This is a genomic window from Bradyrhizobium sp. USDA 3262 (genome assembly GCF_054060035.1).
Genome location: NZ_JBSSCT010000001.1, coordinates 70001 through 183681, shown reverse-complemented (window position 1 = coordinate 183681; position 113681 = coordinate 70001). Strand labels below are relative to the sequence as shown.

102 protein-coding genes, 1 rRNA gene and 2 riboswitches (2 of these 105 running past the window's edge) are annotated in these 113681 nt (G+C 65.0%); of the genes, 59 read left to right on the top strand and 44 right to left on the bottom strand.

Going from position 1 to position 113681, the window contains the following annotated elements; all coding sequences use genetic code 11:
• A protein-coding gene (locus ACVWYP_RS00875) for an amidohydrolase family protein (RefSeq protein WP_304497397.1) crosses the window boundary here: on the top strand, nucleotides 1-13 show its final stretch. The gene continues 1478 nt to the left of window position 1, outside the view; the window shows 13 of its 1491 coding nt (coding positions 1479-1491); its start codon lies off the left edge, out of view; its stop codon occupies nucleotides 11-13.
• A protein-coding gene (locus ACVWYP_RS00870) for a CobW family GTP-binding protein (RefSeq protein ID WP_304497396.1) crosses the window boundary here: on the top strand, nucleotides 1-944 show its 3' portion. It extends 40 nt beyond the left edge of the window; only the last 944 of its 984 coding nucleotides appear in the window; the start codon falls outside the window, past its left edge; it ends in the stop codon at nucleotides 942-944. The genes ACVWYP_RS00875 and ACVWYP_RS00870 overlap by 53 nt, the downstream gene beginning before the upstream one ends.
• A gap of 235 nt (nucleotides 945-1179) precedes the next feature.
• Nucleotides 1180-1375: riboswitch (cobalamin riboswitch) on the top strand.
• Between the two features lie 106 nt (nucleotides 1376-1481).
• On the top strand, nucleotides 1482-3764 hold the full coding sequence (locus ACVWYP_RS00865; RefSeq protein ID WP_304497395.1) for a TonB-dependent receptor: 2283 nt from the start codon (nucleotides 1482-1484) through the stop codon (nucleotides 3762-3764).
• A 2-nt stretch (nucleotides 3765-3766) separates the two neighbouring features.
• Entirely contained in the window at nucleotides 3767-5266 is a 1500-nt protein-coding gene (locus tag ACVWYP_RS00860; protein WP_304497394.1) for a PepSY domain-containing protein, read from the top strand.
• Between the two features lie 7 nt (nucleotides 5267-5273).
• Here ACVWYP_RS00860 and ACVWYP_RS00855 read toward each other — a convergent pair whose 3' ends face one another.
• Entirely contained in the window at nucleotides 5274-5747 is a 474-nt protein-coding gene (locus ACVWYP_RS00855; RefSeq protein ID WP_304497393.1) for a tetratricopeptide repeat protein, read from the bottom strand.
• Between the two features lie 76 nt (nucleotides 5748-5823).
• Nucleotides 5824-8205 carry a type II secretion system secretin GspD gene (gene gspD, locus ACVWYP_RS00850; protein WP_304497392.1) on the bottom strand — a complete coding sequence of 794 codons (2382 nt, stop codon included), beginning with the start codon at nucleotides 8203-8205 and terminating at the stop codon, nucleotides 5824-5826.
• A gap of 336 nt (nucleotides 8206-8541) precedes the next feature.
• Here gspD and ACVWYP_RS00845 point away from each other — a divergent pair, with 336 nt between their 5' ends.
• Genes ACVWYP_RS00845 through ACVWYP_RS00800 form a run of 10 tightly spaced genes read left to right on the top strand, consistent with a single transcriptional unit; the run spans nucleotide 8542 to nucleotide 16724 of the window.
• Nucleotides 8542-10218, top strand: a complete 1677-nt coding sequence (locus ACVWYP_RS00845; protein ID WP_304497391.1) for a GspE/PulE family protein — start codon at nucleotides 8542-8544, stop codon at nucleotides 10216-10218.
• Between the two features lie 4 nt (nucleotides 10219-10222).
• On the top strand, nucleotides 10223-11434 hold the full coding sequence (locus ACVWYP_RS00840) for a type II secretion system F family protein (RefSeq protein ID WP_304497390.1): 1212 nt from the start codon (nucleotides 10223-10225) through the stop codon (nucleotides 11432-11434).
• Between the two features lie 17 nt (nucleotides 11435-11451).
• Nucleotides 11452-11967 carry a type II secretion system major pseudopilin GspG gene (gene gspG / locus ACVWYP_RS00835; protein ID WP_304497389.1) on the top strand — a complete coding sequence of 172 codons (516 nt, stop codon included), beginning with the start codon at nucleotides 11452-11454 and terminating at the stop codon, nucleotides 11965-11967.
• Nucleotides 11968-11982: 15 nt separating this feature from the next.
• On the top strand, nucleotides 11983-12447 hold the full coding sequence (locus ACVWYP_RS00830) for a type II secretion system protein (RefSeq protein ID WP_038386656.1): 465 nt from the start codon (nucleotides 11983-11985) through the stop codon (nucleotides 12445-12447).
• Nucleotides 12413-12832, top strand: a complete 420-nt coding sequence (locus tag ACVWYP_RS00825; protein ID WP_304497388.1) for a prepilin-type N-terminal cleavage/methylation domain-containing protein — start codon at nucleotides 12413-12415, stop codon at nucleotides 12830-12832. Before ACVWYP_RS00830 ends, ACVWYP_RS00825 begins: the two co-directional genes overlap by 35 nt.
• Nucleotides 12829-13536, top strand: a complete 708-nt coding sequence (locus tag ACVWYP_RS00820) for a PulJ/GspJ family protein (RefSeq protein ID WP_304497387.1) — start codon at nucleotides 12829-12831, stop codon at nucleotides 13534-13536. The genes ACVWYP_RS00825 and ACVWYP_RS00820 overlap by 4 nt, the downstream gene beginning before the upstream one ends.
• The gene (locus ACVWYP_RS00815; RefSeq protein ID WP_304497386.1) at nucleotides 13536-14450 is read left to right on the top strand and encodes a type II secretion system minor pseudopilin; all 915 of its coding nucleotides are present in this window, start codon (nucleotides 13536-13538) and stop codon (nucleotides 14448-14450) included. Before ACVWYP_RS00820 ends, ACVWYP_RS00815 begins: the two co-directional genes overlap by 1 nt.
• A 5-nt stretch (nucleotides 14451-14455) precedes the next feature.
• Nucleotides 14456-15523 carry a PilN domain-containing protein gene (locus ACVWYP_RS00810; protein WP_304497385.1) on the top strand — a complete coding sequence of 356 codons (1068 nt, stop codon included), beginning with the start codon at nucleotides 14456-14458 and terminating at the stop codon, nucleotides 15521-15523.
• Entirely contained in the window at nucleotides 15520-16083 is a 564-nt protein-coding gene (gspM, locus tag ACVWYP_RS00805) for a type II secretion system protein GspM (protein ID WP_028340302.1), read from the top strand. Before ACVWYP_RS00810 ends, gspM begins: the two co-directional genes overlap by 4 nt.
• Nucleotides 16080-16724, top strand: a complete 645-nt coding sequence (locus ACVWYP_RS00800) for a hypothetical protein (RefSeq protein WP_304497384.1) — start codon at nucleotides 16080-16082, stop codon at nucleotides 16722-16724. The genes gspM and ACVWYP_RS00800 overlap by 4 nt, the downstream gene beginning before the upstream one ends.
• Before the next feature lie 20 nt (nucleotides 16725-16744).
• On the opposite strand, the gene ACVWYP_RS00795 is transcribed toward ACVWYP_RS00800, so the two are convergent.
• Entirely contained in the window at nucleotides 16745-17353 is a 609-nt protein-coding gene (locus ACVWYP_RS00795) for a prepilin peptidase (RefSeq protein ID WP_304497383.1), read from the bottom strand.
• A gap of 125 nt (nucleotides 17354-17478) precedes the next feature.
• Between ACVWYP_RS00795 and ACVWYP_RS00790 the strand changes: the two genes are divergently transcribed.
• From ACVWYP_RS00790 to ACVWYP_RS00775, 4 genes are all read left to right on the top strand, one after another.
• On the top strand, nucleotides 17479-18264 hold the full coding sequence (locus ACVWYP_RS00790) for an EfeM/EfeO family lipoprotein (protein WP_057017731.1): 786 nt from the start codon (nucleotides 17479-17481) through the stop codon (nucleotides 18262-18264).
• Nucleotides 18261-19637, top strand: coding sequence for a cytochrome c peroxidase (locus ACVWYP_RS00785; protein ID WP_304497382.1), 1377 nt, complete (start codon nucleotides 18261-18263; stop codon nucleotides 19635-19637). The genes ACVWYP_RS00790 and ACVWYP_RS00785 overlap by 4 nt, the downstream gene beginning before the upstream one ends.
• A gap of 241 nt (nucleotides 19638-19878) precedes the next feature.
• Nucleotides 19879-21930: an alkaline phosphatase family protein gene (locus ACVWYP_RS00780; protein WP_439711227.1), complete on the top strand. Its 2052-nt coding sequence runs from the start codon at nucleotides 19879-19881 to the stop codon at nucleotides 21928-21930.
• Between the two features lie 120 nt (nucleotides 21931-22050).
• On the top strand, nucleotides 22051-22737 hold the full coding sequence (locus ACVWYP_RS00775; protein WP_304497380.1) for a hypothetical protein: 687 nt from the start codon (nucleotides 22051-22053) through the stop codon (nucleotides 22735-22737).
• 12 nt (nucleotides 22738-22749) lie between these two features.
• Here ACVWYP_RS00775 and ACVWYP_RS00770 read toward each other — a convergent pair whose 3' ends face one another.
• Nucleotides 22750-24174 (bottom strand): cytochrome c peroxidase, encoded by a 1425-nt coding sequence (locus ACVWYP_RS00770; protein ID WP_304497379.1) that lies wholly within the window; start codon nucleotides 24172-24174, stop codon nucleotides 22750-22752.
• A gap of 306 nt (nucleotides 24175-24480) precedes the next feature.
• Between ACVWYP_RS00770 and ACVWYP_RS00765 the strand changes: the two genes are divergently transcribed.
• Nucleotides 24481-26250 carry an alkaline phosphatase family protein gene (locus ACVWYP_RS00765; protein WP_304497378.1) on the top strand — a complete coding sequence of 590 codons (1770 nt, stop codon included), beginning with the start codon at nucleotides 24481-24483 and terminating at the stop codon, nucleotides 26248-26250.
• A gap of 87 nt (nucleotides 26251-26337) precedes the next feature.
• Here ACVWYP_RS00765 and ACVWYP_RS00760 read toward each other — a convergent pair whose 3' ends face one another.
• Nucleotides 26338-30837, bottom strand: a complete 4500-nt coding sequence (locus ACVWYP_RS00760) for a DUF5801 repeats-in-toxin domain-containing protein (protein ID WP_304497377.1) — start codon at nucleotides 30835-30837, stop codon at nucleotides 26338-26340.
• A 446-nt stretch (nucleotides 30838-31283) separates the two neighbouring features.
• Between ACVWYP_RS00760 and ACVWYP_RS00755 the strand changes: the two genes are divergently transcribed.
• Nucleotides 31284-31937 (top strand): FecR family protein, encoded by a 654-nt coding sequence (locus ACVWYP_RS00755; RefSeq protein ID WP_170991508.1) that lies wholly within the window; start codon nucleotides 31284-31286, stop codon nucleotides 31935-31937.
• Between the two features lie 37 nt (nucleotides 31938-31974).
• Nucleotides 31975-32838 carry a tetratricopeptide repeat protein gene (locus ACVWYP_RS00750; protein WP_304497376.1) on the top strand — a complete coding sequence of 288 codons (864 nt, stop codon included), beginning with the start codon at nucleotides 31975-31977 and terminating at the stop codon, nucleotides 32836-32838.
• A gap of 23 nt (nucleotides 32839-32861) precedes the next feature.
• On the opposite strand, the gene ACVWYP_RS00745 is transcribed toward ACVWYP_RS00750, so the two are convergent.
• From ACVWYP_RS00745 to ACVWYP_RS00730, 4 genes are read right to left on the bottom strand one after another with little or no spacing between them, the layout of a single operon-like run.
• A complete protein-coding gene (locus ACVWYP_RS00745; RefSeq protein WP_304497375.1) occupies nucleotides 32862-33728 on the bottom strand; it encodes an efflux RND transporter periplasmic adaptor subunit in 867 nt (288 codons plus the stop codon).
• Complete coding sequence (locus ACVWYP_RS00740; RefSeq protein ID WP_028333641.1) at nucleotides 33725-33931, bottom strand: DUF1656 domain-containing protein; 207 nt, start codon at nucleotides 33929-33931, stop codon at nucleotides 33725-33727. Before ACVWYP_RS00740 ends, ACVWYP_RS00745 begins: the two co-directional genes overlap by 4 nt.
• Nucleotides 33928-35979, bottom strand: a complete 2052-nt coding sequence (locus ACVWYP_RS00735; RefSeq protein ID WP_304497374.1) for an FUSC family protein — start codon at nucleotides 35977-35979, stop codon at nucleotides 33928-33930. Before ACVWYP_RS00735 ends, ACVWYP_RS00740 begins: the two co-directional genes overlap by 4 nt.
• A 2-nt stretch (nucleotides 35980-35981) precedes the next feature.
• A complete protein-coding gene (locus ACVWYP_RS00730; RefSeq protein WP_304497373.1) occupies nucleotides 35982-36470 on the bottom strand; it encodes a MarR family winged helix-turn-helix transcriptional regulator in 489 nt (162 codons plus the stop codon).
• A gap of 224 nt (nucleotides 36471-36694) precedes the next feature.
• Between ACVWYP_RS00730 and ACVWYP_RS00725 the strand changes: the two genes are divergently transcribed.
• The 4 genes from ACVWYP_RS00725 to ACVWYP_RS00710 all read left to right on the top strand — a co-directional run bounded on the left by ACVWYP_RS00725 (nucleotide 36695) and on the right by ACVWYP_RS00710 (nucleotide 37645).
• Nucleotides 36695-36871 (top strand): hypothetical protein, encoded by a 177-nt coding sequence (locus ACVWYP_RS00725; protein WP_304497372.1) that lies wholly within the window; start codon nucleotides 36695-36697, stop codon nucleotides 36869-36871.
• A gap of 16 nt (nucleotides 36872-36887) precedes the next feature.
• Nucleotides 36888-37115, top strand: a complete 228-nt coding sequence (locus ACVWYP_RS00720) for a DUF6894 family protein (protein ID WP_035631430.1) — start codon at nucleotides 36888-36890, stop codon at nucleotides 37113-37115.
• A gap of 63 nt (nucleotides 37116-37178) precedes the next feature.
• Nucleotides 37179-37403, top strand: coding sequence for a hypothetical protein (locus ACVWYP_RS00715; RefSeq protein ID WP_304497371.1), 225 nt, complete (start codon nucleotides 37179-37181; stop codon nucleotides 37401-37403).
• 29 nt (nucleotides 37404-37432) lie between these two features.
• Nucleotides 37433-37645, top strand: a complete 213-nt coding sequence (locus ACVWYP_RS00710) for a hypothetical protein (protein WP_028333636.1) — start codon at nucleotides 37433-37435, stop codon at nucleotides 37643-37645.
• A 54-nt stretch (nucleotides 37646-37699) separates the two neighbouring features.
• Here the strand turns inward: ACVWYP_RS00710 and ACVWYP_RS00705 are convergent, their stop codons facing one another.
• Nucleotides 37700-38257, bottom strand: coding sequence for an HNH endonuclease (locus ACVWYP_RS00705; RefSeq protein WP_016845270.1), 558 nt, complete (start codon nucleotides 38255-38257; stop codon nucleotides 37700-37702).
• Between the two features lie 191 nt (nucleotides 38258-38448).
• Here ACVWYP_RS00705 and ACVWYP_RS00700 point away from each other — a divergent pair, with 191 nt between their 5' ends.
• Nucleotides 38449-40209, top strand: a complete 1761-nt coding sequence (locus ACVWYP_RS00700; RefSeq protein WP_304497370.1) for a chloride channel protein — start codon at nucleotides 38449-38451, stop codon at nucleotides 40207-40209.
• 163 nt (nucleotides 40210-40372) lie between these two features.
• Here the strand turns inward: ACVWYP_RS00700 and ACVWYP_RS00695 are convergent, their stop codons facing one another.
• From ACVWYP_RS00695 to ACVWYP_RS00670, 6 genes are all read right to left on the bottom strand, one after another.
• The gene (locus ACVWYP_RS00695; RefSeq protein ID WP_028340355.1) at nucleotides 40373-41350 is read right to left on the bottom strand and encodes a peptidyl-alpha-hydroxyglycine alpha-amidating lyase family protein; all 978 of its coding nucleotides are present in this window, start codon (nucleotides 41348-41350) and stop codon (nucleotides 40373-40375) included.
• Nucleotides 41351-41452: 102 nt separating this feature from the next.
• Nucleotides 41453-43240, bottom strand: a complete 1788-nt coding sequence (locus ACVWYP_RS00690) for a flavin-containing monooxygenase (RefSeq protein ID WP_304497369.1) — start codon at nucleotides 43238-43240, stop codon at nucleotides 41453-41455.
• A 111-nt stretch (nucleotides 43241-43351) separates the two neighbouring features.
• Nucleotides 43352-44437 (bottom strand): DUF2855 family protein, encoded by a 1086-nt coding sequence (locus ACVWYP_RS00685; RefSeq protein ID WP_304497368.1) that lies wholly within the window; start codon nucleotides 44435-44437, stop codon nucleotides 43352-43354.
• Nucleotides 44438-44542: 105 nt separating this feature from the next.
• On the bottom strand, nucleotides 44543-46060 hold the full coding sequence (locus ACVWYP_RS00680; RefSeq protein ID WP_304497367.1) for an acyl-CoA synthetase: 1518 nt from the start codon (nucleotides 46058-46060) through the stop codon (nucleotides 44543-44545).
• A gap of 15 nt (nucleotides 46061-46075) precedes the next feature.
• Complete coding sequence (locus tag ACVWYP_RS00675; RefSeq protein WP_456683975.1) at nucleotides 46076-47266, bottom strand: ABC transporter substrate-binding protein; 1191 nt, start codon at nucleotides 47264-47266, stop codon at nucleotides 46076-46078.
• A 29-nt stretch (nucleotides 47267-47295) separates the two neighbouring features.
• A complete protein-coding gene (locus ACVWYP_RS00670) occupies nucleotides 47296-48267 on the bottom strand; it encodes an NAD(P)H-dependent flavin oxidoreductase (RefSeq protein WP_304497365.1) in 972 nt (323 codons plus the stop codon).
• 178 nt (nucleotides 48268-48445) lie between these two features.
• On the opposite strand from ACVWYP_RS00670, the gene ACVWYP_RS00665 reads away from it, so the two are divergent.
• Nucleotides 48446-49333: a LysR family transcriptional regulator gene (locus tag ACVWYP_RS00665; protein WP_304497364.1), complete on the top strand. Its 888-nt coding sequence runs from the start codon at nucleotides 48446-48448 to the stop codon at nucleotides 49331-49333.
• 9 nt (nucleotides 49334-49342) lie between these two features.
• Here ACVWYP_RS00665 and ACVWYP_RS00660 read toward each other — a convergent pair whose 3' ends face one another.
• Together ACVWYP_RS00660 and ACVWYP_RS00655 are read right to left on the bottom strand one after the other, a co-directional pair.
• Nucleotides 49343-50905 (bottom strand): glycoside hydrolase family 17 protein, encoded by a 1563-nt coding sequence (locus ACVWYP_RS00660; protein WP_304497363.1) that lies wholly within the window; start codon nucleotides 50903-50905, stop codon nucleotides 49343-49345.
• Between the two features lie 166 nt (nucleotides 50906-51071).
• Complete coding sequence (locus tag ACVWYP_RS00655; protein ID WP_028333626.1) at nucleotides 51072-51725, bottom strand: DNA-3-methyladenine glycosylase family protein; 654 nt, start codon at nucleotides 51723-51725, stop codon at nucleotides 51072-51074.
• 133 nt (nucleotides 51726-51858) lie between these two features.
• On the opposite strand from ACVWYP_RS00655, the gene gluQRS reads away from it, so the two are divergent.
• Nucleotides 51859-52746, top strand: coding sequence for a tRNA glutamyl-Q(34) synthetase GluQRS (gluQRS, locus tag ACVWYP_RS00650; protein ID WP_304500410.1), 888 nt, complete (start codon nucleotides 51859-51861; stop codon nucleotides 52744-52746).
• Between the two features lie 117 nt (nucleotides 52747-52863).
• Nucleotides 52864-54225, top strand: a complete 1362-nt coding sequence (locus ACVWYP_RS00645) for an ATP-binding protein (protein WP_304497362.1) — start codon at nucleotides 52864-52866, stop codon at nucleotides 54223-54225.
• Here ACVWYP_RS00645 and ACVWYP_RS00640 read toward each other — a convergent pair.
• A complete protein-coding gene (locus tag ACVWYP_RS00640; protein WP_439711226.1) occupies nucleotides 54152-55012 on the bottom strand; it encodes a YhjD/YihY/BrkB family envelope integrity protein in 861 nt (286 codons plus the stop codon). The two genes, ACVWYP_RS00645 and ACVWYP_RS00640, sit on opposite strands and share 74 nt — an antisense overlap.
• A gap of 166 nt (nucleotides 55013-55178) precedes the next feature.
• On the opposite strand from ACVWYP_RS00640, the gene ACVWYP_RS00635 reads away from it, so the two are divergent.
• From ACVWYP_RS00635 to ACVWYP_RS00615, 5 genes are all read left to right on the top strand, one after another.
• Nucleotides 55179-55373, top strand: coding sequence for a twin transmembrane helix small protein (locus ACVWYP_RS00635; protein WP_028340366.1), 195 nt, complete (start codon nucleotides 55179-55181; stop codon nucleotides 55371-55373).
• A gap of 78 nt (nucleotides 55374-55451) precedes the next feature.
• Nucleotides 55452-56024, top strand: coding sequence for a cob(I)yrinic acid a,c-diamide adenosyltransferase (locus ACVWYP_RS00630; RefSeq protein ID WP_304497360.1), 573 nt, complete (start codon nucleotides 55452-55454; stop codon nucleotides 56022-56024).
• Nucleotides 56025-56141: 117 nt separating this feature from the next.
• Complete coding sequence (locus ACVWYP_RS00625; RefSeq protein ID WP_016845285.1) at nucleotides 56142-56891, top strand: electron transfer flavoprotein subunit beta/FixA family protein; 750 nt, start codon at nucleotides 56142-56144, stop codon at nucleotides 56889-56891.
• Complete coding sequence (locus ACVWYP_RS00620; RefSeq protein WP_028340368.1) at nucleotides 56891-57841, top strand: electron transfer flavoprotein subunit alpha/FixB family protein; 951 nt, start codon at nucleotides 56891-56893, stop codon at nucleotides 57839-57841. The genes ACVWYP_RS00625 and ACVWYP_RS00620 overlap by 1 nt, the downstream gene beginning before the upstream one ends.
• Nucleotides 57842-58088: 247 nt before the next feature.
• Nucleotides 58089-58970 carry a 3-hydroxybutyryl-CoA dehydrogenase gene (locus ACVWYP_RS00615; RefSeq protein ID WP_304497359.1) on the top strand — a complete coding sequence of 294 codons (882 nt, stop codon included), beginning with the start codon at nucleotides 58089-58091 and terminating at the stop codon, nucleotides 58968-58970.
• Between the two features lie 12 nt (nucleotides 58971-58982).
• Here ACVWYP_RS00615 and ACVWYP_RS00610 read toward each other — a convergent pair whose 3' ends face one another.
• Nucleotides 58983-59108, bottom strand: coding sequence for a hypothetical protein (locus ACVWYP_RS00610; RefSeq protein WP_259245020.1), 126 nt, complete (start codon nucleotides 59106-59108; stop codon nucleotides 58983-58985).
• Complete coding sequence (locus ACVWYP_RS00605; protein ID WP_439711225.1) at nucleotides 59105-60286, bottom strand: pyridoxal phosphate-dependent aminotransferase; 1182 nt, start codon at nucleotides 60284-60286, stop codon at nucleotides 59105-59107. The genes ACVWYP_RS00610 and ACVWYP_RS00605 overlap by 4 nt, the downstream gene beginning before the upstream one ends.
• A 158-nt stretch (nucleotides 60287-60444) precedes the next feature.
• On the opposite strand from ACVWYP_RS00605, the gene ACVWYP_RS00600 reads away from it, so the two are divergent.
• Entirely contained in the window at nucleotides 60445-61302 is an 858-nt protein-coding gene (locus tag ACVWYP_RS00600; protein WP_304497357.1) for a LysR family transcriptional regulator, read from the top strand.
• 121 nt (nucleotides 61303-61423) lie between these two features.
• On the top strand, nucleotides 61424-61612 hold the full coding sequence (locus ACVWYP_RS00595; protein ID WP_069280209.1) for a putative motility protein: 189 nt from the start codon (nucleotides 61424-61426) through the stop codon (nucleotides 61610-61612).
• Between the two features lie 133 nt (nucleotides 61613-61745).
• On the opposite strand, the gene tlpA is transcribed toward ACVWYP_RS00595, so the two are convergent.
• Nucleotides 61746-62438, bottom strand: a complete 693-nt coding sequence (gene tlpA, locus ACVWYP_RS00590) for a thiol:disulfide interchange protein TlpA (RefSeq protein ID WP_304497356.1) — start codon at nucleotides 62436-62438, stop codon at nucleotides 61746-61748.
• 115 nt (nucleotides 62439-62553) lie between these two features.
• On the opposite strand from tlpA, the gene argH reads away from it, so the two are divergent.
• From argH to lysA, 3 genes are all read left to right on the top strand, one after another.
• Nucleotides 62554-63951 (top strand): argininosuccinate lyase, encoded by a 1398-nt coding sequence (gene argH / locus ACVWYP_RS00585; RefSeq protein WP_304497355.1) that lies wholly within the window; start codon nucleotides 62554-62556, stop codon nucleotides 63949-63951.
• 92 nt (nucleotides 63952-64043) lie between these two features.
• Nucleotides 64044-64313 carry an LPS translocon maturation chaperone LptM gene (gene lptM / locus ACVWYP_RS00580; RefSeq protein WP_028340375.1) on the top strand — a complete coding sequence of 90 codons (270 nt, stop codon included), beginning with the start codon at nucleotides 64044-64046 and terminating at the stop codon, nucleotides 64311-64313.
• 16 nt (nucleotides 64314-64329) lie between these two features.
• The gene (gene lysA / locus ACVWYP_RS00575) at nucleotides 64330-65595 is read left to right on the top strand and encodes a diaminopimelate decarboxylase (protein ID WP_304497354.1); all 1266 of its coding nucleotides are present in this window, start codon (nucleotides 64330-64332) and stop codon (nucleotides 65593-65595) included.
• A gap of 94 nt (nucleotides 65596-65689) precedes the next feature.
• Here lysA and ACVWYP_RS00570 read toward each other — a convergent pair whose 3' ends face one another.
• Entirely contained in the window at nucleotides 65690-66601 is a 912-nt protein-coding gene (locus tag ACVWYP_RS00570; protein WP_304497353.1) for an NAD(P)-dependent oxidoreductase, read from the bottom strand.
• Nucleotides 66602-66800: 199 nt separating this feature from the next.
• Nucleotides 66801-67181, bottom strand: coding sequence for a carboxymuconolactone decarboxylase family protein (locus tag ACVWYP_RS00565; RefSeq protein ID WP_050629459.1), 381 nt, complete (start codon nucleotides 67179-67181; stop codon nucleotides 66801-66803).
• A 172-nt stretch (nucleotides 67182-67353) separates the two neighbouring features.
• On the opposite strand from ACVWYP_RS00565, the gene ACVWYP_RS00560 reads away from it, so the two are divergent.
• The 4 genes from ACVWYP_RS00560 (at nucleotide 67354) to ACVWYP_RS00545 (ending at nucleotide 72493) form a co-directional block, all read left to right on the top strand.
• Complete coding sequence (locus ACVWYP_RS00560) at nucleotides 67354-69972, top strand: TIGR02302 family protein (protein ID WP_304497352.1); 2619 nt, start codon at nucleotides 67354-67356, stop codon at nucleotides 69970-69972.
• 318 nt (nucleotides 69973-70290) lie between these two features.
• Nucleotides 70291-71604, top strand: a complete 1314-nt coding sequence (locus ACVWYP_RS00555) for a TadE/TadG family type IV pilus assembly protein (RefSeq protein WP_304497351.1) — start codon at nucleotides 70291-70293, stop codon at nucleotides 71602-71604.
• 74 nt (nucleotides 71605-71678) lie between these two features.
• Nucleotides 71679-72119: a TadE/TadG family type IV pilus assembly protein gene (locus ACVWYP_RS00550; RefSeq protein ID WP_304497350.1), complete on the top strand. Its 441-nt coding sequence runs from the start codon at nucleotides 71679-71681 to the stop codon at nucleotides 72117-72119.
• Nucleotides 72116-72493: a TadE/TadG family type IV pilus assembly protein gene (locus tag ACVWYP_RS00545; protein WP_304497349.1), complete on the top strand. Its 378-nt coding sequence runs from the start codon at nucleotides 72116-72118 to the stop codon at nucleotides 72491-72493. The genes ACVWYP_RS00550 and ACVWYP_RS00545 overlap by 4 nt, the downstream gene beginning before the upstream one ends.
• A gap of 11 nt (nucleotides 72494-72504) precedes the next feature.
• On the opposite strand, the gene ACVWYP_RS00540 is transcribed toward ACVWYP_RS00545, so the two are convergent.
• Both ACVWYP_RS00540 and ACVWYP_RS00535 read right to left on the bottom strand, forming a co-directional pair.
• A complete protein-coding gene (locus ACVWYP_RS00540; RefSeq protein WP_028340383.1) occupies nucleotides 72505-72882 on the bottom strand; it encodes a response regulator in 378 nt (125 codons plus the stop codon).
• A gap of 37 nt (nucleotides 72883-72919) precedes the next feature.
• Nucleotides 72920-73786 (bottom strand): MJ0042-type zinc finger domain-containing protein, encoded by an 867-nt coding sequence (locus ACVWYP_RS00535; RefSeq protein ID WP_304497348.1) that lies wholly within the window; start codon nucleotides 73784-73786, stop codon nucleotides 72920-72922.
• Nucleotides 73787-73967: 181 nt separating this feature from the next.
• On the opposite strand from ACVWYP_RS00535, the gene ftsE reads away from it, so the two are divergent.
• From ftsE to ACVWYP_RS00515, 4 genes are all read left to right on the top strand, one after another.
• A complete protein-coding gene (gene ftsE, locus ACVWYP_RS00530; protein ID WP_016845305.1) occupies nucleotides 73968-74627 on the top strand; it encodes a cell division ATP-binding protein FtsE in 660 nt (219 codons plus the stop codon).
• Nucleotides 74620-75591 (top strand): cell division protein FtsX, encoded by a 972-nt coding sequence (locus tag ACVWYP_RS00525; protein ID WP_212056850.1) that lies wholly within the window; start codon nucleotides 74620-74622, stop codon nucleotides 75589-75591. The genes ftsE and ACVWYP_RS00525 overlap by 8 nt, the downstream gene beginning before the upstream one ends.
• A gap of 164 nt (nucleotides 75592-75755) precedes the next feature.
• A complete protein-coding gene (locus ACVWYP_RS00520) occupies nucleotides 75756-76469 on the top strand; it encodes a YdcF family protein (protein ID WP_304497347.1) in 714 nt (237 codons plus the stop codon).
• Between the two features lie 13 nt (nucleotides 76470-76482).
• Entirely contained in the window at nucleotides 76483-77241 is a 759-nt protein-coding gene (locus tag ACVWYP_RS00515; RefSeq protein WP_304497346.1) for a lysophospholipid acyltransferase family protein, read from the top strand.
• Nucleotides 77242-77283: 42 nt separating this feature from the next.
• On the opposite strand, the gene ACVWYP_RS00510 is transcribed toward ACVWYP_RS00515, so the two are convergent.
• The 4 genes from ACVWYP_RS00510 to ACVWYP_RS00495 all read right to left on the bottom strand — a co-directional run bounded on the left by ACVWYP_RS00510 (nucleotide 77284) and on the right by ACVWYP_RS00495 (nucleotide 81797).
• Entirely contained in the window at nucleotides 77284-78507 is a 1224-nt protein-coding gene (locus ACVWYP_RS00510) for an ABC transporter substrate-binding protein (protein ID WP_304497345.1), read from the bottom strand.
• 162 nt (nucleotides 78508-78669) lie between these two features.
• On the bottom strand, nucleotides 78670-80151 hold the full coding sequence (locus ACVWYP_RS00505; protein ID WP_028340389.1) for an aldehyde dehydrogenase: 1482 nt from the start codon (nucleotides 80149-80151) through the stop codon (nucleotides 78670-78672).
• A gap of 107 nt (nucleotides 80152-80258) precedes the next feature.
• Entirely contained in the window at nucleotides 80259-80729 is a 471-nt protein-coding gene (locus tag ACVWYP_RS00500; protein WP_028340390.1) for a peroxiredoxin family protein, read from the bottom strand.
• 168 nt (nucleotides 80730-80897) lie between these two features.
• Complete coding sequence (locus ACVWYP_RS00495; RefSeq protein WP_304497344.1) at nucleotides 80898-81797, bottom strand: LysR family transcriptional regulator; 900 nt, start codon at nucleotides 81795-81797, stop codon at nucleotides 80898-80900.
• 128 nt (nucleotides 81798-81925) lie between these two features.
• On the opposite strand from ACVWYP_RS00495, the gene ACVWYP_RS00490 reads away from it, so the two are divergent.
• Complete coding sequence (locus ACVWYP_RS00490) at nucleotides 81926-82579, top strand: hydrolase (RefSeq protein ID WP_304497343.1); 654 nt, start codon at nucleotides 81926-81928, stop codon at nucleotides 82577-82579.
• A 153-nt stretch (nucleotides 82580-82732) separates the two neighbouring features.
• On the opposite strand, the gene ACVWYP_RS00485 is transcribed toward ACVWYP_RS00490, so the two are convergent.
• Nucleotides 82733-86026 carry an efflux RND transporter permease subunit gene (locus ACVWYP_RS00485; protein ID WP_304497342.1) on the bottom strand — a complete coding sequence of 1098 codons (3294 nt, stop codon included), beginning with the start codon at nucleotides 86024-86026 and terminating at the stop codon, nucleotides 82733-82735.
• Between the two features lie 98 nt (nucleotides 86027-86124).
• Between ACVWYP_RS00485 and ACVWYP_RS00480 the strand changes: the two genes are divergently transcribed.
• A complete protein-coding gene (locus tag ACVWYP_RS00480; RefSeq protein WP_304497341.1) occupies nucleotides 86125-86790 on the top strand; it encodes an AAA family ATPase in 666 nt (221 codons plus the stop codon).
• 30 nt (nucleotides 86791-86820) lie between these two features.
• Here ACVWYP_RS00480 and ACVWYP_RS00475 read toward each other — a convergent pair whose 3' ends face one another.
• A complete protein-coding gene (locus tag ACVWYP_RS00475; RefSeq protein ID WP_304497340.1) occupies nucleotides 86821-88617 on the bottom strand; it encodes a caspase family protein in 1797 nt (598 codons plus the stop codon).
• A gap of 87 nt (nucleotides 88618-88704) precedes the next feature.
• Nucleotides 88705-89310 carry a gamma-glutamylcyclotransferase gene (locus ACVWYP_RS00470; RefSeq protein WP_304497339.1) on the bottom strand — a complete coding sequence of 202 codons (606 nt, stop codon included), beginning with the start codon at nucleotides 89308-89310 and terminating at the stop codon, nucleotides 88705-88707.
• A gap of 164 nt (nucleotides 89311-89474) precedes the next feature.
• On the opposite strand from ACVWYP_RS00470, the gene ACVWYP_RS00465 reads away from it, so the two are divergent.
• The 4 genes from ACVWYP_RS00465 (at nucleotide 89475) to ACVWYP_RS00450 (ending at nucleotide 94421) form a co-directional block, all read left to right on the top strand.
• Nucleotides 89475-90662, top strand: coding sequence for a DUF2125 domain-containing protein (locus ACVWYP_RS00465; protein WP_304497338.1), 1188 nt, complete (start codon nucleotides 89475-89477; stop codon nucleotides 90660-90662).
• Between the two features lie 381 nt (nucleotides 90663-91043).
• Nucleotides 91044-92612 (top strand): hypothetical protein, encoded by a 1569-nt coding sequence (locus ACVWYP_RS00460; RefSeq protein ID WP_304497337.1) that lies wholly within the window; start codon nucleotides 91044-91046, stop codon nucleotides 92610-92612.
• A 212-nt stretch (nucleotides 92613-92824) separates the two neighbouring features.
• A complete protein-coding gene (locus ACVWYP_RS00455) occupies nucleotides 92825-93334 on the top strand; it encodes a hypothetical protein (protein ID WP_304497336.1) in 510 nt (169 codons plus the stop codon).
• A 97-nt stretch (nucleotides 93335-93431) separates the two neighbouring features.
• Nucleotides 93432-94421 (top strand): Bug family tripartite tricarboxylate transporter substrate binding protein, encoded by a 990-nt coding sequence (locus tag ACVWYP_RS00450; RefSeq protein WP_304497335.1) that lies wholly within the window; start codon nucleotides 93432-93434, stop codon nucleotides 94419-94421.
• A gap of 35 nt (nucleotides 94422-94456) precedes the next feature.
• Here the strand turns inward: ACVWYP_RS00450 and ACVWYP_RS00445 are convergent, their stop codons facing one another.
• The 5 genes from ACVWYP_RS00445 to ACVWYP_RS00425 form a co-directional block, all read right to left on the bottom strand.
• Nucleotides 94457-94948: a hypothetical protein gene (locus tag ACVWYP_RS00445; protein WP_304497334.1), complete on the bottom strand. Its 492-nt coding sequence runs from the start codon at nucleotides 94946-94948 to the stop codon at nucleotides 94457-94459.
• A gap of 660 nt (nucleotides 94949-95608) precedes the next feature.
• Nucleotides 95609-96043 (bottom strand): VOC family protein, encoded by a 435-nt coding sequence (locus tag ACVWYP_RS00440; RefSeq protein WP_304497333.1) that lies wholly within the window; start codon nucleotides 96041-96043, stop codon nucleotides 95609-95611.
• 90 nt (nucleotides 96044-96133) lie between these two features.
• Entirely contained in the window at nucleotides 96134-97066 is a 933-nt protein-coding gene (locus ACVWYP_RS00435) for a prephenate/arogenate dehydrogenase family protein (RefSeq protein WP_304497332.1), read from the bottom strand.
• 4 nt (nucleotides 97067-97070) lie between these two features.
• Nucleotides 97071-98168, bottom strand: coding sequence for a histidinol-phosphate transaminase (gene hisC, locus ACVWYP_RS00430; RefSeq protein WP_304500409.1), 1098 nt, complete (start codon nucleotides 98166-98168; stop codon nucleotides 97071-97073).
• Nucleotides 98169-98267: 99 nt separating this feature from the next.
• A complete protein-coding gene (locus ACVWYP_RS00425; RefSeq protein ID WP_304497331.1) occupies nucleotides 98268-99131 on the bottom strand; it encodes a chorismate mutase in 864 nt (287 codons plus the stop codon).
• Between the two features lie 174 nt (nucleotides 99132-99305).
• A riboswitch (SAM riboswitch) is annotated at nucleotides 99306-99385 on the top strand.
• Nucleotides 99386-99470: 85 nt separating this feature from the next.
• Between ACVWYP_RS00425 and metX the strand changes: the two genes are divergently transcribed.
• Together metX and metW are read left to right on the top strand one after the other, a co-directional pair.
• Entirely contained in the window at nucleotides 99471-100676 is a 1206-nt protein-coding gene (metX, locus tag ACVWYP_RS00420) for a homoserine O-acetyltransferase MetX (RefSeq protein WP_304497330.1), read from the top strand.
• Nucleotides 100673-101338, top strand: coding sequence for a methionine biosynthesis protein MetW (metW, locus tag ACVWYP_RS00415; protein WP_028341893.1), 666 nt, complete (start codon nucleotides 100673-100675; stop codon nucleotides 101336-101338). Before metX ends, metW begins: the two co-directional genes overlap by 4 nt.
• 91 nt (nucleotides 101339-101429) lie before the next feature.
• Here the strand turns inward: metW and ACVWYP_RS00410 are convergent, their stop codons facing one another.
• Nucleotides 101430-102302, bottom strand: coding sequence for an alpha/beta fold hydrolase (locus tag ACVWYP_RS00410; RefSeq protein WP_304497329.1), 873 nt, complete (start codon nucleotides 102300-102302; stop codon nucleotides 101430-101432).
• 231 nt (nucleotides 102303-102533) lie between these two features.
• Between ACVWYP_RS00410 and ACVWYP_RS00405 the strand changes: the two genes are divergently transcribed.
• Nucleotides 102534-103199, top strand: coding sequence for a TIGR02594 family protein (locus tag ACVWYP_RS00405; RefSeq protein ID WP_304497328.1), 666 nt, complete (start codon nucleotides 102534-102536; stop codon nucleotides 103197-103199).
• 42 nt (nucleotides 103200-103241) lie between these two features.
• Here ACVWYP_RS00405 and ACVWYP_RS00400 read toward each other — a convergent pair whose 3' ends face one another.
• Nucleotides 103242-104033, bottom strand: a complete 792-nt coding sequence (locus ACVWYP_RS00400) for an MOSC domain-containing protein (RefSeq protein WP_304497327.1) — start codon at nucleotides 104031-104033, stop codon at nucleotides 103242-103244.
• 55 nt (nucleotides 104034-104088) lie between these two features.
• Nucleotides 104089-104604, bottom strand: a complete 516-nt coding sequence (locus tag ACVWYP_RS00395; protein ID WP_304497326.1) for a GNAT family N-acetyltransferase — start codon at nucleotides 104602-104604, stop codon at nucleotides 104089-104091.
• Between the two features lie 57 nt (nucleotides 104605-104661).
• Here ACVWYP_RS00395 and ACVWYP_RS00390 point away from each other — a divergent pair, with 57 nt between their 5' ends.
• Both ACVWYP_RS00390 and clpB read left to right on the top strand, forming a co-directional pair.
• A complete protein-coding gene (locus ACVWYP_RS00390) occupies nucleotides 104662-105225 on the top strand; it encodes a helix-turn-helix domain-containing protein (protein WP_168858416.1) in 564 nt (187 codons plus the stop codon).
• A 191-nt stretch (nucleotides 105226-105416) separates the two neighbouring features.
• Nucleotides 105417-108068: an ATP-dependent chaperone ClpB gene (gene clpB, locus ACVWYP_RS00385; RefSeq protein WP_304497325.1), complete on the top strand. Its 2652-nt coding sequence runs from the start codon at nucleotides 105417-105419 to the stop codon at nucleotides 108066-108068.
• A gap of 55 nt (nucleotides 108069-108123) precedes the next feature.
• On the opposite strand, the gene ACVWYP_RS00380 is transcribed toward clpB, so the two are convergent.
• The 3 genes from ACVWYP_RS00380 to ACVWYP_RS00370 all read right to left on the bottom strand — a co-directional run bounded on the left by ACVWYP_RS00380 (nucleotide 108124) and on the right by ACVWYP_RS00370 (nucleotide 111015).
• A complete protein-coding gene (locus ACVWYP_RS00380) occupies nucleotides 108124-108390 on the bottom strand; it encodes a hypothetical protein (RefSeq protein ID WP_038385289.1) in 267 nt (88 codons plus the stop codon).
• Between the two features lie 94 nt (nucleotides 108391-108484).
• Entirely contained in the window at nucleotides 108485-108847 is a 363-nt protein-coding gene (locus ACVWYP_RS00375; protein ID WP_304497324.1) for an SPW repeat protein, read from the bottom strand.
• A gap of 104 nt (nucleotides 108848-108951) precedes the next feature.
• Nucleotides 108952-111015 (bottom strand): M23 family metallopeptidase, encoded by a 2064-nt coding sequence (locus ACVWYP_RS00370; protein ID WP_304497323.1) that lies wholly within the window; start codon nucleotides 111013-111015, stop codon nucleotides 108952-108954.
• A gap of 1011 nt (nucleotides 111016-112026) precedes the next feature.
• Here ACVWYP_RS00370 and ACVWYP_RS00365 point away from each other — a divergent pair.
• Nucleotides 112027-113515, top strand: a 16S ribosomal RNA gene (locus ACVWYP_RS00365).
• Nucleotides 113516-113681 lie beyond the last annotated feature (166 nt).

Sequence of the window (113681 nt, the reverse complement as noted above, 5' to 3'; positions counted from 1 at the left end):
CGCTGGGGGCTGAGGTGGCGGTCCCGATCCTGCTGGTCGCGGGCTTCCTCGGGGCGGGCAAGACCACGGTCGTCAACCATCTGCTGGCGCATGCGCAAGGGCGGCGCATCGCCGCCGTGGTCAACGATTTCGGTGCGATCAATATCGACGCGGAGCTGATCGCGGGCGCCAGCGACGGCGTGGTCAACCTGAGCAACGGCTGCATCTGCTGCACGCTGGAGGGCGACCTGCTGCGCACGCTCGCCACGCTGCTGCGGCGTGATCCGCGTCCCGAATTCATCGTGATCGAGACCAGCGGGATCGCCGATCCCGCCGACATCGTGCGCAACCTGATGGATCCCGTGATCTGGAAGGAGGCGCCGCTCGAGACCGTGCTGTGCGTGGTCGACGCGACGCAGCCTGCGGCGATGCTGAACGACGCGCTGCTGCGCTCGCAGGTGCGGGCGGCGGACGTGGTGGCGCTGAGCAAGGTCGATCTGACTGACGCCGCCGCGTGCGCCGCGATCCGCGACGCCGTGCGCGCGGCGCGTCCGGCGGCCGTGCTGGTTGATGCCTTGCATGGCGAGGTGCCGGCCGCGCTGCTGTTTCCGGCGGATCTCGATCATCTGCCGGCGCCGCGCGAGACCGCGCCGCGACGGCCGGCGTCCGACCGCTTCGAGACGCTGAGCTGGACCTCGGAGCGGCCGGTGCTGCTGCCGCGCTTGCAGCAGGCGATCGGCAGACTGGCGCCGAAGCTGGCGCGGGCGAAGGGATTGTTCGAGACGGTGGAGCAGCCCGGGCGGCTGACGGTGTTTCAACTCGCCGGCGGCCGCGCGACCTTGGCTGCGGGCGGCGTGCCGTCGCCCGGCGTGCCGCGCACGCGCATCGTGTTCATCGCCGAGATGGGTGCTCTGTCGCGCGCGGAGATTGATGAGGTGATGCAGGGATGTGTCGAAGCCAAGTGATACGAACCTACGTTTCCCGTCATCCTGAGGTGCGAGCGAAGCGAGCCTCGAAGGGGGCACGGCCCCGCTGGTGGCCGTCGATCCTTCGAGACGCCGCTGCGCGGCTCCTCAGGATGACGGGATTAGAGGGAGCTCCGCGTCAGCCGCAGCAGACATCGCTGTGTCATCGCCGCAGCAGCATCCCGCAAAGGATGTGTGCGACAATCGCATCGAATTGACAGCCCTGCCGCCAGCACCTATCGTTTTTGCCGACGGTTCCCTTCGGGGATCAAAAGGGAATGCGGTGCGAGGGTAACCCCAATGCCGCAGCTGTCCCCGCAACTGTAAACGGCGAGCCTTTCGTCAATTTGCCACTGGGCTATCAGGCCCGGGAAGGCGTCGACAGGCGATGACCCGTGAGCCAGGAGACCTGCCGTCAGTCGTGGTCACACGCGAGCACATCGGGCGGGGGCGTCCTGGTGGGATCGGAGCACTGCCTTTTGGGCAATGCGCCAGTCCGCGTTCGCGGTGACGTGCCACGTTACCGCGAGTCGTTTCATGTCTCCGTCCTTTCCCGTTGCGCGCAAATGGCGCCTCGGTCTCGTCTGCTCCCTGTCATCGCTGCTGCTGCCGGCCGAAGCCTCGGCACAAACACCTCCACCAACCAGGCTCGATCCGATCGAGGTCGCGCCTTCCGCTGCGGCAAAGCCGAAGCTTGCGGCGCGCGGCCGTGACATGGCCGCCGCGGCGCGGCCACGGCCGAGGCTCGCGACGGCCGCACCAGCCGGCAACACGCCGCGTGCCGCGACGTCAGGCGCATCGGGGGCGGCATCGCCGACGCTCAATGCCACCACGCAGGGCGGCACCGGCAGCCGGCTCAATCTGACGCCGTTGCAGACGCCGGCCAGCGTCGAGATCATCACGGCGCAGACCATCGCTGAGCGCGGCCAGCATAATGTGGTCGATGCCGTCACCCAGGACGCGGCCGGCTTCATCGCAACGCCGGCGCCCGGCAATGGCGGGCTGTCGTTCAGCACCCGTGGCTTTGCCGGCAGCAACTCGGTGATGACGCTGTACGACGGCACGCGCTTCTATATCGGCTCCGGCACGCTGACGTTCCCCTACGACACCTGGTCGACGCAACGCATCGAGGTGCTGCGCGGTCCGGCCTCGGTGCTGTATGGCGAAGGCGCGATCGGCGGCGTCATCAACGTGATTCCGAAGAAACCCCTCAATACGCCCTATAACGAGGCCGAGGTTTCGCTCGACAGCAACATGACCCGGCGGCTCTCGGTGGACAGCACCGGTCCGATCAATCCCAATGTGTCGTACCGCGTCAACGCCACCGGCAACATGTCGGACGGCTGGGTCGATCGCGACAAGACCTCGAATGCGGTGGTCTCCGCCGCCGTGCGGGTGCAGGCGTCGGACAATCTCGCCTTCACGCTGTCGGAGGACTACGGCGACCGCAGCCCGTCACGTTATTTCGGCACGCCGCTGATCAACGGCTCGATCCAGGACGCGCTGCGCTTCAAGAACTACAACGCATTGGACAGCGCGATCCGCTATCAGGACAGCTGGACCCGGTTCAAGACCGAGTGGGACGTCGCCGACGGCATCAAGGTCAACAACACGCTGTATTATCTGACCAGCGAGCGGCACTGGCGCGACATCGAGAACTACACCTGGAATCCGAAGACCCAGCTGATCGATCGCACGAGCTATATCGAGATCTTCCACGACCAGAAGCAACTCGGCAACCGGATGGATACGACCTTCAGCGGTCACGTGTTCGGACTTGCGAACCAGTTCGTCGCCGGGTTCGACGTCAACCGGATCGACTTCACCCATACCAACAACTCGCCCTATGGCGGCGCGTCGTCGGTCAATCCTTACGCGTTCGATCCGGGATCGTTCTTCGCGACGACGACGGCGACCACGCCGGGCTTCAATGCGATCGTCAATCAATACGCGCTGTTCGCCGAGGATCGGCTCTCGCTGACCGATCAATTGTCGCTGGTCACCGGGGTCAGGTACGACCGCCCCGAGGTCGACCGCACCGACTACAAGACGCCGGCAAACAGTTTTGAGACGACGCTATCGGGGACCAGCTGGCGCGCCGGCCTCGTTTACGAGCCGATCAAGAACCTCGCGTTCTATGGTCAGTACGCGATCGGCGTCGATCCGGTCAGCAACCTGATCTCGCTGTCCGTCTCGCAGAAAACCTTCCAGCTTGCGACCGGCAAGCAGACCGAGATCGGGGTCAAGCAGTCGTTCTGGGGCGGCCGCGGCGAGTGGACGCTGGCCGCTTACGAGATCGTCAAGACCGGGCTCACGATTCCCGATCCCGGCAATCCCACCGGCGGCCTGGCATTGCAGATCGGCCAGCAATCATCGCGCGGGGTCGAAGGATCGATCGGGCTCGCGCTAAGCGACGGCTGGCGGGTCGACGCCAATCTTGCGCTGTTGCGCGCCAGATACGACAACAACAGCCAGGTGGTCGGCGGCAAGATCGTCAGCTTCAACGGCAATGTCCCGGTCAACGTGCCGCAGCAGGTCTCGAACGTCTGGCTGACGTGGGATTTCGCGCCCAACTGGTCGGTCTATGGCGGCGTGCAGATCGTCGGAGCGATGTACTCCGATCTCGCCAACACCCAGCTGCGGCCGGGCTACAATGTGGTCAATGGCGGCATCAGATGGAAGCCGGATGACCGCACCACGGTCGCGTTCCGCCTCTACAATTTGTTCGACAAGGCTTACGCGGTGACCTCGAACGGCACCGGTCAGTGGCTGCTCGGCATGCCGCGCACCGCCGAATTGTCCGTCAACGTGAAGTTCTGACCATGCGCAACGCTCTGATCCGGCGCGGGCGGCGGTGGCTCTATATCGTCCATCGCTGGATCGGCATTGCGACGTGTCTCCTGTTCGCGATGTGGTTCATCTCCGGCCTTGTCATGATGTACGTGGCCTTTCCGCGCCTTACCGAAAGCGAGCGCCTCGCCGCGCTTCCTGTCATTCCCTGGAACAAGGTGCGGGTCACGCCTGATCGCGCGATGGCGATCGCGGGCGTCGAGCGTTATCCGCGTGACTTGCGGCTTTCGATGATGGACGACACGCCCGTCTATCGGGTGATCGGCTGGAAGGGAGGGACGATCACCATTTCGGCGGTCGACGGCAGCGAGATCGACCGCATCACGCCGGACCAGGCGCTGGCCATCGCCGCACATCATCCGCATGCCGTGCAACCCCAATTGCTCGACACCGTGACGCGCGACCAATGGTCGGTGACGGCGCGCTTCGATCCGTTGCGGCCGCTCTATCTGATCGGCCTCGGCGACGCCGATGGCACAGAGCTCTATGTCTCCTCGCGCAGCGGCGAGATCGCGCTCGACACCACGCGTCCCGAGCGCATCTGGAACTGGCTTGGTTCGATCCCGCACTGGATCTATCCGACCGTGTTGCGCAAGGACGGCCCGCTGTGGCGGGATGTGGTGCTGTGGATCTCGGGGGTCTGTCTTGTCGTCGCGGTCACCGGCTTCTGGATCGGCATTTTGCGCCTGCGGCTGACGCGCCGCTACGCGAACGGCGCCGTCTCGCCCTATCGCGGCTGGATGGCCTGGCATCACATCGCCGGCCTGATCGGCGGCATCTGCGTCTTGACCTGGATGTTCAGCGGCTGGCTGTCGCTCAATCCCGGTGGCGCGTTCTCCGCTCGCGGCGTCACCCGCGAGATCGCGGTCGGCTATAGCGGCCACGACACGCCCGACATTGTCGCCGGCTTCCAGTCGTCGCCATCGATGCCGGCGGTGGAGGCGCGTTTCGTCTGGATCGGCGGACACGGGTTGATGTTGCTCGACGACGGTAACGGCGGCCGCAGCATCGCCGATCCTGTGACCGGTGCGCAGATGACCCTCTCGCGCGACGAGATCATCGCTGCCGCCCGACACGCAATGCCCGGCGCTGCGATGACATCAGCGCGGCAGCTCGATGAACCCGACGCCTACTGGTACACGCTGCACCAGGCGCGCGAGCTTCCCGTATTGCGGATCGGCTTCGACGATCCCGCCCACACCTGGCTGCACATCTCCCCCGTCACCGGCGAGATCCTCGACCGCAGCGACGACAGCCGCCGGTCCTACCGCTGGCTGTTCAACGCGCTGCACAGCCTCGATGTCCCGCTGCTGCTGCGCATCTCGCCGGCGCGCGACGTCGTGGTGTGGTTGCTATCGGCGGCTGGCACGATTATCTCGATCAGCGGGATCGTGATCGGCTGGCGCCGGTTGCGGCGGCGGAAGGTACGAGGCAGGCGCGTGTCGGCGAGCCTCGTGCGCACGCCCTCGTAAGCCGCGATTACTTGACGGTCAGGTGCACGTCCGGCGCCGGCCGATCGGGGGCCCATTCCAGTGCGAACCGCTGTCCGGCAATGATCTCATAGGTCGAGAGCTTGGACGCGACCGCATCGCGGAACCGGAGATAGGCATCGCGCTGCCGCCCGTTCGAGCGGGCCGCGGCCAGATTGAGCCATTTGTAGGCCAGCACGAAATCTGTCGGAACGCCGTGACCCTTGTCGTAGATCAGGCCGAGCTGGGCTTGCGCGAACGGGTCGCCCTGCACGGCGCCGCGATAGTAGCAGTCGGCGGCGGCTGCGTAGGCCTGCGGCACGCCGAAGCCGTGCTCGTACAAGAAGCCGAGCATGCCGAGGGCGCGCGCATTGCCGCGCTCGGCGGCCGGCGCGAGCTCCCGAGCCGCCCGGACATAGTCGCCGCGATGGAAGGCGGCCGATCCGCGCGCGACGCTGTCGGCGCTCGCGACAGAGGCGGTCATCGCCCAAATCACGATCGCAAGCGAAGCCGAGAGGCCCGTCCGTTGTGCGAGAACGCGGCGCATCCTGCTGCCCGGCTCAGTGATAGCTGGTGGTGATCGGTGCATTGGTCGATGTCGTGGCGATGCTGCCGCGCAATTTCGATCGAAGCTCCTCGGCCACGGTCTGGGCGTCGGAACCGTTGCGGATGATCTGCGGGCGGATGAAGATGATCAGCTCGGTACGCTGGGTGCCGTTGCTCTGATGCCCGAAGGCGTCGCCGAGGCCGGGGATCTGGTCGAGCACCGGAAGCGCATTGCGGGCGCCGCTCTGCTGCTCGCTGATCAGGCCGGCCAGCAGCACGGTCTGACCGTTGGCGACCGAGATCTGGCTCTTGACCCGCCGTTCCGACACCGTCGGCGTCAGGTTAACGGTGCTGCTTTGGGGAACATTGCTGATCTCCTGCTCGACGTCGAGCCGCACGGTGCCGTTCACGCTGACGCGGGGCGAGACCTTCAGGATGATGCCGGTGTTGCGATAGTCGATGGTGTTGACCACCGTGTTGCTCGTGGTCAGCACCGTCGCGCTGCCGGTCGAGACCGGGACGACGTCGCCGACCTGCAGCGTCGCGACCTGGTTGTTGATCACGACCAGCGAGGGATTGGACAGCACCTTGACGCTGGTGACGGCATGCAGCGCATCCAGGATCAGGCTCGGCTGCGTCGCATTTCCGATCAGGAAGTTGAAGCCCGGGAAGCTCTGGTTGATGAAGGCATTGGTGAGCGATCCCGCGACCGAGACCGCTCCGGTGGTCGCGTCCGTGGTGGTCGCGGGCGCGGAAGTGGCCTGGGTGCCGAGGATCGAGCCGGTGTTCGGCTTCAGGCCGAGGTTCTGGCTGGTGAGATAGGTCTGCACGCCATAGGACAGGGTGTTGTTGAGCGTGACCTCGGCGATCGTCGCGTCGATCGCGACCTGGAGCTGCGGCTCGTCGATCTGCAGCAGCGTTGCCTCGATGATGCGGTAGTTGGCCTGGTCGGCATAGATCAGCAGATTGTTGTTGACGGTATCGGGCGTGATGCGGACGTCCTGCATGACGGGCTGCCCGTTGCTGCCGCCGGCGCCGCGTCCGGCATCCAGCGCGGCATTGTTGCCCTGGCCCGGATTGTTGGGATTGTTCGCTTGCCCGCCGGCGCCAAATCCCTGGCCCAGGCCCTGGCCTGTTGCGCCTGTCCCCGACGTGCCGCGGGATGCGAAGCCGCTCATGCCTGAATTCGCGCCGTTGTTGTTGTTGAGCGACAGACGGTCGGCGACGCTCGAGGTCGACGAGGTGCCGGAGCCGGGCGCGAGCTGGCTGTCGGCACTGTCAAGCAGGTTGCCGGACGATCCGCCAAGGAACATGTCGGTCAGGACCCGCGCGATCTGGCGCGCATCGCCGTATTTGACGCGGTAGACATGGACCGAGGTGCGCGCCGTGTCGTTGCGGTCGAGGCGCTTGATCCAGGTCGCGGCCGTGTGCAGCATGTCGGGCTTCTTGGTCACCACCAGCACCGCGTTCAGGCGCGCGATCGGCATGAACTTGATGACGTTCTGGCTGAGGCCGTTCTCGCCGGAATCGACGATCTTCTCCAGCTCGGCAATAACAGGCGCGGGCGAGCCGCTCGAGATCGGGAAGATGCCGACGGATTGGCCGCGCATCCAGTCGACGTCGAAACTGAGTACGGTATCGACCGCGGTGCGGCGCTCGGCGCCGGTGCCCTGGATCAGCAGCAGATTGCGCGTCGTGTCGGCACGGATCGCGCCCGCCCTGGTGGCGAAGCTGTCGGTCAGCTTCATGAGGGTCTGCGCCGACACATATTGCAGGGGAACTACCGAGATGCCGAATCCGGGTTCGGGATTGGCGGCCGCGGCATCGACGCGGCCGCCGCCGACGGCGTCGCCGAGCGGCGTCAGGCGATAGCCCGCCGTATCCTTGAGCAGCACGACGCCGCTCAGGCGGAGTGCGTTTTCAAGCACGAAGACCATGTCGGACTTCGGTACCGGGCGGACCGAGACCAGGCTGACCGTGCCCTGCACCCGCGGATCGATGGTGTAGCCGACATGCAGGATGTCGCCGAGCACGACCTTGGCGACGGTCGCCACCGGCGTGCTCTCGAAATTCAGATCGAAGCCATTGCCGTTGGATGTCGGCTGCGGCCGCGCGTCGGCGACGGCCGTGACTTCGCTTCCGTCATACATCGCCGCGCGAACGCTGCCGCTCTGGCTGCCGCCCGTCGCCGCCAGTGCGCCCACCGGTTGCGGCTGGCGCTGCGCCAGATCCAGCGAGCGCACCTTGTCGGTGACGTCGAGTTGGGACGCGTCCACGCTCTCGCCGACCGTCGCGGAATTGCAGGACGCCAACAACCCCAGTGACGTCAAGGCAAAAATGGCTGCGAGGCCGCCACGGATCGTCGGGCAGCGGCCCACTGTGCCTACGCGTTGCATGAAGGCCCTTCGCTTTGACTAACTGAAATTTCGATGGCTTGCGACGATCGGTCCTACCCCGGAGGGACTCTTAGCGATCGAACATGACAGAAATAAATTGGTTACATGATTGTCGTTCGCGACCTGCCCATTGCATCGCACCTGGATTGTGCAGCCGGCGCGCTGCTTGTGTCCGCGATGCCACCCTCAAAGTTTCTTGAGCGGGACGAATGATGTGACTTCGCACAGCTGTCACACTTCGGATCGATAACCGCACAATTGCCGGGAGCCGAACACGACGGCAGGCAGCGGCACTTGGCACGAACTGATCCGGGAAAGTGTGGCGGGATATCGAGAATGGCCAACGACCTGTCCGTTCGGTTCGTGGATTTTCTGCGTCAGAACAATCACCTGGCGCCGATCGAGGGGCCGGCTGAGCGGACCGGGCAGGGCGCCGACGTCAGGCAATTGAAGCTGTGGGAGGTCACCAGCCTCTCCCCGACCGACTTCGCCGACGAAGCCGCGCGCTTCTTTGCGCTTCCCCGCCTGACGCTCCAAGACATGACCTCGGCCGAGCCGCTGGTCGGGTCGTTCTCGCCGCGCTTCCTGCGCGAGACCATGGTCTATCCGTGCCGGGCGGCGGACGGGACCACGGTGCTCGCGGTCGTCGATCCGACCGATCAGGCGACGCTGCGGGCGGCGCAGATCGTGCTCGGCGCCGGCATCGATGTGAAGGTGGCTTCGTCTGAAGACGTCGCCATCGCGCTGAACAACTCTTCCAGTGCCGAGGAGGCCGATGCCGCCGATAGCGCGGCGGCGTTGCCCCGGGAAGACGACATCGAGAGCCTGCGCGATCTCGCCAGCGGCGCGCCGGTGGTGCGCGCGGTCAACGATCTTATCGAGAAGGCGGTCGAGCTTCGCGCCAGCGACATCCATATCGAGCCGTTTTCCGCCGGCCTGATGGTGCGCTTGCGGATCGACGGCCTGCTCCGGCCGGTCGCCGCGCTGTCGGGCGTGCTGCCACAGGCGGTGGTCTCGCGCATCAAGATCATCGCCAATCTCAATATCGCCGAGCGCCGCCTGCCGCAGGACGGCGCGGCGCGGCTGCGGGCCGGTCGCACCGACATCGATATCCGCGTCGCGATCATGCCGACGCAACACGGCGAATCCTGTGTCATCCGTATCCTGCCCAAGGATCGCGGCCTGCTGGTGGTTGAAAAGCTCGGGTTCTCCGAGCCTGACGAAGCCAAGCTGCGGCGGCTCTTGAAGCTGCCGCACGGCATGGTCGTGATCACGGGACCGACCGGCAGCGGCAAGACCACGACGCTGGCGACGATCCTGTCGATCCTCAACGAGCCCAGCCGCAAGATCCTGACCATCGAGGATCCGGTCGAATACGAGCTTCCCGGCGTCAACCAGTCCCAGATCAAGCCCGCGATCGGCCTGACCTTCGCCACCGCCCTGCGGTCGTTCGTTCGCCAGGACCCTGACGTGATCATGGTCGGTGAAGTCAGAGACTCCGAGACCGCGCATGTCGCGGTGCATGCGGCGCTGACCGGGCATCTGGTGCTGACGACACTGCACACCGAGACGGCGGCTGCCGCGGTGCCGCGTCTGCTCGACCTCGGGGTCGAAGGCTATCTGCTGCGTTCGGTGCTGCGCGGCGTGATTGCACAGCGTCTGGTCCGGCAACTCTGCGAGCGTTGCAAGACGGCGCGGCCGCTGGCAGGGGCCGATTTCACCGAGGATCCCCGGCTCGCCGCGCTCGGCTTCAAGGCCGGCGAGATCATTCAGGAGCCATGCGGTTGCGAGCGCTGTGGCGGGACCGGCTATCGCGGCCGCCTCGGCGTGTTCGAACTGCTCGAACTGTCCAATGAACTGCGCGAACTGATCGGGGAGCGAACCGACGGGCTGAAGATCGATACGATGGCGATCCGGGCGGGCATGACCACGATGCTCGACGACGGGGTCGCGAAATGCCGCGCCGGATTGACCTCGCCCGCCGAGATCCTCCGCGTCGCAACGGTGCGGTGACGCCGTGCCGAATTATCGCTATCGCGCTCTGACCCAGGCCGGCGAGATCGTGAACGGCACGATCTCCGCCCCGACGGCGGCCGAGGTGGCGCGGCGGATCGAATATCTCAAGCTGCTGCCGATCGAAACCACCGAGGACAAGCGCGCATCCGGCGCCGCCGGCGGCCGCAGCCTGTTCGGCGGGCCGAGCGCGGCCGAGGTCACCACCTTCACGCGCGATCTCGCGCTGCTGCTCAAGGCCGGCGCGCGGCTCGACGATGCCCTGGAGCTTTTGTCCGGCGACGCCGATGTCGGCCGAATGCGTCCGGTGGTGGCGAAAATTCGCGCCGCGCTGCTTACCGGCGAGAGCTTTGCCGATGCGGTCGCCGATCATCCAACCCTGTTCCAGCCGATGTACATCGCCCTGGTCCGGGTGGGAGAAATCTCCGGCACGCTCGATTCGGTGCTGGAGATGCTGGGGACCGAGCGCGCGCGGTCCGAGCAGATGCGGCGAAAGCTGACCGACGCCATGCAATATCCGGCGTTCGTGCTGGTCGCGGCATCGGGCGTGATGCTGTTCTTCCTGCTGTTCGTGCTGCCGCAATTCTCGACCGTGCTCGGCGATTTCGGCGGCAAGTCGGACACGGCGCTCGCCAGCTTCATCGCGGTGTCGGATTTCCTGCGCGCCAATGCCACCGCGGCAAGCCTGATCAGTGCGGCGACGATTGCGCTCGCGTGGTGGCTGCTGCGGCAGGCGCGCGTGCGCGCCGCCCTGGTCAACGCCATCTCGCGTGTGCCGGGTATCAGCAGCGCCTTCCAGTTCTATCGCGCCAGCCTGTTCTGCCGCAATCTCGGCGTCCTGCTCGGTAGCGGCGTCAACCTCACGGCGGCGTTGCGCATCCTGGTCGACATCATGTCAGTGACCGGAAGCGAGGCGAACTGGACCGCCGCCGCCGACCGCGTCCGTCACGGCGGCAAATTATCGGAAGCACTCGCCGTGGCGGACAGCCTGCCGCCGATGGCGGTCCGCATGCTGCGGCTCGGTGAAGAGACCGGGCAGCTGCCGGTGCTGGCCGGGCGGGTCGCGGAATTCTACGAAGCAAAATTGCAGCGCAGCCTGGACCGCGTCGTCGGCATCGTCGGTCCGCTGGCGATCGTCACGATCAGCACCGTGGTCGGCGGACTGATCGTGTCGGTCATGACGGCGCTGCTCTCGGTCACGCAGCTAGTCGGTTAGAGCAGGGGTCATCGGCCATGATATCGCGCAACACCATCATAAAGGCATTCGCCACGCGAGCGGAACGCGCCCGCACACCGTCGCCAAGCCAGAGGCGTTCGGGGGAGGAGGGCTTCACGCTGGTCGAGATGCTGGTGGTGATCGCGATCATCGGCCTCATCATGGGGCTGATCGGCCCGCGCGTGCTCAACTATCTCAGCGAATCCAAGGTCAAGACCGCGCGCATTCAGCTGCAGAGCTTCTCCAGCGCGCTCGACCTGTTCTATCTCGACGCCGGACGCTTCCCGTCGACGGCGGAGGGGCTCGCCGCGCTGGTCCGGCGCACGCCGGGTGTTGCCGCTTGGAATGGCCCGTATCTGAAGGGCGGCAACGTGCCGAACGATCCCTGGAACCACCCTTATCTCTATCGCTCGCCCGGCGAGCACGGGCCGTATGACATCGTCTCCTACGGCTCCGATGGTCAGGAGGGCGGCAGCGGCACCTCCGCCGACATCTCGCTCGAGAAGACCACCGCGGCCAACAACGACCAGTAAGGATGCACGGCAAGCATGAATGACGCGACGCAGCGCGGTTTCACCCTGCTCGAGATGGTGTGCGTGCTCGCCATCATCGCGCTGCTGGCGGCCGTGCTGCTTCCGTTCATTCCGCACCAGACCTCGCGATCGCGCCTGCAGGCCTATGCGCTGCAGACCGCGACGCTGCTGAAGGCCGATCGGAATGCGGCGATCGAGCGCAGCACCAGCGTTGCGACGCTGGTCGATGCACCGAGCCGGGTGATCCACTCCGGCGCGTCGCGCATGACGGTGCGGATCCCCGAGGACGTGCGGTTCGATGCCGTGCTGCCGCAGAGCTGTCAGCGCCGCGCCGCACTGTCGACCATCCGCTTCTTCGCCAATGGCGGTTCCTGCGGCGGCTCCATCGCGCTGACGCGGCTCGATGCGGGATATGAGGTCCGCGTCAACTGGCTTACCGGAAGGGTTGAAATCGTTGCTCGCGACGTCGCCGCCAACTGACCGCGCTGATGCGGGGTTCACCATCATCGAGGTGCTGGTGGCGCTGGCGCTGGTGGCCGTCTCGATCGTTGCGATCGGCGCCGTCATGGGCGTCAAGACGCGCGGCGTGCGAGCGCTGGAGCAGCACGTGGCGCTGATGCAGGCGGTGCGCACCTTGATGACGGTCGGAATTCCGCCCCGCGCGGAATTGCAGTCGGGCACCTCGACGGGGCAGGCGGAGGGCTATCGCTGGACCATCGACGTTGCTCCGCTCGGCGGCGACTGGAAGGTGCCCGAGGGCAACGTGCCCTGGGCCCCGGAGCTGGTGCGGATCCGCGTCAAATCTCCGGGCGGCGCGCTGTCCGACATTCGCACCGTGCGCCTGATGCCGAGGTCGTCGGAATGACCCGGGCAAGGGCAGACCAGCGAACGGGCGAGCGCGGCTTCACGCTGATCGAGACCATTGTCGCGCTGGCGCTGATGGGGCTGTTGCTGTCGGCGCTCGCCAGCATCACGGCGCAATGGCTGCCGAGCTGGAACAGGGGCCTCGACCGGATCCAGCGCAGCGAACTGATCGGGATCGCGCTGGAGCGGATCGGCGCCGATCTTGCCGCCGCGGAGTTCGTTGCCGCCAACCGCGACAGCCACAAGCCGCTGTTCGACGGATCGGAACTGTCCGTGATGTTCGTGCGCACGTCGGCGGGGCCGAATGCGGGGCCGGGGCTCGACGTGGTGCGTCTTGGCGAGGTCAGGGATCGCGGCGAGTTCGTCACGGTTCGCACGCTGACGCGCTTCACGCCGCTGGCCGACGGGGTATCGCTGTCGGAGCAGGTCCATCTCGGCAGCCCGGTGGTGCTGTTGCGCGCGCCCTATCGGCTGTCCTTCGCCTATGCCGGCGCTGACCGGGCATGGAAGAGCGCGTGGAAGGACGCCGACAGGCTGCCGGCGATGATCCGGCTGACCGTGCGCGACGCGGCGAGCCAGCGCGTCCTGTCGGTGTCGACCATCGCGCCGGTCCATGTCCAGATTCCGAGCGACTGCACCAAGCCGGACGGCAATTGCGGCGACAAGCAGAGTTCCGGCAGTGCCACCGATCAGGGGAAGACGTGATGCGCGCGTCCGGCAATATCGGCCGATCGCCGGCCAATCGCGGCTTCGTCATCGTTGCCGTGCTCTGGATCCTGCTGGCGCTGTCGTCGCTGGCGATCATCTTCTCGGCCTATCTGGCCGCGTCGGCGCGCGCGCTGGCGGCCAGCGACCTGTCGTTGCAGACCGAGGCGCTGGTGTCGGCCGGGCTCGAGCTCACCGCCTATCAGCTGACGCTGACGGACGACAAGACGAGGCCGCAGTACGGGACGTTTCAGTTCGGGCTGGACGATGCCAGCGTCGGCGTCACCTTCACGTCGGAGGCCGGCCGCCTGGATCTGAATTACGCATCGAAGGAGATGCTGATCGGCCTGTTCGTCGTGCTCGGCGCCAGGAAGGACGCCGCCAGCGAATACGCCGACCGGATCGTCGGCTGGCGAACCCGGCCCGCGCCGGGCAGCGAGAATGTGGAGGCGGCGCGCTACAACGCGCTGGGCTATTCGCCGCGGCAGGGGCTGTTCACCCATGTCAACGAGCTGGCGCTGGTCGCCGGCATCCCCGAAGCGTTTGTCGATCGCGTGTTGCCGTTCGTGACGGTGTTCAACGGCGGTCCGGATGTTGATCCGACCATTGCCGCGCCGGAAGTCGCTCTCGCCGTCGGTAAGGCATCGGGGAAGGACCAGGACGGCTTCGGGGCGCGCCCGGCTTCGCCGAATGGAATCGCTGCCGGGACGCAGGCCCCAAACCAGCAAAGCGCGGCATCGACGGCGCAGAGCCCGTGCTACCGGATCGCAATCTCGATCCGCTTCCGCAATGGTCACCGCACCACATCCGAGGCGGTGATCGCACTCGGCGACAAGGTCGAGCCTTATCGGGTGTTGTCCTGGCAAAACGATGTCGAGCCGCGAAACCCGGTTCTGCTGCGCAAGAGAGGATGATGGCAATGCTTGCCGAAGCACGGCAATGGTTCGAGCAATGGATCGGCGCGGTCGCGACCGCCGTCGACGGCGTCGCCGGCAGGTTCATGCGCCGGCGCAGCATCGAGCTCGACGAGAATGACGACGGCACGTTCACCGCCCGCCTCGCGGTCTCGAAGGACGGCTCGCCTTCGATGCCGGTTTCGTTCCGGCTCGATCACGATGCGCCGCAGCCTCCGCTGCCAGCCGACTGGAAGACCGCGTTCGACGGCAGCCGCATCGAGGTGCGTTTGCGATCGGATCAGATCGTCAGCCGCGTGCTCGATTTCCCGAGCCAGGCAAGCGACTTCCTCGACGGCATGATCCGCGCGCAGGTCGACCGGCTGACACCATGGAACGCCGCCGATGCCGTCTTTGGCTGGAGTTCGCCGCAGCCGATCGCCAATGACCGCATTGAAGTCGCGTTCGGCGCGACCGCGGCGACGAAGGTCGATCCGCTGATCCGGATGGCGAGGATGCTCGGCGCCGTCTCCGTTGCGGTCTCGGCGCCGGCGGTTGGCGGCGACGGCGCCGCGCAGCAGGTGACGCTGCTCGACAAGTCGCTGCGCGGCCTTGCCGGGCCTTCGGTTCCGCGCCTGTTGCGCGCCGGCCTGGTCTCGACGGCGGCCGCCGCCGCGGTCTCGCTGCTGCTGAACATCTATCTCGGCGGGTGGCTGCAATCCGAGCAGGACGACCTGCAACACCGGATCGCCCAGCGCCGCGCCGCGCTGCGTCTCGATGCCAATGGCGACTCGTCCGGGCTCGGCCTGCTGGCCAAACGCAAGCAGACGACGCCGTCGAGCGTCATGGTTCTCGAAGCGGTCTCGCGCGTGCTGCCCGACACGACCTATGTGACGGAGCTCCGCATCGAGGGCAACAAGGTGCAGGTGGTGGGACTGACCCAGGATGCGCCGTCCCTGATCCGCCTGTTGGAGCAGTCACCGCAATTCAACCGCGCGACGTTCTTCGCGCCGACGACGCGCGCGGCGAATGAATCGGCCGAGCGGTTCCACGTCGAGGCCAACATCTCAGCCTATTTTGGGTCCGGCTCATGAGCGCAGCATCCCGATCGCTGACGGCTGTCAGCACCTCGCCAATGGTCGCGACCGCGAGCTATCTCGGCCTCTTCGTGCTGCTGCTCTTTGTCGTTATCTCATCGCTCTCGGACATCATCGGCCTGCGTAGCGATGTTGCGGCAGCGGCCGGAATGCTGGAGCAACTGGAGGGGCGATCCAGGGCGAATACCGCGCCCGGTCAACCCGCGATGCCGACCGGCTCGGCCTATCTCGAGGGGGCGACCGTCACGGTCGCCGGCGCCACCTTGCTGCAACGGGTGTCGGGGGCGGTGATCAAGGCCGGCGGCAACGTGCTGTCGACGCAGCTCGATGTTCCGAACGCGCCGGCCAAGGCTGGCTTCATCAGCATGGTCGCGAGCAGCGAGATCGAGCAGGCGCAATTGCAGCAGGTGCTCTACGATCTGGAAGCCGGCATGCCGTTCCTGTTCATCGACCAGCTGGTCGTGCAACCCGTCGCCGACGAGGCCGCCAAGGGCGCCGATCCCGGCAAGCTGCGCGTGCTGCTTGGCGTCTCCGGACAATGGCGAGGGGCCAAATGATGCGACGCTTCGCGGCCACCATCGTGCTGTTGGCGGTGTCGGCCTATTCGGCGCCGGCTGCGGTGCCTGCCCCATCCGGCGATGCATTGGACGCCGGGATGCTCGACGATACTCGTCTCGGCGGACCGGTGCTGAGTTCACCGCCACCGTCCGAACCGGCGACGTCGGTCCGGGCCCCGTCGCCGGCACCGACGCCGCGGCCGCTCAGCGCCAATCCGCTGTGGGGCATCCCGCTCAAGACGCTGTCCAACACGCGCGACCGGCCGGTGTTCTCGCCGTCGCGGCGGCCTCCGCCTGCCGTCGTTGCGGAACCGGAGGTCAGCAAGCCAGCGCCGGCGCCGCCGCGCAAGGTCGCGATCGAGCCACCGCCGCTGTCGCTGGTCGGTACGATCGCGGGAGATGACGAAAGCTTCGGGATCTTTCTCGATCAATCGACCAAGACGGCGCTGCGGCTGAAGATCGGCGATGACTTCCAGGGATGGAAGCTCCGGACCATCAATGGCCGCGAAGTCACGATGCAGAAGGACGATCAGGGGGCCGTGCTCACATTGCCTCAGCCCGGCGGCGACGAGAGCGGCGATGTCCGCCTCGTTCCGGTCAGCACGGAGAGGAAGCCTTTGGCCGCGCGGCGCCAGATGTGACTGCGTATCCGGCCGTGGCGCTAGTTCAGCGCAAGCCAGCTCTGAAGGGCAGGCGTCACGAGAAGCCCGAGCGCCAGAAACGGGCCGAACGGGATCGAGGTCTGACGCTTCATCTCGTGACCGGCGAGTTGCAGGCCGCCCGCAACCCCGAGCGCCGCGAGTGCCGCGATCAGCAGCAGGGTCGGAATGCCTGTCGCGCCGACCCAGATCGCCGCAGCGGCAAGAAACTTGACGTCGCCAAGCCCCAATCCGTCGACTTGCCGCAAGGCGAAGTAAACACGCTGCAATAGCAGGAACAGGACGCCGACCAGGACCGCGATTCCCATGGCGGTGAAGGCGGCCATCGTGCCTTCGGTGACGACGACGTTTGCGAGACCGAGCGCCGCGATCGCAAGGTTCAGCCAATTGGGAATGATGCCGTGGCGAAGATCGATCAGCGCGACGGCGCAGCAGAGTATGCAAAGCGCGCCGTAAGATCCGATAAGATAAAGAGCTTCGCGATCAATCTGCATGACGACGGACGAGTGACAGGTGCGAGCGTTGTGTTGCAACAACTCACGCGCGTTGAACAGTCCAATTTCAATCGGTCTACAGCAGCGCGAACGAGTTTGCGAGATTGTGATCGTCACCGACGCTGGCGAAGCAGAAAAGATGCGACAAAAAGTCCGCGCTGTCACAAATCCGCATAGGATACCGACAATAGTTCGCCCCACTACATGCCGCGAGCCCTTCGTGGCAGACGAGTGGGTTGACTATGCACAAGATGCAAGTGGCGGCGTGCCTTGCTTTGCTGGCAGCGTTCGCAGGCGTGCGCGCCGCGAATGCCGGCGCTCTCGAGGAGGGCGCCGAGCGCTACCGGCCATATTTGATCGAGGGCGTTGCCAGCGCGCTGACAGGCGCGCGTGCGTTGCGCGAGCGCGCCGCGGCCGCGGATTTGCCTGGAGCGAAGAAGGCCTGGCTGTCGGCGCGCGCCGGCTGGGAGCGCTCGGAGGTGTTCACCGCAGGCTTCGTGCCTGAACTCGATGCGCAGATCGACGCCTGGCCGAACGCCGACAGCGGGTTCCACGCTATCGAGGCGAAACTGTTCGGAGCTGCCAGCACCGACGTTGCCACCGATGCGACCGGCCTTGTCGAGCATCTGAATGATCTCCACGGCAAGCTCAAGGACATCAAGCTGACGCCGCAGGGCCTCCTGGATGGCACGGTGCGGCTCGCCTACGAAGTCGGAGAGAGCAAGGCCGATGGTGGCGAGTCGCGCATCAGCGGCACCTCGCTGGACGACATGCGCAACAATATCGCCGGGATCGACTTCGCCTACCACACGATCTTCTCGGCCGCGCTCAACACGGTCGACGGCAAGCTCGACGAGATGGTGACGAACCGGATCGAGCAGCTCGAAGCGATCGTCGCGACGCCTGACCTGCCGCATGTCAACATTGCCGATCTGCGCCAGACCAGTGAGGAACTGGTCGTTGCGCTGCAGAGCGCCTCGGCAAAGCTCGGGCTGCAGCGGCCGACCCTGGAGGCCCAGGCGCGATGAGATCGCTTCACCTGCGTCTGGCTGCGCTGCTCTCCGGTGTCATCGCCCTGGCACTGCTTGGGCGTGCGGTGGCGTTTCCGGTCGACGGTGACAAGACCGTGCTGCCTGTTGCGACCGAGCTGAACGAGGATGCGCTCGACAAGCCGCGCGAGGTGTTCCAGTCCGAGCGGACCGGAGCCAAGTCCTATCTGGTGAATCTCGGCGATCTCGCGTTCAATTCGCCGGGGCTGCTCGGTGACGTGGCGCGGCAGGCCGGCGTGAGCTGCGGCACCTGCCACGTCAATGGCGCGAACAACGCCAAATTCTTCATGCCGAAGATGTCGAGCCGGCCCGGCACGTTCGACACCACCGGTCCGCTGTTCAATCCGAAGGCCAACAATCTGGCGTTCGATCCCGTGCGGATACCGAGCCTGCGCGGCGCCCGTTATCTTGCGCCCTATGGCGCCGACGGCCGCTTCGCCTCGCTGCGCGACTTCGTCCACAACGTCATCACCAACGAGTTCGCAGGTCCCGAGCCGTCGCCGGCAACGCTCGATGCGATCGTTGCCTATATTCACGACATCGACTTCCTGCCCAATCCGAGCCTTGGTCCCGCCGGACGGCTGGCCGGCAAGGTCACCGACGCGGAGCGCCGCGGCGAAGCGCTGTTCGCGAAGCCGTTCCCGCACGATCCATCATTGAGCTGCGCGGGGTGCCACGTTCCGTCGTCCGGCTTCGTCGATCACCGGCAGCACGACATCGGTTCCGGCGGCCTGTTCAAGACGCCGACGCTGCGCAACGCCGACTTCAACGCGCCGTACTTTCACGACGGCCGCTTCGACAATTACAGCCAGGTTGTCGACTATTTCGACCGGACTTTTCAGCTCGACCTCTCGGCGCAGGACAAGGGCGACCTCGTTGCCTATCTCACGGCGGTCGGCGATGGCGCGCAGCCCTATGAGCGCGACGGTGCCGGTGCAACGCTGAAGGAGATCAACGATTTCTCGATGGTGCTCGCGACCGCGATTCCTGCCGGCGACAAGGACATCGTCGCGCTGGCGGTCGATACGATCGGCCGCGAACTGCGCGAGTTGACCGAGCAATATCCCGACCGCAAGAACACCAGCGTCTCGGGCGGCGAGCAGCAGCGTGTACTCGCGCGGAGCGGCCTCAAGGAGCTCGTGCTCACGCTGCGGCGAATCGAGATGGCGGTTGCGGCAGGGCGCAACGCGGATGCCACAACCGAGTTCAGGAATTATCGCAATCTGATGGCTGCTGCAGTGCCTGCGCTGTTGGCCAGCGCCGAGCCATGGTCGCTATTCAATCAAGACGTGCATGACCAACATTATGCTGCGCTTCGCCAGGTGATGCGCTCCAAACACCTTTCGCGCTGATTGCACTGTAACGCGATGATTTTGCGATCTGCGGCGTGACGCGGATGCTCGATCAATTTTCTAGCCCTGATTGCATCGTTGAATCGTGGAGCTGCAGCGCAGCAGCAGATGTCTCCACAGAAAATATTTGAACGTTTCGAAATTTCTCGCGCGTTTTCACGTAAGCGAAAACCATGCGTCATATTGTCGCACTAAGCAGTGTGTGTTGCTAACCGCAAACACCCTGAGGTCGACAATGAGTTTGAATTACAAAAAGCACTGGCGAACCAGCACCGCGCTCTGCATCGCGTCAACGGTGCTCGTCGCAACAGCCGCATATGCCGCTCACTATCCGGGCGGCCGCAGTGATTGGGACAAGCGTCCGCATCACAATCATCAGGCGCACGAAGAGGGCGATCGTGCGAAGCATGAGAACCATGGCCATCATGGTGACGGCGATCACGGCGTGAAGACCGCGTCGCCGATCAAGCACGTCATCATTCTGATCGGTGAAAACCGCGGCCTCGATCACACCTTCGGTATCTACAAGCCGAAGGGCAAGGGGCAGACCATCTCCAACCTGTTGTCGAAGGGCATCGTCAACGAGGATGGAACGCCGGGACCGAACTTTGCGCAGGCGCAGCAGTCTTCGGTCGCGGGCCAGCCCTTGTACTATATCGGCGCACCGACGATCGGAAAGTCGCCCTACAACGCGACCAACCCGATGCCGCAGCCGAACACGGCCGGCACGCCGACCGCGCAGAGCGACACCGGCGCTCCGTTCAAGACGATCGCAGAAGCCAGCGTCGAGAAGGACATGGACCCGGCCGATCTCGATATCCTCACCACCGGCTTCAGCGGCCTGCCGACCGGTGTGCTGGATACCCGCATTCCCGGCGCCGGCGGTCTGAACGGACCGTTCCAGCTGCAGGGCGAGCAGATCAGCGACGACGACTACACCGGCGACTCGACGCATCGCTTCTATCAGGATTGGCAGCAGGAAGACTGCAGCGCCGCCAACGCCACCAAGAAGAACAATTCGGGCTGCCTGAACGATTTGTTCCCGTTCGTGATGGCGACCTATTCGGCGTCCAACAAGAGCATGGCCAACTCGATGGGCTACTACAACGCCCAGCAGGGTCAGGCTCCGGTCCTGAAGATGCTCGCCGATCGCTTCACCCTGAGCGACAACTTCCACCAGTCGTTCCATGGCGGCACCGGCGCGAACCATTTCATGCTCGGTACCGGCGACGCGGCCTTCTGGAGCGACGGCAAGGGCAATCCGGTGACGCCGCCGGTCAACCTGATCGCCAATCCGAATCCGGTCGCGGGTTCGGTCAACCGCTACACCGTCGATGGCAATTGGAGCAATTGCTCTGATGTCTTCCAGCCGGGCGTCAAGCCGATCGTCACCTACCTCAACAATCTGCCATACGCGGCGGAGCCGAACTGCAAGCCCAACCACTACTACATGCTCAACAACGTCAACCCGGGCTATCTGCCGAACGGCGCGCTGTCGGGTGGCAACAACGTGCCGCCGTCGTCGGTTCGCACGATCGGCGATGCGCTCATGGAGAAGAACATCTCCTGGGCGTTCTATGGCGGCGCGTTTAACGACGCCGTGGCGCTTTCCAACGCCGCGGTTGCCGCCAATCCGTCGAACCCGAACCTCAGCGCCGCTGCGGTCGCCGATCCGGCGCACGCGCTCGGCGTTGCCTACTGCCAGATCTGCAATCCGTTCCAGTATGCGACCTCGATCATGGCCAACCCGGCCGTGCGTCAGGCTCACATGAAGGACACTGCCGATCTGATCACGGCGATCCAGAACAACACGCTGCCTGCGGTGTCGTTCGGCAAGCCGGACGGCCTGCTCGACGGTCATCCGCAGAGCTCGAAGGTTGATCTGTTCGAGGCCTATGTCCTGAACGTGCTCAACTCGCTGGACAACAACCCGGAGCTGAAGGCTGAAACCGCGGTCTTCATCACCTGGGACGAGGCCGGCGGCTATTGGGACTCCGGCTACCAGCAGTCCATCGACTTCTTCGGCGACGGACCGCGCATTCCGACCCTGATCCTTTCGCCCTATTCGACGGGCGGCAAGGTCAACCACAACTACGCCGACCACGTTTCGCTGCTGAAGTTCATCGAACGCAACTGGGCTCTCCAGCCGCTCACGAACCGCAGCCGCGACAACCTGCCGAACCCGAGCTACTCGAAGAACAACGAGTACGTTCCGACCAACAGCCCGGCATTGTCTGACATGTTCGATGCGTTCGACTTCAGCAAACCGGTCACGTTGTCCTACACCGAGTGATCAAGCTCTCGCCCACAGCGAGGTCTTGACTCCATCCGAGGCCGGCGCCGATCGAACCAATGGTTCGGTCGGCGCTGTCTTGTTCTACCCGCCCACCACCTGATCGGCCGGAGACATGCGATGAAACGCAACGAGAAGACGTGCTCGATCAGCAGGAGCGTCGCGGCCGGCCTGTTTGCCGTCACCATCCTGGCCAGCGCGGCGATCCCGGCCATGGCGCAGCAGTTCTCCGCGGACCTCGTCGCGAACAAGGACGATACGTCAGCCGCCATGGGAGCCCTGCGGGTCTCCGGCGGAAAAGCACGGATCGAGACAAGCGCGCTGCCTGACGGCTTCTTCCTGATCGATACGGGCAAGCCCGCGGCCTATTTCGTCCGTCCGGCGGCACGCGTTTACATGGACGCGCGGCAATCGAGCCCGCTCACCCAAATGTTCATTCCGGTCGATCCGGATGATCCCTGCCGGCAATGGCTGGCAATGGCGCAGCTGTCCGCGCCGATCGACCTCGCGACGTGGCACTGCCAGCGCGACGGAGAGGAAACCATCGCGGGGCAGAATACCGACGTCTTTCGAATCGCCGCGCCGTCCGGTTTGAGCTTTGTCGGCTGGATCGACCGCGCGCGCAGATTTCCGGTACGGATCAAGACCCCGGATGGGACGGTGATCGCTGCCGATCACATCCGCGACGAGCCGCAGGCGGCGCAAATGTTCGAAATTCCCGCAGGCTTGCGCAGGTTCGACCCGCAAGCGCTGATCCGTCGGATCCAGCAGAGCGACGTATGGGTTGAGCCGCCGGCTTCGGAGTGAGTACGCCGTCCGTTACTGCGACTGCTGGCTTGTTACCGGCAGGATCCGGCCGAGCGCGGTGTAGTGCGATTGATGCACGTTGCTGTTGAACAGCGACCAGGGTTCGGCCTTTTTCAGGGCGACGGGTACGTCGAAGTGCACCAGCTGCGCAAAGTTGCGATATTCGGCCATCGCATCGTCGATACGGCCGGCGGCGACGTCGAGATCGATGCGGCGCAGGGTGAGAACGAGGTCCTTCAGGATCGCGCGCGCCGCCAGCCGCTCGTCCTTGCCACCGATCGCGGTTTTCCTGATGTCCGGGATGCGCTCGGTCAGTTCGCGCAGTTCGGCCCCGACCCCGGTCACGGCCAGTGACACCACCGCGGTATCGGCAGCCGGGATCGCGACCTCGAGAACGCTCGAGAGCTCGAGCACCTCTTTCATCCGGAGCATAACGCCGTCCTTGTCGAACGGGCGTTCGCCGTCGCCGACCGCATTCAGATAGGCCACGAGATCCTGGGCGTCCTGCGTCGACAGTTCGAGGTCGAACACACGATCGAAATGATCGACCACCTGTTCATAGCTGTCGTAGCGGCCGTCGTGGAAATACGGGGCGTTGAAGTTGGCGTTCAGCAAAGTCGGGGTCTTGACCAGTCCACCGGATCCGACGTCGTGACGCATCTGGTCGTTGAAGGTTCCACCCGGAGTATGACAACCGGCGCAGCTCAGCTCGGCCTGCTTCGGGAACGGCTTGAAGAACAGCGCCTCGCCGCGGCGCTCGGCCAGGCTCGCCTGCGCGGCAAGCCTGCCGCCGGGCGCAATCTTCGGATTGGGGAGGAAATCGATATCGTTGATATAGGCGACGAGGCCGTCGAGAACCTCGTCGCGCGGCTTCGGACCGGAAAATTCATTGACGATGACATTATAGACGAAGTCGCGCAGCGAGGTGATGCGCCCGTCATGTCCGTAGGGGGCGAGGAAGCGGGCGCCGCGCAGGCTCGGAATCCTGACCGGATCGAGGATGCTGTTGAACGCCTTCGCGTTGAAGATGAGGCTGGTCGCATCGAAGGTGCCGGGGCGGGAGGATGCGCCCGGAACGAACAGTTTCGGGTTGGATGCGCCGTTGACGTGACAGGTGCCGCAGCTCATCTCGGCCTGACGCGCCTTGCCGCCCAGGATGGAAGGCGAGTTGAACGCGAGATCGCCGAGATTGACCAAATAGGACTTTCGCCCACCGACGGCTTCGGAATGAAAGAGTTCGCGGGGCCGCGCCAGCGCCTCCTCGGAAAATTCGGTGCCGGCCGGCAGCACGGTCTGGTCGCCGCCGAGCGGGAACGCCGTCGCGCGCAACGGAAGCAGCGCAACGACGAGCGCCAGCCACGCGACGCGTGACGGTCTAACGCGATCGGCAGCTGCACGATGTTTTCCGGAGCCGGACGCCAGAATATCCCAAGCCATTGCGCGAAAACGCCCCTGTCACAAATGCATATGCGCTGCCGTGCGTAGGAAGATGTCGCGGAGGTGACAGTTTCCTGTCGGCAGGATCAATGACCATCTGACTGGATAGACGAATTTTGATTGCGGTTTGATGACGCTCGATCAGCGAACTGCAACGCAGTCTGCGTTTGACAGCATGAAAGTCTGTTGGTGCGCGAGCATCATTCCGCGCGTTTGTGCGCGCGTCGAAAAACAGTCATCCCAGCGAAATGTGTTTTGCATAGCGTGTAGCTCCATTTCTATTTCTTTCTAAATCAGGAGAGCACTATGCGGCTTTGGGGAGCCATTCCGGCGCTCGCGGTTGTTGCTGGCGCCGTTGCCATCTCGCCGGTAGCAAACGCAGAGAATTTGGTCGAAAAGATCGTTGATGAGTTCAAGCACGAGATCAGGGACGAGCTGCGCGATCTGCGTGATCGCGGTCATGAAGGCGTGCGCCAGTACAAGCACATCGTCGTCATCTATCAGGAGAACCACAGCTTCGATAACCTCTACGGCCACTGGGGCGATGTCGGCCGCGACCGGATCAACGGCACATCCGATGCCGATTCGGCGCACACCCTGCAGGTTCGGCAGGACAACCAGACCGTCTATGCCTGCCTGCTGCAGAACGACGTCAACCTGACCTCTCCGTCGCCGCAGCCGACAAGCTGCACCGACAATACGGGCACGGTCGCGATCCTGAGCGCGTTCAAGAACAAGCCGTTCGAGATCAACGAATTCATTCCGACCTCGGCCACCACCTGCCCGAAGCCGCTCGGCGCTTTCGCGGCCCATGGCTTCCTCAACGGCACCGGCGCCCCCGGCGGCTGCACCGCGGACATCGTGCACCGCTTCTACAGCGAGCAGTACCAGCTCAACGGCGGTCGGCAGAACCGCTACATGACCGGCAGCGACGCGGCGGGTCTGGTGATGGGCTATTACGACACCAAGAAACTGCCCATCTACACCTATCTCCACGGCCGCGGCGCGCCGAACTACATCATCGCCGACAGCTTCTTCCAGGGCGCGTTCGGCGGTTCGTTCCTCAACCACCAGTTCCTGGTCGCCGCCGCGGCGCCGCAGTTCGTCGGTGCCCTGAATGACGGCAGCGCCAACGACTTCCACTCGATCGTCGATGCCAACGGCATGCCGACGAGCACGCCGCTCTACACGCCGCTCACGACCGTGAAGGATGCGCAGCTGACTGCGAAGTGCAATCAGGCCGGCCTGCCGGCGGGCCTCGCCTGCGGCGACTACGCGATCAACACCACGCAGCCGTTCTATCAGCCCTATTCGCCGGGCACCGCCGACATCAAGCGCCTGCCGCCGCTGCACACGCCGAACATCGGCGATCGGCTGTCGGCAAAGCACGTCGATTGGGCCTGGTATTCGGGCGGCTGGTCGAACGCCAACGGCGACGTCGGCGCTTCGGGCTGGACCAACGGCAACGGCACGACCTGCACCGATCCGAACCATGTCTCCACGGCGGTGTTCCCGAACTGCCCGGACGTGGATTTCCAGTACCACCATCAGGCGTTCAACTACTTCGCCAACTACGCGCCCGGAACGCAGGCCCGCAAGGATCACCTGAAGGACGAGGCTGAGTTCATCCAGGCGGCCAAGACCGGCCGACTGAAGCAGGTCAGCTTCATCAAGCCGATCGGCGAGGAGAACGAGCATCCGGGCTACACCAGCGAGTCCGAAGGCAGCCAGCATCTCGTCGACCTCGTCAAGGCGATCGTGGAGGGGCCGGATGGCAAGGACACGCTGATCGTCATCACCTATGACGAGTTCGGCGGGCAGTGGGATCACGTTCCGCCGCCGCCGTTCAACCGCCATGGTGCCGAAGCCAAGGCTGCGGACCAGTGGGGCCCGGGCACCCGCATTCCGGCGCTCCTGATCGCCAAGCGCTTCAACAAGTCGGGCGTCGCGCATGAGGACTTCGACACCACGTCGATCCTCAAGATGCTCGAAAAGCGCTTCGACCTCGACCCGCTGGTGATCCGCCCGGTGCGTAGCCTCTCGGCGGCGCTGAAGGCCGGCGAGGGCTGGCATTAAACGAGAAGCGGTTCTGGCCCGCGTCAACGTCCGACGCGGGCCGGAGTGCCGGCCACGCGCCCAAGGGATTGCTAGACGAAGGGATCGCTACACGATCAGATCGTGTAGCGGATGGGTCACGACGGTGTCCGGCGTATGGTCCGGGAAGAAATCTGTTTGCGCCGGGATAGCCGGCCCCATTGCCGGCGTTCCACCAGTTGCAACTCCTTGTGCCAGCTGAAATCCGGCTGAATCGTCGTGACCGAACCACGTGGGGCTTTGATCGAATTGTGGAGGAGACGCAGCCCCCTGCTGTCCAAGACTCGGAAGCTCCTCCGTGAAATGAAAGGACTGCCCGGTCGTTCCGCTGTCTACGAAGGGCAGCATTGCCTGAGACAACGCCACGTCCTCGTGGCTACTCGTTGACATCGGACTAACATCGGGCGCTGGAGCGCTGCCGCCGACCGGCGGCGCGGCGCTGTCCGGGCTGGCCGCGAATGTGAAGGCGTCCATCCCCGCCGTGTGACACTGAATATCGACCTGAAGGTTGGTCGAAGCCGAATCGCCGTCCGCATCGACCGCCGTCACATCGAACAGGAGATCCGCGTTGATGCTCGTCTTTTCAGTATAGCTGATGTTGTTGATCGCGAAGGTGGGACACCCGGCTTCCACCCGATCATAATCGACCTGGACTTGGCTAAACGACCTGTCAACGTAAAGCGTGTATGTCGTCGTCGTGGCATCAAAGGAGTAGGTATCGATCAGCGAAGCATCCGATGTCTCCTGGACCACGAAGCTGGCGCTGCCGCAGAGCGGCCTGGGTACATCGATGCAGAAGTCGTGAACGTCGGCGCTGCCATCGAGAACCTTGAAGATCACACCGGCGGTGCCGTAGCCCTGCCATTGCGTGAGATTGAAGCTGACCTGCGACTGTTTCTCGGTGAACGCGAGATTCAACTGCTCGGCCGGGTCCATTTGCAGTCCGCTGTCGCCGACCGCAATACCGCATTCCGATGCCTTGACATCGAGCGGATGGCCGGCGCAGTCGGACCCGGTAATCACCAGTTGTCCGTCCGGAGCAGTCAATGACGGCGTACCGCAGATCGTGGCATCAAAATCCGAGCCGCTGACGGTGACGTCCTTCGACGGCCCGGCGTGCTCGAGATCAAAGCAGAAGGTTCCATCCGGATCGATCAGCAACTTGAAATAAGGATCGTCGAGCCTGCCGCCGCAATCGGTAAGATACGCGTCGAGTTCGACGCCGCCGCCCACTTCATGGGTCGTATAGTAGAAGTTGTAATCATCGCCATGTCCGGTGACGTGCACCGCGGTAATGCCGTTGCCCAGGCATGACGTGGCCAGATCATATCCCGTGCAGCCGACTGGACCGTTGTGGACGGCAACGAACATCGCGGCATCGCCATCCGCGCCGAAATTGATATCGTAGCTGCCTGTCGCAGTCTGATGGTCCTGAGCGGCGACGAAGGTCTCCGGGAAGCCGCAAATGGTCGGGTGATCGTCCGTGATCGTCAGTTGCTTGCCGAGGTCGATGCAGGCGCTCTGGAAGTCGCCGTCCTTGTCCGTGATGGTGGCAACCAGGCTGACGACGCCGGCGGTCAGCGACACGGCTTCGCCACTGTCAGGGCCGGCGCAGGACGGATGCGTCACCGCGCGATATTCGGTGAAGGTGACGCATCCCGTGGCCGGATCAACCGCGATGGTGAATGCCAGCGCCCCGCTCGCTGTGCCGACATGGCCTTCGATGGTGTTGCCGTTCAGAACCAGCACGTCGGAGCAGCCGGTATGCGAATCGATCAGACCGGATGGGGTGCAGTCACCTCCGTTGAGCGTCAGTGCGTAGTGAGTTGTCGCGCCATCGGCGCCCTGGAGCGAGGTGAACGCCGTCGAGAAATCGGCGGAAATTTTCGTCAGCGCGGCGTCCGGCGCCGAGCCCGCGATGTGGTCGTCCAGCGCCGTTGCCGTCAGGTGCGCCTCGCTCAGCGTCAACGACGGAGCGGTGCAATTGGCCCGGATGCAGGGGCCATCGTCGCTGATGCTTAGCCTGCTGCCGAGGTCGAGGCTGGCGCTCTGGAAGTCGCCGTCCTTGTCCGTGATCGTGGCATTCAGGCCCACGATGCCCGCGGCCAGCGATACGGCTTCGCCGCTGTCCGGGCTGGTGCCGAGCGGCTGCTCCACCGGCCGGTAGTCGGTGAAGGTCACGCGTCCCGTGGCCGGATCAAGCGTGATGGTGAATGCCAGCGTGCCGTTGGTCGCGCCGACGCGGCCTTCGATCGTGTTGCCGTTCAGAACCAGCAGGTCAGCGAGGCCGGTATGCGAATCGATCAGCCCCGACGCCGTGCCGTTGCCGCCGGTGATCGTCAGCGCGTAGTGGATGGTCGCGCCATCGGCGCCTTGCACCGAAGTGAACGCCGTCGAGAAATCGGCGGAAGTCGTCGTCAACGCCGCGTCCGGCGCCGAGCCCGCGATGTGGTCGTCCAGCGTCGTTGCCGTCAGATGCGTCTCACTCAGCGTCAGCGATGGAGCCGTGCCCGCCGCCTCGATGCGCGGGCCATCGTCCGTGATTGTCAGCTGCTTGCCGAGATCGATGCTGAGATCCTGGTATTGGCCGTCGCTCTCCGTGACCGTCGCGATCAGGTTGACGAGGCCGGTCCCCAGCGCGATCCCTTCGCCGCTGTCAGGGCTGGTACCCGACGATTGTTCGACCGCGCGGTGCTCGACGAAGGTCACGCGGCCCGTGGCCGGGTCAACCGTAATGGTGAACGCGAGCGCTCCGCTTGCTGTGCCGACATGGCCTTCGATGGTGTTGCCGTTCAGAATCAGCAGGTCAGCGAGACCGGTATGCGAGTCGATCAGCCCTGACGCCGTGCCGTTGCCGCCGGTGATCGTCAGTGCGTAGCTGACTGTCAGACCCGGTGCGGTGACGAATGCCGCCGAGAACTCGCCTGAGGTCGTCGTCAACGCGGCGTCCGGTGCCGAGCCGGCGATGTTGTCGTCCAGCGTCGTCGCTGTCAGATGAGTCTCGCTCAATGTCAGCGATGGCGCCGTTCCGACCCCGATCAACGGGCCGTGGATGACGAGTGTCACCGTCTGCGGGGTGCCGCCTATCGTGGTCACCGTGAAGCTGTCGGTCAGCGTGTCACCGACATGGAGGGCTTGCACAGAGCTGTTGGCGTTGTCGAGCGTATAGGTCCACACGCCGGCCGTTGTCAGCGTGAATGAGCCGTAGCCACCAACGCTTGTCGTCGGCGCGTTCACGGCGGTGAAGGTATTGGCGGGATCGTCGACATCGGTATCGGTGAGCGTGCCCTTTGCGATGAGCAGGCCGGGCGAGGCATGACTGACGCCGACCGCACCCACCACCGAGCCGGCCTTGGTGCCGGAAATGATGGAGGCGTCATCGGCGCCGAGGATGCTGATGTCGAAGCTCTCGCTGGCCGAGAGCGAGCCGTCCGAGACCGTGATCACGAAGCTCTGGGTCGCGTTGGCCTTCAGCGCGTTGATTGCGGCATTGTTCGGAACGAAGGTGTAGTTTCCGGTGGCGCTGTTGAGATAGAGCGTGCCAAATGTACCGACGCTCGACACGTCGTATGTCGCCTGTCCCAGCACCGTATTGCCCGTGGCGCCTCCGCTGATGCCGAATTTCAGTGCGCCGCCCTTGATGCTGGTCGCGGAAAAGGTCCCGCTCGCCGCATTAAAGTCGTCAAATATCACCGTATCGATTTCAGTCGGCCCCGCTCCGAGATTCAGCTTCGGCGGAGCCGGCGGCAGCTTGAAGAGATCATTTTTCGCGAAGATCGCCACCGGCAGCGGCCCGAGCGTATCTTGCACCGGCGACAGCGGGGACTGCTGAATAAAATTGATCGGCAGCAGCAGCTGGCCCCCTTCGAGAGCGGGCATGCCGGACCCTTTCGATGCCGGTCCCTTCTCGAAATAGGCAAGCGTCTCCTGTTGGGCCTCCCGTAATTCCTCCATGTGCGCAGGGGAATTCGTGGCATGGCTTACGCCGACGGAAGATCCTCTTCTGCTCAGAGTGATCGTCTCTTCAGGATCCTCGACGATGATATGACGGGGGATCGCCTCCTTGGTCACGAGCTCGAACACGCCGTGGTGGAGGTCCTTGTATTTGATGTTGTCGTCGTCCAGGAAGGTGACATTCGGCTCCGCGGCCCGGGCGTCCTCCAGCAGTGAGAAGGTCAGGGCGGCCAATGACAGCATGCCGAGGCCGCTGGCCCGAATGGTGCCGACCGGTGTGTCCGCAGTCAGGACGCCAGACCCTGCCAGCCGGCTGCCGATGAGGCGGAAGAGGCTTCTGGCTTTTGCGAACGGGCCCGGCCGCAAGTCCCCGCCGGGATCCTGCGCGATGTCGCCCAACTCCAGCCGGGTGCCGGCCGGCAAATTGAGCACCCTGCCATCGACCAGGCGGATTTCGATCCGCCCGCCGGCTCCGACCTCGATGACGTCACCCTGGCGAACGGGATCGCCAACTACGATTTCAATCGGTACGCCGCGGGCACGCGCGATCGTGCCATAACCGGTCGCCGTCCAAACAGTGCCAACAACACGGGGCGGCTGGCCTAAAACGGCCATGCACGCGTCCCCGAACTCTACGCCGGACGCAACTGACATTGGCTTTTTGCCTGTTGGGCAGTTCGAGCGGGAGGTGGTGCCGCAGTTTTTTTATTTTGGCTTGGTTCGGCCACGCGGCGAAAAACCCCGCGCCGTCAGCCATAGGCTTGTCCGCTGAAACGTCCTGATTGAAACCAAAATTCGGCAGTAAAAATCGAATTCCAATACTGTGGGGAGCAATACGAAAATGACAGCACTGCTGTCCTTTATCGCGCGTGCAGCCCCGCAAAATTAATAGTATGATTACCATGCAAATTGTCCACTTATTAATTTTTAGTCGAACTGCGTCAGGCATTTAGGCCTGTCCGCGACAACTCGTCTGGCACTCAAGGTCCTGCAGTCTCGGCCCGGCGGTCCCGACCACCCATCGAGCCGCGACACGACAAGACCTTCTCGAGGAGGGGATCGTGCGCATCCATTTGATTGTTCAATTGCTTGCAAGCTTCGTCCTGGCACTCGCAACGCTCACGCCCGGCCAGGTGCAGGCGCAAACCGAACCGGCCCAGCCCGCGGTCGACAATATTCAATTGAAATTCATCGGAAGGGTCGTAGCCGCCACCGGTTCGGTCACGATCGAGCATCCGAGTGCAGTCGTCGTTCAGGCGGGGCTGCCCGGCAAATTGCCTCAGGCGCAGGTTGGCGACCCCGTTTATCTGGGCGACGTGGTGCAAACGGGAGCTGACGGACGCGTCGGGATCAATTTCACCGACGGCACTTCGTTCAATCTGTCGAGCAACGCCAAGATGGCGATGACCGAGTTTGTGTACGATCCGAACGGCAAGTCAAACTCGACCTTGCTCAAACTGACCAACGGGACGTTCACCTTCGTTGCCGGCAACATTGCGAAGACCGGCGACATGAAGATCGACACTCCCGTGGCAACGATGGGCATTCGGGGCACCACGCCACGCATCGAGATATCGGACGATGGAACGGTGAAGTTCGCCACGCTCGTTGAAGAGGGCAAGAGCAAGGTCAGGAAGGTCGGGACACGAACGCCGCAGCAACCTGAGCAAAACACCCTCCACAAGTTCAATCCGAACATCTGTCGAGGGTGCTAGGCCAGGCGCAGCCCGTTTCGTGCAAGCAAGGCCCGATATGAAACTTCGTGCAAGCGCCGGCGTAATTGTCAGCCTGACATCGCTTCTCGTTGCGATGCTCCCCGCGTTGCCTGCGATCGCGCAGAACCCGAAGAAGGACAACTATCTCCGCACCATCGGATTGTGCAGCGGCCTTGATCGCACACCGGCCGACGCGCGCGTTGCTGCTTGCACGGCGCTGATCGATGCGGGTCAGGACATGACCCCTGCCGGCCTCGCGATCGCCTACAACAACCGTGGCAACGCCTACGCGGCCAAGGGAGACTACGACGGCGCCATCCGGGATTTTGATCGATCGATCGAGCTCAATCCGGCCTACACCAAGCCGTTCAACAACCGCGGCGTGGCCTATCTCAGGAAGCGCGAATATGATCGCGCGACCGACGCCTTCGATCAGGCGATCAGGCTCAACCCGAGTTACGGCGAGGCCTTCGCCAACCGCGCCGGCGCCTATTTGAAGAAGAACGATTATGCGCGCGCGGTGCAGGACTACGACGAGGCCATTCGCCTCAAGCCGAACCTGGACGGGGTGTGGAGCGGACGCTGCTGGAGCCGGGCCATCCTCGGCGAATTGCAGGCGGCGCTGGAGGATTGCAACAAGGCCCTTCAATCGGGGCCCGCCAACGCCGCGACGTATGACTCGCGTGGCCTGATCTATCTAAAGACCGGCGAGCTTGGCGCGGCGATCGCCGACTACAGCTCCGCACTTCGCATCGATCCCAAGCTCGCAAGCGCACTCTATGGGCGCGGGCTGGCGAAGTTGAAGCGGGGCGACAAGGCCGGCGGCAATATCGACATCGCGGCAGCCAAGGCGATCCAGGGCAGCATCGGCGACGATTTCACGCGCTACGGCGTGCAATAGGCGAGTGCGGCCCGGCTGGCTAGCTAGTCCATGATCTCGACCGTCGCCGAACGGCCGGCGACCAGCGCGATGCGATCCGGCAGATGGTCCAGCGCGATGCGCACGGGAATGCGCTGCGCGAGCCGAACCCAGCTGAAGGTCGGATTGACGTTTGCGAGCAGGCTCGCGCCCGCCGCGCGGTCTCGATCCTCGATGCCGGCCGCAATGCTCTCGACATGTCCGGTGAGCCGCACCGGCTCGCCCATCAGCCGGATCTGCGCCTTGTCGCCGACGCGAATGCGCGCGAGCTTGGTCTCCTCGAAATAGCCTTCCACGTGCAGCGTGTCGGTGTCGACCAGCGCCATCACGCCCTTGCCCGCGGTGACGTAGGCGCCCGGCCGCAGGTCCATATTGGTGATGGTGCCGTTCACCGAAGCGTGCACCTCGCTGCGATCCAGATTGAGCTGCGCGACGGCGCGGTCGGCGACCGCCTGGTCATAGGCCGCCTTGGCCTGCAGCTGCGTGGCCAGAACCTGCTCCTGCTTCTGCTGCGACACCGCATCGGTGGTCAGCGAGCTGTAGCGTTTGAGGTCGGCGTCGGCCTGATCCAGCGTTGCGCGATGGCCGGCGACCGCCGCGTCGGCCTGCTTCAGTGCCAGGGCAAAGCGTGCGCGATCGATCCGGAACAGGATGTCGCCGCGACGCACCGGCTGATTGTCCTTGACCAGTACGTCGGTGACGAAGCCGGAGACGTCGGGAGCCACCTGGATCACGTCGGCGCGGACCCTGCCGTCGCGGGTCCATGGCGATTCCATATAGTAGACCCAGAGCGCGCGAGCGACAGCGAGTGCGGCGATGACGGCGACCGCGGTCAGCGCAACCCGGCCGAGCCAGGCGAAATTCCCTTTCATGGCAGAAACTCCGAAAGATAAACCACGACGCCGAGCAGGCATACATACAGGGCGAAATTGAACAGCGCGCGATGCCAGACCAGCCGGTAGAACCCGAAGCGCTGCATGATCCGGCTCACCACCGCGCTCAATGCATAGGCAACGATCAGCCACAGCAGCAGCGCCGGAACGAGCACGCCGTAAATGTCGAGCTCATATCTCATGCGGCAAAGCTCTCCTCGGGCTGCGATCGATAGGCGGGCGCATCCGGAAACAGGCCGCGGCGGATGCCGACGAGGCCGAGCAACGCATCGTCCCGCGCGCGCTCATTGGGATCCTTGACGACCGCGGACAGCGCTGCATCGATGGACGTCAGCAATTCGGCCGACATTGCCTCGTCCGCATGGGCGCGAAACGCCGCCGCGAGGTCGTCCAGCATGTTGTCGATGGCACGCACGGTCAACGCGGCGAGGCCGTAACGGGCCCGCCGGAGGTCGATGATGTTGAGCCCGATGCGCAACTGGACCAGGCTGTCGGCATCGCGGCGGTCGCTCTCGGAGATGAAGGCGATCCGCTGGACCAATAGGCCGAGCCGATGCAGCATCAGGCCGGCAAACTGCGCGCGATCGCCGTGGCCGCGTCGCTCGGCCGCGACCGCGAGCGTCTGCCAGCTCGACGTCATCAGCCGCTTGGCGATCCATTCGGCGCCGACGCCGCGCGCGATCCGCGTCACGATCTCCGCGATGACAACACCGAGGAAGAAGGCGACCGACGTGTTGGCGAAACTGGCGAAATCCGCGCTGTAGGTCGACTGCAGCGCGAGCAGCGTCGCGGTGTTGGCGGCGAGCGCCATGCCGATCGGCGCGGTTTTGGGCCGTGCGATCAAAAAACCGTACAGGAGGAAGGTCGGCGCCAGCGCTGCGATCAGGACCTCGACATGGGAGATGCCCGGCACCAGCGCGAACTGATAGATCGCGACGACGACGATCGCGACCAGCGAAAACAGCCCGAAGGCCCGGATGCTGCGCGCCGGCTCGTCCTGCGCAGCGAAGAACGAGCAGGCGACCGCCGCCATCATCGGCGCCGAGGCGCCATCGGCCCAGCCGGTTGCAATCCACAGACCGCAGCAGATCAGGATGGCCACTGCCGCCCCCGCGGCGGACCATAGCGCCATGCCGTGGTCGCGATGACGGACCGGCGCGGCCCCCGACTCCGGGTGAAACGCCAGCGGGACGGTGGAGATGTCCCGGCCCGCGGCAATCGCGTCACCTATTGCGCGGCAGTCGGCCGAGATGTCGACAAGCTCGCGGAGCCGGAGCAGCAGGCTGATCGTGATGATGCGCTCCCGCGACACGACGCCGTCGAGCGCGGATTGCCGCTCGGCGATTGCAGCGCGGATCTGCTCGCTGGATTGCCGCTGGCGATCCTCGTCCACGATCCATGCGGCGAGATCGTCGATCAGGCGCCGTAGCTCCGGTTGCTTTTGCAGCGCGGCCTCGCCGAGTGCGGCAAGCCGGTCTTCGATCGAGGTGATGATCGGCAACAGCATCAGCATGCGAAGCCGGACCTCACCGAGGCCACGTACGGTGCCGACGTCGGCCAGCCGGTCATAGGCGACATGGGTCGCCAGCGTATCGATCTCGACGATGTCGGTCGCAAGACGAAGGCGTTGGGCCCGACGCGTCTCGCTGGTCCCGCGATCAAGCAGCACGTCGCGTGACAGGCGGCGCGCATCCGACAGCCAGCTCCTGATGCGGCCGCCGACCGCCGGCGCGACGCTGCGGGGAAACACCACTGTCGACACCAGGCTCGCGCAGATGATGCCGAGCGAGATCTCCTCGACCCGTGCCAGCGCGACATCGAAGATGCTGCCCGGGTCAGCCACCGACGGAAAGCCGATCAGTGCGACGGTATATCCGCCCAGCATGAAGACATAGCTGCGCGGCGTACCATCAAGCAGCGACAGATAAAGGCAGAGCCCGACCCAGAGCGCGATCGCGAGGCACAGCAGTTCCGGCGCATTGACCAGGTTCGGCACCAGGGCGACCGTGACGCTCGCGCCGACCAGCGTGCCGATCACGCGGAAGAACGCCTTCGAGCTGGTGGCGCCGGCCAGCGGCTGGGAGGTGATGTAGACCGTCGCCATCGCCCAATAGGGGCGCGGCAGATCGATCGCCAAGGCGATGACGAGCGCCAGCATCGACGCCGCGAACGTCTTCAACGCGAAGACGAGGTCCGCGTGGCGGACCAGGAACGGCTCTTCCGCGCGCATGACTATTTCGCCTCTGGAGCAGTCTTGGCTGGTGCAGTCCTGGCGTCCTGCAGGCGGCTCGCCCGCTGCTCGATGAGCTGCAGCGTCTCGAAGGTTACCGCAAGTTCCGCGCTGCCGATATCCTTCAGCAGGCTGGCCCGCACGCGGCGCAGTACCCGGTTGATCTCCTCGACCTTGGCCTCGCCGGACGTGGTGAGATGCAGCGTCTTGGCGCGCCGGTCGGTCGGGTCCTCGCGACGCTCGACGAAGCCTTCGGACTGGAGCAGATCGATCAGCCGCACCAGTGAGGGCCCCTCGATTCCCAGTTCATCGGCCAGCACGCCCTGCCGGACGGTTTCCCCCTGGCGCGACAACACCAGCAGCGGAATCGCCGTCGCGTAGGACAGGCCGTGGTCGGACAAGGCCTGATCCGACTGGCGGCGCCAGATCCGGGCGAGCCTGGTCACCAGGCGACCGATCTCGGCGTGGATATGGGACTGCGAAGGCGGCATGCAAATTAGATAGGATGCGAACTATTAGGATGCAATAATATAGCTCCGAACATCGCGGATGATCACGCGAATGCGATCCTGAGTGAGGGAGCGTCAATACTGCTGCACGATCGACCTCGATGCGCTGGTTATGGTGATCGCAGGCTCAGTTGCGGGCGGACCTTGAGCGCGGCCGGTTAGGAACGCATCGGGATACAAAAGCTTCTGTTCCCGAGGAGATTGTCGTGAACAGAAAGCCTGTCACGCCGGATTCCGGACGCCCGAGCGAGTGGGGTTCCCACGCGCAAACCGACAAGCCGTGGAAGGGAAACCCGGAGAAGGAGCAGCGCTCCGGCGACGCGAAGCGCTCCGGAGACGAGAAGCCGGACCTGGAAAAGTGGCATGAATCGAACACGCAGTGATGCGCGGAGATAGCGAATGCCCGCCTTTCACTTCGCGATCGTGAATGATGAGCGCGTGATCGATGCAACCGGCCAGCCGGTTGCCGACCGCGATGAAGCCATTGCCGTCGCCAAGCGGCTCGCGATCGACCTTGCCGAGACCCGACAGGAATATCTGGGACGCGGCTACTTCATCTCGGTGATCGGCAGCGACGCCCGCGAAATTCACCGCGAAAGCATCGACAGCGCCGAGAAGAGCGGATGAACGATGCCGCCCGGCGGGCGGCAAGAGAGCAAGGCTTGGAGAACAAGGCTTGGAGAACAAGGCTTGGAGAACAAGGCTTCGAGAACAAGGCTTCGAGAACAAGGCTTCGAGAGCAAGGCTTGGAGAGACCGAATGGATATGGGCCTTGAAATCATCTACGGCATCGGAGCGCTCGTGCTTCTGACCGCTTTGATCTTCGGCGTGCTTCAGCACCATTTTCGCAGCAGGCGCGCGTTGCAGGCCGGCGAGGAGGTCGTCCGCGAGAGATACCAGCGGAATGAGACCTGACGCAGCGGCGCTCGCGCAAGGAGGAGACGATGGGATTGGCTCAATATGCGGTGATTGCGGCCGGCGAGGAATGGGGCGTCCTGCACGACGGCAATCTCAACGGCGGATACGCTACCAAGGAAGCTGCATTCGAATCGGCGGCGGCCGCCGCGGCTCTGGCGATCAGGATGGGGCACGAGGTCCACGTCAGCGTACCCGGACGCGAGGAGGGCGAGGCAGCCCTCACCAAGCGGCCCGCCTGAAACCACAGCAGTACGGCTTGCATTCGGTGTGAGGACGACGCGGACCAGCGCGCTCTACGGATCGAGCTCTGTATCCCAGTAGAGATAATCGAGCCAGCTCTCGTGCAGATAGTTCGGCGGAAACAGCCGGCCGTTGCGATGCAGCTGATGCACGGTCGGGGCGTAGGGCGTCTGCTTCGGAAACATCTTGGCCTGCTGCGGCGTGAGATTGCCCTTGCGCAAATTGCAGGGCGAGCAGGCGGCGACGACGTTCTCCCAGGTGGTCTGGCCACCCTTGCTGCGCGGAATGATGTGATCGAAGGTGAGATCGTCGCCCGACAGGCAATACTGGCAGCTGAATCGGTCGCGCAGGAAAACGTTGAACCGGGTGAAGGCGGGGTGGGTGGTCGGCTTGACGAAGGACTTGAGGGATACGACGCTCGGCAGCTGGATTTCGAAGGAAGGACTTCGTACCGCCCGGTCGTAATATTCGACGATGTTGACACGATCGAGGAACACCGCCTTGATCGCGTCCTGCCAGGACCAGAGCGACAGCGGGTAATAACTCAGCGGCCGGAAGTCCGCATTCAAGACCAGCACCGGCCAACCGCCTTGCGAGACATGTGCGTTCAAATAACGCTCCTGACTCCCATTAGCTGCGAAGCAGCATGCACTCACATACTACAGGCAGCGTGACGGGATTGTGAAGAGCAATGAGCGGCTTATCCGCCGCGCCCTGCCATGTTCCTGCCCCGATTGCCTCCCGCCCGCGAGGCCCGTAAAGGGAGCCGCAAGGCCCTGTCGGCCAGTGACGGACCCTGCCGATGACCACGACCTCAAGCTATCTCGAGGCGCCGCGCCGGTTGCGCGCGTTCGTGCGCGCGCACGAGACGAGCCTTGTGGTGCTGGCGGTGCTGATCGGCGCCATTGGCGGCCTCGTGGTGGCGGTCATGAGCGGCCTCGTCACGGTGCTGCATTCGGTGCTGTTCAATCTGCCGCTCGGCGACCGGTTGTCGAGCCAGCCCAGCATCGATCCTGTGCGCGCGCTTGTGGTTCCCACGATCGGCGGCCTGCTGCTGGGATTTGCGTTCCTTCTGTTGCTCCGGGTCCGGCCGGCCCGCGAAATCGACCCGATCGAGGCCAACGCGCTTTATGGCGGGCGGATGTCGTTTCGCGGCAGCGTGATCGTGGCGCTGCAGACGATCTGGTCGAGCGGCGTCGGCGGCTCGGTCGGGCTCGAGGCCGGCTATACCCAGCTCTCCAGCGGCCTCGCCGCCTCGCTCGGCCGCGGCTTTCACCTTCGCCGCAACGACCAGCGAATCATGGTCGGCTGCGGCGCGGCGGCGGCGATCGCCGGCGCCTTCAGCGCGCCGCTTGCGGGCGCGTTCTACGCTTTCGAACTAGTGATCGGCGGCTATACGCCGGCCAGCCTGACCCCGGTCGGCGTGGCGGCGGTGACCGGCTACTTCGTCGCCCATGCCTTCGAGCCGCTGCCGCTCGGCGTCGGCGTCGGAACCGTCGGCGATGTGCTCGGGCGGGATCTTGCGATCGCCGCGCTGCTCGGCATGGTCGCGGCGGCGACCGGCATCGCGATCATGCGCGGGGTCACGCTGTGCGAGGCGCTGCTGACCAAGAGCCGGCTGTGGCCGCCGTTGCGGCCGGCGCTCGGCGGGCTTGCCGTCGGCGCGATGGCGCTCTTGACGCCGCAGGTGATGTCGTCGGGCCATGGCGCGCTGCGCTTCGCCGGCATCGTGGCGATGCCGCTTGCCTTCATCGCCGGCGTGTTCGCGCTGAAGGCGGTGGCCTCGATCATCTCGCTCGGTTCGGGCTTCCGTGGCGGATTGTTCTTCGCCACGCTGTTCATGGGCGCGCTCGGCGGCCGGCTGTTCGCCGCCGGCGTCGACATCGTGTGGCCGGGGCTGAACCTCGACCCCAATGCCTATGCGGTGATCGGCATGAGCGCGCTGTCGGCATCGGTGATCGGCGGCCCGCTCACGATGTCGTTCATCGCGCTGGAATCCACCGGCAACCTCTGGCTCACCACCGCGGTGCTGGTCGCGGTCATCATCTCGACCACGATCACGCGCGAGCTGTTCGGCTATTCGTTCGCGACCTGGCGTTTGCATCTGCGCGGCGAGACCATCCGCAGCGCCGCCGATATCGGCTGGATCCGCGATCTCACGGTCGGCAAGATGATGCGGCAGGACATGACGACGGTGAACGCCGCGATGCCGATCGAGGCGTTCCGCGAGGAATTCCCGCCGGGCTCGAAGACCCAGGTCGTTGCGGTCGACGGCGAGGGGCATTACGCGGGGCTTGCGCTGGTCGCCGAAGCGCACGCGCCGGATCTCGAGGCCGACAAGGGGCTTGCCGCCATTCTGCGCTACGCCGACGTGGTGCTGCATCCCGGGATGAACGTCCAGGAGGCGATCGCGGTGTTCGACGCCGCGGAAGCGGAATCCCTTGCCGTGGTCGAAGGCGACGGCGACCGGCGGCCGATCGGCCTGCTCACCGAAGCGCACGCCATGCGGCGCTATGCGGAAGAATCCGAGCTGCGCCGCCGCGAGGTGATCGGCGAGATTTGATTGCGCGGGAGCGCTTTTCGACCCGTCATCCTGAGGAGTCGCGAAGCGGCGTCTCGAAGGATGCGCGGCCCCGCTGGTGGCCGTCGACCCTTCGAGACGCGCGCGATGCGCGCTCCTCAGGGTGACGGTGATATAGTAGGCGCTCTGCTTCAATACAGCGCGGCTACCCCGTCACCAGCTCCAGCTTCTGCAGGCATCGCGTCACGCGCACCGCGGCGGGCATCTCGATGTCCGGAAAGCTGGTTTTCCAGTCGGTGACGCCGACCTCGCCGACATAGATGTCGCCGCGTGAATCCAGCGCGATGCCGTGCGGCGCCAGGAATTTTCCGGTCTCGACGCCGGGGCCTTGCTCGCCGCCGAGCCGCGCGATGCGCTTGCCGGTGTGATCCACGATCGACAGCCGCGGACCGAGATTGGGCACCTTGCGATTGACGGCCATGCCGGGGCCGAGCTCGCCGATCACGAAGTTCGGCTGCTTGCCGCCGCCGCAGCAGCACAATGCACAGGGCCGGTGCAGGTTGTTCCACTGCGTCTCGTATTTGCCGTTGCCGTCGAACACCTGGACGCGGTGGTTCTCGCGGTCGGCGACGTAGACCCAGCCATCGGCGTCGGTCGCGATGTTGTGCACGATGTTGAACTGGCCGGGATCGGTGCCGGGCTCGCCCCAGGTCTTGATCAGCTTTCCATCCGGCGTGTATTTGTGGACGCAGGCATTGCCGTAGCCATCGGAGACATAGATCTCGCCCTTCGGCGACAGCGCGGTGTGGGTGCAGCGATGGAACGGCTCGCCGCTCATGAATGGCGCCGGCTTGTTCGGGATGCCGATCGTCAGCAGCACCTTGCCGTCGGTCGAGCATTTGCGCACGGTGTGGTCGCCGTCATCGGTGCAATAGAGATTGTCGTCGGCATCGATGTGCAGGCCGTGGGCGCGCGAGAACACGCCTTCGCCCCAGCTGTTGATGAAATTCCCCTCGCGGTCGAGCACCACCATCGGATGGTCGCCGCGGTTGAAGACATAGACGCGGTCCTTGCTGTCGACGGCGACGGAGGCGACATCGGTCAGGCTCCAGCCGTCGGGCAGCTTTGCGAAGTTCTCCACCACGCGATAGCGGTGTTCGCCGGTGCCGAGGATGGTTGGCATAAGATGTCTCCCCAAGATCGTCATTCCGGGGCGATGCGCAGCATCGAACCCGGAATCTCGAGGTTCCGGGTTCGCTTCGCGCCCCGGAACGACGGCAGGTTTCTACGAAAGATCCGCCCGTGGCCCGACGTCGCGCGGCAACAGGCCTTCCTCGATCGCCTTGATCTGCAGTGCGAGATAGCGCGAGTTGATGCGGCATTGCGCGAGGCTGCCGGCGATGAACCACAGGCCGGGCTGCGGCGTGCGGGTGTACATGTTGCGCAGCTCCTGGCCGTCGCCAAAGCCCCAGATCGGGCCGACGCGCGCGGCCATGGCCTCGCCGAACAGTTTTTTCACCAGCTCTTCCTGCGGCCGGTAGCCGGTCGCGAGCACGATCAGGTCGGCCTCAATCGTCTCGCCGCTCTTCAGACGCGCGCCCTCGCTCACGAAGGTCTCGATGTCGGCGAACTGCCGCAGGGCGACCGCACCGCTCGCGACCAGATCGGAGCAGCCGACGTTGAAGTAATAGCCGCCGCCGCGGGTCAGGTACTTGAACTGCCAGCCGGTGCCGCCATCGCCGAAATCGAGCTTGAAGCCCTTGCGCGCGAGGCCGTCGAGCAGCGGCTTGTCGAGCTCTTTCGACTGCTCGGTCATCAGCACATGGCTGCGCTTGGCGAGCACGAGCGGCATCGAGGTCGCGATCAGATCATTGTCCTCGAGCGTACCTTCATTGTAGGCGGCATAGGCGAGCTGCGCCGACGGCTCGATATTGGTGATCAGCGTCGAGGAGCGCTGCACCAGCGTGACCTCGGCGCCCGAGGAGTGCAGGTCCTGCGCGATGTCGTGGCCGCTGTTGCCGGTGCCGATCACGAGCGCCCGCTTGCCGGTCCAGCTCTCGCCGTCCTCGTAGCGGCTGGAATGCATGACCTTGCCGGAAAAATTCTTCAGGCCGGGGATATCGGGCAGATTGGGGATGCCGCTGACGCCGGTTGCCATCACGACATGGCGCGGCTGCATCTTGCGGGTCGTGCCGTCGGCGCGGCGCAGCTCGACGGTCCAACGCCCCGTTGCGTCGTCATAGCTGCCGCCGACAAATTCCGTGCCGGTCCAGAAGTTCAGCTCCATGGCATCGACATAGGTTTCGAACCAGTTGGCGAGCTTGTCCTTCGGGATGTAGGTCGGCCAGTTCGGCGGGAACGGCATGTAGGGCAAATGATTGACCTGCACCTGGTTGTGCAGGGTCAGCGCGTGATAACGCTTGCGCCAATTGTCGCCGACGCGTGCTTCGCGGTCGACGATCAGCGCGTCGATCTTGAGCTGTTGCAGCCGCGCGGCGATCGCAAGCCCGGCCTGTCCGCCGCCGACCACCAGCACATCAGGGTCGCGGTCGGCATATTCGGCGGATGCCTTGCGCAGGTCGAGCCAGTTGGGGCCGCGGAAGTCGCGCGAATAGGCCTGTCCGCGCGGCCTGGTGTGGCCCTGCTGTTCCTCAAAACCCTTCAGCTCCTCGAGCGCGGTCAGCAAGGTCCAGGCCTTCAGGCGATCGTCGTCGGCGGCATCAGGGATCAGCCGCACGATGCCGTGGCCGCGGCCAACCGCCGTCTCGAATTTGAAGATCGCCTCGATCGCATGGGTACCGGCGCGTGTCACCCGTCGGGGCGGGGCGCGATCGGCATCGATGCGGAAGTCATGCGGCGCGCTGTGACGCGCATGCGCCGGCAGCTCCTCGATGATCGCGAAGGCCCGGTTGACGGTCTGGATGTTCCAGCTCAGCGCCAGCACGTCGCGCCAGTAGCTGTCGGGATGGAATAGCGGCTTCAGCAGCACATCGTCGGGGCTGGCCAGCGCATCTTCGAACTGCACGAGCCAATTGTCGGCGGCGACCGAAATATCGTCCGTCTTGTCGAGCATTGAGCGTTTCTCGTCATCGGCCGCCTTGCTGACGTTTTCTTGGCGGCGTTCCCTTTCCGCAAAGCCTATACCTATTCGAAGGCACGCAGAAAGGGCGCGACGGGATAGCGCCTATTCGGCCAGCGACAGGATCAGGCCTTGATCCGGCGGAACGCGGCCCTGCAGGGTATCGAGATAGGCCTCGCGCACCGCGGCCGGGCCGCGCCGCTCGACCACATCAAGCCATTTCGGCAGATGCGGCACGAGCTCGGCCCATGCGGCGCCAAAACGCTGGTCGATGCCGCCGGGACCCCATTCCTTTGCGCGCTTTCGGATCTGGTCCGGGGCGAAGAACCACACCGGCTTGGCGCCGGGCAGCGTGGGCTCCTCCGCCTCGCTGGCGCGATGCGTCAGCCCGACCCGGCCGGAATAGACCATCTGCGCGCCGAAGTGCCGGTGCAGATTTTCGCGCAGCGCACTGTTGCCGGCCATGTCGACATAGGCTGTAGGCTCGGCCGACGGGATCGCGATGACCTGATCGTAGGTGACGACCTCGTCGTAGCAGCCGAGCGAGCTGACGAAATCGACATTGCCCTTTGAGGTCAGCCCGATCACCGGGATGCCCCGTTTGTGCACGAGATGGGCGAGCCCGAACGCGGTCTTGCTCGAGGCCGACGACAGGATGACGCGGCGTGCGCCGTAGAACGCATTCTCGGCCAGGAAGTCGTCGACCAGGAAGGACAGCATGAACAGCGGCAGCAGCAGCGCGCGGAAATCGCCCTGCCGGCCGGCATAGGTCGGATCGCCGGAGACGCGGGCATAGGCATTATAGACCGGCGAGACCTCCTGCCGGTGCGCGGCGCCGTCGCGCAGGCCGCGCTTGCTGACGTCGGCCGCCTCGATCACCAGATGGGTCGCCATCGGGAAATAGCCGAACAGCGTTTCGCCGGCTGCAACCATTGGATGTTTCGATGCCAGCACCTCGCCAAAGCCCCACACCGGGATGATGCCGTAGCCGTCAGGCGCCGGGAACAGGTGCCAGTATTTCAGCTGCTCGCCGATTACGGCATAGGTGATGTTGTTGGCGGTGAAGGCGAAGCGGGTCACCTTCACCAGCAGCGCGTCGGCCGGCAGTGCCGCGGCGTCGGGCAACTGCGCCTCGATCACCTTGCATTGCTGCAGATCGTTGCGGATGACGATGAAGTCGGTCGAGTTCATGGCGGATGATCCGGGCCCTTGGTGCACCGGCATCGTTGCGTCGATCGCCGGCCTTTTGCAACAGCAACTAAGTTTCAAACGCCGTTCGCTTCGCCGTCACATCGCTCAGCCGAGCTGTCCTTCGCGGTAGAGGTCGCGCAGCTTGCGCTTGAAGATCTTGCCGGTAGCCTCGCGCGGCAACGCGTCCATGAAGCGGATATCCTTCGGCACCTTGAAATTGGCGAGCTTGTCGCGCAGGAAATCCTGGATCGCCGCAACCGAAAGCGTGCTGCCTGCTTCCGGCTCGACGCAGGCGAACAGCCGCTCGCCGTACTCGTCGTCGGGGACGCCGAACACCGCGCAGTCGCGGACGCCTGCCATGCCGATCAGGGCGTTCTCGATCTCGGCGGGATAGATGTTGACGCCGCCCGAGATCACCATGTCGCGCTTGCGGTCGCACAGGAAAAGATAGCCGTCCGCGTCGAGATAGCCGACATCGCCGACGCTGATCAGGCCGTCGTGATCGGCCTCGGCGCGCGCCTTGGCGTTGCCGTGATAGTCGAAGTCCGAGATCAACGTCTGACGCATGAAGATCTCGCCGGGCTCGCCGACGTCGCATTGCGTCCCGTCGGGCCGGAAGATCTTGACGATGCCACCTTCGATCGCGCGGCCGACGGTGCCGGGCTTGGCCAGCGCTTCGGCTGACGAATGCCAGACCGGGATGCCGGTCTCGGTCGAGCCGAGATATTCGTTGATGACCGGTCCCCACCACTCGATCATCGCGCGCTTGACGTCGACAGGGCAGGGCGCCGCGCCGTGGACGATGAAGCGCAGCGACGACATGTCGTAGCGGCGCCGCATCTCCTCGGGCAGGCGCAGCAGCCGCACGAACATCGTCGGCACCATATGCATGTGGGTGACACGGTGGCGCTCGATCAGTTGCAGCAGATCCTCCGGATCGAAGCGCGGCTCGAGCACGATCACGCAGCCGTTGCGGAACGCGAGCATCCCGTAGGAGTGCGGCGCCGAATGGTACATCGGGCCGTTCATCAGGATCACCTGATCCTCGTTCGGCTTGACGCCGTAGGTGATGGCGCCGACGCGCGCGGCCGCCGCCTGCTGCTCTGATGGCATCGGCTTGCGCTTGACGCCCTTCGGCAGTCCTGTTGTGCCCGAGGTGTAGAACATCGGCGCCGCGCCGATCGGCGCGTCGGTCAGTGGTTGGTGCGTCTCGCGCCAGACGTCCCAGTCGGTCATGCCGGCGGGCACGCGCGCGGCCGTAGGCGCGACACCATAGGCCGCCGCGATCTCCGGCGGCGTCGTCACCACCAGCAGCTTGGTTGCCGGCGGCAGGCCGTCGCGGATCTGCGGCAACAGATCGGCGTGGCAGACCAGTGTGTCGGCGCCGCTGTCGGACAGGATGTAGGCGACCTCGTCGGCCTTCAGATGCCAGTTGATCGGCACCACCGGGCTGCCGAGCGTGGCCGAAGCCGCGACCACCTCGAACAGCGCGAAATCGTTGCGCAGCATCATGCCGACCGGCTTGCCGCCCTGCACGCCGAGCGCCCGGAAGCCGCTGGCCGCCCGCGCGATGCGGGCGTGAATGTCGCCGTAGCTGATCTGTCTGTCGCCGCTGATGATCATGTCGCGCCTCGTCTCCTAGCGATCGTCCAGGATCTCGCCGAAGCTGATCCAGCTCTTGCCGTTGAACCGGCGCAGCCGCAGCTGCTGGAACGGCAGGTAGTCGTCCGGCCCGGTCGATACCGTCATGCCCGGCAACAATAGCGGCAGCGGAACGTCGCGCAATGACGCCGCCTGGCGCATGATGTTCTCGCGGCTGAAATCGTTGTTGCAGGCCTTCAGCACGGCCATCAGCAGCGTCGCATAGTGATAGCCCGCCGAGTAGTGCGAGTTGCTGAGATCCGCATTGGGCAGGTATTGCTTCATGAAGGCAAGATAGTCCTTCACGGCGGGATCGTCGGCCCATTGCGCGTCCATCGTGTCCTTCTGGTTGCTGGACGAGATCAGGCCGACCGCGTTCTCGAGCCCGGCGGGCTCCAGGAACGAGATCGACGACGCGGAGGTCGGCACGAAGAACAGATCCGGCTTCCAGCCGATCTCGGCCACGCCCTTGATCATCTGCGGCGTGAACTTGCCGAGCACGACACCGAACAGCACATCGGCACCGGACGCCTTCAGGGTTGCGAGCTGCGAGCTGATGGTGGGCGCCGAAGTCTCGTAGCTCGCTTCCGCGACGATCATGCTCGCGGCCTTGCCGCCGAGCGCGCGCTTGAAGCCGGCGACGTAGTCGCGGCCGAAATCGTCGTTCTGCGCGAGGATCGCGATCTTCGCGTCAGGCTTGGCCTGCAGCACATATTTGGCATAGACCACGCCCTCGGATTCGTACGATGCCATGCCCGGCATGGTCCACGGATAGGTCTTCGGGTCGGCCCATTTGGTCGCGCCGCTCAGCACGAACAATTGCGGGATCTTTTTGGTGTTGAGATAGCGGTGCACGGCGTTGTTGGTGGCGGTTCCGAGCGAGCCGAACATCATCAGCACCTCCTCCTGCTCCACCAGCTTGCGGGTCTGCTCGACGGTCTTCGGCGGCGAATAGGCGTCGTCCAGCGTGATGAATTTCACCTGCCGGCCGTTGATGCCGCCCTCTGCGTTGACCTTCGCGAAAAACGCTTCCTGGGCGCGGCCGATGGTGCCGAAGCCGGAGACCGGTCCGCTATAGGGCAGCGTCTGGCCGATCCGGATCGCCTCGTTGCCGTTGTCGGCGGCGGCCGTGCTGGTGATCGCGCAGACCGCAAGTGCGGCCGCCAGCGCGTGTTGCGCTCGTTTCATGGTTCACTCCCGGACTTTGTGCAACAGCGTCAGGCGCTGGCGCGCAGGAAATCGCCGCGCGCCGCGGCGAACTCGGACTTGAGCCGCGCCACCAGTTCGGCGACCGGCGGGGCATCGGAGATCTGGCCGATGCCCTGGCCCGAGCCCCAGATGTCGCGCCAGGCCTTGGCCTTCATGTTGCCGCCGGAGCCGAAGTTCATCCTGGATTTGTCGGCGACCGGCAGGTTGCCCGGATCGAGGCCTGCCGCCGCGATCGACGGTCCGAGATAGTTGCCGTGCACGCCGGTGAACAGGTTCGAATAGACGATATCGTGCGCGGCGTATTCGGTCAGCGCCTGCTTGTACCTGATATCGGCGTTGGCTTCCTCGGTCGCGATGAAGCGGGTGCCGATATAGGCGAGGTCGGCGCCGAGCGCGAGCGCGGATGCGATGCTCCAGCCGTCGGAGATCGCGCCCGACAGCAGGATCGTGCCGTTGAACCATTGCTTGACCTCGCGCACCAGCGCGAATGGCGACAGCGTGCCGGCGTGTCCGCCGGCGCCGGCGCAGACCAGGATCAGGCCGTCGACGCCCTGCTCGGCGGCCTTGCGCGCGTGCTTCACGTTGATGACGTCGTGGAACACCACGCCACCATAGGAGTGCGCGGCCTCGACGATTTCGGACGGCGGGCGCAGCGAGGTGATGATCACGGGCACCTTGTGCTTCACGCAGGTTTCCATGTCGCGCATCAGCCGGTCGTTGGACGCGTGGCAGATCTGGTTGACCGCGTAGGGCGCGACCTTCTTCTCCGGATGCAGCACCTGGTACTCGCCGAGCTCGTTCTCGATCTGGGTCAGCCATTCGTCGAGCTTCTCGACCGGACGGGCGTTCAGCGCCGGGAACGAGCCGACGATGCCGGCCTTGCACTGCGCGATCACGAGCTCGGGCCCCGAGACAATGAACAGCGGGGAGCCGACGACCGGCAGTTCAAGCCTGTTGGCGAGCGAAGCGGGCAGCGACATTTTCGGATCCTCCATGCGCCGCCCCGGCCGGCGGCCGGGACGGATCGCGATTTGTTATGATGGCTGGAGCGGCGGCTCTCTTGGCGCGGCAATATAAGGCTGGACGGCTGCGTCATGGCGTTCAATATTGAACATCGGATCGACCAGAAATGAACGATGTCGCAGGAAGGGGAGCGGCATGGACTGGGAGCTTTGCAAGACATTCGTCGCGGTGGCGGAGACGCGCAGCCTTGCCGGGGCGGCACGGCGGCTGCGCATCAGCCACCCCACCGTCGGTCGCAACGTCGCGGCGCTCGAGCGGCAACTCGGGACCCGCCTGTTCGCGCGTTCCAATGACGGCCTGTCGCTGACGTCGTATGGCCGCAAATTCCGCGAGCACGCCGAAGCGATGGCCGCGGCGGCGCTCCGCGCGGAGGCGGCCGCGTCGGCCACCGGCGAGCAGGCGCGCGGCGTCGTGAAGCTGTCGATCGGCGCAACGCTGGCCGCACACTGGCTGATGCCGCGCCTCGGCCCGTTCCTGCGCGATCACGCCAACATCCAGCTCGAGATCATCACCCATCCGTTCCCGGCCAGCGTGCGCCGCCGCGAGGCCGACGTGGTGCTCAGGCCGGTCGATGCGGGCGAGGAGAACCTGATCGGGCGGAAGATCGGGCGGCTCGGCACCGGCTTCTACGCTTCCCGCGACTATGCAGCAGGGCGCAACCTCCCGGAGCGGCGGGACGAGTGGCGGGGCCACCATGTGATCGGCTTTGCCGACCAGGCCTCGAACGCGCATCTGGCGCGCTGGAGCGATGTCATTACCCGGCAGGGCACGCTGGTGATGCGCTGTTCCTCGCAGGGCGACATGCTGGCCGCGGCGCGGGCCGGGCTCGGGATTTGCGCGCTGTCCTGCCTGGTCGGGGCCGACTACCCCGATCTGGTGCGAGTCGCGCCGCAAAAGCTCTCGAGCCTCTCCGATCTCTGGCTGCTCGCCCATCCCGATCTGGTCGAGCTTCCCGCGGTGCGCGCCGTCATCGGCTTCGTCACCGACTGCGCGCGCGAGGACCGCGTCAGGCTGCGTGGCTAGAGCATGTTGTCAGGCACGCGCCCGCAACAGCGTCACCGCGAGCAAGACAAAGGCAGCGCAGGTCCACAGCGACTGCCAGTTCTCCGGCCCTTCGTTGAATCCTGTGTAGATCGCCGTTGCAACGAAAATGCCGGCAAAGATCGACTCTGCCAGTGGGCGGATTCCCTTGGTGGGAGGATTGAGCAGCGTCACGGCGGCAAAGGGCACCGCCGCCATGGTCAGAGGCGCAAAGGGAAAGTCAATGAAGCGCGGGTCGAACACGAGGCCGATTGCGGTCGCCGTGCCGATCACGACGGTGATCATCAAGGCCAGTCCGTGCATGGTCACCAGCACCGATTCAGTGTGGTGGCCCTTCGGACCCAACACTTCGAAAAAACTGGGCGGTGCGCGGCCCGACATCAGGGCGTTGGCGCCCAACACCGGCGAAGCTGTGGCCGCCACCAGCAGCGAGCCCCACACAAGCCAGCCTCCCGTTCCGTAGCTTTCATAGACCAATCTTTGCTCGGCGACGCCAAACAGGATGCCAGCCGTGGTCGCCGATAGCGCGACTGCAAGCCATGACACGAATGCGGGCTTTCTCGGCTTGCGGCGCAAGGTCAGCCAAGCCGCGCCGAAGACGAGGATCGCCAGGCCCATTCCGCTGACCATTTGCAGCTTCCAGAGCGGAAAATTGCTGACCGGCCGGCCCGGCGGGTATTTCGGCATGCGCTGCTCGGAATCGAACAGCCCCCAGGAGCCGCCGACCGTGCCCTCGATCTCCCGCTTCCAGCCTTCATCATAGGCCTCGAACAGGTTGACGCGGAAATGCTCGCGCCGGGCAAGGTCGAGGACCTCCGAAACCACTCGCGCCTGATTGATGCGGGACGGCAGCGCGGACTCGCGCATGCGCCCCTCGCTGGGCCAACCGATCTCTCCGATAAAGATTTCCTTGCCCGGAAAAGCCGCCGCGATCTGCCGGCGCATCTCGTCGGCATGAGCGGCGGCATCTTCCGCCCGGATCGGAACATTCTCCCAATATGGCAGGATATGAACCGTGACGAAGTCGACGGCGTCGGAAAGTTCGCGATTGCTCAGCCAGAATTCCCAGACGTCGGCGTAGGTGACCGGGACGGAGACCTGCGCCTTGATCGAGCGGATGATGGCGGCAAGGTCGGAAGCCGACATTTCCTTGCGCAGCAAGACCTCGTTGCCGACCACGAGTGCAATGATCGTGTCCGGATATTCCTTGGCGAGGCGGATCGCGGTTGCGACCTGCGTTGCATTCTTCTTCCGATCCCGATCGAGGAAGATGCCCTGAATGACCTTCAGCCCCGCCCTCGCCGCGAGTGCGGGAATCTGATCGAGACCAAGATCGGTCGCGTAGGTGCGGATACAGTCGGAAATCTTCGCAAGTTGGGCAAGGTCCTCTGCGATCTGTTCCGGCGAGACCTGTGTCGCCGGCGAAAGTGATGTCTGATTGTTGCGGAACGGCGCGTACGAGATGCACTGGACCTTGTCGTTCGGATCGATCGGCGCGCGCGGCAGGTTGACCGGGATGCCGAGCCACCACCACACCGCGGCGATCGCGCCCAAGGATACCGAGAGAAGCGTCAGCGGGATACGGAGAGAAATCAGGTCCGTCTCCTTGCAATAAGGACGTGCTGCGCGTGCTAAATGGGCGAGGCCGGCAAATTGAAAAAGTATCTGTCCGCTGATTCTATATCACGCGATCACGCAGTTGGTGTGTTTTTCTCGACGACTACTTTGCGCCGGCGATCACGCCCTCGCGATTTCTGAGCACGCGATAATACGCCCACCACAGATGCGCTGCGGCGCCGCGCAGCGGACGCCACGGCTCCGCAAGCGGCGCCATCTGCTTCGGCGTCGGCCGCTCCTTCAAGCCGAGCCCGACCTTGACCGCTTCCTGCACGGCGAGGTCGCCCGCCGGCCAGGCATCGCCATGGCCGAGGCAGAACAGCAGATAGACATCGGCGGTCCACGGGCCGATCCCGGGCAGCGCGGTCAGCGTGTTGTGCGCCGCATCGGCCTCCTCATTGGCAAGGACGTCGAGGTTCAGCCGCTCCTCGGCGAGCTCGCGTGCGATGTGCTTCAGCGTCTTGATCTTGGCCGCGGACAGCCCGAGCCGGCCGAGCCGGTCGGCCCGCGCCTTGCGGATCGCGTCATGGTGGAACGGGTCGAACGCCGTGCTGACGCGCCCCCAGATCGCCGCCGCACTCGCGGTCGAGAGCTGCTGGCCGCAGATGATCGCGGCAAGCCCGGCAAATCCGGGCTCGCGCTGCCGGATCGCCGGCATGCCGGTCAGTTCCAGGATCGGGCGCAGGCGGCGGTCCTGGTCGACCAGTTTGTGGATCGCGTCGTCGAGGTCGGCCTGGGTTTCGAGATGAATCAGCATTTGCGGGGTCTGCATCGGCTTGTCAGGCGCGGGCTTGACCCGCGCATCGATCTCCTATCGTAACAGAGTCTTGTCCATGCGCATGAACCAGAGTCGCCGGGGCAAGCCCGGCAATGACGCGTGATCGATGACCATGCCACCCGTTTTCCGCTTCGCGCCGAGTCCGAACGGCTACCTGCATCTCGGCCACGCCTATTCGGCGCTGCTCAACCACGACCTCGCGCGGCAGTCGGGCGGACGCCTGCTGCTGCGGATCGAGGACATCGACGCGACGCGCTGCCGGCCGGAATTCGAGCAGGCGATTTACGAGGATCTGGCCTGGCTCGGCATCGCCTGGGAGACCCCGGTGCGGCGGCAGTCGGAGCATTTTGCCGCCTACGGCGCGGCGATCGACCGCCTGTCGGCCCAGCGGCTGGTCTACCCGAGCTTCGAAAGCCGGACCGAGATCGCGCGGCTGGTCGCGGAGCGCGAGGCCGGGGGCGCGTGGCCGCGCGATCCGGACGGTGCGCCGCTTTATCCGGGGCTGGCCAAATCGCTGTCGGCCGAGGCGCGCGACCGGCTGATCGGGCAGGGCGTGCCGTTCGCGTTGCGGCTCGATATGGCGTCAGCCCGCGCGCGCGCCGGCGAGCTGCGCTGGCAGGACGCGGGTGAGGGGCCGGCTGGCGAGAGCGGAGACGTTGTGGCCCGGCCTGAGGCCTGGGGCGACGTGATCCTGGCGCGCAAGGAGACTCCGACCAGCTACCATCTCTCGGTCGTGATCGATGACGCCCTGCAGGGCGTTACCGACGTGGTCAGGGGCGTTGACCTGTTCTGGTCGACCAGCGTGCATCGGCTGTTGCAGGAACTGCTCGGGCTGCCCGTGCCAAACTACCGGCACCACCGGCTGATCCGAGATGCGGCCGGCCAAAAGCTGTCGAAATCGACCCAGGCGACCGGACTGCGCGAATTACGGGCGGCTGGGGCGAGCCCGGCCGATATCCGCCGCCTGGTCGGTTTGCCCTGGGATTTTGGCCAGGTTTGATCGCAAAGGAGTGCGGTTACCATCATGGCGCTTTGCGCGGACGCGCCGCAAACGCTGCCGTGACTCCGGCACGCTTGGCATGCCATGTTGTTGACCGGGGCGGGGATCACGGAGACCATGGCGTCAAAATCGCGCGCACGGCGCAGCAAGCGGCCATCCAAAAGGACGCCGCCGAAGACGCGCGCCGCCAAAACGCGTGCTACCAAGACACGAACTGCCAAGACACGAACTGCCAAGACAGGTGCCGCCAAGACGCGAACGGCCAAGGCCAGCGCCACCAAGGTGGCGGCCAGGCCGCGCCGCGAGCGGCCCTTGCCAAAGCCGGCCCCGAAGGCCGGTCCCGGCATGGTCGATACCGCACTTGCTGCCTTTGCCCATGAGGTGCGGACGCCGCTGACCGGAATCCTTGCGATCAGCAATCTGCTCGCGACATCCGATCTCGGCGAGCGCGAGCGGCGCTGGGTCGATACCATCAAGGCCGGCGCCGAGCATCTGGCGAGCCTTGCGACCCTGTTCGTCGACGCCGCCCGGAGCGAGGGGCCGGGACTCGAGATCCGGCAGGATTTCTTCGACCTGCGCACGCTGGCGCGCCACGCCGCGGATTCGCTGGCCGGCCGCGCGGCAGCCAAGGGGCTGCAGGCTTCCGTCGAGGTCTCCGACCAGCTGCCTGCCTTCGCGGTCGGCGATCCCGTCCGCCTGCGCGCGGCGCTGGAAAATCTGATCGACAACGCGGTGAAGTTCACCGAGCAGGGCAGCATCGAGCTGCGTATCGCGCCGGTGGGCGCGGCCAAGGGAAGGTCGGGCGACAAGATCGGCGTTGCGTTCGCGCTCTCCGACAGTGGCATCGGCCTGACGCTATCGGAGGTCAAGCGCCTGTTCCGGCCGTTCTCGCAGGCCAACGTCTCGATCGCCGCGCGGTTCGGCGGCGCCGGGCTCGGCCTGTCCTCCGTCAGGCAGCTCGCGCGCGCCATGGGCGGCGACATCGTCGCGGACCGGCGCGCCGGCGGGGGCACCACCTTCACGCTCAAGGTGGAGCTGGCGCCCGCCGAAGGGCCGGACGGCAGCGCCTCCGGCGAGAGCGCGGCGGCGCTGCTGTCGCAAGGGCTGCGGCTGCTCAGTGTCGAGGACAATCCGTTCGGCCGCGTCGTGCTCAACACGATCCTGACCGAGCTCGGTCACCACGCCGAATTCGTCGGTCAGGGCGAGGCCGCGCCCGACCGGCTCGTGCAGGGCGCGTTCGATGCCGTGCTGATGGACATGGTGCTGCCCGGCATCGGCGGCATCGAGGCGATCAAGCGCATCCGCGCGCTGCCGCCGCCGCACGGCCGTATCGTGATTGTCGGGATTTCCGGCCGGGCCGAGGACGAAGCCGCGGCGCGCGCTGCCGGCGCCGACGGCTTCCTCGTCAAGCCTGTGTCTCCGCGGGCGCTCGCGACTGCGCTGCATGAAGCGACACGCCGTGCGGCAGCCGCGATTTGATGATCGCCGCGTTCAACTCGCCGCCGAACACGAAGATCGCGGCGATGAAATACAGGAACACCAGTGCGATCACCACCGAGGCCAGCCCCGCATACATCGTGACGTAATTGTTGGCGAAGCGTGCCAGGTACATGCCGAAGCCGATGCCCGAGAGCAGCGAAGCCACCACGGTGAAGATGATGCCGGGCAGGATCTGCGTGAAGCTGCGACGGCCCGCCGGCAGCCAGGCATGCAGGATGAAGAGCGCGACGACCAGCGCCAGGATCGTGACGCCGTAACGGGCGGTGTTGAGCAGGCTCTCGTTCGATTCGACGAAGAACGGCATATAGCGCCGCGCCGCCTCGATGATCAGCGGTCCGAGCACGATCAGGAAAGCCATCGCGAGCGACGTGAATGCCGCGACCAGCGTGTAGCCGATCGATTCCAGCCGCAGCCAGTACCAGCGCCGCGGCTCGATCACGGCATAGGCGCGGTTCAGCGCCACCCGCAACGCCTCAACGCCGTTGGAGGCGAAGTAGACCGCAAGCACCGCGCCGATGGTCAGGATGTCGCCGCGGGTGTTGGTCAGCACGTCGTGGATCTGGCCGGACAGCGCTTCGGCGACCTGCTGCGGCCAGACCTGCAGCATCAGCCCGACCGCCTGGTCGGCGAGCTGCTTGGAGCCGAAGAAGCCGGCCACCGAGGTCAGCACGATCAGGAACGGAAACAGCGCCATCAGCGTCGACAGCGCGATGTGGCTCGCGATCGCCCAGCCGTCGTCGGCGAGGAACGTGTAAAAGGCATCCATCACGACGTGGGTGACGTAACGAAGCTGCTTCACATTCCACCCGGCATTGTCGAAAACCGCTCGGCCCGAGAACCGACCCAGCATCTGATATTACGCGCTGAAAAGCCAGTTGGTTGCATGGCCGGGCTGTGTGGAAGTCCGCGTCCTGCGGTGTTATGTACCGCAAATGACATCTCTCCTCAGCACGATCATTCTTCCCATCGCCGTCGGCGCCGTCGCGCTGGTGCTCCTGCTCGGCCTCATCAACATGATGAAGGGCGGCTCGCCGAACACGTCGCAGAAGCTGATGCGGCTGCGCGTGCTGCTGCAGTTCGTCGCCATCGTCATCGCAATGCTCGCGGTCTGGGCGATGGGGCGTTAGGTGAGGTAGATTTGTCGGGCTATTCTCCACCTCTCCCGATCGGAGGGGGGACTCGAACATCGAACACCGGAGCCTGCCATGGTCGTTCTCAATCGGATCTACACGCGCACCGGCGATGACGGCACCACCGCGCTCGGCTCCGGTGAGCGGCGGCCGAAATACGATCTGCGCATTGCCGCCTATGGCACGGTCGACGAGACCAATGCCGCGATCGGCGTGGTGCGGCTGCATCTCACCGGCAGCCCCGCGGTCGATGCGATGCTCGGCCGGATCCAGAACGATCTGTTCGATCTCGGCGCCGACCTCGCGGTGCCAGAGCGCGAGGGCAAGGCCGAACGTCTGCGGATGCTGGCAAGCCAGGTCGAGCGGCTCGAGCGCGATATCGACAGCCTGAACGACCAGCTCGCGCCGCTGACCTCGTTCGTGCTGCCCGGCGGCACGCCTGCCTCTGCCTATCTGCATCTCGCCCGGACGATATGTCGCCGCGCGGAACGGATGATGGTGGAACTCGCCGCCCAACCCGATGAGCCGGTCAATCAGGCTGGCATCCAGTATATGAACCGCCTGTCGGATTTCCTGTTCGTTGCCAGCCGCTTCCAGAATAATAAGGGAGCGGGGGACGTGTTGTGGGTGCCGGGCCAGAACCGCTAAACTGGTTCAAAACCGGGGGACGGTTTTTTGGCTTTGGCGCGTTGACCGGGAGAAACGGGACCTTTAGGTTCCGCGCCAGCCAACCGAAACCCATAAAATCAAAGCGAAAGAGGATCGATGAAGGTTCTTGTGCCGGTAAAGCGGGTCGTCGACTACAACGTCAAGGTCCGCGTCAAGAGTGACGGGACGGGCGTGGAGCTCGCCAACGTCAAGATGTCGATGAACCCGTTCGACGAAATCGCCGTCGAGGAAGCGCTGCGGCTGAAGGAAGCCGGCAAGGCGACCGAAGTGGTGGTGGTGTCGATCGGACCCGCGCAGGCCTCCGAGACCATTCGCACCGGACTTGCGATGGGCGCCGACCGCGGCATCCTGGTCAAGGCTGAAGGCAATGTCGAACCGCTCGCGGTTGCCAAGATCCTGAAAGCGGTGGTCGAGGCGGAGCAGCCCGGCCTCGTCATTCTCGGCAAGCAGGCGATCGACGACGACTCGAACCAGACCGGCCAGATGCTGGCGGCGCTGCTCGGCTGGTCGCAGGCGACCTTCGCCTCCAAGCTCGAGGTCGAAGGATCCGACTTCAAGGTCACCCGCGAAGTCGACGGCGGCCTGCAGACCATCAAGCTCAAGGGCCCGGCGATCGTCACCACCGACCTGCGCCTCAACGAGCCGCGCTATGCGTCGCTGCCCAATATCATGAAGGCGAAGAAGAAGCCGATCGACGACAAGAGCGTCGCTGACTACGGCGTCGATGTGACGCCGCGTCTGGAAGTGCTGAAGACCGCGGAACCGGCAGGCCGCAAGGCGGGCGTCAAGGTCAAGGACGTCGCCGAACTCGTGAACAAGCTCAAGACCGAAGCCGGGGTTCTCTGATGACGACGCTGTTGATTGCTGAACACGACCACGAGACGCTGAAGGACGCGACCAACAAGGCGCTGACCGCGGCGAGCCAGCTCGGCGGCGATGTCCATGTGCTGGTTGCCGGTGGCGGCCAGGGCACCAAGGCGGCGGCGGAAGCAGCCGCCAAACTTGCCGGCGTCACCAAGGTGCTGGTGGCCGAAGGCCCCGCCTATGAGCACGACCTTGCCGAGCCGCTGGCCGCGCTGATCGTCGCGCTGGCTCCCGGCTATGACGCGTTCGTCGCGCCCGCGACCTCGCGCTTCAAGAACGTGATGCCGCGCGTTGCAGCCCTGCTCGACGTCATGCAGGTCTCCGAGATCATCAAGGTCGTCGCGCCCGACACCTATGAGCGGCCGATCTATGCCGGCAACGCGATCCAGACCGTGAAGTCGAAGGACGCCAAGAAGGTGATCACCGTGCGCACCTCGACCTTCGCCGCCGCCGGCGAAGGCGGCAGCGCGGCGATCGAGAACGCCGCATCGGCCGCCGATCCCGGCCTGTCGACGTTCGTCGGCGAGGAAGTCGCCAAGAGCGACCGTCCGGAGCTGACCTCGGCCAAGATCATCGTCTCGGGCGGCCGCGCCATGCAGAGCCGCGAGAACTTCGCCAAGTACATCGAGCCGCTCGCCGACAAGCTCGGTGCCGGCGTCGGCGCCTCGCGCGCCGCGGTCGATGCCGGCTATGCGCCGAACGACTGGCAGGTCGGCCAGACCGGCAAGGTGGTGGCTCCGGAACTTTATGTCGCGGTCGGCATCTCCGGCGCGATCCAGCATCTGGCTGGCATGAAGGACTCCAAGGTGATCGTCGCCATCAACAAGGATGAGGACGCGCCGATCTTCCAGGTCGCCGATTACGGCCTGGTCGCCGACCTCTACCAGGCGGTTCCGGAGCTCACCGAAGCGCTCGGCAAGCTCGGAAAGTAAGCGACAAGACACCGGCCGGATGGGTAAGCTCCGGCCGGTGTTATTATTTTCGAGGCAATGATCCGGAAACGTTTTTCCGAAAGGATCATGCTCGACAGGGGAAATGGGATCCGGGTGCGATTACCTGTAATCACATCATGGTCCCGGGAAACGTTTTCCGGCGGATTGGGCAACCCGGAAGGCTTCGCTTCGGGTATCGTTGGAATTGGGCAGGCGCGATGTGCGCGCCGTTCCGGTGGATGACAAGATGACGGTGGCAATCAAAAAGGTCGGCGTGATCGGTTCGGGTCAGATGGGCAATGGCATTGCCCATGTGGCGGCGCTGGCCGGCTTCGACGTGGTGCTCAACGACGTGTCCGGCGACCGGCTGAAGTCGGCGCTGGCGACCATCAACGGCAATCTGACCCGGCAGGTCTCCAAGAAGGCGATCAGCGAGAGCGAGCGCAAGCAGGCGCTCGACCGCATCGCCTCCGCCGAGTCGCTCGACGCGCTCGCCGATTGCGATCTCGTGATCGAGACCGCGATCGAGAAGGAAGAGACCAAGCGCAAGATCTTCCATGAGGTCTGCGCGGTGCTGAAGCCCGAGGCGATCGTCGCGACCAACTCGTCGTCGATCTCGATCACAAGGCTTGCTGCCTCGACCGACCGCCCGGAGAAATTCATCGGCATTCATTTCATGAATCCGGTGCCGGCGATGGAACTGGTCGAGCTGATCCGCGGCATCGCCACCGACGACATGACCTTCGACACCGCCAAGGCGTTCGTCGCCAAGCTCGGCAAGCAGGTCGCCGTGTCGGAGGATTTCCCCGCCTTCATCGTCAACCGCATCCTGTTGCCGATGATCAATGAGGCGATCTACACGCTGTATGAGGGCGTCGGCAACGTCGAGGCGATCGATGCCGCGATGAAGCTCGGCGCGCACCATCCGATGGGCCCGCTCGAGCTCGCCGATTTCATCGGCCTCGACACCTGCCTGTCGATCATGCAGGTGCTGCACGAGGGGCTGGCCGACTCCAAGTACCGGCCGTGCCCGCTGCTGGTGAAGTATGTCGAGGCCGGTTGGCTCGGACGCAAGAGCCAGCGCGGCTTCTACGACTATCGCGGCGACAAGCCGATCCCGACGCGGTAATCCATCGCGCCTTCAGGTCAGCGCCCGCAGCAGCGCAAGCGCCGCGGGCACCAGACCGATAATCATCGTCACACCCGTTCCAAGTCCGAACAGATGCGCCGCCAGTGCGAGGCGCTGGCTCTGTGCGTGAGGCGTCATTGCAGCGCCGCGCAGGCGCGCTTCAGCCGCCTTGCGGCCTCCTCGATGGTCGATGACGGGTTGGCGAAGCTGAGGCGGATATAGGGCGACAGCCCGAGATCCTCGCCGGGAAACACCGCGACATCGGCGGCCTCGAGCAGATAGGCCGAGAAATCGCGGTCGGTCCGGATCACCCTGCCATCCGGCGCGCGCTTGCCGATCACGCCGGCGCAGGCGACCAGCAGATGGAACGTGCCTTCCGGCGGCGTGCAGGATAGCCCGGCGCATTCGTTCAGCAGGTCGGCAAAGTGGTCGCGCTTGGCGCGCAGGATGGCGGCGCGCTCAAGCAGCACATCCTGCGCGCCGTCGAGCGCGGCAACCGCGGCGGCCTGGCTGATCGACGACGCGCCGGACGTGGTCTGCGACTGGATGGTGATCATCTCGCGGATCAGCGTCGATGGTCCGGCGGCATAGCCGATGCGCCATCCCATCATCGCGTAGCTCTTGGCGAGGCCGCTGACGGTCAGCGTCCGCGGCTTGAGGCGCGGCTCGATTTCCGCAAGCGTCGGCGCGGGCGCGCCGTTGAACACGATGTGCTCATAGAGCCCGTCGGCCAGCACCCAGATGTCCGGATGCCGCAGCAGGACCGCGGCGATCTCGGACAGATCCTCACGCGAATACAGCGCGCCGGACGGGTTGACCGGATTGTTGACGATGATCCAGCGGGTTCGCGCTGAAATCGCCGCCTGCAAATCCTCTGCGCGCAGCTTGAAGCCGTTGTTCTGTGCGCACGGCACCACCACCGGCGCCGCGCCGGCAAGCCGCACCTGATCGAGATAGGATGCCCAATAGGGCGCGGGGATGATCACCTCGTCGTCAGGCGCCAGCGTCGCCAGCAGCGCGTTGAACAGTGCCTGGGTCGAGCCGTTGGTGATGACGATCTCGTCCAGCCCGTAGTCGAGATGATGGTCGCGCAGCAGCGCGGCCCGCACCGCCCGCTTCAGCTCCGGCGTGCCGTCGACATCGGTGTAGCGGGTCTCGCCGCGCAATGCCGCTTGATGCGCCGCCGCGATTACGTGATCCGGCGTCGGGAAGTCCAGATTGCCCGACGACAGCTCGATGATGTCGCGCCCGGCCGCGCGCAGTTCGCGGGCACGGCGCCGCAGCACCGACGCGGGCGATGCCTTGATGCCCCTCATCCGCGGCGAGAGGGATGGCAAGACGGATGGCAAGAAGGATGGGATGGCTGAAGCGGGCGCCATGGCGGTTCTCCTGTCGGGTTGGACCCAACCTAGGAGCTTCTTGATCATTGAAAAATCATATGAAATAATATTTCAATGATTGTGATTTTAAATGTATGACCATGAAAGCACTCGATATCGAGGCAGTGCAGGCCTTTGTGCTGGTCGCCGATCTCAGCAGCTTCACGCGCGCGGCGCAGGCGATGGAGACCACGCAATCCGCGGTCAGCCTGAAGATCAGGCGTCTGGAAGACGGCCTCGGCCGGCGGCTGCTGGAGCGAACGCCGCGGCTGGTTCGTCTGTCAGCTGAAGGTGCGGCCTTCCTCGGCGCCGCGCGCAATCTGGTGGCCGCGCATCAATCGGCGATCGGCTCGTTTGCCGTCGAGCATCGGCGGCTGGTCGTCGGCATCAGCCACCACATCGTCGGATCGGAGCTCGCCTCGCTGCTGAAGCGGATGAACACCACCGATCCCGGGCTGGTGATTCAGCTGCACGTCGATACGTCGCGTTCGGTGCTCAGCGCATTCGACGACGGCAAGCTCGATGCTGCGATCGTGCTTCGCCACGATGCCAAGCGTCGCGATGGCGACGTGCTGTTCGAGGAATCGTTCGGCTGGATGGCCGCGCCTGATTTTCACCATCGGCCGGCCGAGCCGTTGCGCCTCGCCACGCAAGCCGAGCCGTGCAGCGTGCGGGCCATGGCGGTCGAGGTTCTCGACGCCGCCGGCATCGCCTGGACCGAGGCATTCGTCGGCGGCGGGCTGTCGACGATCGGAGCCGCGCTCTCCGCAGGCCTTGCGGTCGCTGCGCTGGCGCGGCGCGTGGCGCCGGCCGATACCGTCGACCTCGGGCCGCGGCTTGGGCTGCCGCCGCTGCCGTCCCGCGACGTCGTGCTGCACTCAAGGCTGTCTGACGCGCGGACACGGCAGGCGCTGCGCACCCTCGGCGCGGCCTTCGCGGCGAACGCGGCCTAAGACGCGGATCATCGAGCGAGCGGGACCTTCGAGGCCAATGCGTCAGCCTGACGCGGCCATCGATTACCCAAGCATTAACTTTCGCGCGTTACCTCAAACCCCAGTTTTGGGAGTGCCCCGTATGGACATGATGAGCATGGTCACCAGCATCCTGTCGATGCAGCAGGGCAATTTGCAGGGTGAGATCGCGACCCGCGTGACCAAGCAGAACCTCGACGCCGAGAAGTTCGCGGTTCAGACCCTGCTCGGCACGCCTTCCACCGCGAATTTGTCGCCCGGCATCGGCGACAACCTCAACGCCGTCGCCTGATCCCACACTCCAAGCGCGCTTGTCCTCATCCTGAGGAGCCGCGCAGCGGCGTCTCGAAGGATTGAGGCCACCGACGGGCCGGCATGGTTCGAGACGGCGCTCCGCGCCTCCTCACCATGAGGGTCTGAGATCTCTAGAACCCGGCTGCGGCCGGCTGTAGCGCGGCCTTCACCAGCTTGATCGCGTCGTCGCTCGCCCATTCGGCGGGACCGGCGATATTGGCGATCTCGCAGCCGTTGCCGTCGACCAGCACCGATGTCGGCATGCCCAGCGCCTTGCCTATGTTCTTAAGATCCTGAAAAACCTTGGCTTTCTGATCCGAAAAATAGCCGAGACTGGTCAGATTGGCCTCTTTCAGGAAGTTTTTCGGCTTGTCCGGGTCGCGGGTGTCGATGTTGATCGCGACCACCTCGAAATCCTTGCCGCCGAGCTTGGTCTGCAGGCTGTCGAGCGCCGGCATTTCCTTGCGGCAGGGCACGCACCAGGTCGCCCACAAATTGACCAGCACGGTCTTGCCGCGCCAGTCCGAGAGCTTCTTCGGCTGGCCGTTGGCGTCCTCGAAGGTCAGGTCGGGCAGCCTCAGGGGGGTGGTTGCCATGGTCAGCGCTGCGACTTCGCCATGGGCGAGCGGAGCGATCTTCTTCGCCAGAGCCACCGCGCTGTTGCAGGCGATATCGCCGCCCGCGGGATGCTTGAGGCTGGAGACCCCGACATAGCCGATCACGGCCCCGGCCAGCACGGCGCCGATCACCAGCGGGATACGCCACTTAGCGGTCGGCCTGGCGGTCGGGTTGGGTGGGGTCGTCTCGGGCATATCGTTTGTCATCCTGGGTCAGATGTGGCTAAGCAGTGCCGGGAATACGACCGGAACTGCGGTGCTGTTTCGCCGCCTCCGGCCATGAAACCGCAAGGCTGAAATACGAATTCGCGAGCGAGATGTCATGAGCAACAAGATGTGGGGCGGCCGGTTCTCGGAACGTCCCGACGCGATCATGGAGGAAATCAACGTCTCCATCGACGTCGACCGTCACCTTTATGCCCAGGACATTGCCGCGTCCAAGGCCCACGCCGCGATGCTCGCCGCGCAAGGCATTATCACGTCAGCTGATGCGAAAAATATCGGCAAAGGTCTAGACACGATTTTGTCAGAGATCGGCAAGGGCGATTTCGATTTCAAGCGCGCGCTCGAGGACATTCATATGAATGTCGAGTCGCGGTTGTCCGAATTGATCGGGCCCGCGGCGGGCCGGCTGCACACCGCGCGCTCGCGCAACGACCAGGTCGCGACCGATTTCCGGCTCTATGTCCGCGACACCATCGATGAGACCAATGCGGCGCTGGCCGCGTTCCAGCAGGCGCTGGTCGCCCGCGCGCTGGAGCATGCCGGCACGGTGATGCCGGGCTTCACCCATCTGCAGACCGCGCAGCCCGTGACCTTCGGCCATCATCTCCTGGCGTATGTCGAGATGGCCGGCCGCGACCGTGGCCGCTTCGCCGACGCACGCAAGCGGCTGAACGAATCGCCGCTCGGAGCGGCCGCGCTCGCCGGCACCTCGTTTCCGATCGACCGCGCCGCGACCGCCAAGGCGCTCGGCTTCGACCGTCCGATGGCCAATTCGCTCGACGCGGTGTCCGACCGCGATTTCGTGCTGGAGACGCTGTCGGCGGCGGCGATCTGCGCGGTGCACATGTCGCGCTTTGCCGAGGAGATCGTGATCTGGACCTCGCCCTTGGTCGGCCTCGTCAAGCTCAGCGACAAGTTCACCACCGGCTCGTCGATCATGCCGCAGAAGCGCAATCCGGACGCTGCCGAGCTGGTCCGTGCCAAGACCGGCCGCGTGATCGGCGCGCTCACTGCGCTTCTGATCGTGATGAAGGGCCTGCCGCTCGCCTATCAAAAGGACATGCAGGAGGACAAGCAGGGCGCGATGGAGGCCTTCGAGGCGCTGTCGCTGGCGATCCGCGCCATGACCGGCATGGTCGAGGACCTGGTGCCGGACGAGGCGAAGATGAAGGCCGCCGCCGGCGAGGGCTATGCCACCGCGACCGACCTCGCCGACTGGCTGGTGCGCACCCTGAAAATGCCGTTCCGCGACGCCCACCACGTTACCGGGCGCATCGTCGGCCTGGCCTCGAAGCAGGGCGTGGCGCTGCACGAGCTGCCGCTCAAGGCCATGCAGGAGGTCGAGCCGAAGATCACGGCCGACGCGCTGAAAGTGCTCAGCGTCGAATCCTCGGTCAAGAGCCGGACCTCGTTCGGCGGCACGGCGCCGAAGAATGTGATGGCGCAGGCCAAGGCCTGGGCCAAGCGGCTGGAAAAAGAGCGAAAATTGGGCTGAACCGGAAAATTTGGCCGTGATTTCATGGCGCTCCGCCTCTCGCCAGAGCACGCCAATGTTTGTATGGTGCCGCCCGAATTGGGGAATTCGTCGTGATTAGCAAGAACCGCCTGACCCCCTCGGGATGGGCCATCATTGTGCTGGGCGTATCAGCGCTGGCGCTCGGCGGCTGCGGCCGCAAAGGACCGCTCGACCTGCCGCCGACCGCGAACGTCGCGCCGGGCGCGGCACCGAGCGACACCGAAAGCGAGCGGGCCGCACAGCCCAGCGTGTTCAATCCGACCTATGGCTCGGATGCCGCGCCGGCCGCGCCGCGAGGCAATAAACGGCCCTTCATCCTCGATCCGCTGCTCGGCAATTAGTATCTAAAAGCTTGTCATGAACCATTTCGACTATCGCAACGGCGTGCTGCATGCCGAGGCGGTCAATCTCGTTGAGCTGGCGGAGGCCGTCGGCACGCCGTTCTATTGCTATTCGACCGCGACGCTGGAGCGCCACTACCGCGTCTTCACCGAAGCCTTCGCCGGCGAGAAGGCGCTGGTCTGCTACGCCATGAAGGCGAACTCCAACCAGTCGGTGCTGCGCACCCTGGCCAAGCTCGGCGCCGGCGCCGACGTGGTGTCCGGCGGCGAATTGAAGCGGGCGCTGGCGGCCGGGATTCCGCCCTCGAAGATCGTGTTCTCCGGCGTCGGCAAGACCGAGGGCGAGTTGCGCGCCGCGCTTGCCACCGACATCCTTTGCATCAATATCGAGTCCGAGCCGGAGCTCGAGATGCTGTCGCGTCTCGCGGTCGAGATGAAGAAGACGGCCCGCATCTCGGTGCGGGTCAATCCCGATGTCGATGCCGGCACCCATGCCAAGATTTCGACCGGCAAGTCCGAGAACAAGTTCGGCATTCCGATCGCCCGCGCCCGCGAGGTCTATGCCCGCGCGGCAAAGCTGCCGGGCATCAAGGTCACCGGCACCGATGTGCATATCGGCAGCCAGATCACCGATCTCGGGCCGCTGGAGGTCGCTTTCCGGCTGCTCGCCGAATTCGTGCAGACGCTGCGCGCCGACGGCCACGACATCTCGCATATCGATTTCGGCGGCGGCCTCGGCATTCCCTACTACATGGATCGCGCCGCGCCGCCGGCGCCCGACGCCTATGCCGCAATGGTCAAGCGCGTCACGCACAATCTCGGCTGCACGCTGATGTTTGAGCCGGGCCGCATGATCGTCGGCAATGCCGGCATCCTCGTCACCCGCGTGATCTATGTGAAGCCGGGCGATGCCAAGAACTTCGTCATCATCGATGCCGCGATGAACGACCTGATCCGGCCGACACTGTATGAGGCGCATCACGACATTCTGCCGGTGCGCCAGCCTGCACCCGGCACCCCGACCATGATCGCCGACGTGGTCGGCCCGGTCTGCGAGACCGGCGATTACCTCGCGCTCGACCGCGCGCTGCCGCAGCCGAAGGCCGGCGATCTGCTGGCGATCATGACCGCCGGCGCCTACGGCGCGGTGCAGTCCGGCACCTACAACACGCGGCCTCTGGTGCCCGAAGTGCTGGTCAAGGACGACCAGTACGCCGTAGTCCGCCCGCGCATCGACGTCGACGCCCTGATCGCGATGGACAAGCCCGCGCCGTGGCTGTGATCTTGTAGGATGGGTAGAGCGCAGCGAAACCCATCATCTGCTGCGCGGACGCAATTGATGGGTTTCGCTTCGCTCTACCCATCCTACGCAGTCGTTACTTCGCAGCGTGCGCGCCGCCCTTACCACCACCGACGATCACGCCCGCGGCCTTCTCGATCGGCTTGATTGCCGCGGTGAAGTCCGAATCCGGTCCCTCGTCGCGGATGATGACTTCCCAGAGCCGGCCGACCGCTTCGGCGACTTCCATCGACAGCCCGAGCGAACGCATTTCCTCGACCGCAAGCCGCACGTCCTTCACCATCAAGCCGGTGGCGAAGCCGAAGTCGAAGCTGCGCGGCAACACCGAGCGCGGAAACTTGTCGCGGCTCGCGGTGTTCAGCCCGGACCCGGCATTGATGACGTCGATCATCACGGCCGGATCGAGCCCGGACTTCACGCCCATCACAACCGCCTCCGAGGTCGCGACCATCGCGGTCGCCGACAGGAAGTTGTTGGCGAGCTTCATGGTCTGGCCGGAGCCCGGCTTGGTGCCGATGAAGAACACCTTGCCGATGACGTCGAGCGCGCCCTTCACCAGTTCGAAGTCGGCCCGCGGGCCCGACACCATCACCGCCAGCGTGCCCTTCTCGGCGCCGGAGACGCCGCCGGAGACCGGGCTGTCGATCTGCACGATGTTCTTCTTGGCCAGCAGATCGTGGATCTTCACCGCCATCTGCGAGCCGACGGTGGAGAGGTCGATGAAGCGTTTGACGCGCTTGCCCTCGATCACGCCGCCCGCGCCGGTCGCGACCTCGAGCGAAGCCTGCAGCGAAGGCAGGCTCGCCATCACGGTCTCGACGCGGTCGGCGATGTCCTTGGGCGAGCTTGCGGCCGTCGCGCCGAGCGCAACCAGCCGGTCGAGCGCGTCCTTCCTGGTGTCGAACACGGTGAGCTTGTGGCCGGCCTCGATCAGCCGGCGCGCCATCGGGAAGCCCATCTTCCCAAGGCCGATGAATCCGATTTCCATGAGTCGTTTCCTCTACGTCGTTATGTGGCGAGCCGTGCACCCCGTACTCGATGTCGTCCCTGCGAAAGCAGGGACCCATAACCCCAGGACTAAGTTGTTTGGTTCCGCTGGGGCCACAGCCGTCGTAGCGACAGCGAGCTGTGGTTATGGGTCCCTGCTCGCGCTGCGCTTGGCCGGGACGACAACGAGTGGAGTTCGCTCACGCCTTGTCGAGTTCGGCGAACACCTCGCGCGCGATGCGGAAGCTGTCGACGCCGGCCGGGATCCCGGCATAGATCGAGACCTGCATGAAGATCTCGCGGATTTCGTCGCGGGACACGCCGTTGGTCAGCGCGCCCTTGATGTGGGCCTTCAATTCGTGCGGCCGGTTCAGGATCGAAATCATGGCGAGGTTGAGCATGCTGCGGGTCTTGCGCGGCAATTCCTCACGGCCCCAGACCGCGCCCCAGCAATATTCGGTGACGAGTTCCTGGAATGGCTTGTTGAAGCTGTCCGAATTCTTCAGCGCATTGTTGACATAGGCTTCGCCCAGCACCGCCTTGCGGATTTCGAGCCCCTTGTCGTGCGTTTTTTGGTCCATATCGCGTTCCTCATGCGTTAATGCGATGGTTCGGCCGCGACGTTACGGGGTCGAACCGCCGCAGTCACGCCTTCGTGTTATGCGTATTTCCCGGTGTGGGTTACGCCTTGGAACGGGTGCCTCAAAGCCGCCGCCGTGCTAGGCTGACCTGCCGGCTACCCCGGAGATTTTATTGAGCGGAGCCAACATCGATCCCTCTGACCCGTCACGCGCCGTCCGCGACAGCGATGCGGTCGCGCGGCTGAAACTGACAGAGGCTCTGCAGCGGGCAAGGTTCGCGATTGCGTGGGAACGGGCCTGGCCGCATCTGGCGCGGTTCCTGACGGTCGCAGGATTGTTCCTGGTCGCGTCCTGGGCCGGCCTGTGGCTGGTGCTGCCGTTTGTCGCACGCGTGGCTGGCGCCGGCCTGTTCGCGATTGCCGCGCTCGCGGCGCTGTCGCCGCTGGTGCGCTTCCGCTGGCCGAGCCGCGAGGAGGGCCTGAGCCGGCTCGACCGCGGCGCCGGCGTCCGCCATCGCCCGGCGACCACGCTCTCCGACACGCTCACCAACAAGGACCCGTTTGCGCTGGCGCTGTGGCAAGCGCAGCGCGAGCGCACGCTGGCCTCGATCAAGCGCATCCGCGCCGGGCTGCCGCGGCCGCGCGTCTCGCTGCACGACCCCTGGGCGCTGCGCGCGCTGGTCATCGTGATGCTGGTCGCGAGCTATGTCGCCGCCGGCGACGAGCGCGGCCTGCGGGTCGCCTCCGCATTCGACTGGAACGGCATCATGGCGCCGGCCAATGTCCGGGTCGATGCCTGGGTGACGCCGCCCAACTACACCGGCAAGCCGCCGATCATCCTGTCGAACGCCAACAAGGACGCCAACGCGGCCGACACCACCCCGCTCGCGGTTCCGGCCGGCAGCACGCTCCTGGTGCGCTCCAGCGGCGGCAGCATCGACGTTGTCGTCGGTGGCGGCGTCACCGAGGTCGCGCCGGATGGGCAGGCGCCCAAGGGCACCAACGAGCGGCATTTCAAGATCACCGGCGACGGCACCGCGCATGTCCGTGCGCCGGCCGGCCAGCCGCAGTGGAAATTCACCGCGACACCGGACCGTCCGCCGTCGATTGCGCTCGCCAAGGATCCTGAGCGGCAGGCGCGCGGCGCGCTGCAGATGTCCTACCGGCTCGAGGACGATTACGGCGTCAGCGAAGCGCGCGCGCAGTTCGCGGCGCGGCCGACCGATACGCCGAAGGAGGCCGACGGCAAGAAGGATGCCGACGGCAAGGCGGCGCAGCCGCGGCCGCTGTTCGAGCCGCCGCAATTCGCGCTGGTGCTGCCGAACGCGCGCACCCGCAACGGCGTCGGCCAGACCGTGAAGGACCTCAGTGAAGACCCCTATGCCGGCGCCGACATGACCTTGACGCTGACGGCCAAGGACGAGGCCGGCAATGAAGGCAAGAGCGAGCCGTTCAACATGCGGCTGCCGGAGCGTCTGTTCACCAAGCCGCTGGCGCGCGCGCTGATCGAGCAGCGCCGTATCCTGGCGCTCGACGCCAACCAGAACGGCCAGGTGTTCGCCGCGCTCGAGGCGCTGATGATCGCGCCGGAAATGTTCATGCCGGAGACCGGCCATTACCTTGGTCTGCACACCGTGAGCCGGCAGCTCGAGGCGGCGCGCACCGACGACCAATTGCGCGAGGTCGTCGCCAGCCTGTGGTCGCTCGCCGTCACCATCGAGGACGGCAACATCTCGGACGTCGACAAGGCGCTGCGCGCGGCGCAGGACGCGCTCAAGCAGGCGCTGGAGCGCGGCGCGACCGACGAGGAGATCAAGAAGCTCACCGACAATCTGCGCGCGGCACTGGACAATTTCCTGCGCCAGATGGTCGAGCAGTTCCGCAACAATCCGCAGCAGCTCGCCCGGCCGCTCGATCCCAATGCCAAGGTGCTGAGCCAGCAGGATCTCAAGAACATGCTCGATCGTATGGAGCGGCTGTCACGCTCCGGCGACAAGGATGCGGCGCGGCAGCTGCTCGAGCAGATGCAGCAGATGCTGGAAAACCTGCAGATGGCGCAGCCCAATCAGGGCGACGACGACATGCAGCAGTCGCTCAACGAGCTCGGCGACATGATCCGCAAGCAGCAGCAATTGCGCGACAAGACCTTCAAGCAGGGCCAGGATTCCCGCCGCGATCGCATGCGCGGCAAGCAGGGCGAGCAGTCGATGGGCGACCTGCAGCAGGACCAGCAGGCGCTGCGCGATCGCCTGAAGAAGCTGCAGGAAGAGCTCGCCAAGCGCGGCATGGGACCGGACCAGCGCGGCCAGAAGGGCCAGAAAGGTCAGGGTCAGAAGGGCGACCAGGCGCAGCAGGGCGATCAAGGCGGCGACCAGGGCGATGACGGCGATGATGGGCTCGACCAGGCCGATTCCGCGATGGGCGACGCCTCCGGGCGGCTCGGCGAGGGCAATGCCGACGGCGCGGTGGATTCGCAGGGCCGCGCGCTCGATGCGCTGCGCAAGGGCGCCCAGAGCCTCGCCGACGCGATGCAGCAGGGCGACGGCGACCAGCCGGGCGACAGCCCCGGCAACCGCGCCGGCCGCCAGCAGAGCGGCGGCAACCAGACCGATCCGCTCGGCCGTCCGTTGCATGGCCGCGAATTCGGCGACGACTACACGGTGAAGATCCCCGGCGAGATCGACGTGCAGCGCGTCCGCCGCATCCTCGAAGAGCTGCGCCGCCGCCTCGCCGATCCGTCGCGGCCGCAGATTGAGCTCGACTACATCGAGCGGTTGCTGAAGGACTATTGAGCGCCTCATCCTTCGACTGTCGTCACCCGTGAAAGCTTGTGCCTATTCACGAGACATCGGCGCTTGAAGCGAACGGCCGCGGCGACCTGTATGCCGCGCTTCCACTGGAATGACGCGGAATCTGTACGACGGTCGTAAGCCTGCAGACGTCAGCTTCTGCGGGCTACGCGCCCCGCGTTCCAATCGGTGCGATCGGGACCGGGTGTCGTCCGCCCGTTTCGCACAATTTTCCTAAAATTGTCGGGTTCCCGTTGGCGCGCATTTAAGTCGCTTGCGTCACCGTACTTCTGAAAATTGGCAAGCGTCTCAGGAGAGCACATGAGGCACAGCCGTTTATTCATTGCATCGTCAAGCCGGCCATTGGGTATTACTCGCCGGCACCAATATCAGACCAGCTTGGTTCGACAATTCGGTCGAGACCAGTCGGGCAGCTATGTCATCATTTCGGCGCTGCTCATGCCGGTTCTGGTCGGCACGGCTGGGCTCGGTACCGAAGTGGGATGGTGGTACTACAAACATAAGAACATGCAGAGTGCCGCCGACTCCGGCGCGGTAAGCGCCGCAACGGCGGCAAGTGCAGGCGCCGACCTTTTGTCCGAAGCCAATGCGGTCACGGCAAACTACGGTTACGCGAACGGGGCGAACAACGTCACGGTCACGGTCAATCAACCGCCGAAAACCGGCAGTCAGACGTCGAACCTGCAGGCGATCGAAGTCATCGTGAGCCAACCGCAACAGCGGTTGCTGTCGGCCTTGTTCGGCTCGGCGCCGGTGCCGGTCACCGCGCGCGCGGTCGCCCTGCCGAATTCCGGGACGGGCTGCGTACTTGCGCTCAACGCCAGCGCCAGTCCCGCGGTCAACGTGAGCGGCGGCAATCAGCTCAACCTGATCAAGTGCAATCTTTACAGCAACTCGGGTGCAAGCCCATCGCTCAACGTGGCCGGCAGCGCGACCGTCTCGGCGAATCAGGTCGGCGTCGTCGGCGACGTCTCCGGCACCAGCAACATCACCGCCACCAACGGCGTCAAGACGCATATGAAGCCAATGGCTGACCCGTATGCGAACGTCTCTCCGCCGTCGAAGCCGAGCTGCACCAACGCCAAGATCACGGTCAATTCCAACGGCAAGACGAACTCGCTCAGCCCCGGCTGCTACTCCGGCAGCATTACGGTGAATGCCGGTGCAACGCTGAACCTCGATCCGGGCATCTATTATCTGGACGGCGCCAATCTGAGCGTCTCCGGGAACGCCACGATCACGGGCAGCGGCGTGACCCTGGTCTTCACCGGCTCGGGAAGCAAGTGGGGCACGGCTTCCATCGGCAGCAACGCGATCATCGATCTGACGGCGCCGACCTCGGGCTCCACGAAGGGCATCGTCATGTATGGCGACCGCAACATGCCGGCCGGGACTGCCTTTAATCTCACGGGCGGCGGCACCCAGAACTTCGGCGGCGCCATCTACCTGCCAAAGGTCAACCTCAGCTTCAGTGGTGGTAACGGCACCAGCACATCCTGCACCAAGATCATCGCAGATACCCTGACGTTCACCGGCACGTCGAGCGTTCAGGTCAATTGTTCGGCGCTCGGCACCGCGACGATCGGCTCGCAGACCGCGCAACTCATCGAATGAGGTTGGCCCCGATGCAAATCCAGAAATCCTCACCCTCGAGCCACGGCGGGTTGCTTTGCTCTCTGACACGGCGCATGAGCGCCGCCGTTCACGACAGACGCGGCGTCGCGGCCATCGAATTCGGCATCATGATTCCGTTGCTGTCCCTGATGGTCGTCTCGGTGACCGACATCGGGCTGGCACTCTATCGCAAGATGCAGGTCGAGAATGCCGCGCAAGCGGGAGCGCAATACGCCATCGTGCGCGGCTTTGACGAGACTGGCGTTACCAGCGCCGTGACAGCCGCCACGAATTCCACAGCCATCAGCGCTTCGCCCAAGCCGTACCAGTTTTGCGGGTGCCCGACGAGTGCGGGGGTCAGCACCGTCAGTTGCGGCGCGGTCTGCCCCAGCGGCGCGCAGGCCGGAACATATGCCATGGTTTCGGCGCAAGGGACGTATTACACGCTGATCAATTATCAGATCGTGGCGGCCACATACACCTATAGCGCCCAGTCCACTGCGAGGCTGCAGTGAAACTCACAACGCTATGGCGGGACAATCGCGGGGCCTCGGCGCTGGAATTCGCCCTGACCGCTCCCGTGTTCTTCCTGTTCATATTTGGCATCGTCGAATTCGGATTGCTGTTCTGGACCCAGCTCGGGCTGCAGCACGGCACCGAAATGGCGGCGCGTTGCGCGACCGTCAACAGCACGCTCTGTCCAAGCGGCAGCGCCATCACGAATTACGCCGCGCAGCAGGCGTTCGGCCTCACACTTCCGGCGCAGACATTCACCTATTCCACGTCAGCCTGCGGCAACGTGGTCAGCGCGAGTTATGCATTTCAATTTGCACAATTTCTCAATCTGTCCCCGGTGACGCTGACCGCCCGGGCATGCTTTCCGAGTTGAGCTCGTAAACCCTAGCTGGCCTTCCGCGCCGCCAGCGCGTCCGCGACTGCGGTGCGGATATCAGCCACCGAGAACGGTTTCGTCACCACGTCATGCACGATCGCCTCGAGGCCGGAGGCGCGTTCGCGCTGATGGGCGAAGCCGGTCATCAGCAGGATCTTCAGCGCAGGGAAGTCGCGCGCCGCGGTCAGCGCCAGCGCGATGCCGTCCATCACGGGCATCTGAATGTCGGTGAGCAGAAGGTCGAACGCGCCTTCGTCGCGCGTCAGCACCTCCAGCGCCTCGGCGCCGTCCTGCGCGGTCACGGTTTCGTGGCCGTCCATGGCGATGGCGCGCGCCACCAGCGAGCGCATCGAGTCTTCGTCGTCGGCGATCAGAACACGCGTCATGGTGATTGGTCGGTTCCCGATGGAGTTGGCCGGCGGCTCACGCGCGGCTGCCGGTGAGATCACGCTTGTTGAAGAAGCGTACGTCGATATTGCGGCCTTCGGGCGGCGGCGAGGCGAGGCGCGACTTGAAGAAGGCCCGCTCGCCGGGATTGAGCACCGGCTGCTCCAGCACGGCGTTCCAGGCGTAGATTTCGGCGCCCTGCGCGTCGCGGACCGAGAAGCGCAGCCGCGGCAATTCGACCGGCTTCCTGGTCTGGCCGACGATCATGCCCTCGATCACCAGCACCGGCTTGCCGTCCACGGTCTCGTTGGTGATCTTGAGATCCTTGAAGGCGAGCCCGCGCAAATTCACGTCGAGCCCGGCCATCTTGTAGAACAGCGCGGTCTGCGGCAGCAGCCGCACCACGTCGTTGCGCCAGACGAACAGCGCGATGACCAGCGCGGCCATGGCGGCGCAGGTGGTCGGCTGGGCGCCGATCACGGGCATGAACGGAATTCGGGGCAGGGCGGGCAGGCGGAACAGGCGGGGAAGCCGGGGCAGGCGGAAGCGCCCCCTGGTTCCGGCGTCCCCGGCGTCGGCATGGGCTGCGGCATCCGCCTCGGCCAGCGCCGGCCATTCCGAGGCTGCGTCGCTGCCCTCGGCGGGCAAATCGGCCGAAATCGAGGGGCTCTCGATCACCGGGGTCCCGTCAGCCTCCTCCCGGCCCAAGGCCTCCCATTCGGCGGCGAGATCGGAACCGGCGGACTGATAGGCCAGAGTGGGCGCGGTCGCCCCGATGGCGTCCTCCGGCCGGGCCAGCCAGACCTCCCGGCAGCGGGAACAACGGACGGTACGTCCGGCCTCGCCCAAGGTGGCCGGATTGATGGCGTAGGATGTTGTACAATGCGGGCAAACAATATGCATGGAGGCCGAATCTCCACCGTGTGGATGCCCGGATGCTACTTAGCGACCGTTAACGAATCGGAAACCATAACCGAAGCACAAGCTTTCTGTGCGGTTCGCGGACGCTCGGCCGAAGTTCGGGCCGTCTTCGCCGTCGGTGTGGGGTATTGGGCCATCGGCCCTCTCGAACGGAGCTAGCGCATTGGTTCGGTTCGAAAATGTCGGTCTGCGCTACGGGCTCGGCCCGGAGATTTTGCGCGACCTCTCGTTCATGATCCCGGCGCACTCGTTCCAGTTCCTCACCGGGCCGTCGGGCGCGGGCAAGACCTCGCTGCTGCGGCTCTTGTTCCTGTCGTTGCGGCCGACCCGCGGGCTGGTCAATCTGTTCGGCAAGGACGTCTCGCTGCTGAGCAAGGACCAGGTCGCCGACCTGCGCAAGCGGATCGGCATCGTGCTGCAGGATTTTCGCCTGCTCGATCACATGACCACCTATGAGAACGTCGCGCTGCCGTTCCGCGTGATGGGCCGCGAGGAATCGAGCTATCGCCGAGAGGTGATCGACCTCTTGAAATGGGTCGGCCTCGGCGAGCGCATGGATGCGCTGCCGCCGATCCTGTCGGGCGGCGAGAAGCAGCGCGCCGCGATCGCGCGCGCGGTGATCTCGCGGCCGCAACTGCTGTTGGCGGACGAGCCGACCGGCAGCGTCGATCCGACGCTCGGGCGCCGCCTGCTGCGGCTGTTCATCGAGCTCAACAAATCCGGCACCGCGGTCATCATCGCGACCCACGACATCACGCTGATGGATCAATACGAGGCGCGGCGGCTGGTGCTGCATCAGGGACGGCTGCACATCTATGAATAGGAGCGGCGACGAGAAAGTGTCGTTGGTCGATCTCGGGCGCGAACGCCCGCAGGTCCCGGCCACCGCGCGCAACATGTCGCCGATCGTGCCGCGCGCCTCGATCTCGGGCCGTGCGCTGGTCGCGGTCGTCGCGATCATGACCTTCCTCGCCTCGCTGACGACAGGCACCGTGCTGCTGGTCAGCGCGTCGGCCGCCGAATGGCAGTCGGAAGTGTCGAGCGAGATCACCATCCAGGTGCGCCCCTCGCCGGGCCGCGACCTCGATCGCGACGCGCAGGCGGCGGTGGAGGCGATGCGGGCGCAGCCCGGCATTCTCGAGGTCCGTCCGTTCAGCAAGGAGGAATCCGCCAAGCTGCTGGAGCCGTGGCTCGGCAGCGGGCTCTCGATCGACGAACTGCCGGTGCCGCGCGTCATCGTGGCGCGGGTGCAGCCCGGCACCACGCTCGATCTCGCCGGCTTGCGCGCGCGGGTGACGCAGGTGGCGCCGACCGCAAGCGTCGACGATCACCGCGCCTGGATCGAGCGCATGCGCTCGATGACCGGCGCCACGATGTTCGCCGGCGTCGGCATCCTCATCCTCGTGATCATCGCAACCATCATCTCGGTGTCGTTCGCGACCCGCGGCGCGATGGCCGCCAACCGCCCGATCGTCGAGGTGCTGCATTTCGTCGGCGCCGGCGACAGCTTCATCGCCAACCGCTTCCTGCGGCATTTCCTTCGGCTCGGCCTCCAAGGCGGGCTGATCGGCGGCGGCGCGGCGATGCTGGCGTTCGGCTTCTCCGAATCGATCGCCAACTGGTTCTCCGGCACGCCGGTGGGCGACCAGTTCGCGGCCCTGCTCGGCACGTTCTCGTTGCGTCCGTCGGGCTATCTGGTGCTGGCGATGCAGGCGGTGCTGATCGCGGCGATCACCGCGTGGGCATCGCGGCGCACCCTGTTCGCCACGCTCGACGACATCGACTGACGGCGCCGCGAAAACTCGAAATCATGGCGCCGCCTCGTGATCGCATTTCGTCGCCCAGATGTGATTTCGCGCGCATGCACGCGGCCCTGGCGGAGGGGAAAACCGGTTTCCACTTTTCCGGATCATGCTTTAAAATCACCTGGGGGGAAGGATAACCGCATCACATGAGTTTGCAGTCCGACGATACGTCGCCGAATGACCTTGCCGCGCGCCCGCGCGGCTGGCTGCGCGCCGCCATCGTCGCGCCGCTGGCGCTTGCCTTCGTCGCCGCGGCGGTCGGCTTTGTCGGCTTCCTGTCGCAATTGCGCGGCGTCGAGACCGATCCGCCGCACAACGCCGACGGCATCGTGGTGCTGACCGGCGGCTCGTCGCGGGTGTCCGACGCGATGGAGCTGCTGGCCGCGGGCTACGGCAAGCGGCTTTTGATCTCGGGCGTGCATCCGACCAACGACGCCCACGACATTTCCCGCTCGGTTCCGGACAGTCAGGGGTTGATGCGCTGCTGCGTCGATCTCGACCGCTCGGCGGTCAACACCCGCAGCAATGCGGCGGAGACGCGGCGCTGGGCGCGCGAGCGCGGCTTCAAGTCGCTGATCGTGGTGACCTCGAACTACCACATGCCGCGGGCGCTCGTGGAACTGTCACATGCGATGCCCGACGTCACGCTGATCCCGTTCGCGGTGGTCGGCGACAAATGGCGCGACGAGCCGTGGTGGACGAGTGGCGGAACGTTCCGTCTCTTGCTATCGGAATACGCCAAATATGTCGCCGCGGAGATGCGGGTGCGGCTGGCCGATCTCGGCCTCGACCTGACCTCCGATCTCGCCGAGCAGCCGGCAACGCCGCCACCCCGCCCGGCTACGGCGCTGGCGAATTAGTACTGGGACTTAAATGATCTTCCTGCGTTCGCTGATCTTCAACGTGCTGTTCTATCTGGTGCTGGTGGCGCTCTGCATCATCGCGCTGCCGGCGCTGCTGCTGCCGCGCGGCGCGATGATGGCGATCGAGGCCGCGTGGGCCAACATCAGCCTGTTCCTGATGCGCGTGATCTGCAACATCAGGATCGAGTTCCGCGGCGTCGATAAGATTCCGAGCGGGCCGCTGGTGGTCGCCTCGAAGCACCAGTCGTTTTGGGAGACGTTCGCGCTGGTGCGCTTCTTCGAGCATCCGCTGTTCATCCTGAAGCGCGAGCTGATGATGATCCCGGTGTTCGGCTGGTACCTCAAGAAGGTCGGCATGATCTCGGTCGAGCGCGGCGGCGGCCCGCGCTCGCTGATCAAGACGCTGAAGCGCGCGGCGGCCGAGGTGAAGCTCGGCCGCCAGCTTGTGATCTTCCCCGAGGGCACCCGCACCGCGCCCGGTGCGGCGCCGAACTACAAGGCCGGCGTCGCGCAGATCTATGCCGAGAGCGGCGTGCCGTGCCTGCCGATCGCGCTCAATTCCGGGCTGTTCTGGCCGCGCCGCACCTTCATGCGCTATCCCGGCACGCTGGTGGTCGAATTCCTCGATCCGCTGCCGCCGGGATTGCCGCGCGATGAGTTCATGACCCGCCTGCGCGACCAGATCGAAACCGCCACCACCCGCATCGTCGAGGCCGGCCGCGCCGAGCAGGCGAAATTGTTCGGCGGTGTGCCGAACGCGAAAGGGTAGGCCGCGATGCGGTGAGTTACCGTATCGCGAATGGCGTCGCCATCACTGACCGGCCGCCGCGTCGGTGTTGAAGGTCTCGCCTTGCGGCACCCAGCTCTTCCCGTCGAACGTCGCGATCTGCATCTGCGTGAACGGCGCATAGCGGTCCGGCCGTGTCGAGATCGAGATGCCGGGCAGGAGCAGCGGCGCGGCGACCTTGTTGAGGTTGGTCGCCTGCTTCAGCAGGTTCTCGCGCGTCAGATCGTCGCCGCACATCTCGATGATCTTCACTGTCATATAGGCCGAGATGTAGCCGGTGACGTTGCTGCCGTCGGCAATGTCGCCTTGCGGATACCACTTCGCCAGGAATTCCTTGAACTCCTTCACATCGGCCGCGTTCTCCCAGCTCGGATCAGTGGGCGTCTTGAACGCCAGCGCGGTCAATAATCCCTTCGAGGCTTCGATGCCGGCCGGCTCCATGACGCCCTTGATCGATGAGGAGACGCTGACCACGTAATTCAGCGGCTTCCATCCGAGCTCGTAGACCTTGCGGATCGCCTGCGCGCCGAACTTCGGCGTCGCCATCGTGAACAGCGTGTCGGCGCCGGATGCTTTCAGGGAGACGATCTGCGAGTCGACGGTGGGATCGGAGACCTCGTAGGTCACCTCCTTGACGATCATCGTCTTCGCCTTGTCGCCGAGGCCATCCTTCAGCCCCTTGACGTAATCCTTTCCGGCATCGTCGTTCTGGGAGAACACGCCGAGCTTCGCGTCGGGCTTGTTCTTCAACAGGTATTTGGCGAAGATCATGCCCTCCATCTGGTAGGGCGGATAGAGCTGCGTGGTCCACGGGAAGTTCTTCGGGTCGTCCCATTTGGCCGCGCCGGTCGAAATGAAGATCTGCGGGACCTTCTTCTGGTTCAGATACTTCTGGATCGCTGAATTGGTCGGCGTGCCGATGGTGCCGATGATTGCCAGCACCTCGTCCTGTTCCACGAGACGTCGCGTCTGCTCCACGGTCTTCGGCGGCGAATAGGCGTCGTCCAGTGAAATCAGCTTGATCTTTCGGCCATTGACGCCGCCCTTCGCGTTGATCATCGCGTAGTAAGCCTCTTCCATGCGCCCCTGGGTGCCATAAGCGGACGCTGGACCGCTGTAGGGCATGGTCTGGCCGATCTTCACTTCAGTGTCGGTGACGCCGGGGCCGTATTTCTTGTCGGCGAACGCCGGTTGGGCGGCGGCAAGTGTGAGCGCGCAGAACAATGCACCTGAGTAACGAAGCGTCATGGCGAATCTCCCCAAATATCGGCCACACTCTTCGGTGTGTGCCGCAGGCACTCATGATCGCTGCTCCGCGCTGCACGTCAAGTGCGGCCGCTTGGCGCGCGGGTGCCGTCGTACCTCTGTCCGTCCGAAAGAGGTGAAGCAAGCGACGTCAGTGCGGAAAGCTTACCGCATCACGAACGGGTTCGCCGGCACGTCCGTCGCGGTCGAGATCCAGACGCTCTTGGTCTCCTGATATTCGCGGACCGCGTCGATGCCGCTTTCGCGGCCGACGCCGGAGTGCTTCATGCCGCCGAACGGCATCATGTAGCTGATGGCCCGGTAGGTGTTCACCCACACGGTGCCGGCGCGCAGTTGCTTCGGCACGCGGATGGCGCGCGCGAGATCCTTGGTCCAGATGCCGGCGGCAAGGCCGTAGATCGTGTCGTTGGCGATCCGTATGGCATCCTCCTCGGTGTCAAAGGAGATGATCGACAGCACCGGCCCGAACACCTCCTCGCGCGCGATCCGCATGGTGTTGTCGACATCGGTGAAGATGGTCGGCTCGACGAACTGGCCGCCCTTGATGCCGTCGCCGGAGGCCGGCTTGCCGCCGAGCAGGCAGCGCGCGCCCTCGGCTTTCGCGATGTCGATATAGTCGAGCACTTTCTTGTATTGCGCCGGCGTCGTGATCGGGCCGACATTGGTGTCCGACTGCATGGGATCGCCGATCTTGGCGGACTTCGCCAGCTCCAGCACCCGCGCGACGAATTTCTCCTTGATCGAGCTCTGCACCAGAAGGCGGGATCCGGCGATGCAGGTCTGCCCCGTCGCGGCGAAGATGCCGGAGATCGCGCCGGCCGCGGCGGCGGTGAGGTCGGCGTCCTCGAACACGATGTTGGGCGACTTGCCGCCGAGCTCGAGCGAGACGCGCTTCAGGCTCTTGGCCGCGGTCTCGTAGACCTTTGCGCCGGTCGTGTCCGATCCGGTGAAGGTGATCTTGGCGACGCCGGGATGGGCGATCAGCGCGGAGCCCGCCTCGGGACCGAAGCCGGTCACCACGTTGAAGATGCCGTCGGGAATTCCGGCCTCCTTGGTCAGCGCGGCAAATTCCAGCGTGCTGGCCGAGGTGAATTCCGACGGCTTGACGACCACGGCGCAGCCGGCGGCGAGCGCGGCGGCGCATTTCCAGGCCACGAACAGCAGCGGCGAATTCCAGGCGGTCAGCGCCGCGACCACGCCGACCGGCTCATGGGTCGTGTAGGCGAAGGTGTCCGCCTTGTCGATCGGCACCAGGCCGCCCTCGAGCTTGTCGACGAGCCCGCCGAAATACCACCACCACTCCGGATGGTAGCGCAGCTGGCCGAGCATCTCGGCCATCAGCTTGCCGTTGTCGCGCACCTCGATTTCGGCGAGGCGCTCGGCATTGGCCGCGACGAGGTCGCCGAGCTTGCGCATCACCTTGCCGCGTGCGGAGGCCGTCATCTTCGCCCAGGGGCCGCGCCACATCGCCTCATTGGCTGATTTCACCGCCTTGTCGGCGTCGGCGGCGGTGCCGCGCGGAATCTTCGCCCAGGCCTCGCCGCGATAGGGATCGATGCTGTCGAACCATTCGCCATTGGCGGGGTCGACATACTGGCCGTTGATGTAGAGCTGATAGGTTTTCATGACATCCTCCCGCAAGGCGATGGTTCTGGTTGGCGGAACGCTATCACGCAATGCGCGACGCCGTCACAACGCAGTCGCGTGAGCCGGGTTGCAGCCGGGGCGGGCCGCTATCGGCCATGCGGCGCGGCAAGCTCGGCGGCGATGATCGCGCCGAGCGCCATGTCGCTCTGCTGTCCGAAGCCATGATGCACGATGTTGCCGTCGCGGCCGATCAGGATGCTGGTCGGCGTTCCCTGCATGCCGTAGCGCTGCATGGTGACCGGGATCGGCGTGCCTTCGCCGGCCTCGTCGACGCCGATCGGGAAGGTCAGCCGGTACTCGTGGATGAAGGCTTCCAGCGACACCTCCGTCATCGCCGCGTGGTGCTCGAATACGGTGTGCAGCCCGATCACCTGCAGGTCCGAATGCTTGAACAGCTCGAACGCGCGCTGGGTCTGCGGCGTGCCGTGCGCGACGCAGCCGGGACACAGCATCTGGAACGCGTGCAGCAGCACCGGCCGGCCGCGCAGCGCGGCCAGGGTCAGGGGTTCGCTGGTGTTGAACCAGCGCGACGCGGCGATATCAGGCGCGAGAGTCACAGCTGGGTTCCTTGCGTCTGCCACCTTGCGGCAGGGTGGCAAGATCGGCGCGGGTCTGTCAACGACCGGCGAAGCATGACCCGGAAAAGTGCGAAGCGGTTTCCGGATCGCGTGTCCTCTGCGGCCCAAGCCCGCTCGGCATACGTCGTCTCTTTCGTGATCGATGGATCATTCGGACAGGAGCGGCTCACGCAAGGGGGGATTTTCTTCGAGACGCTCGATCAACAATTCAGTGAGGGCCCGTACCTTCCGTGAGGGATGTTGGCCCGGCGGGCGAACGACGTATGCACCTGCCGAAGGTGGTGGATGGCGTGTCATCACCGGAACCAGCGCTCCGGATGCCAAGTAGTCATGGATGACGCAATCGGGGAGCCAGGCGACGCCGAGCCCTGCCGCCGCGGCGACGGCGAGAGCTGTGCCGTTGTCGGCCTTGAAGCGCCCCCGCGGATGAACCGTGACGATTTCGTCGCCATCCATGAGTTGCCAGGTTTCGGTACCCTGCATCAGCGCTTCATGGGCGATGAGTTCGTCGAGCGTCTCGGGGGCACCGTGCGCCTCGATATAGTCCGGGCTCGCGACAAGCTTCCCGTAGATCGGTCCGACGCGTCTCGCGATCAGGTTGGAGTCTGGAAGATAACCAACCCGGATGGCGCAATCGAATCCTTCGGCAATAAGATCGACGAAGCGATCGCTGTAGGCGGTATAGATGTGAAGCTGCGGGTAGCGTCGCGCCATTTCCGCGAGTATGGGGGCGAAGTGGGTGGGTCCGAAAGAAAGCGGCACAGCAATTCGCAAGCGGCCACTTAGTTCTCCGCCAGGCAGGATTGTTTCCTTGGCCGCATCGATTTCGGCGCGGACTCTGGCTGCATGATCTCGAAATGTGTTCCCGGCTTCTGTGAGAGCAGCGCCACGGGTGGTTCTTGCAAGAAGTTGGACGCCTAGTTCCGCCTCAAGCCGGATCAGCCGCCGGCTGACGATCGACTTCGAAACGCCAAGCCGGCGCGCGGCGGCCGAGACGCCGCCAGCATCGGCAACTTCGACGAATGCAATCACGTCTTCGATGTCCAAATCAGCGTTCCCCATTTTGCGACACAGCTTGGCGGAATAGGGCGCTATCGTATCACAAAGGGGAATGACAAGTGTCCGGGCACGGCGCCGCAGGCGGCGCATGTCTCACCACAACAGAGGATGTATTCATGAGCTTTCGTAATGGGCTTGCTTCGCTTCTTCGCCCTGAAGACTCGGTGCTCGTTCTGATCGACCATCAGCCTTACCAGCTTGCGAACGTGAACAGCCACGACCCGCAGATGGTGATCAACAATACGGCGGGCTTGGCGAAGGCCGCCAAGGCCTTCAATGTCCCCACGATCCTGACGAGCGTGGTGGCGGAACGAGGCGGACTGCTCTTCCCCCAGATTACGGATGTGTTTCCCGGCCAGAAGGTGATCGACCGTACGTTCATCAACACCTGGCAGGACCGGAAGGTGGTGGATGCGGTCAAGGCGACCGGCCGCAAGCAGCTTGTCATCGCGGGCCTGTGGACCGAGGTGTGTGTCGCGATGCCGGCGATCCAGGCACTCGGCGAAGGCTGGGACGTGACGGTGGTCACCGATGCGTCGGGCGCCGTGTCGGTCGAGGCGCACGAGGTCGCCATCCAGCGCATGATCGCGGCTGGCGCTAACGTGATGACCTGGCTGGCGGTGGCGGCAGAATGGCAGCGCGACTGGGCCCGGACCGAACAGGCCGCCAAACTGACGGAGGTGGTCACGCAGCATGCCGGCGGCAGCGGCATCGCGTTTCTGTGGGAGCAACAGTTGCTCAACACGCCCGTGCCGAGCACTCGAGACTGATCTAACCGGGGATGACGAGAGCCACGAGCGATGCGCCGCGAGAGCTCACCGTTTGTCGAGCCTCGTCATTCCCCTCCCTATAAGAGTCGTCCACGCCTGGAAAGTGGGCGAGGCCTGATCCGTGGGCTCGATTGCGGCACCTTCGTCGCCTAGTCAGGACGCGCGTGCTGCGGCCCGGCGTGCGCGGCGCGCCGCGCGGCGGCGCTGGGTCCAGAGCCTGGCGCGGTCGAGATAGAGATAGACCACCGGCGTCGTGTAGAGCGTCAGGATCTGGCTCAGGATCAGCCCGCCGAAGATCGCGATGCCAAGCGGCTGGCGCAGCTCGCTGCCTTCGCCGAGGCCGATCATCAGCGGCACCGCGCCGAACAAGGCGGCGAGGGTCGTCATCATGATCGGGCGGAACCGCATCAGGCAGGCTTCGTAGATCGCATCGCGCGACGACAGCCCGCGCTGGCGCTCGGCATCGAGCGCGAAGTCGATCATCATGATGGCGTTCTTCTTCACGATGCCGACCAGGAGGATCACCCCGATCATGCCGATGATGTCGAAATCGGTGTGCGACAGCATCAGGGCCGCCACCGCGCCGACGCCGGCCGAGGGCAGCGTTGAGAGGATGGTCAGCGGGTGGATGTAGCTCTCGTAGAGCATGCCGAGCGAGATGTAGATCGTCGCCAGCGCGGCGAGGATCAGGAACAGCTCGTTCGCCAGCGCCTGCTGGAAGATTTTCGCGGAGCCCGCAAACCCGCCGGAAATGCCCGCGGGCATGCCGAGCGCGTGCATCGCGTTCTCGATCGTGGTGGTCGCCGTGCTCAGCGAGACGCCCGGCGGCAGGTTGAACGAGATGGTGCTCGAGACCAGCAGATCCTGGTGGTTGACCGAGAGCGGCGTCTCGCCGTGCTCGAAGCGGGCGACGCTCGACAGCGGGATCATGGTCTCCGCGCTGGTGGAGACCGCGGTTCCGGTCGATGCGACGCCCTTGCCGGTGGCGCCGATCGAATTGGTGGCCTGGTTGCGCACCACATTGGCGGCGACCGCGCTGACCGAGCTCTTTTGCGAGGACGAGGCCACCGTGCCGGCCACCGCGTTGGTGCTCTGCGTGCCGCTCGCCGAGCCGCCCGAGGTCGAGATATAGACCTCCTTCAGGGTCTGCGGGTCCTGCGAGAAGCGCGGCGCGACCTCCATGATCACGTGATACTGGTTGCGCGCGACGAAGATGGTCGAGACCTGGCGCTGCCCGAACGCGTCATAGAGCGTGTTGTCGAGCTGGCTGACCGTGATGCCGAGCCGGGAGGCGGCGTCGCGATCGATGATCAGATTGGCCTGGAGCGCCTTGTTCTGCTGGTCGCTGTTGACGTCGGCAAGCGTCGGCTCCTTCTGCAATGCCGCGACGAGCTTTGGCGTCCACTCGTTCAGCTCCTCGAAGGTCGAGCCCTTCAGCGTGTACTGATACGCCGCGTTGCCCGAGCGCCCGCCGGCGCCGAGGTCGCCGATCGATTGCAGGAACAGGGTGGCGCCCGCGACGCTCGCCAACGGCTCGCGCAGCCGCTCGATCACCTTGTCGGCGCGCAGCCGGCGCTCGTCCATCGGCTTCAGCGAGGCGAACACGGTGCCGGTGTTGGTCCCGCCGGGACCTACGCCGCCGCCGCCGGTGAAGCCCACTGCGGTGTCGACCGCCGGATCCGACTTCACGATATCGATGAACTGGGTCAGCTTCTGCTGCATCAGCTGGAACGAGGTGCTCTGGTCGGCCTGGATCGAGCCGATCAGCAATCCGGTGTCCTGCTGCGGCACGAAGCCCTTGGGCACCACCTTGTAGAGATGGAAGTTCAAATAGAGCGTCGAGCCGAGGATCAGCATCACCAGGAGCGGATGGCGCAGCGCGAGGCCGAGCGTCGCCCGATAGCCTTTCAGCATCAGCTCGAAGATGCGTTCGCTGATTCGGTAAATCCGGCCGTGCGGCTGGCCCTCCTCCTTGCGCAGCAGCACCGCGCACATCATCGGCGTCGTGGTCAGCGAGACCACCAGCGAGATCACGATCGCGATCGTGATGGTCATGGCGAATTCGCGGAACAGGCGGCCGACCAGACCGCCCATTAGCAGGATCGGCACGAACACCGCGATCAGCGACACGCTCATCGACAGCACCGTGAAGCCGACCTCGCGGGTGCCGACCAGCGTGGCCTCGAGCCGCGACAGACCGGCATCCATGTGGCGGGTGATGTTCTCCAGCACCACGATGGCGTCGTCGACCACGAAGCCGGTCGCCACCGTCAGCGCCATCAGCGAGAAGATGTCGAGCGTGTAGCCGAGCAGATACATCACGGCGAAGGTCGCGATCAGCGACACGCCGACCGCCACCACCGGGACCAGCGTCGCCCGCGCATTGCGCAGGAAAGCGAACACCACCAGGATCACCAGGGCCACCGCGATCAACAGCGTGATCTCGACGTCGTGCAGCGAGGCCCGGATCGTCTTCGAGCGGTCCATCGCGAGGGTGATGTCGACCGCAGGCGAGACCGAGGCCTTCAGCTGCGGCATCAGCCCTTTCACGGTGTCGACCATCTTGATGATGTTGGCGCCCGGCTGCCGGTACACGATCATCACGACGGCCGGCTTGCCGTTGGAAAGGCCGAGCGTGCGCACATTCTCCACGGAATCGATCACGTCGCCGACATCGGTCAGGCGCACCGCCGCGCCGTTGCGGTAGGCGACGACCAGCGGCCTGTAGTCGGCCGCCTTGCGGGCCTGGTCGTTGGCGTAGATCTGGTAGCGCTGGTTGCCGACGTCGATGCCGCCCTTCGGGCTGTGCGCATTGGCGCTACTGAGCGCGGCGCGGACGTCCTCGAGTCCGATGCCGTATTTGTAAAGCGCCGGCGGGATCAGCTCGACGCGCACCGCCGGCAGCGAGCCGCCGCCGACCGAGACTTCGCCGACGCCCTCGACCTGCGACAGCTTCTGCGCCAGCACGGTCGAGGCGGCGTCATAGAGCTCGGCGGGCGTCAGCGTGTCGGAGGTCAAGGTGTAGATCAGGATCGGCGCCGAGGCCGGGTTGAACTTGCGGTAGGTCGGATTGGCGCGCAGGTTGGTCGGCAGGTCGGCGCGCGCCGCGTTGATCGCCGCCTGCACGTCGCGTGCGGCGCCGTTGATGTCGCGGTCGATGTCGAACTGCAGCGTGATGCGGGCGGAGCCGAGCGAGGACACCGAGGTCATTTCGGTGACGCTGGCGATCTGGCCGAGATGGCGCTCGAGCGGGCTTGCCACCGTGGAGGCGACGTCGGCCGGGCTCGCGCCGGGCAGCGTCGCCTGCACCATGATGGTCGGGATGTCGACGTCGGGCAGCGGCGACACCGGCAGCTTGAAGAACGCAATGATGCCCGCCACCACGAGGCCAAGCGACAGCAGCGTGGTGCCGACCGGCCGTCGGACAAAGGGGGCGGAGAGGTTCATCGAATTTGCGAGCGCTGTTTGCGGATCAGCTTCTATCCGTCCACGCCGGGATGCAAAAGCCTAAATGTCACAGGGCGGCGCCATACCGCCGCCGTGATTTGCCGGATGCGCACGCATCACGCGGCCAAAGGCGCGATCTGGCAACAACCCGTTTACAAAGGCTGATCGATGATACCGGCGTGGAGGCGCATCGGGTGGCGAGCTGGCATCTCACATGGGAATGGCGAAGAAATTGCGCTAGCCTGAATTGCTGTCTGCTTGGGGAGAATCGGGAGACAAAGGCACGACTGATCGCTCTCGCCGGCCTGCCCGGGACCGGCAAGTCCGGCGTTGCGCGGCTTCTCGCGCCGCGGCTTGGTGCGATGTGGTTGCGGATCGACACGATGGATCAGGCGATCTGGACATCGCCTGCCGCGCCGCGCGATCTGCAGGACTGGACCTATCGGGCGGCCCAGGCCGTCGCAGTCGACAATCTTGCGCTTGGCTTCGACGTGCTCGCCGATTGCGTCAACGATTGCCAGGCGGCGGCGCAACGGGCCGGCGCCGACGTGAAATGGCTGGAGATCGTGTGCAGCGATCCGGCCGAGCATCGTCGGCGGGTCGAGACGAGAACGAGCGACATCGCGGGGCTCGCTCTGCCGGATTGGGATGTCGTCGCGCACCGCGCTTATGATGCCTGGGATCGCGATCGGCTCATCGTCGACACGGCGCATCGCAGCCTTGAGGCCTGCGTCGACGAGGCGTTTGCGCTGCTGGGCAGATAGGCGCGTCCGGCCGCGGGCGCCGCATGCGGGTTACTTTGCCGCATTCTGGCTCGCGCCGGCGAAGTAGAAATCCTCGCTTCCCGGCACCGAACCATAACTGAAGGGCTGCTGCCGGCGATCCGTCGCCGCCATGACGTCGTCGCGCACGAGATCGAACAGCTTGCGGATTTCGATCCGCGGCGTCTGCATGCGCTTGATCAGGGCCGTCACGAACGGGCTGTGACCGCCGTCGCCGTCGAGCGCGACCTGGCCGTGCTTGGCGGCGTAGACGACCAGCGTGCCGCTGTCGGGCTCGACCTGGGCCAGTCCCCTGCCGATGGAGCGCGACGCGACGGTGCGCTTGATCTGGTTGGCGAAGGGATTGTCGCGACAGGCATCGAGAATGACGAGATGCAGCTTGCGCGCACCTTCGGTCGCGCCCAGCACCTGGGTCAGGGCTACCGCCTCGAACGGCACGTCGCGGTCGGTGGCGAGTTTCGCATCGACCGGCACCAGATAGTTCTCGCCGGCCATCTCCATGCCGTGCCCGGCATAGTAGATCACCGCCCAGTCCGCGCCATCGGCCGCGTTGGCGAATGACTTCAACGCCTCGACCAGGCTGTCCCGCGTGGCATCGTTGACGAGGCGGACATCCTGAAAGCCGACGGCGCGCAGCGTATCGGCAATCGCCGCTGCGTCCTGGCCGGGGTTCGGCAGCACCGGCACGGAGCGATATCTGGAATTGCCTACGACCAGGGCGACGCGCCGCTCCGAAATTGCTGCCTTCTGACCCGCGCCGATCGGCGCGAGCGGCACCGCCGCGGCAACCGCGGGGGTTGGCTTCGCCGCACCGTGATCCGCAATCACGCTCTTGTCCGTGGCGGCGACCTTGTCCAGCCGTTGCAGGCCTTCCCTGGCGACGCGCTGGCCCTGCGTCCGGTCGAGTTGATCGAGGCCGATGACGTCGAGCGCATGGCGGAAGTCGGCGCGCGCACCCTCGATATCGCCCTTCTTCTCGTCGGCGAGGCCTCGGCGTGCGTAGTTCAGCGCGCCCTGCGCATTGAGTTGCGTGGCGCGGTCGTAGTCGCGCATGGCCTGATCGAGCTCGCCTTTGCCGGCCAGCGTCAGGCCGCGCAGCGAATAGAACTCGGATTGCCCGTCCTGGATGGCGATCGCGCGTTCGATATCCCGCGACGCATTGTCGATGTCGCCGGCGCTGATCTCGACCACCGCCCGGCAATAATAGGGGCCGCCCGCGCGCGGCGCGACCTTGATCGCATCCTGGCAATGCAGCGCCGCGAGCCGGTCCTTGCCGCGGAAATCGTAGACCAATGCGCGATTGACATAGGCGTACCACGAGCTCGGATCGAGCTCGATGGATCTGCCGTAGTCGGCCAGCGCGCGATCGTAGTCCCCGGTGGCGACGAACAGCTCGGCGCGATTGTTGAACCAGCCGGCGCTGAACGGGCCGGCAGGCTTCAGCCGGATCGCCTGATCGAAGTCGCTCAGCGCGCGGTCATAGTCCTGGTTCTGCAGGAAGACCTTGGCCCGCTGGCCATAGGATGGCGCGAACGACGGATTGATCGCGATCGACTGATCGTAGTCCGCCTTGGCTTTCTCCAGATCGCCCTTGTTATGCCAGGCGAGCGCGCGGTTGTAATAGGTGATCGAAAGGTCGCGTCCCCTGGGATTGACCGCGATCAGGCGGGTGCAGGCGGGGATCGTGAGCTCGGGGTGCGGATCCCTGGCGTCGCACGCCGCGCCATCCTCTCTCAGACCTGCATAAGATGGGGAATTCAGCAGCAACAGCAGGCCGATTGCGGCGAGCTTGGGCAATGAGAGGCGCATTCCGGTCATTCCATTCCAACGACCGGAAATTGAGACCACAATGTTGTTCGCGCCGTGGCGAAAAATGCGCGAGCGAGGTTCCGCGCCTCAGCCCGGATCGAGCCTGTCAGCCGCGCGCGCATCACGATGCAGCGTGCCCGCATCGTGCAGCATCGTCGCCAGCTGGTGCAGCTGCGTGTCGCGAAAGCCCTGCTTCTCGATCGAGGCCACGGTCGAGAGCACATAGTCGCGGTTGTTGCCGGAGCGGCCATGGCCCTGCAGCACCAGGCGCTGCTGCTCGGCGAGCGACAGCCGCCCGGCATATTGCACATGGCCGCGATCGACCACATAGGCCAGCGCGCTGACGCGCTCGCGCGCCGCATTCTCCAGCCACACCGAGCGCATCACCTCGCGATAGACGTTGGTCGTCTGCTCGCGTCCGCGCAAATAGCCGATGGTGTCGTGGCGCAGGCGGGCGGCAACGCGGAACGCGATGCCGCGGCAGGCGCCGCCGCGGTCGAGCCCGAGCACCAGGCCCGGCTTCTCCGGCGTGCCGCGGTGGTCGAACGAATAGACGCAGAGCGCGCGATGCTCGCCGATCAGCCGCGCCGGCACCTGTTCCAGGAACTCGAAGCCCGGCTTCCACATCAGCGAGCCATAGCCGAACACCCAGAGGTCGCCGTCGGTTTCGGAATGGGGAGGATTTGCTGACATCGCGCTGATGGGCTAGCAGAACGGGCCGTCGAAGCGAAGCGGATTCCGTGATGTTTCCAAGGCTTGCTGAAGGCTTGCTGAAGGCTCGCTCAAGGGTTGCTCGGGGCTTGTTCAAGGCTCGCGGCCGCTTAGATTTTGACAAATTCGCTCGCCAAAGGACCTGCATGTCGGATCAGACCTCCGCCCCCCGCCGCCGCTCGCGCTTCGGCCTTTATGCCGTCCCCGTCGCGGTCCTGATCGCCGCGGTGCTGTGGAGTGCCTTCTGGTTCTTCGCCGCCTCGCAGGTCGGCGTGCAGGCCGATGCCTGGCGCGCGCAGGAGGCGAAGGCTGGCCGGGTCTATGATTGCGGCGACCGTTCGGTGGCGGGTTACCCGTTCCGGTTCGAGGTCCGCTGCACCGATCCGAGCGTGATGCTGGTCTCGCAGACCGCCTCGCCGCAGATGGCGTTCGTGGCGCGGCTCGCCGAGATCCTGGTCGTGGCGCAGGTCTACGATCCCAAGCTCGTGATCGCCGAATTCAAGGGCCCGGCCACGATCGCCGAACGCGGCGCGCAGCCGACGCTGTCGGTGAACTGGAGCAAGGGACGCAGCAGCGTCGTCGGGCTGCCGGCGGTGCCGCAGCGCGCCTCGCTGGTGTTCGACGATCTCGCCATTGACCGCACCGGCGGTGCCGCGCCGGCGCCGCTGGCGCGGGTCAATCACATCGAGTTGCACGGCAGGCAGGTCGACGGCTCGGCGCCGGACAGTCCTGCGATCGAGACCGTGCTGCAGATTGCCGGCGGCACCTTGCAGGACGTGCATCCGCTGCTCGCTCAGCCGTTCAACGCCGACATCCATGCGCGGTTGAACGGCCTGAAGGATTTCTCGCCAAAACCCTGGCCCGATCGCTTCCGCGAGATCCAGGCCGCCGGCGGCAGCGTCGAGATCCAGCAGTCGCGGATCGAGCAGGGCGATGTGCTGTCGGTCGCGGCCGGCACGCTCCGCCTCAACGCGCAGGGTCGCATCGAGGGCGAATTGCAGATGACGGTCGCCGGCCTCGAGCGCGTCATCCCCGCGCTCGGCATCGACAAGATGCTGGAGGAAGGCGTGCCGCAGTCGACGCTCGATCGCGTCGCACCGGGCGTGAAGAGCCAGGACCTCAGCAATCTCTTCGGCGCGCTGGATCGCGCCATCCCCGGCCTCGGCAAGGTGATCAAGCAGAACGCCAATGCCGGCATTTCCGCCGGCATCAATTCGCTCGGCACCGAGGCCACGCTCGAAGGCAAGAAGGCGCGCAGCTTCCCGCTGCGCTTTGCCGACGGCGCGGTGTTCCTGGGGCCGCTGAAAGTCGCGCAGATTCCGCCGCTGTTTTGAGCGGACTCATTTGAGCATGATGAGATGAGGTCGAATAGCGGCCGCGAAGGCGGCCTGCTCCCTCTCCCGCTTGCGGGGGAGGGCGGGGTGGGGGCTCTCTCCGCGAGTCATATTGTGGAGAGAGCCCCCACCCGTATCGCATCTTCGATGCGATACGACCTCCCCCGCAAGCGGGAGAGGTGCAGAGAGTCTGCGGCAAGATCGATTCAATCTGACTTCATCACTCTCAATTCCCTCGCGCGCGCTATCGTCGATCACCGCGATCTATTCCCGCCGCCGCGATGAGAAAAACGTGACCGGAATAATGCGCCCCGGCGCGAATATCACTCCCCGAATACCGCTCTCTCTCGCCTGAGGAAACAACCTCGTGTGGAGGAAGCGATGCGAATTCTCGGGGGAATTCTGCTCGGCAGCGTACTGCTGTCGGCGGGTCCGGTATTGGCGGAGGACGATGCGTCCGAGCTGCGTGCGTTGAAGGCACGGCTCAAGCAGCTCGAGCAGAAAATGGAGACGCAGGCGCGCAAGGAGGAGGCGCTGGCCGCAAGACAGAGCGCAATTCAGAACGCGCAGATGACGGCGAAGGCGCCGGTGCCGTTCGATCCCTGCGCTTCGGGCAAGCTCTGCTACAAGGGCGTCACCTTCACCTTCGGTGGCTGGGTCGATCTCACCGGCATCTATCGCAGCCGCAACCTCGCCTCCGATTCCGGCTCGGTCTACAACTTCATCCCGTTCCCGCAGAGCAAGAACTACAATACCGGCGAGTCGCGCTTCACCGCGCGCCAGACCCGCTTCTCGGTGCTCGCCGAAGCCAACGCCACGGAGAACATCCACGTCGCCGGCTATGGCGAGCTCGATTTCGAGGGCGCGGCGCAGACCGCCAATTCGGTCGCGACCAACTCGTTCAATCCGCGGCTGCGGCAGGCCAGCATCGAGGTCGACCGCAGCGATCTCGGCCTGCACGTGCTCGCCGGCCAATCATGGTCGTTGAACACGCCGAGCAAGGCGGGCATCGATCCGCGAGGCGCCGATACGCCAGGCGTGATCGATTTCGAACTGGTGCCGGGCTTCCTCGGCGCGCGTCAACCGGGCGTCCGGGTCTGGCAGGATATCGGGCCCGAGTTCAAGCTCGCGGTCTCGGCGGAGAACCCGCAGACATCCTTTTTCGGCGGCAACAACCCGCTGGTCGGCACGCCGGCGGTTGGCCCGCAGGGCGTGCTCAATCCGAACCTGCTGGTCAATCTCACCGGTCCGGGCGGCAGCTTCTTCAACAGCCTGAACAATGTCAGCCTCAACCACGTTCCGGATTTCACCGTGAAGGGCGCGTGGGATCCGCGGCTCGGGCCCTACAAGCTGCATGTCGAGGCGTGGGCGCTCTACCGCGACTTCTATGATCGCTTCAACTTCGCCAATCACGACGTCAACACGGTGAGCTTCGGCGGCCATCTCTCGGCCGAGATCGTGCCGAAGCTGCTCGAGGTGCAGGCCTCCGCCTCTTACGGTGCGCTCGGCCGCTTCACCGCAACGCCATTCCCGGATGCGACCGTGCGCCAGGACGGCTCGATCCAGCCGCTGCCGATCACGGCCTTCCTGGTCGGCTCGGTCTGGCACACGACGCCGTCGCTGGATCTCTACGCCTATGCCGGGCTCGAAAAGACCAAGGCGACCTTCTCCAATGTCGGCACCGTGCCGTTCGGCTACGGCAACCCGCTCTACAACAACCTCGGCTGCAACATCGAGAACTCGCCGGCCGCGACCTGTAACGGCAACACTTCGGAGGTGAGGCAGTACACCGCGGGCTTCTACGACACGATCTTCAAGGGCTCCTACGGCACCATCAAGGCCGGCGCGCAATATTCCTACACCCAGCGCTTCGCCTTCCAGGGTGTCGGCGGCGCGCCGAAGACCGACGACCACATCGTCATGACCCAGATCCGCTACTACCCGTTCTAGTCCTCCGTGTCGCAAGACCCTCATGGTGAGGAGCGCGAAGCGCGTCTCGAACCATGAGGCCCGGTCCATGGCCTGCATCCTTCGAGACGCCCGCAAGCGCGGGCTCCTCAGGATGAGGGGAAGTCGGTAGTGACCAGGATGGCTTCGCGCGCGGTGGACATTGATTCCGATGCGGCCAGAACCGATGCCGCTTCTGGAAAGGGAGGCTACAGATGAGGATCGTGACCAGACCGAAGCAGAGGGCCGTGATCGCGCGCGAATTGATGATGGTCAGCCGCGCCGCGCATGTGCTGCAGCGGACCGGCCTGGCGATGGCCGGTGCCATGGCCGGCACCTTCGTCGCCGCCCAGCTCGCCAAGGGCCATGTCGCTGTCTTCGGCACGCTGATCTTCATCGCAACGACGATCGTGATCGGCGCCGCCGGCTTCTATCTCGGCATCGATATTCCCAAGCCCGCGATGCGCGGCACGGGGCGCATTGATGCCGTCGAGCTGATGAGCGCGGGCGGCATCTTCCTTGCCGCGCTGGCTGCGCTGGTGTCGGTCTACGGCATCGTGTTCGACGAAATTCCGCCGCGCGCCTGGGAGTTCGTGATCGGCTCCTGGTGGTTCGGCGGCGGCGTCATGCTGGCGACCGCCGGCCTCGTCGGCCGTCAGCGGCCGGCGCAGAAGGCCGCCGCGATATCGGCGGGGCCGATCCGGGATCAGCGGTTGCGGCGGTGAGCGCCGTCGCAGACCTGCGGCCCCGCTGCGCCAATCTGTCCCGTAGCTGCGACTGGCCGATGCGATACCCTCACCAAAAAATCGGGGAGGGACTTCAATGCCAGCGAAATTCAGCCGCCGTCACGTCATCGCTGCCGGATCAGCGGCCGCCGCGATGCCCTTCCTGTCACGCGGAGCCTCGGCGCAAGCCGCGTGGCCTTCGCGGCAAATCCGCATGATCTGCAGCTACCCCGCCGGCGGGCAGACTGATCTTTTGGCGCGGGCCTTCGGCGAATTCATCGCAAGGCAAGTCGGGCAAACCGTCGTCATCGAGAACAAGGCGGGCGCCTCGGGCTCGATCGGCGCCGCCGAGGTAGCGCGCGCCGCGCCTGACGGTCACACCATCCTGTGCTCGATCTCGACCACTTACGTGATGAACCGCGCGATGATGAAGAACCCCGGCTACGACATGGACAAGGATCTGACGCTGGTCAGCGTGATCCCGGGCGCAGGGCTGCTGCTGGTCGCGAGCCCGAAATTGGGCGTCAAGACACTGGCGGAATTCGTCGCCTATGCGCGCAGCAGCGGCAAGGTGAATTTCGGCACCTACAGCGCGGGCTCCGCGCCGCACATGACGATCAACGAGCTCAACAAGCAGTATGGCCTCACCATCGAGCCGATCCATTATCGCGGCGAGGCGCCGATGTGGACCGGGCTTGCGGAAGGCACGCTCGATGTCGCGATGGGCAGCTACACCGCCGCGCAAACCGTGCTGCAGAGCAACCGGGGCGTCGTCTTCGGAGTTCACTCGAAGAAGGTCGACGCGATCCCCGAGATCAGGACGCTGCCCGAGCAGGGCGCGACGTCGAAGTTCTTCACCGTGAGCGGCTTCTCGGGCTGGGCGCTGCCGAAGGCGACGCCGCAGCCGATCGTCGATCGGCTGTCGGAGATTTGCGTCGCCGCCAATAGCGATCCGAAGGTGAAGGAGGTGCTCGCGACCTTCGTGCTGGAGCCCGCGATCGGCTTCAAGGACAGCAATGCGCTGTATCAGCGCGAATTGCCGGTCTGGATGGAGGCCGCGCAGTCACTCGGCCTGCCGCCGGCTTAAAGCGATCCGGAACTGAAGGATGGCTGCATCGACGGTCACCATTCGTCGTAGAACCACTCCCTTGGGATTCGAGGTCGCGCCCTTGCGTATGGCGGGATAGACGTCCGCTCGGGCTTGCGCACGGCCGGAGCCGGCTGCGTCGGAGGCGGTGAGGCCTTCGGCTCGGAAACCTTCGCGAGCGCCCGTTTCATTTCTTCCTGGCTCGCCTTGAGTTCCTCAATGGCTTTGGAGTTCTCGCGGGCCATCTGTTGCTGGTTCGCCTTTAGTTGCTCGATATTTCGCTCAACATTCGCGAGGTCGCGTGCGATCGTTTGCAGCAGCTGCGTCTGATCGGGAAGGGCTGGGTTGGCCGTCGGCGCGGCGTCCTGCGGTGGTGCGGGCTGAGGCAACGGCGTGGCTTGGGGCGGAGCGGTGTCTGCCGCGGCGACCTGAACGGCAGGTGGAGCGGGCTGCGCCGGAGGCTGCGGATCATCCGGCGGCAATGCTGGAGTTGAAACGAGCTGCGGCGCCCAACGGGCGACAAGCAACTTGGCTTCCCCACCATATGACGACTGCAAAGCCAGGGCAGCGACAACGATACATGCCGCCACCGACAAGGCGGTGAGGGCTCGGAATATCGGTCTTCCGGGTCGCGATTGCGAGGCAGGTCCGGAAGAAGAGGGGCTGGGCCCGGAAGAAGCAGGGCTAGGTTCGACCGAGGGCGGGTTTGGCTGCACCGAAGGGCGGGACGCGGCATCGCGCTCCATTCTTGCGAGCTGTTCACTCAAGCGCGTGAGTTCTTCATCGGCGCGCGCAATCTGCCTGTGGGCTTCCGCGAGTCTTTCGTCGGCCCGCGCGCTCAGGCTACCGTTCGATCCAACTGGGTCCGGAGTGGGTGTGGAGTTCATTGACGTATCCCTTTCCGTGCAATGTCACCCAAGAGTACCGACTCGGCTATCCGTCAGGGGCGATCAGCCTCCAGCACTCGCTTCAGTCTTGTCCAAAGAATGGCCGGATGATAGCGCGCCTGAGGTCTCGTGATAATGGGGCGAGATAGCGGCCCGGGCTAGCCGGAGGTCAGGTCCGCCCGGGTCAACAGCCGACATCATTCCGCGCTGCCAGGATGTGCGCTTTCGACCACAAGCTGACACCGGGGCAGCCTTGGGGGGTGTCCTTGGGGCAATGCAAAAGGCCTGGCCAGCGTAGTCTCAGGCGTCCCGCTCGACCAACTCGAAGGTGATGCCCTCCGGGCCCTCGAACAGCCGGAGCTTCCGGCTGATGTAGTCCATCTCGTCGCTCAGCATGGTGACACCGTTGGCCACCAGGTGCGCGGTGGCCGCCTCGATGTCGTCGACGCGGAAGGCGAGGTGATTGAAGCCCAGCTTTCGCAGATTGGTCGGATGCACCCCCGGATCCGTCCCTGGGGGCGGGTCGAACTGAAGCAGCTGGATCTCAAAATCCGCTCCTTCGAGTGTCAGGGTGATGTGCTGCGCTCTCATGGCCGGCATGCCCATGTACCGGGCGGGAACGCCGCCGTCGATGGTCGCGACGTGAGTCTTCTTGAAGCCGAGCAGTGCGAAGAACGCGATCGCTGGGCCGGCATCTGCCACTGCGATCGTCAGATGATCCGGACTGAGTATCATCTTATCGCTCCCTGTCATCAGCGACGCGCCGGCTTTCCTGCTGGAGGCTACCAGCTCGCTGCGTCCGCCGGTGGGCGGACCGAGCCCCGCCTACGTCTTCAGATTCGCGTGCGGCCGGCCGAAGTCGGGCGCGGCGGAGTCCTGGCCGGTCTCGACGATGCCGCGGCGGATGGCGCGGGTGCGGGTGAAGTGGTCGAACAGCGCTTCGCCGTCGCCGCGCCGGATCGCGCGGGTCAGCTTCGACAGATCCTCGTTGAAGGTGCCGAGCATCTCGAGCACGGCGTCCTTGTTGGCGAGGAATACGTCGCGCCACATCGTCGGGTCCGAGGCCGCGATGCGGGTGAAGTCGCGGAAGCCGCCGGCGGAGAATTTGATGACCTCGGATTCCGTCACCTGCGCCAGCTCGTCCGCGGTGCCGACGATGGTGTAGGCGATCAGATGCGGCAGATGGCTGGTGATCGCGAGCACGAGGTCATGATGATCGGGCGTCATGATCTCGACCTTGGCGCCGAGCGCGGCCCAGAACGAGCGCAATCGGTCGGTCGCCGCCGGATCGGTGCCTTCGGGCGGGGTGAGGATGCACCAGCGGTTGATGAACAGCTCGGCGAAGCCGGAATCCGGCCCCGAATGCTCGGTGCCGGCCACCGGATGCGCCGGGACGAAGTGGACGCCGTCAGGCAGATGCGGCGCCATGTCCTTGACGACGGCGCCCTTCACCGAGCCGACGTCGGAGATGATGGCGCCGGGCTTGAGATGCCCGGCGATCTCGGCGGCGACCGGGCCGCAGGCGCCGACCGGGATACAGAGGATGACGAGGTCGGCATCCTTCACCGCCTCGATATTGGTCTCGACGACGCGATCGACGATGCTGAGCTCGGCGACGCGCGCACGCGTCTTCTCCGAGCGCGCGGTGGTCACGATCTCGCCGACCAGGCCTTGCGCGCGCGCGCCGCGCGCGATCGAGCCGCCGATCAGGCCGAAGCCGATCAGCGCGATGCGTTTGAAGAGCGGGGCGGTGGTCACGATGTCACTTTCCGGCCAGGAAGTCGCGCAGTCCCTCGACCACGAGGCGGTTGGCCTCCTCGGTGCCAATGGTCATGCGCAGCGCATGCGGCAGCTTGTAATTGTTTAGTGCGCGCAGCACGAGGCCGCGCCGTGTGAGATAGGCGTCGGCTTCCGCCGCGGTCTTGCCCTTGTCGGTCGGGAAATGGATCAGCACGAAATTGGCGACGCTCGGTGTCACCTTCAGCCCGAGCTTGCCGATCTCCTCGGTCAGCCAGTTGCGCCATTGTTCGGTGTGGCTCCGCGACATCTGCACATGCGCCGTGTCCTCGATCGCCGCCACCGCCGCCAGCATCGCCGGCGTCGTGACGTTGAACGGACCGCGGATGCGGTTGCAGGCATCGACGATATGCGCGGGCCCGAACATCCAGCCGATCCGCAGCGCGGCAAGGCCGTGGATCTTCGAGAAGGTGTGCGTCACCACCGTGTTGTCCGTGGTCGCGACCAGCTCGATGCCGAGCTCGTAGTCGTTGCGCGAGACGTAGTCGGCATAGGCGGCATCGAGCACCAGCAGCACATGCGACGGCAGCGCGGCGCGCAGCCGCTTGACCTCGTCGAACGGGATATAGGTGCCGGTCGGATTGTTCGGGTTGGCGAGCCAGACCAGTTTCGTGCGCGGCGTCACCACCTTGAGGATGGTGTCGACGTCGGCGGTGAAATTGGTCTCGGCCGCGATCACGTTCCTGGCGCCGTTCGCCATGGTGGCGATCGGGTAGACCAGGAAGCCGTGGGTGGTCGAGATCGCCTCGTCGCCGGGCGCGAGATAGGTGTGCGCCAAGAGATTGAGGATCTCGTCGGAGCCGGCGCCGCAGATGATGCGGTCGGGATCGAGCCCGTAGGCGCGGCCGATCGCCTCGCGCAGCACGCGCGAGGTGCCCTCCGGATAGTCCTCGAGATGGTCAGCCGCGGCCTTGTAGGCCGCGATCGCCTTCGGAGACGGACCGAACGGCGTCTCGTTGGCGGACAGCTTGAACACCTTGCGGCCCGGTTCCGGCACCGGGCTCTTGCCGGGCGTGTAGGGCGCAATATCGAGGATGCCGGGGTTCGGCACGGGGCGGGACATCATCAACTCCGAACAGAGCGTTTTCGAGCGAAGTGGATACCGGTTCGCGTGAAGAAAACGCGTCAAAACAAAAACCTGGACGGGCGGCCGGCTCTTGCTTCAGGTCCTGGCCGATCCGTTAGAGGGCACCGTATAGCGCGTTGCGTGGCTGCCGACGAGGGCCGACGAGCGCACCGAGGCGCCGGCCTGGATCAGGGCGAGCTTGATGGCCTCGAAACCCTTGTTAGTCAGGTCTTGCCCGGTGACCGAGACCAGGAGCGCCGCGCCGTCGAAGGCGGTGTCCGGGACCGCGACGATCTCGGCGAGCGGCGCCAGCGCGCGGGCGACATCGGCGTTCCAGCCGGAGACGCGCACGCTCCAGGTCTGCACTTCGGTGACCATGGCGTCGTCGGCGACCCGCGAGATCACGAACACCGGCAGCGCGGCGGGATGGTCGGCGCGTTCGAGGAACGGCAACCGCGCGATGATCTTCGGCGCGCCACTGGCCTCGAGCGCATTCCACCACGGCGTACGGCTTGCGATCGCGGAGACCAGCGCGAGGTCGCCCTTCGACTTCGCCACCGCCTCGACCGCGGCCTGTGCGCTGAAATGCGAGACGTAAGGCACCACGAAGCCGAAGTGAAACCGCGCCGAGTCGCGCATGGCCGACTCGCCCACGGAAACATCGGCATGCACCGCGAACGGCGCCTGCACATAGGTGAAGGTCGAGATGATGACGCGCCAGATGCTCTCGATGGTGTCGAGCGGCAGGATGCCGCGATGACGCCGCACCAGTTCGCGCATCATGCTGGCTTCGCGCGCCGGGCGGAACGCCGAGCCGACCTCCTGGGTCTTCTTGACCTGGATCAGACGGTCGATGATGTCGCCGCGCGCCATCAACAGGCGGTGAACCTGCTCGTCGATCGCATCGATTTCCTTGCGCAGCTCCTGCAGCGAGGGCGGCGACGGGGGTGGGTTGGACATGCTCTCAAACCTTGTCGTCGGGGCGGCCCGTTGCCGCGTCGGACAGGGTCCCTGATTAGGAAAGACGGGCCGCGAAAGCAAAGAGAAACGTCGCAGGCGTGCCTTGCGCATTCGGTTAACCAATTGGCCGTGGGCAAGGCTGTCTTGACGCCGGGGGGCGTGGGGACTACGTTCCCTGCGTCCCGTGGTCATTTGAGCCGGCCGGCTTGCAGCCACGTTAAACAACTCGCTAAACAGGCCGGGGACCTTATTAGCTCCCGGCCGAACCTTTGTTCAGGCCGGGTTTTTTATTGGCCTGAGGTCCGTCGAGCCCTCCCGCGCGGAGGCAGGGTCGCCTAGATGAGCAACGTGCGTCCGATACCGAGCCCACAAACCCCGAGCGATGATCGCGCCCATGAGGCCGACCATCCGTCGTCACTGGTGGCGAAGTTCGGGATGGACCAGCCGCTCAAGCTCGATTGCGGCGTCGATCTCGCACCGTTCCAGATCGCCTACCAGACCTATGGCGAGCTCAATGCCGACCGCTCCAACGCGATCCTGGTCTGCCACGCGCTGACCGGCGATCAGCATGTCAACAACATCCATCCCGTCACCGGCAAGCCCGGCTGGTGGGAGACCATGGTCGGCATCGGCCGGCCGATCGATCCCGATAAATACTTCATCATCTGCTCCAATGTGATCGGCGGCTGCATGGGCTCGACCGGCCCTGCGTCGCTGAACCCCGCGACCGGCAAGGTGTGGGGACTCGATTTCCCGATCATCACCATCCCCGACATGGTGCGCGCACAGGCGATGCTGATCGATCGCCTCGGCATCACAACGCTGTTCTGCGTGGTCGGCGGCTCGATGGGCGGCATGCAGGTCTTGCAATGGACCGCGGCCTATCCGGAGCGCGTGTTCTCGACGCTCGCGATCGCCTGCTCGACGCGCCACTCGGCGCAGAACATCGCGTTCCACGAGCTCGGCCGCCAGGCCGTGATGGCCGATCCGGACTGGCGCGGCGGCCGCTATGTCGACGAGGAAACCCATCCGCATCGCGGGCTCGCCGTGGCGCGGATGGCCGCGCACATCACCTATCTCTCGGACGCCGCGCTGCACCGCAAGTTCGGACGGCGGATGCAGGACCGCGAGCTGCCGACCTTCTCGTTCGATGCGGATTTCCAGGTCGAGAGCTATCTGCGCTACCAGGGCTCGTCCTTTGTCGAGCGCTTCGACGCCAATTCCTATCTCTATCTGACCCGCGCGATGGACTATTTCGACATCGCCGCCGACCACAACGGCGTGCTGGCGAAGGCGTTCACCGGCATCAAGACGCGGTTCTGCGTGGTGTCGTTCACCAGCGACTGGCTGTTTCCGACCGCGGAATCGCGCGCGCTGGTGCATGCGCTGAACGCGTCGAGCGCGCGGGTGTCGTTCGCCGAGATCGAGACCGACAGGGGGCACGACGCCTTCCTGCTCGACGTACCCGAATTCCTCGACATCTCCCGCGCCTTCCTGCTGGCCGCAGGCAAGGCGCGCGGACTGAAGGACGACGGCCAGTCATGAGCATGCAGCAGACATTGCCCTTGCCGGGTATCGCGCCGGAGCGGACCGGCGGCCATCGCACCGATCATCTCCTGGTCGCCGACATGGTGCGGCCGGGCTCGCGCGTGCTCGATGTCGGCTGCGGCGATGGCGAATTGCTGCAGCTGTTGGAGAGCCGCGGCATCGACGGCCGCGGAATCGAGCTGTCACGCGAGGGCGTCAACGGCTGCGTCGCCAAGGGGCTCGCCGTGGTGCAGGGCGATGCCGACACCGATCTCGTCAACTATCCCGACGATGCGTTCGATTACGTGATCCTGTCGCAGACCTTGCAGGCGACGCGGCAGCCCAAGGTGGTGCTGGAAAATCTGCTGCGCATCGGCCAGCGCGCCATCGTCTCGTTCCCGAATTTCGGGTTCTGGAAGATGCGGCTGCAGCTCCTGATCGGCGGCCACATGCCGCGCACGGAGAATTTGCCGGCGAGCTGGTACGACACCTCGAACATCCATTTCTGCACCATCAAGGATTTCGTGCAGCTGTGCGAGGAGATCAACGTCAAGATGGAGCGCGCGGTGGCGCTCGATCTCTACGGCCGCCCGGTGCCGCTCAACCTGCCGTGGTGGGTGTGGAACATGTTCGGCGAGCAGGGCGTGTTCCTGCTCAGCCGGGGTGGGCAGGGGAAGTGACGTCATGGCGTCATTCCGGGGCACGCGAAGCGTGAACCCGGAATCTCGAGATTCCGGGTTCGATGCTGCGCAGCGCCCCGGAATGACAGGACTACACCGGCGCCGCCACCAGCGACCGCGGATCGCGTACCGGCCAGCGGCCGGCCTCGACCAGCGCGATGAAGCGCTCGACCATCTCGTTGAACAGCGCCGGCTCCTCGAGGTTGAGCACGTGACCCGACTTCGGGAAGAACGAGAGACCGGCGGCCGGCAGATGCTGCTTCAGGAACATGCTGGGCGCGATGCAATTGTCGTCCTCGTCGCCGCATAGGATCAGCGCCGGCGTCGCGGCGCGCTTGATCGCGTCGGTCATGGTGTAGATCGAGGGCCTGCCGCCCTGAAAGCTGCGCATCGTGTTGGCCGAGCCCCTGGCGTCGTGGCGGGCGAGCGCGGCGTAGAAGTCGGCGTGGCCGCGCGGGTCCTTGACCAGGAACGGAATCCGGCTCGGCGCCTCGCGCGTCACCTTGGCGACCTCGACCGCGCCGATGCTCTCGTATTGCTCGGCATTGGCTCGGCACTGCGCGCGGAAGGCATCGAGATGCTCGAGGCTCGAGCCGGAGCCGACCGCGGCCAGCGTCATCGACAGCGCGCGCTCCGGCGCGTTGAGCGCGATCTGTAGCGACGAATAGGAGCCCATCGAGAGCCCGACGAAATGCGCCCTGGCGATGCCGAGATGATCGAGCACCGCGAGCGCGTCGGTAGAGAAGTGCTGGTAGGTGTAGACGTCGGCGCTCGGCGGCACGTCGGACGGCGTGTAGCCGCGCGCCGAATAGGCGATGCAGCGGTGGCCGCGCGCGAAGTAGCGCATCTGCGGCTCCCAATTGGTGTGATCGGCGGCAAACTCGTGCAGGAAGATGATCGGGGTTCCGCTGCCGGCCTCTTCGAAATGGAGGCGGACATGATCTTTCGTCGTGGCGTAGGGCATTGAAATTCTCCTCTCGTTGGCCGCGTCCAGATTTGCAGTTAATTTTCAGGGCCGCAATGCGGCAGTTCCGGTTCCTTTCTCGTCATCGAATCATCGCGGAATGACCCAGAAATGGTTCCCGCTGCGCCGCATGAAATCTTCCTCGCGCCATCCCGATTTTCAAAACCACCGTCGCGTTCCCCCGGGAACGCGACGGGGAGTTGGGGGGCGTTACAGAGGATCTAGTGAAGTATGGTTCAGTTGCTTGCGTGTCGCCGGTCGCTTCGTGTTTTGGCGCTGGCTCTGTGTTCGCTCACTCTCGCCGTGATCTCCGCCGCTCCGGCATCCGCCCGTCCGCACCACTCACGTCACGCGCATTCGGCCCATGCCGGCCATCACGCGCGTCATTATGCCCGCCATCACTATCGGCACACCGCGCGGCTATCGCGCGCCGAGCGCCGCGCGCTCGCGCAGCCGGGCGGGATCGTCGAAACCAACGCAGCGCCGTTGCCCGGCAGCGCTGACCCCGTGCCCAACACCGGCGGCGTCAGCGCGGCAGGTGGCTTCGGCTCGTCCGGCATCGTGGCCGAGGCGCGCCGCTATCTCGGCGGCAATCCGACCGACCGCTCCAGCCTGTGGTGCGCACGCTTCATGAACATGGTGCTGCAGCACACCGGCCATCGCGGCACCGGCTCCGACATGGCGAGCTCGTTCGCCAAATACGGTACGCGCGTTTCGGGACCGCAGGTCGGCGCCATCGCCGTGATGAGCCGCCGCGGCGGCGGCCATGTCGGCATCATCACCGGCGTCGATGCCAAGGGCAATCCGACCATGATCTCGGGCAACAGCGGCCACCGCGTCCGCGAGACGCCGGTCTCGCGCGGCCGGATCTACGCCTATGTGATGCCGACGAACTGACGCGTCGAAAGCGGGGCAGGGCGCGTATGCGCCTTGCCCGGCCTACGACGCGACAGGTCCCTCGGCGGCAATCGTGTCGCCGACGGCGGCGCCGCCATCGCTGATGATCTCGGCGTAGATGCCGCATTCATTGTTGCCGAAGCGCTGCATCAGCGTGTTCGGCACCGAGAGGTCGCGCGCGCCGGTATCGGGATCGACATTGACCGCGGCGCAGCGGGTGATGCGCTTCACCACCCTGGCCCGTGCGCTGCCGATCGCGATGGCCTGGTCGAGCAGGCTGGCTTCATGCCAGGCCGGCCAGCCCTCGACATAGAGATTGGCGCGGAAGCGCAGCGGATGGACCGGCGCCTGCACCATCTCCTCGATCGCCCGCAGGCTGGCCAGGTTGATGATCGAGACCACCTTGCGCGGCACGTCGGAGAAACTGTGGCCCGGGCTGACCAGCACCTTGGGCGGTCCCTTGATCTGGCCGGTGTGACGGTCGGCGAAATAGCGCTCGATGGCCGCCCGGCCTTCCGCGGTCTCGAGGTCGCCCTGGGCCACCATCGCGCCATCCCGGCGCAGCGTCAGCACATGGCTGTCATCGTCGAACTGGGCGCGCAGCGGCGCCAGCCACTCGTCCCGCTGCAGCATCAGGAAATGCGGCTTCGGCAGCCACTTCGGCGCCGAGGGATCGAAGCCGCTCGGGCCGTTCTCGATCGCATAGCGGCGATCGGAGCGGATCGTCTCGCCGGCCTTGAGCTCTGCGTGCGGCAGCGGCTCGGGCGTGAGGCCCTTGACGGGGTAGCGGTAGATGCCGGTGATCCTGGCGGAGGAGAGCTGTGCGTTGTCCATCCGCTCGCTCTAGCCTGTTTGGCGGGCGAGGAGAACTGCCGGCCGCGGGAAGGTACTAGTCGGCGCGCGCCGCTCCAGCAGTGTCCAGCAGGCGCTGCATGAACACGAGATCGAGCCAGCGGCCGAACTTGCGTCCGACCTCCGGCATCCGGGCAACCTCGACGAAGCCGGCCTGCGCGTGCAGCCGGAGCGAGGCCGGATTGCCGCCGTCGATGCCGGCGATCATGACGTGCTTGCCGAGCGCGGTGGCCGCAGCGATCAGCTCGTCGACAATGACGCGGCCGAGGCCGCGGCCGCGATGATCGGCATGGATATAGACGCTGTGCTCGACGCTGTAGCGGTAGCCCGGAAAGGCCCGGAAATCGCCGAACGTGCCGTAGCCGAGCACCGTCATCCCTTCGACGGCGACCAGCACCGGGTAACCCAGTGCCAGCCGTGCCTTCATCCACGCCAGCCGCTCGGCATCGGAATCCTGCTTCTCCGTCCAGATCGCGTTCGAGTTGGCGACCGCCTCATTGAAGATCGCGGTAATCGCAGGGATGTCCTGCTCGGTGGCGGGGCGGATAATCATCGGTGGTTCCTTGACGGGCCTCTTGAACGGACCCCATCGTCTACTATATAAGACGGTATGTCAATTATAGAGGACAAGGCCGATGAGGCTCTCGGGCGGCGGGTTCGCGCCGAACGGGAGGGCCGCGGCTGGTCGCTGGCGGACCTCGCCGGACGGGCAGGCGTGTCCAAGGCCATGCTGAGCAAGATCGAGCGGGCGGAGGCAAGCCCGACGGCGGCGACGCTGTCGCGGATCGCCACCGCCTATGGCCTCACCATGGCCGCGCTGTTCGAGGTTGCCTCACACAATTCCCGCCTGCAGCGGGCCAAGGATCAGCCGGTCTGGCGCGATCCGAAGGCCGCCTATCTGCGGCGGCAGGTGTTCCTGCATCCGGCCAATCCGCTGGAGCTGGTGGAGATCGAGCTGCCTGCAAGGCAGGAAGCCGGCTTCCCTGCCAGCGCCTATCACCTGGTCCGCCAGGTGGTGTGGGTGATCAGCGGCCGCCTCACTTTGATGGAAGGGGCGGAGCGCCACGAGCTCGCTGCGGGTGACCGCGTCGAGCTAGGCCCGCCGTCGGACATCGTCTTCCGTAACGAAACGGCTCAGCCTTGCCGCTACCTTGTCGCCATCGTGCGGCGCTGAGCTTCATCGGGCGAAATCGCAGGCTGCGGCTCTTCCGTTTTGGAACCAAGTGCCCACATCTGCGGCAAGCCTGAAAAATGATGGCGACGACCAGAGGCTGGTTGAGGAACGTCAACGCGGCCCGCGGAAACCCAATGAAGATGCCGTTGTCATGCCTGAATGGGTGACGATGGCAGGCCGAGGGAAAACGAATGAACATTGAGAAGTACACCGAGCGCGCGCGCGGATTCATCCAGTCTGCCCAATCGCTCGCAATGCGCGACGGTCACCAGCAGTTCTCGCCGTTGCATCTGTTGAAGGTGCTGCTGGACGACAATGAGGGGCTCGCCGGCGGTCTGATCGACCGTGCTGGCGGTAATTCCAGAGCAATCCTGAAAGCGACCGAAGAGGCGCTGAACAAGCTGCCGAAGGTCTCGGGCAATGGTGCCGGGCAGGTCTACCTGTCGCCGGAACTGGCGCGTGCCTTCGATGCGGCGGAAAAGGCTGCCGACAAGGCCGGCGACAGTTTTGTCACCGTCGAGCGGCTGCTGCTCGGGCTCACGCTTGAGAAGGGCAGCGAGGCCGCCTCCATCCTGAGCAAGGGCGGCATCACGGCGCAGAACCTGAACGCGGCGATCGAAGCGCTGCGCAAGGGCCGCACCGCTGACAGTGCGACCGCCGAGAACGCCTACGACGCGCTGAAGAAATATGCCCGCGACCTGACCCAGGCTGCGCGCGACGGCAAGCTCGACCCGGTGATCGGCCGCGACGAGGAGATTCGCCGTACCATCCAGGTGCTGTCGCGGCGGACCAAGAACAATCCCGTCCTGATCGGTGAGCCCGGCGTCGGCAAGACCGCCATCGTCGAGGGCCTGGCGCTGCGCATCCTCAACGGCGACGTGCCGGAGAGCCTGAAGGACAAGAAGCTGCTGTCGCTCGACATGGGCGCCCTGATCGCCGGCGCGAAATATCGCGGCGAGTTCGAGGAGCGGCTGAAGTCCGTCCTGCAGGAGGTCTCGACCGCCGAGGGCGGCATCATCCTGTTCATCGACGAGATGCACACGCTGATCGGCGCCGGCAAGACCGACGGCGCGATGGACGCGTCCAACCTGTTGAAGCCGGCGCTCGCGCGCGGCGAGCTGCACTGTATCGGTGCGACCACGCTCGACGAGTACCGCAAGCATGTCGAGAAGGATGCCGCGCTGGCCCGCCGGTTCCAGCCGATCTATGTCAGCGAGCCGACGGTCGAGGACACCATCTCGATCCTGCGCGGCCTGAAGGACAAGTACGAGCAGCATCACGGCGTGCGAATCACCGACTCCGCGCTGGTGGCCGCGACCACGCTGTCGAACCGCTACATCACCGACCGCTTCCTGCCCGACAAGGCCATCGACCTGATGGACGAGGCGGCGGCGCGGCTGAAGATGCAGGTCGATTCCAAGCCGGAAGAGCTCGATTCGCTGGATCGCGACATCATCCGGCTGAAGATCGAGCAGGAGGCGCTGAAGAAGGAGAACGATGCCGGCTCCAGGAGCCGCCTGCAGACCCTGGAGAAGGAGCTCGCCGGGCTCGAGGAGCGGTCGACGGCGCTGACGGCGCGCTGGAGCGCGGAGAAGAACAAGCTCTCCAATGCCCAGAAGCTGAAGAGCGAACTCGATGCGCTCCGCGTCGAGCTTGCCAATGCGCAGCGTCGCGGCGAATTCCAGAAGGCGGGCGAACTGGCCTATGGCCGGATTCCCGAGCTGGAAAAGAAGCTCGCCGATATCGAGGCAAGCGAAAGCGGCAAGCAGAACGGCGGCGAGATGATGGAGGAGGCGGTCACCGCCAACCACATCGCGCAGGTCGTCTCGCGCTGGACCGGCGTGCCGGTCGACAAGATGCTCGAGGGCGAAAAGGACAAGCTCCTGAAAATGGAGGACAGTCTCGCCAGGCGCGTCGTCGGCCAGGCCGAAGCCGTGCGTGCGGTGGCAACCGCCGTGCGCCGTGCCCGCGCGGGCCTGCAGGATCCGAACCGGCCGACCGGCTCGTTCATGTTCTTAGGCCCCACCGGCGTCGGCAAGACCGAGCTGACCAAGGCGCTCGCCGCTGACCTGTTCAACGACGAGACCGCGATGGTCCGCCTCGACATGTCCGAGTTCATGGAGAAGCACTCGGTCTCGCGGTTGATCGGCGCGCCTCCCGGCTATGTCGGCTACGACGAGGGCGGTGCCCTGACCGAAGCCGTGCGGCGCCGGCCCTACCAGGTTGTGCTGTTCGACGAGATCGAGAAGGCGCATCCCGACGTCTTCAACGTGCTGTTGCAGGTGCTCGATGACGGCCGCCTGACCGATGGTCAGGGCCGCACCGTCGACTTCCGCAACACGCTGATCATCATGACCTCGAACCTCGGTTCGGAGTTCCTGGTGAATCAGCCGGAAGGCGAGGACACCGCGGCGGTCCGCGATCAGGTGATGGGCGTCGTGCGGGCGCATTTCAGGCCGGAATTCCTGAACCGCATCGACGAGATCATCCTGTTCCACCGCCTGCAGAAGAGCGAGATGGGCCGCATCGTCGAGATCCAGTTCGCGCGACTGACGAAGCTGCTCGAGGATCGCAAGATCGAGCTCACGCTGGACGCCAAGGCGCGGGACTGGCTCGCGGAGAAGGGCTGGGATCCGGCTTACGGCGCCCGCCCGCTGAAGCGGGTGATCCAGCGCAGCGTGCAGGATCCGCTGGCCGAGATGATCCTCGCCGGCGAGGTCAAGGACGGCGATCACGTCGTGATCTCGGAGAAGGGCAACGTGTTGACCTTCAACGGTCAGGTGCCCAAGACCGCCGAGATCGTGCAGTTCGAGGCCCCGGTCTCGAAGCGCAAGCTGAACTGACGGCGCAACACCAGAATCCTCCCCGCAGGTCGCGGGGAGGATCTTCATTTGCGAATCACTCCTGCGGGACGATCGGCGGCGAAGGGCTGGCGGGCTCGTCGTCCTCGGCCGACTCGAGCTCGGAAAGGATATCGACCAGTTCGCGGGCACGGCCGGTGGCCAGCGGCCTGCCGGCATTGATCAGCGGTTCGTCATTGGCGAGCCAGGCCTGCGCCTCGGCAAGCTCGGTGATGGTTGCTCCCGACGCAATGATCCTGGCAATCGTGACGTCGTCGGTGTGGCCGACGGCCTTCAGCACATCGTCGCGGGTGAGCTGGGTCATGGTGCAAATCCTTGTGCATATCTTCGTTGAGCGCAACCAAACCCTCCCCGCCGGCGATCCGCGCCAGCGGGTAGGGATGGATCAGTTCAAGGCCTCAGCTGTGCGTCGTGAGCCGAGGCGGATGCTGGGACATCGCCCAGAGCTCGATCGCCGCAAGGACCGCGACGGCGATGCCGATCACCACGTGCACGGTCGTCGCGGTGGTCATTCCCTGGAAACCCAGGACCCAGGGCGAGACCAGCGCCCAAAGCCCGACGATGAGGTTCAGCCACTCCTCCCAGACCGCGAATGCCGCGAGCGCGGCGATCGCAAGGACCGCCATCGCGAGGCCGACGATGTAGGCGTTGGTGGAAACCGTTCCGGCGTCGAACTTGAACAGCCACGGCGATAGGAAGAGAATCGCACCGAGGATCAGGTTGGCGACATCGCACAGTTTTGCGTTCGTCCAGTTCTCCATGACACCCTCCATTGAAGGTTTCACTGACGAATCAACTGGATGGTCGCCGTTCGGGTTCCCATCTCACGGGCGAAATCTGATGGAACTGGCGCCCTATCGCATCATCAGCGGTTGGTGATGGAGCGGGTCTGCGACGTGGAACTGGTGGCGTCCGAGACGATTCGCGAGCTGCCGCGGCTGGACATCTGGGCCTCGATCCGGTCGCGCTCCTTCTCGAAGTTCGCCAGCATCGGGCCTTCGAGCGAACGGCCGCGCGGCAGCTTCACGCGCATCGGGTCGACGAATCGGCCGTTGACCAGGATTTCGTAGTGGACGTGCGGGCCGGTCGACTGGCCGGTCGAGCCGACGAAGCCGATCACCTGGCCCTGCCGCACCTTCTTGCCGATCTCCATGCCCTTGGCGAAGGCCGACATGTGGCCGTAGGCCGTCTCATAGCCATTGGCATGCTTCATGCGGATATATTTGCCGTAACCGCCCTCGTATCCGACCTTCTCGAGCACGCCGTTGCCGGACGCGAAGATCGGCGTGCCGTAGGCGGTGGCCCAGTCGACGCCGGTGTGCATCTTCACATAGCCGAGGATCGGGTGGCGGCGGCCGCCGAAGCCCGAACGCATGATCGCGTTGTTGACCGGCTTGCGCACCAGGAACTTCTTCGCGCTCTTGCCGGTCTCGTCATAGTAGTCGACGAGGCCGTCGTCCGAGCTCTGGAATCGGTAGTATTTCTTGGTTTCGCCGCCCACGGTCAGCGCGGCGTAGAGCACTTCGGTCTTTTCGGTGCTGGTGACGCCCTCGTCCTCGCCGGCAAAGAACACGTCGAACGAGTCGCCGGGCTGTACCTTGCGTTGGAAATCGACGTCATAGGAGTAGATCTTGACCATGTCTTCGATGACGGTCGGCGGCACCTTGTTGCGCAGCGCGGTCTCGTAAATGCTCTGATAGAGCCGCACGCCGCTGCCATCATCCTCGTCATCGTCGCTGGAATTGTCGGCGGTCTCGGTGACCGTGTTCATGCTCTGCACGTCGACGGCAACGTATTTGCCGAGATCGGACAGCGCGGCGACGGCCTCGATAATGGATTCGTTGGCGACGATCACCCGATAGGGCTGCAGCCTGACATTCGGTCCGGGAGCGGCCGGCGCCATCAGGATTCGGACCTTCTGGCCTTCCTTCAGGCCGCCCTCGCGGCCGCGCGGGCCGAGCGTTGCGGCGATCGCCTTCGCCTCGTCGGGCGTTGCGCCCTGATCGCGCAGGATCGAGGTGATGCTGTCGCCCTTCTTGACGAGGTGAACCCGTTCACCGACCGGATTGCCGCCGGTGACCTGCTCTTTGGTCTTCGGCAGCAGGGTGACGTTCTCCGGCACCACGCGGGTCTCGAAGCCGGCATAGGGATCGGAGGTGTTGCCCTCGGTGGCGTAGGCCATCCTCATGTCGGGGCCGGCACCACTCGCGTCAGCTGCAGCATTGGCAAGTGAAGCGTAGCGCACCGAGCCGCCGGAGCCGCGCCAGTTGGCGGCGTCGCGGACCCGCATCAGCACGTCGTCGAGCGCAACGACGGCGGCGAGCTTGGCCTTCGGCAGCACGGAGCCGAGATCCTTGGTGACGAACGAGACCTCGGCGTCGGGCTCGGCCGCGGCATTCGGATCCTCGGCCGCCGCCGGCGTGTCGGAGCCGACATCGGTCAGCAGACGCTGCGCGTTGAATGCCGGTATTTTGGCCGACAGATCGCTCGTGGTCATCGAGAGATTGCCGGAAATTCGGATGAAGGGCCGCACCCGCATCACGTCGCGATTGCCGACGCGGGTCACGGTCGACACGCGCACCAGGCTGCGGGAGGCGGAGGATTCGCTGGGCGGCGGCAGGCGGTCGCCCTTGTGCAGGCTGACGACGCGATCATTGCCGTTGAAGGCGCCGCGCAGCGCGCCTTCAACGCGCTCCGGCACCTTGGCGAAGGTCATCTCGCCATCGAGCGACGCAAAAACGGCGCCGCCGATCAGGGCCGCGCCACATAGTCCAGTCAGAATGGTGCCGCTGAACCATTGAACGGAGACGCGGCGGCGATCGATCACCGCAGCCTCGGTGCCGTCGACCGAAAGCGGCGGTTCGTGACCGAGATCGATCATCCCGGTCTCGCGCCCAATGCCGCTTCCGCGTGACGCCCGTTGGCTCAACCCTGCATCCCCCCAAATTCCAGCAACTGCGATCGACCTCTGCTCGTCCTTGTCCCCACCTTGATCCCGTGAAGAGGGATCTCGGCAGTGTGGCGAGCCACACGCATCGAATTCGAGAAGCCGATGGCCATTAGCTAGCCGCGATCTCGAACGTCAATGGTGTGCAGATCTCTCGATGTTGCTCGACCGCGATGGAGAAGAGGCGACGGGTTCTTGGAGAAAATCGCCTGGTCCCCCAGAAAAACCACCCGTGCCCCCACAGGTTACGAGCGGTTCAATGCATTCGTTATAGCCAGAACGTCGCAGGATTGTGGCTCAAGTGCGGCATTTGAGGTGGAAAAGCTGCACCCTGAAAGCAGGTCGATGCCCGCCGCCCGGCCCGAGGGCGGTTGGAACCCGTTTTGGAGGGCCTCGCGGGCTCCCCGGCGACAAACTTTTTTTGAAGTTTTTTGCGGCGAGGGCTGGGTGACGAATTTTTACCTCCGACCTAAGCCACGGAAAGCACGAGAATTTCTTCGCACTGCACAAGCGATTTGGGCGTGCGACGATTTGTTGACAATGGCCGTTGACAATCCCGAGGGGTGGGGACTATAAACCAACCACTGAGCGCGGCGCCGCCGGGTCACTGACCAAGGCGAGCGAACGCGCCTCTGATGCTCCTCACTTAGATGAGTGACACAACAGCCGACATCAATCGGTTGGGGTTCACCGTCGGTCGGTGAAGGGTAGAACCACCCTCTAAGGGTGTGGGATCGCCAGATCCCGGGCTGTTTGACAAGTAAAGATGAAGAAAGAGAAACGTGGACGGCGGAGTCCTTGCGTCTCTCGGAATACTCGAAAGCTTCGGCTTTCGACTTTCTGAGGGTGGACGAAAGACTTCGGCGGTACACGTTTTAAAGGTTACACCATCGCTGCACACGATGTGAATCGTCAGCAGCTCGCCGGTTTCGGCCGGTGAAGAATGGTGGGACCTCGTCAAACGTTGTGATCAGCCGGTTCAAAGTTCAAGTCCAACTTGAGAGTTTGATCCTGGCTCAGAGCGAACGCTGGCGGCAGGCTTAACACATGCAAGTCGAGCGGGCATAGCAATATGTCAGCGGCAGACGGGTGAGTAACGCGTGGGAACGTACCTTTTGGTTCGGAACAACTGAGGGAAACTTCAGCTAATACCGGATAAGCCCTTACGGGGAAAGATTTATCGCCGAAAGATCGGCCCGCGTCTGATTAGCTAGTTGGTGAGGTAATGGCTCACCAAGGCGACGATCAGTAGCTGGTCTGAGAGGATGATCAGCCACATTGGGACTGAGACACGGCCCAAACTCCTACGGGAGGCAGCAGTGGGGAATATTGGACAATGGGCGCAAGCCTGATCCAGCCATGCCGCGTGAGTGATGAAGGCCCTAGGGTTGTAAAGCTCTTTTGTGCGGGAAGATAATGACGGTACCGCAAGAATAAGCCCCGGCTAACTTCGTGCCAGCAGCCGCGGTAATACGAAGGGGGCTAGCGTTGCTCGGAATCACTGGGCGTAAAGGGTGCGTAGGCGGGTCTTTAAGTCAGGGGTGAAATCCTGGAGCTCAACTCCAGAACTGCCTTTGATACTGAAGATCTTGAGTTCGGGAGAGGTGAGTGGAACTGCGAGTGTAGAGGTGAAATTCGTAGATATTCGCAAGAACACCAGTGGCGAAGGCGGCTCACTGGCCCGATACTGACGCTGAGGCACGAAAGCGTGGGGAGCAAACAGGATTAGATACCCTGGTAGTCCACGCCGTAAACGATGAATGCCAGCCGTTAGTGGGTTTACTCACTAGTGGCGCAGCTAACGCTTTAAGCATTCCGCCTGGGGAGTACGGTCGCAAGATTAAAACTCAAAGGAATTGACGGGGGCCCGCACAAGCGGTGGAGCATGTGGTTTAATTCGACGCAACGCGCAGAACCTTACCAGCCCTTGACATCCCGGTCGCGGACTCCAGAGACGGAGTTCTTCAGTTCGGCTGGACCGGAGACAGGTGCTGCATGGCTGTCGTCAGCTCGTGTCGTGAGATGTTGGGTTAAGTCCCGCAACGAGCGCAACCCCCGTCCTTAGTTGCTACCATTTAGTTGAGCACTCTAAGGAGACTGCCGGTGATAAGCCGCGAGGAAGGTGGGGATGACGTCAAGTCCTCATGGCCCTTACGGGCTGGGCTACACACGTGCTACAATGGCGGTGACAATGGGATGCTAAGGGGCGACCCTTCGCAAATCTCAAAAAGCCGTCTCAGTTCGGATTGGGCTCTGCAACTCGAGCCCATGAAGTTGGAATCGCTAGTAATCGTGGATCAGCACGCCACGGTGAATACGTTCCCGGGCCTTGTACACACCGCCCGTCACACCATGGGAGTTGGTTTTACCTGAAGACGGTGCGCTAACCGAAAGGGGGCAGCCGGCCACGGTAGGGTCAGCGACTGGGGTGAAGTCGTAACAAGGTAGCCGTAGGGGAACCTGCGGCTGGATCACCTCCTTTCTAAGGATGATCCTTCAGATCAGCTCACGCTATCTATCGGATCGTTTTAGAAACATTCAGGGGCCAGCAGTTTCAGGATTGTTGAGCTCCATTGGCGGGATTTCGCCGTCTTCGTTTCTCTTTCTTCGCGGACGAACACGCGCCAGGGGCTGAGCGCTGTGCGGTG

Coding starts and splice junctions, on each gene's coding strand:
- lysA (WP_304497354.1), top strand. CDS start 64,330: ATGAACCATTTCGACTATCGCAACGGCGTGCTGCATGCCGAGGCGGTC.
- ACVWYP_RS00770 (WP_304497379.1), bottom strand. CDS start 24,174: ATGGCTTGGGATATTCTGGCGTCCGGCTCCGGAAAACATCGTGCAGCT.
- ACVWYP_RS00655 (WP_028333626.1), bottom strand. CDS start 51,725: ATGCTGATTCATCTCGAAACCCAGGCCGACCTCGACGACGCGATCCAC.
- ACVWYP_RS00700 (WP_304497370.1), top strand. CDS start 38,449: ATGACCACGACCTCAAGCTATCTCGAGGCGCCGCGCCGGTTGCGCGCG.
- ACVWYP_RS00490 (WP_304497343.1), top strand. CDS start 81,926: ATGAGCTTTCGTAATGGGCTTGCTTCGCTTCTTCGCCCTGAAGACTCG.
- ACVWYP_RS00450 (WP_304497335.1), top strand. CDS start 93,432: ATGCCAGCGAAATTCAGCCGCCGTCACGTCATCGCTGCCGGATCAGCG.
- ACVWYP_RS00615 (WP_304497359.1), top strand. CDS start 58,089: ATGACGGTGGCAATCAAAAAGGTCGGCGTGATCGGTTCGGGTCAGATG.
- metX (WP_304497330.1), top strand. CDS start 99,471: ATGAGCAACGTGCGTCCGATACCGAGCCCACAAACCCCGAGCGATGAT.
- ACVWYP_RS00540 (WP_028340383.1), bottom strand. CDS start 72,882: ATGACGCGTGTTCTGATCGCCGACGACGAAGACTCGATGCGCTCGCTG.
- ACVWYP_RS00410 (WP_304497329.1), bottom strand. CDS start 102,302: ATGCCCTACGCCACGACGAAAGATCATGTCCGCCTCCATTTCGAAGAG.
- ACVWYP_RS00680 (WP_304497367.1), bottom strand. CDS start 46,060: ATGATCATCAGCGGCGACAGACAGATCAGCTACGGCGACATTCACGCC.
- ACVWYP_RS00845 (WP_304497391.1), top strand. CDS start 8,542: ATGGCCAACGACCTGTCCGTTCGGTTCGTGGATTTTCTGCGTCAGAAC.
- tlpA (WP_304497356.1), bottom strand. CDS start 62,438: ATGACAAACGATATGCCCGAGACGACCCCACCCAACCCGACCGCCAGG.
- ACVWYP_RS00800 (WP_304497384.1), top strand. CDS start 16,080: ATGATGCGACGCTTCGCGGCCACCATCGTGCTGTTGGCGGTGTCGGCC.
- ACVWYP_RS00550 (WP_304497350.1), top strand. CDS start 71,679: ATGAGCGCCGCCGTTCACGACAGACGCGGCGTCGCGGCCATCGAATTC.
- ACVWYP_RS00670 (WP_304497365.1), bottom strand. CDS start 48,267: ATGTCGCTGCCCGCTTCGCTCGCCAACAGGCTTGAACTGCCGGTCGTC.
- ACVWYP_RS00745 (WP_304497375.1), bottom strand. CDS start 33,728: ATGAAAGGGAATTTCGCCTGGCTCGGCCGGGTTGCGCTGACCGCGGTC.
- ACVWYP_RS00690 (WP_304497369.1), bottom strand. CDS start 43,240: ATGCTCGACAAGACGGACGATATTTCGGTCGCCGCCGACAATTGGCTC.
- clpB (WP_304497325.1), top strand. CDS start 105,417: ATGAACATTGAGAAGTACACCGAGCGCGCGCGCGGATTCATCCAGTCT.
- ACVWYP_RS00455 (WP_304497336.1), top strand. CDS start 92,825: ATGAGGATCGTGACCAGACCGAAGCAGAGGGCCGTGATCGCGCGCGAA.
- ACVWYP_RS00760 (WP_304497377.1), bottom strand. CDS start 30,837: ATGGCCGTTTTAGGCCAGCCGCCCCGTGTTGTTGGCACTGTTTGGACG.
- ACVWYP_RS00525 (WP_212056850.1), top strand. CDS start 74,620: ATGAATAGGAGCGGCGACGAGAAAGTGTCGTTGGTCGATCTCGGGCGC.
- ACVWYP_RS00535 (WP_304497348.1), bottom strand. CDS start 73,786: ATGCATATTGTTTGCCCGCATTGTACAACATCCTACGCCATCAATCCG.
- hisC (WP_304500409.1), bottom strand. CDS start 98,168: ATGTCCCGCCCCGTGCCGAACCCCGGCATCCTCGATATTGCGCCCTAC.
- ACVWYP_RS00810 (WP_304497385.1), top strand. CDS start 14,456: ATGCTTGCCGAAGCACGGCAATGGTTCGAGCAATGGATCGGCGCGGTC.
- ACVWYP_RS00630 (WP_304497360.1), top strand. CDS start 55,452: ATGGTCGTTCTCAATCGGATCTACACGCGCACCGGCGATGACGGCACC.
- ACVWYP_RS00860 (WP_304497394.1), top strand. CDS start 3,767: ATGCGCAACGCTCTGATCCGGCGCGGGCGGCGGTGGCTCTATATCGTC.
- ACVWYP_RS00785 (WP_304497382.1), top strand. CDS start 18,261: ATGAGATCGCTTCACCTGCGTCTGGCTGCGCTGCTCTCCGGTGTCATC.
- ACVWYP_RS00600 (WP_304497357.1), top strand. CDS start 60,445: ATGACCATGAAAGCACTCGATATCGAGGCAGTGCAGGCCTTTGTGCTG.
- ACVWYP_RS00730 (WP_304497373.1), bottom strand. CDS start 36,470: ATGCCGCCTTCGCAGTCCCATATCCACGCCGAGATCGGTCGCCTGGTG.
- ACVWYP_RS00510 (WP_304497345.1), bottom strand. CDS start 78,507: ATGACGCTTCGTTACTCAGGTGCATTGTTCTGCGCGCTCACACTTGCC.
- ACVWYP_RS00685 (WP_304497368.1), bottom strand. CDS start 44,437: ATGAACTCGACCGACTTCATCGTCATCCGCAACGATCTGCAGCAATGC.
- ACVWYP_RS00425 (WP_304497331.1), bottom strand. CDS start 99,131: ATGTCCAACCCACCCCCGTCGCCGCCCTCGCTGCAGGAGCTGCGCAAG.
- ACVWYP_RS00815 (WP_304497386.1), top strand. CDS start 13,536: ATGCGCGCGTCCGGCAATATCGGCCGATCGCCGGCCAATCGCGGCTTC.
- ACVWYP_RS00620 (WP_028340368.1), top strand. CDS start 56,891: ATGACGACGCTGTTGATTGCTGAACACGACCACGAGACGCTGAAGGAC.
- ACVWYP_RS00790 (WP_057017731.1), top strand. CDS start 17,479: ATGCACAAGATGCAAGTGGCGGCGTGCCTTGCTTTGCTGGCAGCGTTC.
- ACVWYP_RS00485 (WP_304497342.1), bottom strand. CDS start 86,026: ATGAACCTCTCCGCCCCCTTTGTCCGACGGCCGGTCGGCACCACGCTG.
- ACVWYP_RS00400 (WP_304497327.1), bottom strand. CDS start 104,033: ATGGACAACGCACAGCTCTCCTCCGCCAGGATCACCGGCATCTACCGC.
- ACVWYP_RS00390 (WP_168858416.1), top strand. CDS start 104,662: ATGTCAATTATAGAGGACAAGGCCGATGAGGCTCTCGGGCGGCGGGTT.
- ACVWYP_RS00675 (WP_456683975.1), bottom strand. CDS start 47,266: ATGAAACGAGCGCAACACGCGCTGGCGGCCGCACTTGCGGTCTGCGCG.
- ACVWYP_RS00665 (WP_304497364.1), top strand. CDS start 48,446: ATGGACTGGGAGCTTTGCAAGACATTCGTCGCGGTGGCGGAGACGCGC.
- gspG (WP_304497389.1), top strand. CDS start 11,452: ATGATATCGCGCAACACCATCATAAAGGCATTCGCCACGCGAGCGGAA.
- gspM (WP_028340302.1), top strand. CDS start 15,520: ATGAGCGCAGCATCCCGATCGCTGACGGCTGTCAGCACCTCGCCAATG.
- ACVWYP_RS00610 (WP_259245020.1), bottom strand. CDS start 59,108: ATGACGCCTCACGCACAGAGCCAGCGCCTCGCACTGGCGGCGCATCTG.
- ACVWYP_RS00595 (WP_069280209.1), top strand. CDS start 61,424: ATGGACATGATGAGCATGGTCACCAGCATCCTGTCGATGCAGCAGGGC.
- argH (WP_304497355.1), top strand. CDS start 62,554: ATGAGCAACAAGATGTGGGGCGGCCGGTTCTCGGAACGTCCCGACGCG.
- ACVWYP_RS00395 (WP_304497326.1), bottom strand. CDS start 104,604: ATGATTATCCGCCCCGCCACCGAGCAGGACATCCCTGCGATTACCGCG.
- ACVWYP_RS00470 (WP_304497339.1), bottom strand. CDS start 89,310: ATGTCAGCAAATCCTCCCCATTCCGAAACCGACGGCGACCTCTGGGTG.
- ACVWYP_RS00765 (WP_304497378.1), top strand. CDS start 24,481: ATGCGGCTTTGGGGAGCCATTCCGGCGCTCGCGGTTGTTGCTGGCGCC.
- ACVWYP_RS00380 (WP_038385289.1), bottom strand. CDS start 108,390: ATGACCCAGCTCACCCGCGACGATGTGCTGAAGGCCGTCGGCCACACC.
- ACVWYP_RS00520 (WP_304497347.1), top strand. CDS start 75,756: ATGAGTTTGCAGTCCGACGATACGTCGCCGAATGACCTTGCCGCGCGC.
- ACVWYP_RS00865 (WP_304497395.1), top strand. CDS start 1,482: ATGTCTCCGTCCTTTCCCGTTGCGCGCAAATGGCGCCTCGGTCTCGTC.
- ACVWYP_RS00710 (WP_028333636.1), top strand. CDS start 37,433: ATGGGATTGGCTCAATATGCGGTGATTGCGGCCGGCGAGGAATGGGGC.
- ACVWYP_RS00645 (WP_304497362.1), top strand. CDS start 52,864: ATGGCGTCAAAATCGCGCGCACGGCGCAGCAAGCGGCCATCCAAAAGG.
- ACVWYP_RS00465 (WP_304497338.1), top strand. CDS start 89,475: ATGTCGGATCAGACCTCCGCCCCCCGCCGCCGCTCGCGCTTCGGCCTT.
- ACVWYP_RS00515 (WP_304497346.1), top strand. CDS start 76,483: ATGATCTTCCTGCGTTCGCTGATCTTCAACGTGCTGTTCTATCTGGTG.
- ACVWYP_RS00625 (WP_016845285.1), top strand. CDS start 56,142: ATGAAGGTTCTTGTGCCGGTAAAGCGGGTCGTCGACTACAACGTCAAG.
- ACVWYP_RS00570 (WP_304497353.1), bottom strand. CDS start 66,601: ATGGAAATCGGATTCATCGGCCTTGGGAAGATGGGCTTCCCGATGGCG.
- ACVWYP_RS00735 (WP_304497374.1), bottom strand. CDS start 35,979: ATGCGCGCGGAAGAGCCGTTCCTGGTCCGCCACGCGGACCTCGTCTTC.
- gluQRS (WP_304500410.1), top strand. CDS start 51,859: ATGCCACCCGTTTTCCGCTTCGCGCCGAGTCCGAACGGCTACCTGCAT.
- ACVWYP_RS00775 (WP_304497380.1), top strand. CDS start 22,051: ATGAAACGCAACGAGAAGACGTGCTCGATCAGCAGGAGCGTCGCGGCC.
- ACVWYP_RS00375 (WP_304497324.1), bottom strand. CDS start 108,847: ATGGAGAACTGGACGAACGCAAAACTGTGCGATGTCGCCAACCTGATC.
- ACVWYP_RS00750 (WP_304497376.1), top strand. CDS start 31,975: ATGAAACTTCGTGCAAGCGCCGGCGTAATTGTCAGCCTGACATCGCTT.
- ACVWYP_RS00855 (WP_304497393.1), bottom strand. CDS start 5,747: ATGACCGCCTCTGTCGCGAGCGCCGACAGCGTCGCGCGCGGATCGGCC.
- ACVWYP_RS00820 (WP_304497387.1), top strand. CDS start 12,829: ATGACCCGGGCAAGGGCAGACCAGCGAACGGGCGAGCGCGGCTTCACG.
- ACVWYP_RS00640 (WP_439711226.1), bottom strand. CDS start 55,012: ATGGATGCCTTTTACACGTTCCTCGCCGACGACGGCTGGGCGATCGCG.
- ACVWYP_RS00555 (WP_304497351.1), top strand. CDS start 70,291: ATGAGGCACAGCCGTTTATTCATTGCATCGTCAAGCCGGCCATTGGGT.
- ACVWYP_RS00405 (WP_304497328.1), top strand. CDS start 102,534: ATGGTTCAGTTGCTTGCGTGTCGCCGGTCGCTTCGTGTTTTGGCGCTG.
- ACVWYP_RS00565 (WP_050629459.1), bottom strand. CDS start 67,181: ATGGACCAAAAAACGCACGACAAGGGGCTCGAAATCCGCAAGGCGGTG.
- gspD (WP_304497392.1), bottom strand. CDS start 8,205: ATGCAACGCGTAGGCACAGTGGGCCGCTGCCCGACGATCCGTGGCGGC.
- ACVWYP_RS00740 (WP_028333641.1), bottom strand. CDS start 33,931: ATGAGATATGAGCTCGACATTTACGGCGTGCTCGTTCCGGCGCTGCTG.
- ACVWYP_RS00475 (WP_304497340.1), bottom strand. CDS start 88,617: ATGCGCCTCTCATTGCCCAAGCTCGCCGCAATCGGCCTGCTGTTGCTG.
- metW (WP_028341893.1), top strand. CDS start 100,673: ATGAGCATGCAGCAGACATTGCCCTTGCCGGGTATCGCGCCGGAGCGG.
- ACVWYP_RS00460 (WP_304497337.1), top strand. CDS start 91,044: ATGCGAATTCTCGGGGGAATTCTGCTCGGCAGCGTACTGCTGTCGGCG.
- ACVWYP_RS00830 (WP_038386656.1), top strand. CDS start 11,983: ATGAATGACGCGACGCAGCGCGGTTTCACCCTGCTCGAGATGGTGTGC.
- ACVWYP_RS00720 (WP_035631430.1), top strand. CDS start 36,888: ATGCCCGCCTTTCACTTCGCGATCGTGAATGATGAGCGCGTGATCGAT.
- ACVWYP_RS00695 (WP_028340355.1), bottom strand. CDS start 41,350: ATGCCAACCATCCTCGGCACCGGCGAACACCGCTATCGCGTGGTGGAG.
- ACVWYP_RS00440 (WP_304497333.1), bottom strand. CDS start 96,043: ATGATACTCAGTCCGGATCATCTGACGATCGCAGTGGCAGATGCCGGC.
- ACVWYP_RS00505 (WP_028340389.1), bottom strand. CDS start 80,151: ATGAAAACCTATCAGCTCTACATCAACGGCCAGTATGTCGACCCCGCC.
- ACVWYP_RS00635 (WP_028340366.1), top strand. CDS start 55,179: ATGACATCTCTCCTCAGCACGATCATTCTTCCCATCGCCGTCGGCGCC.
- ACVWYP_RS00605 (WP_439711225.1), bottom strand. CDS start 60,286: ATGAGGGGCATCAAGGCATCGCCCGCGTCGGTGCTGCGGCGCCGTGCC.